Source organism: Pseudoalteromonas sp. NEC-BIFX-2020_015, assembly GCF_012952265.1.
Classification (GTDB): Bacteria; Pseudomonadota; Gammaproteobacteria; order Enterobacterales; family Alteromonadaceae; genus Pseudoalteromonas; species Pseudoalteromonas neustonica.
Genome location: NZ_JABCJL010000020.1, coordinates 1 through 90,208, shown reverse-complemented (window position 1 = coordinate 90,208; position 90,208 = coordinate 1). Strand labels below are relative to the sequence as shown.

General features: G+C 39.9%; 80 protein-coding genes, 1 tRNA gene and 1 pseudogene. 20 read left to right on the top strand and 62 right to left on the bottom strand.

What is annotated here, in order from left to right; translation table 11 throughout:
- Nucleotides 1-120: 120 nt before the first annotated feature.
- From HH219_RS15040 to HH219_RS14950, 19 genes are all read right to left on the bottom strand, one after another.
- The gene (locus HH219_RS15040) at nt 121-468 is read right to left on the bottom strand and encodes a four helix bundle protein (RefSeq protein ID WP_169327928.1); all 348 of its coding nucleotides are present in this window, start codon (nt 466-468) and stop codon (nt 121-123) included.
- A 158-nt stretch (nt 469-626) separates the two neighbouring features.
- Nucleotides 627-1,802 (bottom strand): DegT/DnrJ/EryC1/StrS aminotransferase family protein, encoded by a 1,176-nt coding sequence (locus HH219_RS15035; RefSeq protein WP_169327927.1) that lies wholly within the window; start codon nt 1,800-1,802, stop codon nt 627-629.
- Nucleotides 1,803-1,848: 46 nt separating this feature from the next.
- A complete protein-coding gene (locus HH219_RS15030) occupies nt 1,849-2,478 on the bottom strand; it encodes an acetyltransferase (protein WP_211842150.1) in 630 nt (209 codons plus the stop codon).
- Nucleotides 2,471-3,067, bottom strand: coding sequence for a sugar transferase (locus HH219_RS15025; protein WP_169327926.1), 597 nt, complete (start codon nt 3,065-3,067; stop codon nt 2,471-2,473). The genes HH219_RS15030 and HH219_RS15025 overlap by 8 nt, the downstream gene beginning before the upstream one ends.
- On the bottom strand, nt 3,064-4,290 hold the full coding sequence (locus HH219_RS15020) for a glycosyltransferase family 4 protein (RefSeq protein WP_169327925.1): 1,227 nt from the start codon (nt 4,288-4,290) through the stop codon (nt 3,064-3,066). The genes HH219_RS15025 and HH219_RS15020 overlap by 4 nt, the downstream gene beginning before the upstream one ends.
- A 70-nt stretch (nt 4,291-4,360) precedes the next feature.
- Nucleotides 4,361-5,476, bottom strand: coding sequence for a glycosyltransferase family 4 protein (locus HH219_RS15015; protein WP_169327924.1), 1,116 nt, complete (start codon nt 5,474-5,476; stop codon nt 4,361-4,363).
- Nucleotides 5,469-6,722 (bottom strand): O-antigen polymerase, encoded by a 1,254-nt coding sequence (locus HH219_RS15010; protein WP_169327923.1) that lies wholly within the window; start codon nt 6,720-6,722, stop codon nt 5,469-5,471. The genes HH219_RS15015 and HH219_RS15010 overlap by 8 nt, the downstream gene beginning before the upstream one ends.
- A 143-nt stretch (nt 6,723-6,865) precedes the next feature.
- The gene (locus HH219_RS15005) at nt 6,866-8,290 is read right to left on the bottom strand and encodes an oligosaccharide flippase family protein (RefSeq protein ID WP_169327922.1); all 1,425 of its coding nucleotides are present in this window, start codon (nt 8,288-8,290) and stop codon (nt 6,866-6,868) included.
- Nucleotides 8,277-9,368, bottom strand: a complete 1,092-nt coding sequence (locus tag HH219_RS15000; protein ID WP_169327921.1) for a glycosyltransferase — start codon at nt 9,366-9,368, stop codon at nt 8,277-8,279. Before HH219_RS15000 ends, HH219_RS15005 begins: the two co-directional genes overlap by 14 nt.
- A gap of 5 nt (nt 9,369-9,373) precedes the next feature.
- Nucleotides 9,374-10,438, bottom strand: coding sequence for a DegT/DnrJ/EryC1/StrS family aminotransferase (locus tag HH219_RS14995; RefSeq protein ID WP_169327930.1), 1,065 nt, complete (start codon nt 10,436-10,438; stop codon nt 9,374-9,376).
- A 146-nt stretch (nt 10,439-10,584) separates the two neighbouring features.
- Nucleotides 10,585-11,160, bottom strand: a complete 576-nt coding sequence (locus HH219_RS14990; RefSeq protein WP_169327920.1) for an acyltransferase — start codon at nt 11,158-11,160, stop codon at nt 10,585-10,587.
- 2 nt (nt 11,161-11,162) lie between these two features.
- Nucleotides 11,163-12,119 (bottom strand): Gfo/Idh/MocA family oxidoreductase, encoded by a 957-nt coding sequence (locus HH219_RS14985; protein WP_169327919.1) that lies wholly within the window; start codon nt 12,117-12,119, stop codon nt 11,163-11,165.
- A 14-nt stretch (nt 12,120-12,133) separates the two neighbouring features.
- A complete protein-coding gene (gene tviB / locus HH219_RS14980; RefSeq protein WP_169327918.1) occupies nt 12,134-13,414 on the bottom strand; it encodes a Vi polysaccharide biosynthesis UDP-N-acetylglucosamine C-6 dehydrogenase TviB in 1,281 nt (426 codons plus the stop codon).
- Nucleotides 13,415-14,307: 893 nt separating this feature from the next.
- Nucleotides 14,308-16,545: a polysaccharide biosynthesis tyrosine autokinase gene (locus HH219_RS14975; protein WP_169327917.1), complete on the bottom strand. Its 2,238-nt coding sequence runs from the start codon at nt 16,543-16,545 to the stop codon at nt 14,308-14,310.
- Nucleotides 16,546-16,559: 14 nt separating this feature from the next.
- A complete protein-coding gene (locus HH219_RS14970; protein WP_169327916.1) occupies nt 16,560-16,994 on the bottom strand; it encodes a low molecular weight protein-tyrosine-phosphatase in 435 nt (144 codons plus the stop codon).
- Nucleotides 16,995-17,004: 10 nt separating this feature from the next.
- Nucleotides 17,005-18,123 carry a polysaccharide export protein gene (locus HH219_RS14965; RefSeq protein WP_054204447.1) on the bottom strand — a complete coding sequence of 373 codons (1,119 nt, stop codon included), beginning with the start codon at nt 18,121-18,123 and terminating at the stop codon, nt 17,005-17,007.
- Between the two features lie 919 nt (nt 18,124-19,042).
- The gene (gene rfaH / locus HH219_RS14960; RefSeq protein ID WP_054204448.1) at nt 19,043-19,531 is read right to left on the bottom strand and encodes a transcription/translation regulatory transformer protein RfaH; all 489 of its coding nucleotides are present in this window, start codon (nt 19,529-19,531) and stop codon (nt 19,043-19,045) included.
- Nucleotides 19,532-19,791: 260 nt separating this feature from the next.
- Nucleotides 19,792-20,568, bottom strand: a complete 777-nt coding sequence (locus HH219_RS14955) for a DUF481 domain-containing protein (RefSeq protein WP_054204449.1) — start codon at nt 20,566-20,568, stop codon at nt 19,792-19,794.
- 32 nt (nt 20,569-20,600) lie between these two features.
- Nucleotides 20,601-21,419 (bottom strand): mechanosensitive ion channel domain-containing protein, encoded by an 819-nt coding sequence (locus tag HH219_RS14950; protein WP_054452804.1) that lies wholly within the window; start codon nt 21,417-21,419, stop codon nt 20,601-20,603.
- Nucleotides 21,420-21,702: 283 nt separating this feature from the next.
- On the opposite strand from HH219_RS14950, the gene HH219_RS14945 reads away from it, so the two are divergent.
- Nucleotides 21,703-21,778: transfer RNA gene (locus HH219_RS14945), tRNA-His, on the top strand.
- 927 nt (nt 21,779-22,705) lie between these two features.
- On the opposite strand, the gene HH219_RS14940 is transcribed toward HH219_RS14945, so the two are convergent.
- From HH219_RS14940 to trmJ, 11 genes are all read right to left on the bottom strand, one after another.
- The gene (locus tag HH219_RS14940) at nt 22,706-24,001 is read right to left on the bottom strand and encodes a sugar MFS transporter (RefSeq protein ID WP_169327929.1); all 1,296 of its coding nucleotides are present in this window, start codon (nt 23,999-24,001) and stop codon (nt 22,706-22,708) included.
- Nucleotides 24,002-24,235: 234 nt separating this feature from the next.
- Nucleotides 24,236-26,884: a family 20 glycosylhydrolase gene (locus tag HH219_RS14935; protein WP_169327915.1), complete on the bottom strand. Its 2,649-nt coding sequence runs from the start codon at nt 26,882-26,884 to the stop codon at nt 24,236-24,238.
- A gap of 160 nt (nt 26,885-27,044) precedes the next feature.
- Nucleotides 27,045-28,472, bottom strand: coding sequence for an NAD-dependent succinate-semialdehyde dehydrogenase (locus tag HH219_RS14930; protein WP_169327914.1), 1,428 nt, complete (start codon nt 28,470-28,472; stop codon nt 27,045-27,047).
- Between the two features lie 204 nt (nt 28,473-28,676).
- On the bottom strand, nt 28,677-29,015 hold the full coding sequence (gene fdx / locus HH219_RS14925; protein WP_054204454.1) for an ISC system 2Fe-2S type ferredoxin: 339 nt from the start codon (nt 29,013-29,015) through the stop codon (nt 28,677-28,679).
- Nucleotides 29,016-29,026: 11 nt separating this feature from the next.
- Nucleotides 29,027-30,889 carry a Fe-S protein assembly chaperone HscA gene (gene hscA, locus HH219_RS14920; protein WP_169327913.1) on the bottom strand — a complete coding sequence of 621 codons (1,863 nt, stop codon included), beginning with the start codon at nt 30,887-30,889 and terminating at the stop codon, nt 29,027-29,029.
- 51 nt (nt 30,890-30,940) lie between these two features.
- Nucleotides 30,941-31,468, bottom strand: coding sequence for a co-chaperone HscB (gene hscB / locus HH219_RS14915; RefSeq protein WP_169327912.1), 528 nt, complete (start codon nt 31,466-31,468; stop codon nt 30,941-30,943).
- A 94-nt stretch (nt 31,469-31,562) separates the two neighbouring features.
- A complete protein-coding gene (iscA, locus tag HH219_RS14910; RefSeq protein ID WP_054204457.1) occupies nt 31,563-31,886 on the bottom strand; it encodes an iron-sulfur cluster assembly protein IscA in 324 nt (107 codons plus the stop codon).
- Nucleotides 31,887-31,896: 10 nt separating this feature from the next.
- Nucleotides 31,897-32,280 (bottom strand): Fe-S cluster assembly scaffold IscU, encoded by a 384-nt coding sequence (iscU, locus tag HH219_RS14905; protein ID WP_054204458.1) that lies wholly within the window; start codon nt 32,278-32,280, stop codon nt 31,897-31,899.
- Between the two features lie 40 nt (nt 32,281-32,320).
- Complete coding sequence (locus HH219_RS14900) at nt 32,321-33,538, bottom strand: IscS subfamily cysteine desulfurase (protein WP_054204459.1); 1,218 nt, start codon at nt 33,536-33,538, stop codon at nt 32,321-32,323.
- A 23-nt stretch (nt 33,539-33,561) separates the two neighbouring features.
- Nucleotides 33,562-34,053 (bottom strand): Fe-S cluster assembly transcriptional regulator IscR, encoded by a 492-nt coding sequence (iscR, locus tag HH219_RS14895; RefSeq protein ID WP_054204460.1) that lies wholly within the window; start codon nt 34,051-34,053, stop codon nt 33,562-33,564.
- A gap of 204 nt (nt 34,054-34,257) precedes the next feature.
- The gene (gene trmJ, locus HH219_RS14890) at nt 34,258-34,980 is read right to left on the bottom strand and encodes a tRNA (cytosine(32)/uridine(32)-2'-O)-methyltransferase TrmJ (RefSeq protein ID WP_054204461.1); all 723 of its coding nucleotides are present in this window, start codon (nt 34,978-34,980) and stop codon (nt 34,258-34,260) included.
- A 188-nt stretch (nt 34,981-35,168) separates the two neighbouring features.
- Here trmJ and HH219_RS14885 point away from each other — a divergent pair, with 188 nt between their 5' ends.
- Both HH219_RS14885 and suhB read left to right on the top strand, forming a co-directional pair.
- The gene (locus HH219_RS14885; RefSeq protein WP_169327911.1) at nt 35,169-35,516 is read left to right on the top strand and encodes a four helix bundle protein; all 348 of its coding nucleotides are present in this window, start codon (nt 35,169-35,171) and stop codon (nt 35,514-35,516) included.
- Nucleotides 35,517-35,694: 178 nt separating this feature from the next.
- On the top strand, nt 35,695-36,498 hold the full coding sequence (suhB, locus tag HH219_RS14880) for an inositol-1-monophosphatase (protein WP_054452814.1): 804 nt from the start codon (nt 35,695-35,697) through the stop codon (nt 36,496-36,498).
- Between the two features lie 50 nt (nt 36,499-36,548).
- Here suhB and HH219_RS14875 read toward each other — a convergent pair whose 3' ends face one another.
- The 8 genes from HH219_RS14875 to queA all read right to left on the bottom strand — a co-directional run bounded on the left by HH219_RS14875 (nt 36,549) and on the right by queA (nt 45,686).
- Nucleotides 36,549-37,364, bottom strand: a complete 816-nt coding sequence (locus HH219_RS14875) for a transporter substrate-binding domain-containing protein (protein WP_169327910.1) — start codon at nt 37,362-37,364, stop codon at nt 36,549-36,551.
- Nucleotides 37,365-37,446: 82 nt separating this feature from the next.
- On the bottom strand, nt 37,447-39,297 hold the full coding sequence (locus tag HH219_RS14870; RefSeq protein WP_169327909.1) for a bifunctional diguanylate cyclase/phosphodiesterase: 1,851 nt from the start codon (nt 39,295-39,297) through the stop codon (nt 37,447-37,449).
- A 30-nt stretch (nt 39,298-39,327) separates the two neighbouring features.
- Nucleotides 39,328-39,852, bottom strand: a complete 525-nt coding sequence (locus HH219_RS14865; protein WP_054204468.1) for a hypothetical protein — start codon at nt 39,850-39,852, stop codon at nt 39,328-39,330.
- A 261-nt stretch (nt 39,853-40,113) separates the two neighbouring features.
- The gene (gene secF, locus HH219_RS14860; protein ID WP_169327908.1) at nt 40,114-41,061 is read right to left on the bottom strand and encodes a protein translocase subunit SecF; all 948 of its coding nucleotides are present in this window, start codon (nt 41,059-41,061) and stop codon (nt 40,114-40,116) included.
- A gap of 9 nt (nt 41,062-41,070) precedes the next feature.
- Nucleotides 41,071-42,930: a protein translocase subunit SecD gene (gene secD / locus HH219_RS14855; RefSeq protein ID WP_054204470.1), complete on the bottom strand. Its 1,860-nt coding sequence runs from the start codon at nt 42,928-42,930 to the stop codon at nt 41,071-41,073.
- A 22-nt stretch (nt 42,931-42,952) separates the two neighbouring features.
- Nucleotides 42,953-43,291 (bottom strand): preprotein translocase subunit YajC, encoded by a 339-nt coding sequence (gene yajC / locus HH219_RS14850; RefSeq protein ID WP_054204471.1) that lies wholly within the window; start codon nt 43,289-43,291, stop codon nt 42,953-42,955.
- Between the two features lie 36 nt (nt 43,292-43,327).
- Complete coding sequence (tgt, locus tag HH219_RS14845; protein ID WP_054204472.1) at nt 43,328-44,455, bottom strand: tRNA guanosine(34) transglycosylase Tgt; 1,128 nt, start codon at nt 44,453-44,455, stop codon at nt 43,328-43,330.
- A 199-nt stretch (nt 44,456-44,654) separates the two neighbouring features.
- Nucleotides 44,655-45,686: a tRNA preQ1(34) S-adenosylmethionine ribosyltransferase-isomerase QueA gene (queA, locus tag HH219_RS14840; protein ID WP_054204473.1), complete on the bottom strand. Its 1,032-nt coding sequence runs from the start codon at nt 45,684-45,686 to the stop codon at nt 44,655-44,657.
- Nucleotides 45,687-45,856: 170 nt separating this feature from the next.
- Here queA and HH219_RS14835 point away from each other — a divergent pair, with 170 nt between their 5' ends.
- Together HH219_RS14835 and HH219_RS14830 are read left to right on the top strand one after the other, a co-directional pair.
- Nucleotides 45,857-48,382, top strand: coding sequence for an EAL domain-containing protein (locus HH219_RS14835; protein WP_054204474.1), 2,526 nt, complete (start codon nt 45,857-45,859; stop codon nt 48,380-48,382).
- A gap of 204 nt (nt 48,383-48,586) precedes the next feature.
- Nucleotides 48,587-48,811, top strand: a complete 225-nt coding sequence (locus tag HH219_RS14830) for a hypothetical protein (protein WP_169327907.1) — start codon at nt 48,587-48,589, stop codon at nt 48,809-48,811.
- Between the two features lie 40 nt (nt 48,812-48,851).
- On the opposite strand, the gene HH219_RS14825 is transcribed toward HH219_RS14830, so the two are convergent.
- From HH219_RS14825 to HH219_RS14780, 10 genes are all read right to left on the bottom strand, one after another.
- Complete coding sequence (locus HH219_RS14825; RefSeq protein WP_169327906.1) at nt 48,852-49,763, bottom strand: hypothetical protein; 912 nt, start codon at nt 49,761-49,763, stop codon at nt 48,852-48,854.
- A gap of 12 nt (nt 49,764-49,775) precedes the next feature.
- Entirely contained in the window at nt 49,776-50,366 is a 591-nt protein-coding gene (locus tag HH219_RS14820; RefSeq protein ID WP_169327905.1) for a hypothetical protein, read from the bottom strand.
- Nucleotides 50,359-50,901, bottom strand: a complete 543-nt coding sequence (locus HH219_RS14815) for an RNA polymerase sigma factor (protein ID WP_169327904.1) — start codon at nt 50,899-50,901, stop codon at nt 50,359-50,361. Before HH219_RS14815 ends, HH219_RS14820 begins: the two co-directional genes overlap by 8 nt.
- A 163-nt stretch (nt 50,902-51,064) precedes the next feature.
- Nucleotides 51,065-51,994 carry a hydrogen peroxide-inducible genes activator gene (locus tag HH219_RS14810; RefSeq protein ID WP_054452822.1) on the bottom strand — a complete coding sequence of 310 codons (930 nt, stop codon included), beginning with the start codon at nt 51,992-51,994 and terminating at the stop codon, nt 51,065-51,067.
- A 91-nt stretch (nt 51,995-52,085) separates the two neighbouring features.
- Complete coding sequence (locus tag HH219_RS14805) at nt 52,086-53,354, bottom strand: inorganic phosphate transporter (protein WP_169327903.1); 1,269 nt, start codon at nt 53,352-53,354, stop codon at nt 52,086-52,088.
- A 39-nt stretch (nt 53,355-53,393) separates the two neighbouring features.
- The gene (locus HH219_RS14800; protein ID WP_054204481.1) at nt 53,394-54,071 is read right to left on the bottom strand and encodes a TIGR00153 family protein; all 678 of its coding nucleotides are present in this window, start codon (nt 54,069-54,071) and stop codon (nt 53,394-53,396) included.
- Nucleotides 54,072-54,242: 171 nt separating this feature from the next.
- Nucleotides 54,243-54,944: a phosphate signaling complex protein PhoU gene (phoU, locus tag HH219_RS14795; protein WP_054204482.1), complete on the bottom strand. Its 702-nt coding sequence runs from the start codon at nt 54,942-54,944 to the stop codon at nt 54,243-54,245.
- A 54-nt stretch (nt 54,945-54,998) separates the two neighbouring features.
- Nucleotides 54,999-55,826, bottom strand: a complete 828-nt coding sequence (gene pstB, locus HH219_RS14790; RefSeq protein ID WP_054204483.1) for a phosphate ABC transporter ATP-binding protein PstB — start codon at nt 55,824-55,826, stop codon at nt 54,999-55,001.
- 26 nt (nt 55,827-55,852) lie between these two features.
- The gene (gene pstA / locus HH219_RS14785; RefSeq protein WP_054452824.1) at nt 55,853-57,502 is read right to left on the bottom strand and encodes a phosphate ABC transporter permease PstA; all 1,650 of its coding nucleotides are present in this window, start codon (nt 57,500-57,502) and stop codon (nt 55,853-55,855) included.
- Nucleotides 57,503-57,517: 15 nt separating this feature from the next.
- Entirely contained in the window at nt 57,518-59,752 is a 2,235-nt protein-coding gene (locus tag HH219_RS14780; RefSeq protein ID WP_169327902.1) for an ABC transporter permease subunit, read from the bottom strand.
- Between the two features lie 341 nt (nt 59,753-60,093).
- On the opposite strand from HH219_RS14780, the gene HH219_RS14775 reads away from it, so the two are divergent.
- From HH219_RS14775 to HH219_RS14765, 3 genes are all read left to right on the top strand, one after another.
- The gene (locus HH219_RS14775) at nt 60,094-60,600 is read left to right on the top strand and encodes an ACT domain-containing protein (protein ID WP_169327901.1); all 507 of its coding nucleotides are present in this window, start codon (nt 60,094-60,096) and stop codon (nt 60,598-60,600) included.
- A gap of 119 nt (nt 60,601-60,719) precedes the next feature.
- Entirely contained in the window at nt 60,720-62,807 is a 2,088-nt protein-coding gene (gene ppk1 / locus HH219_RS14770) for a polyphosphate kinase 1 (protein ID WP_054204487.1), read from the top strand.
- A complete protein-coding gene (locus tag HH219_RS14765) occupies nt 62,800-64,287 on the top strand; it encodes an exopolyphosphatase (RefSeq protein ID WP_169327900.1) in 1,488 nt (495 codons plus the stop codon). The genes ppk1 and HH219_RS14765 overlap by 8 nt, the downstream gene beginning before the upstream one ends.
- 66 nt (nt 64,288-64,353) lie before the next feature.
- On the opposite strand, the gene HH219_RS14760 is transcribed toward HH219_RS14765, so the two are convergent.
- The 8 genes from HH219_RS14760 to HH219_RS14725 all read right to left on the bottom strand — a co-directional run bounded on the left by HH219_RS14760 (nt 64,354) and on the right by HH219_RS14725 (nt 74,931).
- Nucleotides 64,354-64,809, bottom strand: a complete 456-nt coding sequence (locus tag HH219_RS14760) for a hypothetical protein (protein ID WP_169327899.1) — start codon at nt 64,807-64,809, stop codon at nt 64,354-64,356.
- A gap of 354 nt (nt 64,810-65,163) precedes the next feature.
- Nucleotides 65,164-66,021, bottom strand: coding sequence for an immunity 49 family protein (locus HH219_RS14755; protein WP_169327898.1), 858 nt, complete (start codon nt 66,019-66,021; stop codon nt 65,164-65,166).
- A gap of 191 nt (nt 66,022-66,212) precedes the next feature.
- Entirely contained in the window at nt 66,213-69,329 is a 3,117-nt protein-coding gene (locus HH219_RS14750) for an efflux RND transporter permease subunit (RefSeq protein ID WP_169327897.1), read from the bottom strand.
- An 8-nt stretch (nt 69,330-69,337) separates the two neighbouring features.
- On the bottom strand, nt 69,338-71,083 hold the full coding sequence (locus HH219_RS14745) for an efflux RND transporter periplasmic adaptor subunit (protein WP_169327896.1): 1,746 nt from the start codon (nt 71,081-71,083) through the stop codon (nt 69,338-69,340).
- A complete protein-coding gene (locus tag HH219_RS14740) occupies nt 71,073-72,398 on the bottom strand; it encodes a TolC family protein (RefSeq protein ID WP_169327895.1) in 1,326 nt (441 codons plus the stop codon). The genes HH219_RS14745 and HH219_RS14740 overlap by 11 nt, the downstream gene beginning before the upstream one ends.
- An 86-nt stretch (nt 72,399-72,484) precedes the next feature.
- A complete protein-coding gene (locus HH219_RS14735; RefSeq protein WP_169327894.1) occupies nt 72,485-72,853 on the bottom strand; it encodes a hypothetical protein in 369 nt (122 codons plus the stop codon).
- A 146-nt stretch (nt 72,854-72,999) separates the two neighbouring features.
- On the bottom strand, nt 73,000-73,608 hold the full coding sequence (locus HH219_RS14730; RefSeq protein WP_054452842.1) for a paraquat-inducible protein A: 609 nt from the start codon (nt 73,606-73,608) through the stop codon (nt 73,000-73,002).
- A gap of 48 nt (nt 73,609-73,656) precedes the next feature.
- Nucleotides 73,657-74,931 carry an HDOD domain-containing protein gene (locus HH219_RS14725; protein ID WP_169327893.1) on the bottom strand — a complete coding sequence of 425 codons (1,275 nt, stop codon included), beginning with the start codon at nt 74,929-74,931 and terminating at the stop codon, nt 73,657-73,659.
- Nucleotides 74,932-75,195: 264 nt separating this feature from the next.
- Here HH219_RS14725 and HH219_RS14720 point away from each other — a divergent pair, with 264 nt between their 5' ends.
- Together HH219_RS14720 and HH219_RS14715 are read left to right on the top strand one after the other, a co-directional pair.
- The gene (locus HH219_RS14720) at nt 75,196-75,762 is read left to right on the top strand and encodes an alkylphosphonate utilization protein (protein WP_169327892.1); all 567 of its coding nucleotides are present in this window, start codon (nt 75,196-75,198) and stop codon (nt 75,760-75,762) included.
- 129 nt (nt 75,763-75,891) lie between these two features.
- Nucleotides 75,892-76,710: an META domain-containing protein gene (locus HH219_RS14715; protein ID WP_054204496.1), complete on the top strand. Its 819-nt coding sequence runs from the start codon at nt 75,892-75,894 to the stop codon at nt 76,708-76,710.
- A 49-nt stretch (nt 76,711-76,759) separates the two neighbouring features.
- On the opposite strand, the gene rlmJ is transcribed toward HH219_RS14715, so the two are convergent.
- Nucleotides 76,760-77,599: a 23S rRNA (adenine(2030)-N(6))-methyltransferase RlmJ gene (gene rlmJ / locus HH219_RS14710; protein WP_169327891.1), complete on the bottom strand. Its 840-nt coding sequence runs from the start codon at nt 77,597-77,599 to the stop codon at nt 76,760-76,762.
- A 218-nt stretch (nt 77,600-77,817) separates the two neighbouring features.
- On the opposite strand from rlmJ, the gene zapB reads away from it, so the two are divergent.
- The 9 genes from zapB to HH219_RS14665 all read left to right on the top strand — a co-directional run bounded on the left by zapB (nt 77,818) and on the right by HH219_RS14665 (nt 85,212).
- Entirely contained in the window at nt 77,818-78,048 is a 231-nt protein-coding gene (zapB, locus tag HH219_RS14705) for a cell division protein ZapB (RefSeq protein WP_054204498.1), read from the top strand.
- A complete protein-coding gene (locus tag HH219_RS14700; RefSeq protein ID WP_054204499.1) occupies nt 78,048-78,347 on the top strand; it encodes a cell division protein ZapA in 300 nt (99 codons plus the stop codon). Before zapB ends, HH219_RS14700 begins: the two co-directional genes overlap by 1 nt.
- An 82-nt stretch (nt 78,348-78,429) precedes the next feature.
- Entirely contained in the window at nt 78,430-79,449 is a 1,020-nt protein-coding gene (locus HH219_RS14695) for an MBL fold metallo-hydrolase (protein WP_169327890.1), read from the top strand.
- Nucleotides 79,450-79,503: 54 nt separating this feature from the next.
- A complete protein-coding gene (locus tag HH219_RS14690) occupies nt 79,504-81,039 on the top strand; it encodes a transglycosylase SLT domain-containing protein (RefSeq protein WP_169327889.1) in 1,536 nt (511 codons plus the stop codon).
- A gap of 71 nt (nt 81,040-81,110) precedes the next feature.
- Complete coding sequence (locus tag HH219_RS14685; RefSeq protein ID WP_054204502.1) at nt 81,111-81,599, top strand: peptidylprolyl isomerase; 489 nt, start codon at nt 81,111-81,113, stop codon at nt 81,597-81,599.
- A 9-nt stretch (nt 81,600-81,608) separates the two neighbouring features.
- Nucleotides 81,609-82,337, top strand: a complete 729-nt coding sequence (locus tag HH219_RS14680; protein WP_054204503.1) for an SDR family oxidoreductase — start codon at nt 81,609-81,611, stop codon at nt 82,335-82,337.
- A complete protein-coding gene (locus HH219_RS14675; RefSeq protein ID WP_169327888.1) occupies nt 82,334-83,176 on the top strand; it encodes an amidohydrolase family protein in 843 nt (280 codons plus the stop codon). The genes HH219_RS14680 and HH219_RS14675 overlap by 4 nt, the downstream gene beginning before the upstream one ends.
- Nucleotides 83,177-83,226: 50 nt before the next feature.
- Nucleotides 83,227-84,786 carry a S41 family peptidase gene (locus HH219_RS14670; RefSeq protein WP_169327887.1) on the top strand — a complete coding sequence of 520 codons (1,560 nt, stop codon included), beginning with the start codon at nt 83,227-83,229 and terminating at the stop codon, nt 84,784-84,786.
- A gap of 33 nt (nt 84,787-84,819) precedes the next feature.
- Nucleotides 84,820-85,212 carry a hypothetical protein gene (locus HH219_RS14665; RefSeq protein ID WP_054204506.1) on the top strand — a complete coding sequence of 131 codons (393 nt, stop codon included), beginning with the start codon at nt 84,820-84,822 and terminating at the stop codon, nt 85,210-85,212.
- 50 nt (nt 85,213-85,262) lie between these two features.
- Here HH219_RS14665 and HH219_RS14660 read toward each other — a convergent pair whose 3' ends face one another.
- The 4 genes from HH219_RS14660 to HH219_RS14645 all read right to left on the bottom strand — a co-directional run bounded on the left by HH219_RS14660 (nt 85,263) and on the right by HH219_RS14645 (nt 88,390).
- The gene (locus HH219_RS14660) at nt 85,263-86,438 is read right to left on the bottom strand and encodes a mandelate racemase/muconate lactonizing enzyme family protein (protein WP_054204507.1); all 1,176 of its coding nucleotides are present in this window, start codon (nt 86,436-86,438) and stop codon (nt 85,263-85,265) included.
- A 27-nt stretch (nt 86,439-86,465) separates the two neighbouring features.
- Nucleotides 86,466-87,233, bottom strand: a complete 768-nt coding sequence (locus tag HH219_RS14655; RefSeq protein WP_169327886.1) for a class II aldolase/adducin family protein — start codon at nt 87,231-87,233, stop codon at nt 86,466-86,468.
- Between the two features lie 156 nt (nt 87,234-87,389).
- Nucleotides 87,390-87,713, bottom strand: a complete 324-nt coding sequence (locus HH219_RS14650) for a c-type cytochrome (RefSeq protein ID WP_054204509.1) — start codon at nt 87,711-87,713, stop codon at nt 87,390-87,392.
- Between the two features lie 137 nt (nt 87,714-87,850).
- Entirely contained in the window at nt 87,851-88,390 is a 540-nt protein-coding gene (locus HH219_RS14645; protein WP_054204510.1) for a DUF2058 domain-containing protein, read from the bottom strand.
- 207 nt (nt 88,391-88,597) lie between these two features.
- Here HH219_RS14645 and HH219_RS14640 point away from each other — a divergent pair, with 207 nt between their 5' ends.
- Entirely contained in the window at nt 88,598-89,740 is a 1,143-nt protein-coding gene (locus HH219_RS14640; protein WP_169327885.1) for an MFS transporter, read from the top strand.
- On the opposite strand, the pseudogene HH219_RS14635 reads toward HH219_RS14640, so the two are convergent.
- Nucleotides 89,707-89,990, bottom strand: a pseudogene (locus HH219_RS14635) (YbaK/EbsC family protein); the annotation flags it as partial. The gene HH219_RS14640 and the pseudogene HH219_RS14635 overlap by 34 nt on opposite strands.
- Between the last annotated feature and the right edge of the window lie 218 nt (nt 89,991-90,208).

Sequence of the window (90,208 nt, the reverse complement as noted above, 5' to 3'; positions counted from 1 at the left end):
ATCAGCTATCAGCTATCAGCTATCAGCTATCAGCTATCAGCTATCAGCTATCAGCTATCAGCTATCAGCTATCAGCTATCAGCTATCAGCTATCAGCTATCAGCTATCAGCTATCAGCTATCAGCTATCAAATTTTATTTTTGATTTTAGGGCTGTCAACATTTTTGATAACTCAATGGTTTCATTTATCCACTGGGCGCCTATATTTTTATCTATATAACTAATGTCTATACCAATATAAATCTGTGTTCTAGCTTCCGCTAAAGAAGATCTAGATATGTCTAAAAATCTAAGCCGCTCTTTATTGCTTTCAGGAGTCATCCCCTCAGCTATATTACTAGGCACTGATAGGCTGGAGCGTGTTAATTGATCTCTAAAACCAAAATCTTTAAGGTATGCTGTCTTTTTATATACATCAGCCCTCAATCGTGCGGCACGTTTCCATACTTCTAACTTTTCGAAATTCATTCAGTTACTCTTTTAAAGTGTTTTAAAAATTTATAGGTACAAAACATTTAAAAAGCAAATAACCTCTGTGATCTGACGGCTGACGGCTGACGGCTGACGGCTGACGGCTGACGGCTGACGGCTCGAAACTTAGCTCTTCCCTAGCCCCTAGCAACCTTTCACTTACTCGCTAACCCAAACACTTCTTTCATAACTTGGGTTGTTTTTGCTATTTCAGCTTCGGTTAAAGTCGGGTGCACTAAAAACATAATTGACGTTTCACCTAACTCAACAGCATTTGGTAGGCGAGTTTCAGGACGCCACGGGGTGTTATCAAATGCTTTTTCTAAATACACTTCAGAACAACTCCCCTGAAAACAAGGTACGCCGTGCTCTACAATGGTGTTTACTATACGGTCACGATCCCACCCCTCGGCTAAACACTCAGGCTTAATAAACATATAATGTTTATATTCAGCGTGCTCACTATACTCAGGCACTACAACTAAGCGAATACAGTCAAAATCACTTGCGGCTTGATCTAGCTGCAAACCATACCCTTGGCGTTTGGTTGTCCACTCTGTCATGCGGGTTAATTGTATACGGCCAAGTACGGCTTGCATTTCGGTCATGCGCCAGTTAGTACCAAAGCTTTCGTGTAACCATCTAAACCCTGGTGGGTGTTCACGATTATAAATTGCATCAAAGCTTTTACCGTGATCTTTATAGCTCCACATAGCTGACCATAGCTCTTTAGAGTTTGTGGTTACCATGCCGCCTTCGCCGCCAGTAGTCATTATTTTATCTTGGCAAAAACTCCACGCGCCAATGTGGCCTATACTGCCCACAGACTTACCTTTATACTTAGCGCCATGCGCTTGTGCACAGTCTTCTATTACATAAAAGCCATGTTCTTTGCTGAGCGCCATTATCTCGTCCATTTCAGCAGGCATACCCGCTAAATGTACAACAATAACGGCTTTAGTGTTTGGTGTAAGCACCGCCTTAATTGACTCAACCGTAATTGCTTGGCTGTTTAAGTCAACATCAGCAAACACAGGAGCAGCACCCGCTGTAACAATGCTTGAGGCAGATGCTAAAAAAGTACGTGGTGTGGTTATAACTTCATCACCAGTCCCAATACCTAACACTTTAAGCGCAATATCAAGTGCTAAAGTCCCGTTACCTAAGGCTATGGCATAGCTACAATCAGCCCATGCGGCAAATTCTTTTTCGAATTCACGACCTTCAGTACCAGTCCAATAATTTACTTTATTCGACAAAACTACACGACTTACAGCATCTGCTTCATCAGTAGTGAAGCTTGGCCAGGGAGAAAAAGGGGTATTTAACATGATGTTCCTATTAATTCCATATAGAAATGGGGGTCAGATTAATTTTTTATTTTCGCAAAACTGCTGGAGAGCCAAATGCAATAACATTATCAGGTATATTTTTTATTACTGTACTGCCAGCACCTATCATACAATTATCACCAACGACTATTAACTGTTTTATTTGACTTCCTATACCAATCCAGCTTTTACTCCCAATAGTAACACCACCGGCTAAAGCCACATTAGGGCAAATATGAGTAAAGTCATCTATTATACAATCATGCTCAACAACAGCTGCAGTGTTGATTATGCAACCTACACCAATTTTTGCAAATGCATTAATAACAGCACCCGCAAAAACTACGGTGCCCATTGCTACTACAGCATATTGGCTTATCACTGCGCTCGGGTGAATTAGGGTAATCAGGTTAAAATTATTTTGTTGTAATAACTGTATTTTTTGCAAGCGAATATCATTATTACCAATGGCCACAACAACATCACTTGGCGCTGAATTTGTATTATTTAACGCGATTAAATCAGCACAAGTGCCATTTATAGACCAATGCTCAATATGTGTTTTAGTTGGGTAAGCGTCATCATAAAATTCGACAGTAAAACCAAGTAGCTCCGCAATATCAGCAATAACCTTACCATGGCCGCTTGCACCCACAATTGCTAACGTTTTAGTCATTATTAGAGCCTTTAAATGGCTCAATAGTTACATGCCCGTCAGCACTAATACCTTCACGAACAAACACTTTTTTTACGGTTAATAATAATATTTTAAAGTCGAGTAAAAAACTTTGGTTATCTACATACCAAACATCAAATTTAAATTTTTGATCCCAGCTAATTGCATTACGGCCATTCACTTGTGCCCAACCAGTAATACCTGGGCGCACATTATGGCGGCGCACTTGCTCCGCACTGTACAAAGGTAAATATTGTACAAGTAAAGGGCGTGGCCCAACTAAACTCATATCACCTTTTAATACGTTAAATAAACCAGGTAGTTCATCTAAACTTGTAGAGCGTAAAAATGTGCCAAACTTAGTCATACGCTCATTATCTGGCAGCAAATTGCCCTGTCTATCCTTACCGTCAAGCATAGTTCTAAACTTCATCATTTTAAAAATTTTACCATTTAAGCCTGGGCGGTCTTGAGTAAATAAAATAGGCGAGCCCAGTTTAAAACGAATTAATACAGCAACAATAACTATTACTGGTAATAAAGTAAGTAATGTACTGAGTGCAACTATAAAATCAAACAGGCGTTTCATTTAAATAACTCCATAAACTTATTCCCTAATGTCGAAAAAACACGCTGTTCGACTAAAAATCGATGCCCGTTTTCACCAAGTTCATTAAGCTCAGCGGCACTCATTTTTTGATGTTTTTTAATAGCTTCAACGAATGACTCCACATCTTCTGCAGGAGTAAACTCGCCACTATTAGCTTCATTAATCATGGATGGATACCCTGAAAACATACAGATAATTGGCTTCTTTGCGTACATATAATCAATAAACTTATTTAATGAAATTCCATACTTATAAATTTTTTCATTTCTTACTGAAGCAACTAAGATATTAGATAGCTTTAAAACGTGCTGAACCTGCTCTTTTTTAATTGGTGGTGCAAAGGTAATATTATTAATTACCCTTGCTTGTTCAATTAACTGCTCTTTTAGGTAACCATCTCCGACTAGTAAAAAATGCACATTAGCTACCTGTTCGCTCTGCATAATTTTTGCAGCACTAACTATATATTCTAGTGCATTAGCATCACCCATAGTGCCTGTGTAAGTAACGATAAATTTATTTTTAGGTATATAGTTTTCTATAAAATCTGAAGATAACTCTTGTTGATTCCCTTTATAAAAATCTAAATTAACACCTTGCGGTATTGATACAACTTTGCTGCCGAGTCTTACTTCATTTTCAACATGATCTTTTAAGCCCGGCATTGTACCAACTATTGAATCGGAGTATTTATAACCTAACTTTTCAACTTTTGACAAAAACCAAATTAATGGGTGCTTATGACTAAACCCCTTTAAGTCAATAAGTGTTTGAGGCCAAATATCACGCACTTCAAAAATAAATTTAGCTTTGTAAAAGCGCTTATAAAAACAACCAGACAATACAGATAGAATTGAGAGTGAAGATGCGATAACTACATCTGGTTTTTCATACTGCTTACGAAACGCCATAACCAACACAAAAAACTCAAACCAAAGCCAACTTAAAATACGCTTAATGCTCGTTGCCTTGGTGTATTTTAAAGTGTTGACCCAGGTTACTTTATATCCGTCGTTTTCCATATCCTTATAGCGAGACTCAAATTCAGGCAAAGAACTATAAAGGTGGGATGAGTTTGAAGTAATAAGCCGTACATTATGGCCAGCTTTTGCAAATTCCTTGCAAAAGCTGGCTTGTCGGGTATCTGCACCGAAAGTACTTACATTTGCATACTTTGAAATATACCATACATTTTTTTTCATAAAAATCAGCCGATTGAATACTTAATTATCTCTTGCTGCTCAAAAGCAAAGACATGCAATAAACTTATTTCTAAATTAATTTTGAATAAAGCTGAAATAATTTCTCTTCTTCAATCTGCCAATTATATTTTTTAAGTACAGCATCACGCCCTCTAGCCCCCATAGCTTTGGCTACTTCGAGATTATTAGCAAGATAATTCATAGCATCAGATATTTCTTTACTTGAGTAAGGGTCTACACAGATACCACACTCATCTCCTATAACTATATCTTCCCATAATGTGATATTCGAGGCTATTACTGGAATACCTGAGGCCATATATTCAAACATTTTAACCGGTAATGCATCTTTATAATTTTCAATCGGATGCAATGTAACTAAACCAGCAAAAGAACGCCCTAAAACAGTTTGAATGTCCTCACGATTTAGCCAACCAAGGTCGTCAACCTTATTCCATCCTTCTAGTTTTATAACGTCATTCTGCACTTGTTTTTCTAGAAAGTTACCCGCCAACAATAAGCTACCATTAGCCTCACTTTGCACCATCGCATCCACAATTTCATAAATCCCTCTAACTTTTGTAATCCCGCCAATATAACAACAAGACTCACGTTGTGAAAAGTTAGCTGTATCAATACTAATAAACTCTTCAACCTTAGGGTAATTATTAACATCAACTGTAGTACTATTTATTTTCAGGAATTTATCACGGATAAAAGGAGTAGCAGCGACTACCGCATCAATTCGTTTACATAAAAAACTTTCGTAATAATGTGCAATTTTGGAAATTACTTTTGCAAAAAAAGGATGTAAATACGGTTTACTTAATATTTGAACAGGTAAATCTTCATGCGCATCAAAAACTACCTTTTTACCTTTACGTTTTAAAAGTAAAGCAACTAATAGTAACTCAGGATCGTGTAGATGAAATATATCAGCATCTAACTTTAACGCAGCTTTATAAACTTTATAAACTGTTTTGGTCATTCGAGAAATACGACCTCCTGTTTTAACACCTACATCTATAATTGCAATTCCATTTTTTAACTCTGAGCCTTTACCATCTGCAACAATCAATGCCGTATCATATCCTGCAGCGTATAAAGAGTTACACATTTTTATAAATATTCGTGTGTCATACCGAGGGTGTGCAGATGTTAAATGGGCAATTTTTTTATTAAGCATTAATTTTTTTTCCTTTAGCCAATTCAAATAAAATAAAAATAAAGCCAACACCCAGTAAAAAAGGAGTAGCTCCCCAAAGAAAGTTTATAAACATAGTTGAATCAACTTTTGGATAAATAAATATAAACCTAGCTAAAAATATAGAATAAATTAGAAGTAATAATGGACTCCCAGACTTCATGACATATTTATAAATAAACGTAAAAGCTAAGCCTACAAAAAACATAAAAAGTGGCCCTGCAATATTAAAATTCACATAAGCCTCTCCAATCGCACCTGGCGTTGGAGCACCTGAGCTCTCGGGAACATAAAGTTGCTTTATAGTCAATCCTATAGATGATGGTTTCATACCAAAAAATTGCCCAAGTGTATTTCTAATCCAGTCAAAATAAGTTAAACCTACATTAGCCTCATTTACACTATACGTATGAAATATAATGACTAACTGTTGGAGATCGGCAACATTCCCACCGCCAATTATAACTTCAAATATATTTTTATCTAACGCACTCCCATCAGCTCCTATGAATAAGCTGTTACTTAACATTCTTAGAAAGTACACAACAAATGCAAAAGACATAAGTGATATAAAATAGATAAAAACTTTTTTACGCAAATTCTCATCTTTTAATGCAAAGAAAAACATTTGAGAAAATAAAAATGTAATTGCTAAAGTTATTCGACCTTGCGAAAGGTTTATAACCAATCCAACGATACTGCAAAACAAGAAAAACTTTGTTACTGGTTCACCTTTTATATGTATTGCTAAGAGCCATAAATAAATGCCTGCATAATAAAAATGATATGGAAGTGTGCTTACATTTGCATCTTCAACTAGATGCCTAAATGCTTGAAAGTACATTAGCATATTAAGCATTCCACCAGCAGTAACATGAGCAATCCAATACCAATACACTAAACCAACAATTAAAAATGGTATAACTAAGATCCGATAATACCTTACATAAAAACACCAAAACCCGTTTATACTAAAGCTATCTTTAAAACGCACTTTTTCCTTAAATAAAGAGTAACCTACACCAAAGCACAAAAAGCAAATTATGGCATAAATAAGACTAACCCTCATTAAATCTACAACCGTTGATGATTGTAGATTTAAAAAACCCACAAATTTACCAAAGTTATGAGTAGCCCCTGAATAATAGAACCCACCTATCGCGTAGCCAAGATACATAATAGAAAACATAGATAAAGGCGAGTAAAAATCATCATCATTTAAATACAAGTTAAAGGTAACTATACAGAGAATCAGAATTAGACTTAATAATGGCAAAAATGAGTTCAGTGCATGGAACTCCATATAAAAGCTAAATAGTGTAATTACAATTACTAAAAAAAGAAAAAAAACATGTTTATTTTTCTTTAGAATCATCTCTTTAATTTCCTATAATTATTCATAAAGCCAATAGAGCGTTTAACTTCATTCCAAAATAATATCAGAGTAAACAATGTAATTCCTGTGTATAGAAATAACCTAAGCTCTAAAGGTGTCTTTGTAAATAAATTAAGAAAACAAGCCAACGCTATATGAATTGATATAATTAAATACATTCGAAAACGCTCAAATTCAACCCAAATTCGATTAGAATATTCTGTTTTTATAATAAAAAATATAAAAAAGGATATTGCTGAAGAAATAGCTGCACCTTCAGCTTGAAATAGTGGTATGAGTAAATAGTTGCCAAAGAAATTTATAACTAAAGCTATAAATGTAGCTAATAATGCATACATAGTTTTACGTTTCACCCCGATGCCTACCCCCGTTGCCTCTGATAAAGTATATAATAAGGGATATGCGATTACTGCTAGAATTAACACGTCAACCCTCGCGTATTCGTCAGGTAATATTAATAAACTTAGCCACGACAATAATCCGACGAAAGACCAAACAAGGCAAATTACAAGTGCAATAATCTGAACTGAATCTTTAACATTTTCCCCTCCCCCACCTTTTGATGCCCACTTATATACTTGAGGAGCCCAAACAGTAGAAAAGATAGCTTGAAGAATAAGAGCTACAGCTGAAAAGCTATAAGCCATAGAATAAACGCCAAGCTCCTCAAAAGTTGACAGTAACCTTAATAAAAATTTATCTGTCGCAGCTAAGCCCCAAAATGTTAACCCACTTCCAATCAAAGGTACCGTATATAATAAAATTCTTTTTAATAAAATAAGATCAAAACTTTCTTTAATTGCATCGATTAAAGAAATTCGAGTATTAATAATAAGAATAACAAAGGCGCTAACAACCCCAGCAAGTTGAGCTGCAATTAAAGATTCAAACTCAGACTCCACTTCGAAATACAAGTATGACAACAAAACAAATAAGAACAAAAGCTTAGGGAGAAGCTGACTCAACGAATAAGCCAAAGCTCTTTCATTCATTCTGAGTATTAGTGCAAGAAAACGTGATATAAATGCAAATACAACTCCCAAAATGATATATAAACTTATCCATTTTGATTGAATACCTGTAACGAGGTACGACAATTCAACAGGAATCAATAAGCTAACTAAAACAACTAAAAAAAGCACCGTGATAGCCGACAGGAATAATGTTTTAAATAACTTATCTTTCTGACATCCTGGAGAGTCATGATATTCACGCACATAACCTTGATCTAAGCCCAAACCAAATAAAATAATTGAAAAACTAACAACAAGTTGATACATAGAGAGGCGCCCAATATCCTCAGTTGTAAAGAACCATGCTGATATGGGTAGTATAAATAAACCTAAAACTGAATTCCCTAATGGCCCTAGAGCAAACAATAATATTTTACGAAGATTCATTATCAGACATTACTTTATATATATGGTTAAAATTATTTACCACACTATTTAAACTATATTTAGAAGTTAACTTTGATAATGCTAGGTCACTCTCTATATTAGGATCATCAGTGATTTTATTATAAATAACATCCAATTCCTTATAAGTATATTCAGTTAACAGCAATCCTTTACTTTCTTTTAAGAAATCTCTATATGAAGGAAGATCACTGAGCACAGGCAAACTACCCACTAATGCAGGCTCAATAACACCACCACCTAGACTATCAGAATGTGGTATAGAAAAATGCATGCAGGTATTTTTATATAATGCATATAACTCTTGAGGGTCTAGGAGCCTATTAATAAATGTTATCTTATCTATATCAACTAAACTAGTAAACTTTCTTACACAATCCTCATTTGCAAAGCCACGAAGTACCACAATACGCTTTGCTTTGATACCTTTAGTCATTAAATAATTAATAATTTTAGCTGCACCTTCAGGGTTGTAAACGTTACCGAGCCCTCGTGGGAATACAATGTTTTTTTCTGAAGTTAATTCAAATTCGTCACTCAAATTTTGGTAAGTGCTATTTAAAACATCTAATTCAAGTTCAGGTAATGGGAACCCCCAATAGAAAGTGTTAATTTTTTTCTTCACTCCTTTGCATTGGCTTTCAGCCTCTTTAGCTACATGCTTACCCGAAGTGTGAATATAATCAGCACGCTTTAACACAAACCAGTTAATTACTCTAAACAGCTTTCTTGTGATGAATGCCCCTGCTTTTGTCGAAAGCATCACATCAGACCCCCACAACGCAACTAGAAGTGGCCTATTCTGAAAAGCAGCCATTAAGCCATAATGGTTTAATACATGCGCATGTACAACATCTGGTTGATGCTCCTTAACTAGTTTATTTATTTTCCAAAAACAAAGATAAGAAAACATTGAGCGACATGGCCCCAAATCGATTACTCCGACTTCCTTCGCCGCATTATGAGACGCAATAATAAGTTCTATGCCTGACCCCTCTAATGCGGATATTAACCTTTTTACAATTGGAGAATGTATAGGTGCAACAAGTAAAACTTTCATAATAATTACAAATATGGATGCATTGGTAAACTAAACACAGACTTAGCTGAATGTTCTGCAATCGGAAAGTCCCCAGCTTGGTAGCCCAACTGACTAAATGCAGTCTGCTCATGCATGCAGGTGCCATAATAAATCATAGTAGGTATACCTTGCTCTTTATAAGCGGCCATATCTGCATCACGGTTTTGTGATACTAGAGTGTATTGTGCCCATGAGCTTACATAGCCTGTAGGAACCTGTGGGGTTTGGTATTTACCTGACAGTGTTTTCTCGTAGTTATCTGCCGCTTTATTCCGATTAATAAGCTCTGTAGGGAACTCTGCTAATTTTTCAAGCAATATGGCCGCTTGAATGGTATCTAAGCGGCTGTTCATGCCGATACGAATATTGTCGTACTTATCTTTACCTTTACCGTGCACTCGGTATGACTTTAATAGTTCAGCATATTCGTCATTGTTAGTAAAAACAGCACCACCATCACCATAACAACCAAGGGGTTTTGCAGGGAAAAAGCTGGTTGTGGCTATATCACCAAAACTACCTGCGCGCTTGCCATCAATACTGCCGCCAAATCCTTGTGCCGCATCTTCAACTAGTTTTAGATTGTACTTATCGGCAATTTTTTGGATTTCAGGGTAGTTCGCTGGCAGGCCAAATAAATCAACAGCTATAATTGCTTTCGGGGTTAACTTACCTTCAGCAATTGTTGCTTGAATGCGTTTTTCTAGGTCGATTGGGCAAATATTAAACGTTGCCTCATCTGAATCTACAAATACAGGGGTTGCACCTTCATAGGCTATAACTTCTGCTGTTGCAAAAAACGTAAAGGTTGGGCAAAAAACTGCATCACCTGCTTTAATGCCAAGTACCATCATTGCAAGTGTGAGTGCATCTGTGCCATTTGCACAGGTTATGGCATGTTTAACACCAACATAGTTTGCAAGTTCGCTTTCGAGTTCTTGCACTTCTGGCCCCATAATATAGTGCCCGTGGTCTAAAACGGTTTTAATTCGCGCGTCTATTTTTGTTTTTAAATGCTGATATTGCGCCGCTAAATCTATAAATTGTATGGTCATTTTAAATTCTTTACATTAGGTTATATGTTTGGTTTGTATAAGCTTATTAAATTTCAGCCGCCAAACCCTAAGGATTTGATGGCTTAATCGGCTAAAGCCCGACCTATAATTAATAATTGGAGATATTTAAAAAGTGTGTGTTATTTTATAAACAACACACTGCCTTCTAAAACATATTCTTCACCAGTATGTTCACAGGCGCTGCGTGCGCTACCTGTTAATGGTAGGTTCAGTTGTTCGCCGTATTTGCTTATCCAACCAATTTGCTTGGCAGGTACGCCAACCATTAACGCAAACGCAGGTACATTTTTATTAATGACGGCACCAGCACCCACCAAAGAATACTCACCAATTGTTACACCACACACAATGGTGCAATTAGCGCCCAACGTTGCGCCTTTTTTTACTAATGTGTCGCGGTATTCTGTTTTTCGCTCAATGAATGAGCGCGGGTTGTACACATTGGTAAATACCATGCTTGGCCCACAAAACACATCATCTTCGATATGAACATTATCGTAAACGGATACGTTATTTTGTATTTTAACGTTATTACCAATAGTGACTTTATTACCGATAAATACATTTTGCCCTAACGAACAGCCGTCACCAATTTGAGCGCCACTACACACGTGCACAAAATGCCAAACTCGTGTGTCACTGCCTATTTTTGCGCCAGCATCAACAATAGCGCTTTCATGCACATGGTAGTTCATGATTATAATACCTTTGAAAGTAATGGGTGCGCTTTGCTACCAGCCACTGCAACAGGCATTTCACGAATTTTTTCTACCGTTTCAATCGCAACACGGTTTTCATCAATACCAAAGCCGTTACCCGCTAAAATATTTTGATAGCTCTGAGTGTGTAAATCAGTAAAACCACCTGAAAACTCAAGCTCTTCGGTATTGTTGCCGTCATTAATAGTAATACTACGGTAGGTAAGCTTTTCACCTTTAACTGCATTTTCTGGTAAGTTATTAGAATCTATAGATAAGAACCACTTAACGCGTGCGCGCTCATATTCAAGATAGCCACTAGATGTTTTTTCATCTCTAAAGTGAACTTCATTGTGCTTAAGATCACCAAAAATAAAATGCAGCATATCGTAAAAATGCACACCAATATTAGTTGCTACACCACCTGACTTATGGTCAAAACCTTTCCATGATTTCATGTACCATTTACCACGCGATGTCATATACGTTAAGTCAACATCAAATACTTTATCAGCAGGCGCTGTGGCCACTTTTTCTTTTAATGCAATAATTGAAGGGTGTAATCTTAATTGCAGTATTGAGTTTACGCTTGCGCCGTATTTTTCTTCATACTCTTTTAAAATATCCATATCATCAGAGTGCAGTACTAATGGCTTTTCACAAATCACATCGATGCCATTTTTTAAAGCGTACTTCATATGTGGTGCATGCAAATAGTTAGGGCTACAAATAGCAATATAGTCAATTTTATTACCTTGCATTGCTTGATCTTCTACGTAGGCTGTAAAATCTTCAAACTCAGTAAAAAACTCAGCATTCGGGAAGTGGCTATCCATAATGCCAACAGAGTCATTAATATCCATTGCAACTAACAGGTTATGGCCTGTTTCTTTAATAGCTTTTAAGTGGCGTGGAGCAATGTAACCAGAGGCACCGATAAGAGCGAAATTTTTCATATTAAAATCCTTTATTACAATCTAATGTCTGAGTCTTTAGGGCCAAACACATGTTTTACGTCATATAATACATGTTTGCCTTTACCCAGCTTGCGGATGGCTTCTACGCCCATGTTTTTAAATTCACTGTGGTCAACGGCTAAAACTATGCCATCGTAGTGCCCTTGCGTTAAGGTATTTACCAATGATAAGCCATACTCATGCTCTACTTCTGCTGGATTTGCCCAGCCGTCATACACGTCAACGCTCATGTTAAAGTCTTTTAATTCATTGACGATATCGATAATCTTGGTATTACGTACATCAGGGCAATCACCTTTAAAAGTAAAGCCCAACACCAATACTTTTGCTTCGTCGATATGGATTTTCTGGCTTGATAGTTTTTTAACTAATTGAGTTGCAACATACTCCCCCATACCATCATTAATACGGCGACCTGCCAAAATAACCTCTGGACGGTAGCCAACCTCTTGCGCCTTATGAGTTAGGTAATAAGGGTCAACACTAATACAATGTCCACCAACTAGGCCTGGTTTAAACTTTAAAAAGTTCCATTTTGTACCTGCGGCATTAAGTACTTCTTCTGTATCAATACCTAGGCGATTAAATATTTTTGCAAACTCATTGATAATGGCAATATTTAAATCACGCTGGGTATTCTCAATCACTTTTGCAGCTTCAGCTACTTTTAATGAACCTGCTAAATGCGTACCTGCTGTAATAATTGAGCCATATAAATTATTTACAAACTCGCCAACTTCAGGAGTAGACCCTGAGGTAATCTTCATTATTTTTGTTAGCGTATTTACTTTATCACCTGGGTTAATTCGCTCTGGTGAATAGCCTGCAAAAAAGTCTTGGTTGAACACAAGCTCTGACACTTTTTCTATAATCGGTAAGCAGACTTCTTCTGTTGCACCTGGGTATACTGTAGATTCATAAATAACAACATCACCCTTTTTAACAAACTCACCAAGCATTTCTGAAGCTTTCCGAAGTGGCGTTAAATCTGGCGCATTACTGTCATCAATAGGGGTTGGAACCGTTACAATGTAAACATTGCATTCAGCTAGGTCTTGTTTATTACTAGAAAAAGTTAAGCTTTTTACATCAGCAAGCTCGTTATCACTAACTTCTAATGTAGCATCATGTCCAGCTTGTAATGCATCAACACGCTTTTGGTTAATGTCAAAGCCTAATACCGGGTATTTCTTACCGAATTCAACTGCTAATGGCAGGCCTACATACCCTAAACCTATGATGCCAATTTTTAGGTCCGTTAATGAATCGTGCATTTTAATACTCTCTTGATGTTAAATTTAAATTAGTTCTAGGTTCTAGGTTCTAGGTTCTAGGTTCTAGGTTCTAGGTTCTAGGTTCTAGGTTCTAGGTTCTAGGTTCTAGGTTCTAGGTTCTAGGTTCTAGGTTAATCAGCTTTAAAGTAAAAGATGAAAGGTCGAACCTTTCGCGGCTAAAGCCAGCTCCTACGAAAACAGTTTTTACCACCGAGGTCACCGAAGCGCTTAGCTACACAGAGAAAACCATCGCGGCTAAAGCCGACTCCTACATGTCCTCTGTGGTGAATATTTTACTTTTATTACAAGTGCGCGGCATAAGCCCCGCGTACAAAACAATTTTTACCACAAAGGGCACCGAGGCGCTTCGCTATACAGAGAAACCTTTCGTGGCTAAAGCCGACTCCTACTTGCTACCTGTGGTTAATATTTTACATTTATTACAAGTGCGCGGCATAAAGCCCCGCCTACAAAACACTTTTTACCACCGAGGTCATTGAGGCGCTTCGCTACACGAAAAAACCATCGCGGCTAAAGCCGACTCCTACGTGTTTTCTGTGGTTAATATTTTACTTTTATTACAAGTGCGTGGCATAAAGCCATGCCTACAAAACATTTTTACCACCGAGGTCACTGAGGCGCTTCGCTACACGAAAAAACCATCGCGGCTAAAGCCGACTCCTACGTGTTTTCTGTGATTAATCTTTTACTTTTATTACAAGTGCGCGGCATAAAGCCCCGCCTACAAAACACTTTTTACCACCGAGGTCATTGAGGCGCTTCGCTATACAGAGAAACCATCGTGGCTAAAGCCGACTCCTACATTTAATACATAGGAGCTAGGTTTTAGTAACTAGGCCCTAGTTACTTCCCTAGCACCTAGCACATCTCTCTTACTTATCCGATTTATACTCGTAGTTGTAGTAGCCGTAGTAACCGTAGGCATTGCTGGCTTTTTTAAGTACGCCGTTAAATACTACACCTTTTACATCTATCCCGTTTTGCTCAAAACGATTACGGGTTAGCTCAATTTCTTTAATGTGGTTTTGACCAAAGCGTGTTACCAATAATGTAGTGCCCGTGTGCGCACTTACAATAGCAGGGTCGGTTACCGCTAAAATTGGCGGGGTATCTATAATAACAATATCGTATTCTGCACTTACCTCTGCAACCAATTTGCTAAAATTGCTGTGCATTAATAACTCTGACGGGTTTGGCGGTATTTGGCCACGCGTAATTACACTTAACCCTGCAACTGTTGTAGGTTTAGTTACTTGAGTTAAGTTTAAGCGACCTGATAAGTAATCACTTAATCCATCATTCCACTTTAATCCAAACTGAGTTTGCAAATAGCCTTTACGCATATCAGCATCTATAATCAGTACTTTTTTACCACTTTGTGCCAGTACCGCTGCTAAGTTTACTGATATAAATGACTTACCCACACCTGGGCTTGGGCCAGATATTGCAATAAGGTTATTTTTAGCTTCCATCATCGCAAAGTGCAGGCTGGTACGTAAACTACGCAGTGCCTCTATTGATAAATCTGCTGGGTTATCAAGTGCTAGTATTGATTTTGGCTTACTCGTTTTGTTTTTGAGTGCCTTACTAAAACCAGTTAGCTTATCTTGGTAATCTGAATACGGTACGCTTGCGTATACTGGCAGGCCTATTGCTTCAATTTCATTTGCGTCTTCAACCCCTTTATGCATAGCTTTTTGTACTAATACAATTGCCACAGCGAGCATCCCGCCGAACATAGTTGCTACTATTACAATAAGTGCTTTTTTAGGCTTAACCGGTTTTGACGTATTAACTTCGGCTAAATCAATAATACGTACGTTACCGACAGTACCTGCACGTACAATATCTAGCTCTTGTGTTTTACTTAATAATAACGTGTAAATTTGATTGCTTACTTCAACATCGCGTTTTAAACGCAATAACTCTTGTTGCGTTTCTGGCAGGTTACCTACCTCACCCACCAGTTCCTTTTTCTGCTCCTTTACCGCGCTAATTTGTTCAAGTAAACCTTGGTACGTTGGGTGGTCCTTTTTAAACTTACGGCTCATCTCTAAACGCCTAAGCTCCAAACTTTGAAGTTTGGTTTCAAGGATCACTACTTGCTCGAGTACAGCTTGAGTTTCTAAGGTAATGTTAATTGATTGGCGTTTTATTTGATAATCGTTAAAGCGCTGCTCAGCAAATTCAAGTTGCTTTTTAATTTCAGGGAGTTGCACCTCTAAAAAATCGAGCGATTTTTTAGCCTCAGCGCTATTACGCTCAACATTACGGCGGACATAAATACTAGCTACTTTATTAAGCACTTTTTCAGCATAAGCTGGTTTTGTACTTTGTAAACCTAAATTAATAATCCCTGAGTCTTTGCCTTTTTCGCTTGCATCTATAGCAACTTGTAAATCTAAAATAGTGTTTAAGCGATCTTTACGTAAAATTGTAAATTCAGTACCCGCACGGGCATTTAAGCTGCGAATAGTTAAATTAAATTGACCATTAGTAAGCTCTTGCCCTACTTTACCCGCTAAAATTTGTTCGCCGTCACCACTTAGTAAAGCAACACTGTTATTTTCTTGTGCAACTAACGTAAAGCCCCTTCCTATAGCCGAATTTGGCACATCAAACCTAAACACATCAACGCTCTCGCCGCCCCACGCATATGAGCTTGCGCCAAAGCTAGGTTCTGCTAAGTCGCCCTCTGCAATTGGTGTAAATTTACGAAATGCACGACCGCCAATAAATGGGTAAAGTTTTGGCTCAACTATAATATCGAGTTTTAAGCTATCAACAGCTTCGCCAATAATTGAACGTGATTTTAATAACTCAATCTCAGTTACAGCGGCTGATGTGCTTTCGAACATGCCGGCCATATCGTCAAAACCAGGAACTGAGCCGCCGCCGTCCTCAACTTGGATCATCGCGGTTGCTTGGTATACCGGGGTCGAAAGCACCGCATAAACTACGCCAATAAACATAAAGGCGGCGGTTAGCGCAATTATAAAATATTTACGATCAATTAATGCACCTAATAGTGCCATTAAGTCTATTTCTTGGCTTGCTTGTTGTACTGTGTTTTGTTTATTTGCTGCTAATGCAGTGGGCTGAGCATTCATGTACTAGCCTATCCTTATAAATACTTTTGCCAAGCGCTACAGGCGCTGTCGATTAATTCGTATACGTGTTCAAACGCTTCTAGACTTTGCCTGTAAGGGTCGGGGATTTCTTTATCGCCTAACCACTTACCCAATAAAAAAGCCTTACCGCGCGCTTCTGGGTAGCGATTACACAAATCAGTTAAATGCCGCTGCTCCATTACTAAAATCACACTATTTTGTGCCACTAGTGCAGAGCTTAACTGACGGCCTTGATGTTCATCCATGTTAATACCATGACTTACAGCAATTTGCTTTGCTGTTGCATCAGCAGGTTTACCTTCAAGGGCTGTTAACCCTGCCGACGAAACATGTATATTCTTACCTGCTAGCTTACTTTTTAAAACGTATTCAGCAGTTGGGCTGCGGCATATATTCCCTGCACATACCACTAAGATAGAATCAAACATCGTATTCCTTTTATTGTCTTGTAGCTAAATCATCAATCGAGTCAACTGTCGCGATAGATGGGAGTAATAAGCTAATTACGCGGTTCCAGCGCGCTAACGGCGCAGAGGTTACATATACAATATCGTGCGGTTGCAATTCAAACTGCTCAGCTAATACTAGCGCAGCAACATTTTTGGCGTGTAATTGGTATACATCAGCAATAATGCCGTCTTTTTCTAAATCGCGTTTACGTAATACAAAAACACCGTTTGCGTTTGCTGTGTTTTCGTTTAAGCCACCAGACTCACTGAGAGCCTCAGCTAAATTTAAACCATAACGGTTTACGTCTACCGAGCCTGCTTTTTTAACATCACCAAGTACAAATACACTTTGTAGATCGTTGCGATTAACATGCACTATATCGCCATGTTGTAATAAGCGATTTTGTGAAATATCGCCATGCGCATAAAAGTCATCAAGTTTAATAACTTCTGTTTTTTCGCCACGGGTAAAAGTAACTGTGCGCCAGTCTGCCGCTTCGGTTAAGCCGCCTGCTTGATTAAGTGCGTCAATTAATGTGAGTGGTATTTCTGTTACTGGGTATACGCCTGGTTTAGTAACCTCACCTGTTATGTAGGTTTTTTGGCTTCTAAAACCAACCACTTTAATATCAACTTGTGGGTCTTCTATTACGCGGCTTAATCGTTTCACTAATTCTTTATGGATTTGGCCAACTGTTTTACCTGCAGCAGGAATATTTGGCGCGTACGCGTAGGTAATGGTGCCATCAGCTTGCACCCTAAAACCATCAAACTCAGCTGTACGTTGTACCGCTGCTGGTATTGTTAATTCTGGGTGATCCCATACACCTATAGTTAATACATCACCAACACCAAGTTTATATTCATAATCATGCGTATCTATACCATCGAGATTTGATGGTGGCTTGATTTTTTTACTCGCCTGCTTTTGCTGATAAATTAATGATGAGTCAATAATTTGAATATTTACTTTTTCAAGATCTTGCTCTAGGTTTCGTGTTTTCTCACCCGATTCGATTCCTTCGAAATGGCTACCGGGGATGATTGTACAACCTGTCATTGTGAGCAAAGTGAACGATGCCACAAGTGTTTTACAGCTTAGCGCCATTATTAATTCCCAAATATTATTAAATTCTAAAACTTTCAGCGTATTTTAAAGTAATTGCTGCTATTTTTCGCTGGCTAATTAAACCATGGCTCTACCCGCTTCGCAAGGTCGGCCGTACAGTTATCGCGCGTGCAATTAACTTTTTTGTAATTTGATTAACAAAGAGTGCCCATTCGGTATTTTATCACGCAAAATAGCTTACTTAATATAATCGCTTAAACCTGAAAACAAGCTGACTCGATACTTAAAATAGGTACTCACAGTACGGTTAACCTAACTTTTAATGCTTAATGGTACTTCGGACACGCTTCCGCCCCTAGGTTGCAGTTCCTACGTACTGATAAATACATTTTAAATTGTTTAGCGCTGAGATAATAAATCGCAGCTAAAGCGGGCGCCTACGTAAATTAAACACCAATACCAACCCGTAGGCGGGAGTTTACCTCGCGCAGGTTTAGCATTTATCCAACCTCACATTTGCGCGGCGTAAAGCCCCGCCTACGCAAATTAAACACCAATGCCAACCCGTAGGCGGAGTTACTTAACCACAGCACCTCGCGCAGGTTTAGCATTTATCCAACCTTACATTTGCGCGGCGTAAAGCCTCGCCTACGCAAATTAAACACCAATGCCAACCTGTAGGCGAGAGTTTTCCTCGCGCAGGTATAGAATTTATCCAACCTTACATTTGCGCGGCGTAAAGCCCCGCCTACGCAAATTAAACACCAATGCTAATCCGTAGGCGAGAGTTTACCTCGCGCAGGTTTAACATTTATCCAACCTTACATTTGCGCGGCGTAAAGCCCCGCCTACGCAAATTAAACACCAATGCTAATCCGTAGGCGGGAGTTTACCTCGCGCAGGTTTAGCATTTATCCAACCTTACATTTGCGCGGCGTAAAGCCCCGCCTACGCAAATTTATCCTGCTTTTTTGATATCGCGGTTATCTACGCTCATTTTTATTTTTTGGTTGAGTAGATTAACCAGTAATATGCTGCGCATATCGCCATCAGGTTCTTGGTAAATTGCTTGAACACCCTTGAATGATCCATTATTTAAATAGACTAAATCACCTGAGCTAGGCAGGTTTTGAGAATCAATATTAGGTTGAAATTTTTGCAGTTCGCTGATGAGCAAATCGGGGACTATCTGGTATGACGATCCGTACGATACAAAGCCACTGATACCGCGGGTGTTTTTTACCGCAGAAAAATTGCATTGCTGTGAGTTTAAGCGTACAAAGAGGTAATTAGGGAATAATGCTGATTCTTTTAAAGTACGACGACCTTTAACCAGCTTTTCTGTTTTTAATAGGGGGAAGAACGCTTCCATTCCCTGGTTTTGTAAGTTAACCTGCGCACGCGCTTCTTGGCGAGGCTTACAAAATAATAAGTACCAACTATCCATATCAATCCCTAAAACACTAGCTTACTAACTTAAAAAACTGCCAACTTCTATTTAAGCTCGGGGATTATACGCGTTGATTCGGGGGGCTGTCCATATAAAACCCCATTAAAACTTTTCATATATGCATTCGCTTTTAGTTACTTTATAACTTTTAATTAGTTACAAAAGAATTCATCTACAAATTATTACAAAAGTTCTTTTTAACGCTTATAAAAAGGGACCTAAGTCCCTTTATGCAAAACACTTTAACTAAAACAATATTAAAAGCTGTAAACTAGCGTTAATGAGGTTTCAGTATCTGTATTTTCTTTATCATTAGCCACATCTGAGTTGTGCGTAATGTTGTACGCAACCTTCATTTGTAACGAGCCGTTAATTTTAGCTAATAGCGCTGTTTCTGAGCGCGTTTTGGTATTTGTATCGCCGTATTCCATACCCACTAGCTGAGTGAACTTTGCGTTGTCTGATATTTTCCAGGTGTAATCAAGTTTACCTAGGGCAATTACTTCACCTTCGTATTCACCCGCAAGTGATACGCCATCACTATCAACTGCGGTACTTGTTGCTGGGTATTTAAAATACTTATAACCAGGGCCTATTTCTGCGTTTAACCACATGTCTGAACGATCTAACAAACGTTGGCCATAACCTGCTGAAATTACAGATTCGTTGCGAAACGCACCAAAGTAATCTGACACATGTGAACCATAAATAAATAAATGAGCGTGATCTTCATTTAATTTATAGTTACCTTGTGCTGATAACGAATATTTTTCGTTTGTGCGCTGTGTTTCTTTCACGCCTGCACTGTTCTCAACTTCATCTTCTTTATAAAGACCGTCAATTCTATATTCGTTGTTCCAGCTTTCAAGGTTATGGAGTGCCTTGATCCCACCTTTTAAAGTGGTTGTTTCAGTGTTACCGCTTGTAATAATAGCGCCTAACTCACTGGTAACATCCCATGTTTTAGTTTCTTCAGCGAATGCGTTAGTTGCAGCAGATGCTGCAACTAAAATTGATAAAAGCTTTAATTTCATTAAAAAATAACCTTTGCTACTTGTTTGGTTGATTAATCTTGCTTGTGAAAATGAACATCCATTTGCGGGAATGGTATTGTAATATCAGCCTCATCTAATGAGATTTTGATATTTTCCATCAAATCAAAATACGTTGGCCAGTAATCGCCAGAGTTAACCCAAGGACGCACTACAAAGTTAACACTTGAATCGGCAAGTTCAGATACTGCAACTGTATACGCTGGATCTTTTAATAAGCGAGGCTCTTTATCGAGTACTGATTTAAGCACTTCTTTTGCTTTACGTAAGTCGGCGTCATAACCAACACCAATCACTAAATCAATACGACGCGTGCTCTCACGAGAGAAGTTAACAATTGGGCCTGACATGATTGCTGAGTTAGGCATGATGATTACTTTGTTATCTGGTGTGCGAAATTCAGTAGAGAAAATTTCAATTTTTTTAACTGTTCCTGCTTTACCGCCAGCTTCAACATAATCACCTGATTTAAATGGGCGAAGTAAAATAATTAGTACGCCAGATGCAAAGTTAGACAGTGAGCCTTGAAGCGCTAAACCTACCGCTAAGCCTGCAGCACCTAAAATAGCGATAAATGACGTGGTTTCGATACCAATTTGCGAAAGTGCCATTAAGATCGTCGCCATGAATACGATAGCGTATACAATGCTTGATACAAACGAACCAACCGCTTTATCTACTTTTTTCTTATCGAATGCTTTTTCTGTTAAGTTTGAACAAAATTTAGCTACACGACCACCCAGTAAAAAGATTACTAATGCTATTACCGCTTGAATGCCGTAATGCAAAATTAGCCCTGAGTTTTCGTTTAGCCAGTTAATTATTGTATCCATATTCACTCCTGATATTCATTGTTGAGCACTATGCTGCATAAATTATATCTTATTTAACATTATTGTTTTATTAATTTATAGCGTAATAAATAAAACAGAGCCTTAATGATTAAAGCTCTTTGGCGATATAATCTGAATTAACTATATAAAAACAGCAGTTGAGATCGTTTTTTAAGCTAATGCAGCGATTTTTGTAATTATTTTAATTTTTTTTGCTGCTAGGCCTTCACAACTATTATAATTTTATGTATTATCCGCGCCACACCAAACAAGGTGTGTTGTGGCGGTTGTAGCTCAGTTGGTAGAGCCCCGGATTGTGATTCCGGTTGTCGCGGGTTCAAGCCCCGTCAATCGCCCCATCTTTTCCTTTCTTATTTCAAAGTATATTCTTCATTATTTTTATAAAATCTCTTAGACTCAATTTAATCTATTTGCCTAAACATTTTGATGTTCAACATCGATTGGCTGTTGTACATTGCCAGCGTCATAAAACATCACGGCTAAAGCCTGTTCCTACAAAATAATTCACCTATACACCACACGTAGGAGTGCGCTTTAGCGCCGATGGTTTTTGCACATAACCCGAGCCTTGCTGTGATTCAATGAAACCAATCACGGCTAAAGCCTGTTCCTACAAAATAATTCACCTATACACCACACGTAGGAGTGCGCTTTAGCGCCGAATGACTTTTACACATAACCCGAGCCTTGTTGTGATTCAATGAAACCAATCACGGCTAAAGCCTGTTCCTACAAAATAATTCACCTATACACCACACGTAGGAGTGCGCTTTAGCGCCGATGGTTTTTACACATAACCCGAGCCTTGTTGTGATTCAATAAAACCAATCATGGCTAAAGCCTGTTCCTACAAAATAATTCACCTATACACCACACGTAGGAGTGCGCTTTAGCGCCGAATGACTTTTACGCATAACCCGAGCCTTGTTGTGATTCAATAAAACCAATCATGGCTAAATCCTGTTCCTACAAAATAATTCACCTATACACCACACGTAGGAGTGCGCTTTAGCGCCGAATGGTTTTGCACATAACCCGCTCCTTGTTGTGATTCAATGAAACCAATCACGGCTGAAGCCTGTTCCTACACTTAAACTTATGGCTTTACCATTTTATTTCAGGCAAAAAAATGCCACCTTTCGGTGGCATTACACACGGGATTATTTCTACATTATAGAAATTCTTTTCAAAAATTAGGTTCTAGGTTCTTCAATTCTGTAAAGCTAAATATCCATTGCACACTTTCATAGTGCCTAGGAAGTCATTTATTTCCAGCTCTTCATTTTATGCCCTTTAACAGCATAGAAAAGAATAAATAAATAACAAGGAAGCATTACAATATAAGCACCTTGTTGTGCCTCTGCCGAATCAACACCACCACTTGCTAAACCCCAGAATAATGGGCCAAATGCACCACCGGCAATACCCATTACCAATAAACCAGAGCCAACACTTGTTAACTTACCTAAACCTGACAAGGCTAGCGGCCAAACTGCAGGCCAAACTATTGCATTGGCAAAACCTAACACTGCAATCATTAGTAAGGTATCAGGTAACTGTACTTCTAAACCAAGTGCTGTTGCAACAACTACAGAACTAGTATCGCTAAATACAACTGCCAACGTTAATATACAGCCTAAAATCGCTGATGCACTTAATGCGACTTGTTGTGAAATAAATCGTGGAATGAGTGCAATACCTAAAATATAGCCTAGTACCATACAGCCCATAGTGTAAGAAGTCATTATGCTATATTGTTCAATACCTAGTGATAACGCAAAGGTGCCAATTGTGTCACCTGCTATCACTTCTACCGCAACATACACAAATAATGCTAATACACCTAATGCAAGACTTGGATGAGAAAGCGCTTCTTTTACTTGCCCTTTGGCACCTTGGTCTTCATCATCTTGTAACTCAGGTAATGGCATTTTTGTTACTGCAAATGCTAATGCACCTATAAATAAAGCCATACCTAAATAAGGGTAAATTAAGCTATTTGCCATTGCATCAATTTCTAATTGCGTTAACTCTTTACCTACTAAACCAGTAAAGTCACTTAGGATTAATGCTGTAAATACGATTGGTGCAATAACGCCTGCACCTTTATTCAATATACCCATTACACTTACGCGTGCCGCGGCTGATTCTTCAGGCCCTATACGCACAACATATGGATTAACTGCTGTTTGTAATAATGTTTGGCCAGCACCCATCACTAATTGTGCTAATAAAAACAATGCAAACACTTGTGTTTTTGCGGCAGGAATAAACAATAAACCTGCAACCATCATAGTCGCCATGCCTAGCGCCATGCCGTTTTTGTAGCCCACTTTACGTATGATCATCGCCGAGGGTACAGCTGTAAATGTGACCGCTATATAAAATGAGAATAAAATAAGAGAAGCTTGAAATGGGCTTAGCTGCAATACCTGCTTTAAGTAAGGCATAAGAGAGCCATTTAACCACGTTGCAAACCCTAATATAAAAAATAGAGTGGCGACAATGGCCATGGGTATAAAATTACTTTGATTATTTGATTTTGACACAGTGGCTTCCATTAACATCTTCTTGTTGCGATCTATCGTTATAATTATTAACTTAATTCGACGATTAGCGTTGCTGTATTGTATAACACTTTTGCGAGATAAAAATAACATTATCGCAACAAAAATGACAGCGCTGCCATAAAACATTACGTCAATTGTAGCCATATTACTAGTAACTATTTACTTTACAAGCATACAAAAAAAGGGCCTTGCGGCCCTTTCAAATACATATTTATTACTAAAACATTAATTTATATACGTAATTCTACTTTTACTTTTATCGTTTAAGCTACTTCTAAGTGCAATAGATTGCTCTTTAGAAACACTGATCGGAGCTGTATACGCAAGCCACGTTGCCCCATTGTCTAAACTATATTCTGTTTGTAAATAAGCAAACGGGGTATTAACTTGTAACTTACCGTTATTCACTATCCCACCGGGTACTGGCAGATTCACATTAACACCCGCATTTACGAGTTTTGTTAACTCTTTCAAACCAACAGCGGCAGAAAACTGCGCCCAATCTTTTTCTTGGGTTTTTGTATCAACCTTTTCGCCTTCCCATGGTGCTTTATGCCATGCACGTTCTGCCACAGACAATATACGCGGGAAGATCATCGCTAATACTTGATCTTCAGTACGAATGGTTTCTGACCATACCTGCCCTTGCATACCTAAAATATTTTCAGGTTTTTCAAGTTGCGGTAACGGGCGACCAACTAACGCTTCTAGATTTTCAATTGGCTCACGCGTGCGTGTGTAATCGGCATTCGCATACACATCATCAGGCATATAGTTAAATGCTTTTTTGGTATCGGTATAACGCGTTGCCCAGTAGTAACCACGCTCTTCTGGGTGAGCCTCATAAGGGTGATCAAAGTATAGGTGTGTACCGTGCGATAAAATCACTTGGTAACCTGCATTTGCTAGGCGATAGGCTCTATCAGCTACGCCCCACTCCCAAATATTATCCCATACATTTGCTGTAAAGGTTTTATTTGGAAATTCATCACGCTTAAATGGGTTTGTACGATCATACATTAACCCATCTTCCCATGCGCCTGGTGAAATACCGCGCTTTTCAAGTAGTTTGGCAACGCGCTGGGTAAAGTAAGGCTTTAAATCACCTGCGCCTGCAACGCCGTTGTTAGGGTCGGCAAACATCGCTTGGCATATTGGTGAATCTACCCAAGACCCCGCGCCTACTTCATCACCACCAAAGTGAAGGTTAGTAAGTTGAACCCCCGCTTCACGGTACATTTGTTGTAGCTCGTAGGTTACTTTGTCTAAAAATGCGTAAGTTGAATCCATACACACATTCATTGAGTTATCTTTGTAGTTTTGCACCGTCATATAAACTGACGTGTCGTTTGGATCACTCAATAAATATTGTGTTGCGGCGCTAATATCAACTTGCTGCGCTTCTTTTTTAGTATTCTTTTTATTAATAAGATTATTTTTAGCTACTTTTTGAGCTTCATCGGCAAGCTTATGGTAACGCGCTTCCATTGCTTTTATTGATGCACGCGCATGGCCTGGGCCTTCAATTTCAGGAATGATTTGAATATGACGGTCTCTGGCAAATGTGAGCAGTTCAACAAACTCGCTGCGTGTAAGGTAGCCGTTACCTGAGCCTGATTTAAATGGCCCGGTACCTAGCTGAGTTAATAGACATTCTTTTTCTTCAAGATCAAAACAGCGATAACCACCAATATCTGTTAGCTCTGGTAGGCCTGGAATTTCTAAACGCCAGCCTTCATCTTCAGAAAAATGCCAGTGTAGTTTGTTCATTTTATAACGCGCCATTTGTTCAACCAGTTTGAACATTGCGTCTTTACCATGGTAGTTACGACCATTATCGTAATGCATACCACGCCAGCCATAACGCGGACTATCTTCAAGCTCTAGCTGCGGAACTTCAATCGCACCTTGGCTGTTTGCTGGTAATAAATTAAGCAGGCTTTGCATTGCATAAAACACACCTGCATTGTCACTACCAACAATATCAATACGGTCGTCATCAATTTCTAAGGTATAGCTTTCGCTTTTACCGTTAGCTAATTGTGGGTTTACTTTTAGGCTGATCAGCTTTTCTTTATTTGCTTTTATGTGATCAGGCTCTGCTTTTAAGGTTAAGCCATAATCATTTTGTAGGTCTTGCATGAAAACCATGGTTTCATTTTTTAACTGACCTTGAAAACGTATTTGCCAGCTATTATCCAGCTTGGCAACACCACGGTTAAACTCAACTTTTTGTGGCTTTGGAATGATGCGTTTTAGCGCATCTTCTTGAGATACTTTTGTAGTTGTTTGTTGGTTTCGTTCAAAACGCACTTCTGGCGTGATTAGTACTGTACGGTCTTTTGGCTCGTTATAACGGCGAAGTTGGTTTTCACGCTCAAACGGGGCTACAAACTGGCTCATGTCTTCGCTATCTGTGTTAGCAAAAATAGCCGGTTTGTGATCACCTGACACAAAAAAGGCACGCGGCATAAAGTCGGTATAAGCAACAACCCATACTTGTGCATCAAATTCTAAGTCTAAACTTTTACCTGCAGGCAAACCTTTAAAATCTTTGGTTGGTACTATGCGGTGCAAATCACCATTCACATGCTCAATGTTTAAACCTGCAACATGCTCGGTATTTATTTTACGTACGGAGTGAATATAAAGCTGCCAATCGCTTTCACCTGCAGGAAGTGCAACATCAGATTGGTTATTGAGTATAATTTTACCTAAAAAGCCCGCATCTTTATTGTGAAAGTTATCAACCACTGCAAATGTCAGTGTGGTTTCTTTTGCAAAACTATTAATATCGTTTTGTGAAAACTGGGCCTGGGCCATAAGTGGCAGTGCAGCGATTAGACTGGCTAAAGCGCGCTTTTTGAAATCCATTGCTCTCTCCTCGTTTAAACCTTAAGGCTACGTATTATCCCCAGCGTAGCCCTTCTTTTTGTTATTTATTCAGCACCATCATATAAAAACCGCAATGACAGCGCTATCAATAATTAACTTAATCAGGTTTTCTTCAGAAAAACATAGCGTAAATTGCAGCCTAGATCTTGATGCACACATATTTTTCTTCGAGGTATTCGTCTAATCCTTGATGGCCGCCTTCTCGTCCTAGGCCTGATTGTTTTACACCACCAAATGGAGCTACAGGATTTGAAATTAGCCCTTCGTTAATACCGACCATTCCGTATTCCAAAGCCTCACTTACGCGATAGACTTGCTTGATGTTTTGACTATAAAAATACGCGGCGAGGCCATAAGGCACATCATTGGCCATAGCCAGCACTTCGGCCTCTTCATCAAATACAATAATACTAACTACGGGGCCGAATACTTCTTGGTGATAAATATCCATCTCTGGTGTGACGCCAGTTAGTATAAGTGGCGTTTGGTAGTTTCCGCTAAGTTCAACATCGTCATTAATTTGTATTGCGCCTTTTGCTTTTGCATCAGCCACTAACTCTTGCACTTTTTGTTTGGCTTTAGGGTAAATAAGTGGGCCAATGTCGGTATTTTCGTCAAAGCCGTTGCCCACTTTTAATGTTGCAACTTTTTTAGCTAATTTATCGACAACTTGATCTAGTATGCTGCGCTGTACAAAAATACGATTAGCGGCGACGCAGGTTTGCCCGCCATTTCTAAATTTAGCGCCCATCAAACCTGTTACGGCTTCATCTAAATCGGCATTATCAAAAATAATAAAGGGTGCATTGCCGCCTAACTCCATTGATGTGCGTTTGACTGTAGAGGCGCACTGAGTAAGCAACTGCTTACCAACACCGGTTGAGCCGGTAAAAGTGAACTTACGCACGATTTTTGATTCCGTCATAATTTTACCAACACGCGGCGCATCTTCGCTTAGTAATACATTAAATGCACCTTTTTCAAAACCAGCTTGATCAGCTAAATATGCTAATACGAGTGCACACAAAGGCGTGTGTTCTGAAGGTTTTAGTACAAAGCTACACCCTGCAGCATAGGCCGGCGCTACTTTACGTGTCACCATTGCAATCGGGAAGTTCCATGGTGTTATTCCTGCAACTACACCAATTGGTTGCTTAAAACTGGTTAAACGGTGGTTATTATCTGTTGCAGGTATGACATCACCATAACTACGCTTAGCTTGTTCAGCGTACCATTTGATAAACGCAGCCCCGTAGTCAACTTCACCAAGTGCTTCTTTTAGAGGCTTGCCTTGCTCTTTAGTCATTAACTCAGCAAGCGTTTGTTTATTTTGCATTACTAGATCATACCAACGCATTAGCACATTGCTACGCGTTGTTGCATTGGTTAATTTGAGTTTAATAAATGCATCGTGAGCGGTATTAATTGCTTTATGAACCCCAATATCATCTACGTCACTCACCATGATGATGCTTTGCTGTGTGGCGGGGTCATCAACACTGAAATTTTTATCGGTGGAGTAAAATTCACCGTTAATGAAAGAGTCGTTAAAAAGTAGATGTGACATAGAAATCTCTCCGGTAATTAGCTATAAAAATTGAGTTGTAAGTTGTAAGTTATAAGTAGTTAAACACCCCGTCCAATGCCAACCCGTAGGCGGGCATTTATCTCGCGCTGGTTTTTCATATCTAGAAACAAAAACACCGCGTTCAAATTGAGCGCGGTGCTTTCTATACAGCTTAAGGCTTACAGCTTATAGCTGAGCTCAAAATCAATGATCTTCATTAACGATGTTGAGGTTGTACTTTGGTATTTCAACTATTAAGTCTTCATCACGGATGATTGCTTGGCAACCTAAGCGTGATTCAGGCTCTAAGCCCCATGCTTTATCTAGCATGTCGTCTTCAAGCTCGTCACTTTCATCAAGTGAGTCAAACCCTTCACGGATAACTAAATGGCAAGTGGTACATGCACATGACTTTTCGCACGCGTGCGGAATACTGATCCCGTTTTTAAGTGCAACATTAAGTACTGTTTCACCACTTGGTGCATCAATTGCAGCGCCGTCAGGACATAATTCCGGATGGGGAAGAAAAATAATTTGTGGCATTCTAACCTCTTTTAAACGTTGTCTACTGACTGCCCTTGCAGTGCTTTTTTAATCGATGCATCCATTCTTAACTCAGCAAATTTACTACTGGCGTTATCAACTTTCTCAATGGCTGCTTTTATTTCATTTGGCTCGATGGCTGTCTCACGAACTGTTACCAGTTTAGCAATTTCAGCATTCAAGTTAGCTAATTCTTTTTCATCAAGTAAAGCGCTATCGGTTGCCAATGATGCATAAAGTGCTTCAATAACACGTAATGCTTCAACTTGCTGCTCTTTAAGCATACGCGCTTGCATATCACCTTTAGCATTGGTCATTGACTCTTTAAGCATGTTAGCAACTTGGTCATCTGACAAACCAAACGATGGTTTAACTTGAATTTCAGCTTGTACGCCCGTTGATTTTTCCATGGCTGATACGCTAAGTAAACCATCGGCGTCTACTTTGAAGGTAACACGAATATGCGCAGCACCGGCTGCCATTGGTGGAATACCTTTTAAGCTAAATTTAGCCAATGAGCGACAATCATCAACCAGCTCACGCTCACCTTGCAGTACATGTAACGACATCGCCGTTTGACCATCTTTAAAGGTCGTAAATTCTTGTGCGCGAGCAACCGGTATTGTGGTATTACGTGGAATGATTTTTTCAACTAAACCACCCATTGTTTCTAAGCCAAGGGACAATGGTAATACATCAAGTAATAACATGTCTGAATCAGGCTTATTACCTACTAATACATCAGCTTGTAATGCCGCGCCCAGTGCAACTACGCGATCAGGGTCGATAGAAGTCAGTGGCTCTTTATTAAAAAACTCGGCAACTTGACTGCGTACAATTGGCATACGGGTTGAACCACCAACCATCACGACTTGCAGTACTTCATCATTTGTAATGCCAGCATCTTTAACTGCTCTGCGACACGAACGAAGCGTTTTTTTAACCAGTACCATGGCTAGTTCTTCAAACTTTTCGCGAGTGACTTCAACCATGTGTTTTTCATCGTCAAACTCTAGCCCAACATTTACCTTGGCATATTTACTGAGCGCTTCTTTACAGGCTTTTGCTTTATTAATGAACAAGCGCAACACTGATGGAGATAACGTCATCACACCGGTTTCACGCTTAAAGTGATCGACTAATAATGAGTCAAAATCATCGCCACCGAGGCTTGAATCTCCACCCGTTGCTAATACTTCAAACACACCTTGGTTTAAACGCAGGATTGAAATATCAAACGTACCGCCGCCTAAATCATAAACTGCGATAATGCCTTCTTGGCCAGAATCTAAACCATAAGCAACCGCGGCGGCTGTTGGTTCATTTAATAATCGCAGTACATTAATGCCCGCAAGTTCAGCGGCATCCTTGGTGCTTTGGCGCTGTGCATCATCAAAATAAGCTGGCACCGTGATCACCGCACCTAAAATATCTTGCCCTGCAAAGCTTTCTTCGGCGCGTTGCTTTAATGCTTTTAGTATGTCGCTTGAAGCTGTAATTGGGCTGATGTTGCCAGCTGCCGTGGTAATCGCTAATGCGCCATCGTGCTGACAAAAATCATACGGCAATTGACCGTAGCTTTGCTCTATTTCAGCTTGAGTTTTACCTAAAAAACGCTTAACTGAAATTAAAGTATTTACAGGGTCTTGTGTTGCAGCTTGAGCAGCAAGTTCGCCCACTGTGATACCATCAGCGCTATAACGTACAACAGACGGTAACATGGCTGCGCCATTAACATCGGTTAATGTACGGGCTTCGCCACTTTGTACCGTCGCAACTAATGAGTTGGTCGTACCAAGGTCAATACCTATTGCTAACTTATGTTCATGTGGTGCCGCGCTCTGCCCCGGCTCAGCAATCTGCAATAATGCCATAATGCTCTTTAACTCTTGTTTGACTTACCAATGGTTCAGTAAGTTAGATAATTAATCGTCGAATAAACTGTCTTCAATACGTTCTAATTCATCACGCAATTTATACACGAACTTTAATTTACGAATGTTATCCGCGGCAAGTTGCCATTGCTGTTCATCATTACTTGCTAGTTGCTCCGCAAGCTGCGCACTATATTGGCTATCAAGTTGTTTTATTTGTTGTTCAAAATGGGCAATCGCGGTATCAGGATCGTGACTTGCGCTTAACTCTTCAAGCTCTTCGCGTAACTCCATTTGCTGCATTAAAAACAGCGGATCTTGCAGTGTTTGCTGCTCAGCACGAATATCAACACCTAATTCACTGAGCATGTACTCGGCACGTTTTACCGGATGCTTTAAAATTTGTAGTGCGTCATTAATTTCTGCGGCATTTTGGACAGCTAATAACTTATCACGACTGCTGGCATTAGCATGACGATCAGGGTGAACAGCACGCTGAAGATCTAGGTAATTTTTACTGACTTTTACCAAATCCACATTGTAATCAACCGGTATCGCAAATAACTCAAAATAGCGCATAATTCCAACCATGCCAAATTAACATATTGGCTTAAAATTCAGATAGAACAAAGCCCTACAGGTGCAGGGCTTAAGAATACAATCACTTTATTGTTTATACTGTGAAACTTTCGCCACAACCACACTCGTCAGCTTGATTTGGGTTAATAAATTTAAACCCTTCGTTCAAACCTTCTTTGGTGTAATCAAGTTCAGTACCATCAATATAAACTAAGCTTTTAGCATCAACGATTACTTTAACCCCTTGGGATTCAAATACTTCATCGCCATCAGATAACTCGTCTACAAACTCAAGAACATATGCAAGACCTGAACAGCCCGTCGTTTTAATGCCTACGCGTAAGCCAAGGCCTTTTCCGCGATTTGCTAAAAATGATTCTACGCGGTTTACTGCCGCTTCTGTCAATGTCACTGCCATGATTTATCTCTTACTTCGCTTGTTTACTTTTGTAATCTGCAATTGCCGCTTGGATTGCATCTTCAGCTAAAATTGAACAGTGAATTTTCACTGGTGGTAATTCAAGCTCAGCACTGATATCAGTGTTTTTGATCATAGATGCTTCATCTAACGTCTTACCTTTAACCCACTCTGTTACAAGTGATGATGAAGCTATTGCGCTACCACAACCGTATGTTTTAAATTTAGCGTCTTCAATTACGCCCTCAGCTGATACTTTAATTTGCAGCTTCATAACGTCACCACATGCTGGTGCGCCAACCATACCCGTTGCTACTGATGGGTCATTTTTGTCTAAAACACCTACGTTACGTGGGTTTTCAACATGATCGATTACTTTATTACTATACGCCATAATACTATCCTCACTACCTGCTAGCGGATGTGCACATCAATTAATGATGTGCCCATTCAACTGAATCCAAATCAACACCTTCTTGATGCATTTCCCAAAGAGGCGACATCTCACGTAAGCGACCGATAGAGTTTTTCATTAAATTGACGGTATAATCAATCTCTTCTTCGGTGGTAAAACGGCCAATACTAAAACGAATTGAGCTGTGTGCTAATTCATCGTTACGACCAAGCGCACGTAATACATAAGAAGGCTCTAAGCTTGCTGATGTACAGGCAGAACCTGATGATACAGCAATATCTTTAACAGCCATCAATAACGATTCACCTTCAACAAAATTAAAGCTGATGTTAACAATTCCTGGTACTGATTGATCAGGTGTACCGTTGAAGTACACTTCTTCCATATCAGCCATAATGCCATCAATCAAACGCTTACGTAGCGCTGCGATATGGGCGTAATCTTTTTCGAAATCTTGTTTTGCGATTCTAAACGCAGCACCCATGCCAACAAGTTGGTGAGTCGCTAGAGTTCCAGAGCGCATACCGCGCTCATGGCCGCCACCGTGCATTTGCGCTTCAAGGCGTGCACGTGGTTTACGACGTACATATAATGCGCCAATACCTTTAGGGCCATACATTTTATGTGCTGAGAACGACATGAAATCAACTTTAAGCTGTTGAATATCGATTAATACTTTACCTGCACTTTGCGCTGCATCAACATGAAACATAATTTTACGTTCACGGCACATTTCGCCAATCGTTGCGATATCTTGAATTACGCCTAGCTCGTTGTTAACGTGCATAATGCTCACTAATACGGTGTCATCACGCATTGTGTCAGCTAGTTTTTGCAGATCAAGTAGGCCGTTTTCTTCAACGTCCATATAAGTGACTTCAAAACCTTGACGCTCTAATTCACGACATGTATCTATAACCGCTTTATGCTCAGTTTTAGCGGTAATAATATGCTTACCTTTCTTTTTATAAAACTGTGCTGCACCTTTGATTGCAAGGTTGTTTGATTCTGTCGCACCCGATGTGAAAACGATTTCACGTGGGTCTGCGTTAATTAAATCTGCGATATCAGTACGTGCTTGATCGATCGCTTCTTCAGCTTGCCAACCAAAACGGTGTGAACGTGATGCAGGGTTACCAAAATTGCCGTCCATTGTTAGGCATTGCATCATTTCTTTTGCAACACGCTCGTCAACTGGCGTGGTTGCTGCGTAATCTAAATAAATCGGTAACTTCATTTCTTTCTCCGCTGGACGCCAACCTAAAGTTGACAGCTTACTTGAATATTTTCCAATTGCTTAATTGCATTATTAACGCTGTTATCTTGGCGAGATGCGACTTCTTTCACATCTGACTTTTCCACCAATTCAGCAAGGGTAATACCATTTAAAAAATCTTCTATGCGGGCACTTAAATCTGACCACAAAGTGTGTGTCAAACAACGCATACCGCTTTGACAACCGCCTGTTGCGCCATGACAGCGCGTTACATCAACTGATTCGTCGACGGCGCTTATTACATCGCCCACCGAGATTGCACTTGGATCTCGACCAAGTAGATAACCTCCACCTGGACCGCGCACTGAGCTTACTAAACCATTTTTACGTAATCGGGCAAATAATTGTTCAAGATACGACAACGAAATTTCTTGTCGTTCTGAAATATCGGCAAGGGGAACTGGCCCCACACTTGTATGTAGTGCAACATCTAGCATCGCTGTGACGGCATATCTGCCTTTTGATGTTAACTTCATAGAGCCCCCGCACTACTAAAGAGTGCAAATTTTAATTACCAGAGTAAAATAATCAAGTATTATATCGAATCAGCTATAGAGCCGTGAGCTTAGAGCCTTCAATATTCTTCAATACCCGACTATTTTAGTCAGGTATTGTGCTCATTGTAATTACTTGAGTAATTTAGTCAAGTATTAGTGGGTATATTGCCTTATAACTTTCGCTTATTTAGTAGACTTATTTATTGAAGTTAAAATACCGCGTAGAATATTTAGTTCTGCATCCTCTGGGCGAGCACGGTTAAATAAACGACGTAATTTCGTCATCACCATGCCAGGATGCTGCTTGATAATAAAACCAGTATCCAACAATGTTGACTCTAAATGATCGTAGAACAACTCTGTTTGCTTTGAACTTGGGTATACTGCGTCATCTTGCTCAACTTTTTTTGGCTGCTCATTTAAAAATGCCATGCGTGTTTCATAACATAGCGTTTGAACGGCCATTGCAAGGTTAAGTGAACTGTATTCTGGGTTAGCGGGAATGCATACATGATAATTACACATTTGCAGTTCTTCATTACTTAGACCACTGTTTTCACGACCAAAGACAAGTGCTACAGGACCATTTACGGCTTCTGCAACTAACTTTTCTCCACACTCGCGTGGCTCTACCATCGGCCAAGATAATGTACGCGAACGCGCACTCGTGCCAATCGTTAGTGCACAACCCGCAATTGCATCTGCAACCGTATCAACAATCACAGCGTTACCAAGTACATCTGTTGCACCTGCAGCCAATGCACTGGCATGACTATCGACTTCACACGCTGGGTCAACTAAATAAAGTTTTGATAAACCCATGGTTTTCATTGCGCGTGCCGCTGAGCCGATATTACCAGCATGTGAGGTGTTTACTAAAACAATACGGATGTCATCTAAGATCATTACTATGCCACTTAACTCATACCAAAATTGCGCGGATTATAACACGGATGTTAGCTGTAAGCGATAAGCTGCGAGCTTTAAGCAGCCTGAGCAAACACACTTTTATCGGTAGTAATTTCACTATTTATTTGATCATATATTCAAGCCTGAGCCATACTGTTTTAAGTATCTAAAAAGGGATTTTCGTTATGAATTTTGAGAAATTAGAAGTATGGAAACGGTCAGCTCGATTAAGTGCAGATATTTATATCCATACTAAACAGATAAAAGACTATGGATTTCGTGATCAGCTAACTCGCTCTGGCTTATCGGTCCCTAGTAATATCGCTGAAGGGATGAGTAGGGATAGCAACAAAGAAAAGAAGCGCTTCCTAGATATTGCAAGATCATCGCTTTCTGAAGCTCGCACTCAAATATATATCGGTATTGAAATTGAATTTATAAATAAAGAGCGAGGTTGCAGTTGGCTACAGGAAACTAAGGAGCTATCTGCAATGCTTAACAGTCTAAAAAACAAACTAAGCTGCAATAATTAATAGCACACTGTACTGCTTATAACTTAAAGCTTAAAACTCTAGATCTTTTTCTTCGCAAACAATAACGTATAAAAAACACACAAAGTTATTTAGGCTTTATTGTTTACTTTGTGTCAAAAATCGCTAGAATATGCCGGCTGAAATATATAAACGTTCTTTTACAACCCAAGGGTATACCATGCATCCAATGTTAAACATTGCGGTTCGCGCTGCGCGCAACGCAGGCAAAATTTTACTTCGCGCAAGTGAAGATTTATCAAAAGTTGAAGTGCAACAAAAAGGCACTAACGATTTAGTAACTAATATTGATAAAGAAGCCGAAGCCGTAATACGTGACACTATTTTACAGTCTTTCCCTGCTCACTCTATTGTTGGTGAAGAGTTAGGCGAACATGTAGGCAAGGATGCAGATTACCAATGGATTGTAGATCCTATTGATGGCACAACAAACTTCATCAAAGGTCTTCCTCATTATGCGATTTCTATCGCACTTAAAGTAAAAGGTCGTTTAGACCAAGCTGTTATCTACGATCCTATTCGTGGTGAGCTTTTCACTGCCTCTCGTGGTCAAGGCGCACAGCTAAATAGCAAGCGTCTTCGTGTAAGCAAAACGACTGTACTGTCAGGTACTGTACTTGCCACTGGTTTCCCATACAAAAACAAACACCACATTGATGCATACACTGAAGCATTCAAAGCCTTATTTGTACATACTGCTGATATTCGCCGTGCAGGTAGCTCAGCATTAGATATGGCTTATGTTGCAGCTGGGCGCGTTGATGGTTTCTTTGAAATTGGTTTAAAACCATGGCATAGCGCTGCGGGTGAATTAATGGTTAAAGAAGCTGGCGGTATGGTTGTTGATTTTGCAGGTGGTAATAACTATAACCACAGCGGTAACATTATCTGCGGCTCACCTAAACTTACGCAAGCAATTATTCGTGAGATTCGCCCTGTATTAACTGAAGCTTTACTTCGTTAATAGCGAATTAAAACCTGGTTAATACTAAAAAAGGAGCTTTAGCTCCTTTTTTATGGCTTAAAATAAGGGTTATCTAGCTTTATTTCGATGACACCCTCTGATTCAAAAGGTAATGCTTTTAAATCAGCTGAGAAGTACTTCATAAATAGCGCATCAAAAGAACCATCTTTTTGCATGATTTCAAGCCCTTTATATAATGCATCAGCAAGCTCTGGTTTTCGCTTTGTAACAAAGTAATAAAATGCACTAGGATAACTAATATATATATTGGGCACTATCACTAATGCTTTATTGTTAACTTGTACTAGCTCAGAGCTGACCTCAATAAAAGAACGTGGAAAATAGTCGACACGGCCATTTGCTACCAAACCAAACATGGCTTCATAGTTAGCCAATGGGCGAACTGACAAGCCATTGCTTGCTAAAATTTTTGTATCTGGCCAATCATGCCCTTGCACTGCTGTAAACGATGCTAATTGATCGAGCGTTGTTATATTCTCAAATCTATTTAAAAAAGCCTGTTGTGTAACCAAGGCGCGTTTTCCTATATATCCTTTAAATAAAGGAACTTTAATAGGGATTGCTAGCGTTTCACGATCTGGACTAGTCATGCTCCAATACAAGTCAATTGCGTCGCTATCTAACGCAATAAGAGTACGCTGCTGGTGTGGATGCACATTAACCGTATTGAGTTTGGCTGGCTGTTCAGCCGCATTGAGCGCGAGAGTGAGCAATGTTGTTAAATATTCATCGCGCTTATATTGTGGGCGTTGCTCTTGAGCGATATTAATAGCTTGTTGAGCCTGCGTATTATTTACATACAGCATTACGAACAGTGAAACTAACGAGAAAAAATATTTAGTCATCAGAGTTATATTCTAGTGTTTTTTTTAAGCTACACCTTGATGAGTAAATACTCAAGTAAAATACGTACCTATTAAGTAAACTTTATACTGCTTGTTTATCTGAACTTAAGCGTACAACAGCAGGCGCAGGGCCTCGTCGATTACACACAAATAAATAGCTATGACGATATCGCTTAGCTTCTTTTTTCGCATCTGTTGCTAAGGCCGCAACTTGATGACTATTAATGCATTGATCCAAATCAGGTTCTACAACACCTATCGATAATGTTAGTAACGGTACAAACTGTTTTTCACCTTCTCGATTAGAGGCCCAATATCCTCCACTGGCGATATGCTCCGGCGTAAAAAAAGCACGTGATTGCAACTCAAAGTTGCTGATAATGGTATTACAAACAGCAACTGCCTGATCATTATCAAACACTACCATAAAATCATCGCCACCTATATGACCCACAAAACTGGGAACATCTTTACAAGCTTGAACGGTTACATCTGCCAGTAATTTTATTACGCTGTCTCCGCTGGCATAACCATATAGATCATTAAATTGCTTGAAATGGTTTAAATCTATATAGGCAAGTGAGAACCCATTTTTCACACGTAAACGGCTCTCTATTGCCTCATTAATCGCCACATTTCCAGGTAACATTGTAAGGGGGTTTGCATGCTGAGCATGACGAATTTTCTCTGCTGTAATGTGTTTTAGAATATCACGTAACGGCGCTAACCCTAGATACCGACCTGTACGAGTAATTATAATATGACGGCGAATGTCGAAGTCATTTTCTGTTATTTGTTGGCTTACGGTATCAAGTGGTTGATTTTCATCAACAACTAAAGGTTGCTTGTGCATTAGCGCAGTAACAGGGCGTTTATCATAGAGGGCATGTCCATAAGGTGCCGCAAATACTTCAGTAAGCTGGTCTTTATGCAGTAAACCAATGGGGGCATTCTCTTCATTTACTACCGCTAAACTTATGATGGATTTATTTTTTTCAAAAATATTATGTGCATCTTTACAGCGTGTTTGCCAATCAATTGGTACATGCTCTACCGCTAGACGGCCTATTACTAATGATTGATCGAATTGATTACTAGGAGGCGTAAAACTTAACCCTTGTAATTGTTTAGAATTAAACTGTGTGCTGGGGGATTGACTGGGTCTTTCTAACAAAAAACCTTGAGCATGCATAATGCCCAGCCCTTCAAGTAAACTGAGCTCTTCAACACGTTCAATGCCTTCGGCTATTACTGCGGTATTTGTTACTTTTGCCAGTTCAATAATCGATTTTAAAAATTCTTTTTTAACAACGCTCTCATCACAATGATCTATAAAATAACGATCAATTTTTACGTAATCAGGGCATAGTTCTGACCATTGTTTTAAACCAGAGTAGCCCGCACCTAGGTCATCTATAGCAATTGAAAAACCAAGTTTTCGATAATGCCCGATGGTTTTTAAGAGTAAAAAACCATCATCCACCTTTTCTTGTTCGGTGACTTCAATAACAACTCTATTTGCAGCTAAACCAAAGTGTTCAACAAGATGTAATGTTTCCCCTTTTGGATGGCAAGGATCTAAAAGTGTTTTAGGACTCACATTTAAGAATAATTTACCTTGCAGCTTTAAGTTTACAAAGTTTTCAATTGCTTTAGAGCGACATAGTAACTCTAGCTCGGAGATTTTTTCAAAATATACGGCGGTACTAAATAAGGCACTTGGCATCTCTAACACGCACGATTTAGGCCCGCGACTGAGTGCCTCATAGCCTAAAATTTGTTGTCCTGAAATATCAAAAATGGGTTGGAAAAGCGTTGTTATTGCACTGTTTTGTAGTATATCTTCGAGTATCGCTAGCTGATAATTCACCTTGACCGACCAATACTTAAATAGGGAAGCGGCTAAAGTATCAAGGGTGTATGACAATTTCATGTCAGAGCCCACCCTCATTTGTATTATTCGTTATTTATTCAGTGCTTTTTGTACCTGATCAAAATGAGCTATTACTTCAACAATTTCAAGTTCTGCATCTTGAAATGCTTGTTCATCAACAAAACCTAAACGTGCAATTGCCTGTACTGTTGCAGGGTGTACAAGTAAGTCTTTCGCATGATAGCAAACTGGGTCATCAAATTTTGGTAATTTGCCATCAGCATGATAACCCGTTTCAATTTCTTCTATCGGCAACGTTGGGATCAATTTAGCTGCAGCATTAAGTGCATTTAAATACTCAGTACATTGCGGGTACTTAACCGTAAACTCACTCAACAGTACTTGTGAAACCGTGACTAAGTCAGCTGATTCAACCTCTAAACTTGCTGCATCTTTTTTTGCTCGTATGTTAGCCAATAAAGTCTTGGCTTGTAAATCATACTGCTCAAGCGAAGTTAATGGACCTTTTTCGGTCGCCGCTGATTGCTTTGGTTCTGAATCATTACATGCTGCGAGTGTGAACAGACTGCTTACTAACACAAGTTGCTTTAACATACTTTTATTACATCCATATTTAATAATGATTCTCATTATATATAATACATCGCATTTTAGAAATAGGAGATTTAAGAGATTTTACACGCCCGAGTTAATCACGCCCGTAGGCGGGAGTTTACCTCGCGCAGGTTTGATATGTTATCTGAGCTTGATTTGCGCGGCGTAAGGGTCAGCCCTAAAAATTTAATACCCAAAAACAAAAAACCGCTCAATGAGCGGTTTTTAAACGAAAACTTAGTTGTTCTATTAAGAACCAGCCTACGGCATGGCGTCTAAGTCTGCGCCTTCTTTTTCGATTACTTCTGGTATTAAATCTTCTTTGCTTACACCCATTGCAATAGCAACGGCGCTGGCAACATAAACAGAAGAGTAAGTACCAATGAACACACCAAACAATAGCGCGGTTGCAAAACCGTGAATTGTTTGCCCGCCCCAAGAAAACAAAGCAATCAATACTAAAATAGTGGTGATTGATGTTACTAAGGTACGGTTAAGTGTTTGCGTTAACGAAATATCAATGATCTCAACAGTGTCATCTATACGCACTTTACGGAAGTTTTCACGAATACGGTCAGATACAACGATCGTATCATTAAGTGAATAACCTATTACCGCTAGTATTGCTGCCAAAATGGTTAAGTCAAACTCTAAACCTAATACTGAGAACAAACCTAAAGTAAGAATAACATCGTGTAAGAGGGCAGCTACAGCGCCAACGGCAAAGCGCCATTCAAAACGAAACGCCACGTATATTAAGATACAAATAAGTGCAGTAAGCATGGCAAGGCCACCCTGCTCTTTTAAGTCTTCACCTACGCTTGGTCCAACAAACTCGATACGGCGCATTACTACACTACTATCGGCTATTTTTAACGCGTCAATTACTTGGTTACCAATAACTTCAGCTTTTACATCATCACCACGAGGGGCAAGACGTACTAAAATTTCTTGGCTTGAACCAAATAATTGTACTGATGCATCTGCGAAGCCATTTTCAGCTAATACTGAGCGTACTTTCTTTAAATCCGCTGGCTGTGCAAAACCGACTTCAACGGCTGTACCACCCGTAAAATCTAAGCCAAAGTTTAAACCTTTCACAAAGAAAGAAGCAAACGAAGCTAAAATAAGCAGCGTTGAGATACTCATTGCAACTTTGCGAAGTGACATAAAACCTAACGTTCTGCCACCTAATTTTAAAATTTGCATATATGCTCCTTAGATTGACAGCTTATCAATTCGCTTACCGCCAATGAATAAGTTGATCACCGCACGGGTACCAACAATGGCTGTAAACATTGAAGTAAGAATACCAATGGCAAGTGTTACTGCAAAACCTGCGATCGGACCTGTACCAACAGCGAATAAGATAACTGCTGCAATTAAGGTTGTAATATTAGCATCAAAAATTGTACTAAATGCACTGTCATAACCATGATGAACTGCTTGCTGAGGACTACGTCCATCAGCCAATTCTTCACGAATACGTTCAAATATTAGTACGTTCGCATCGACCGCCATACCAACCGTTAATACGATACCGGCAATACCAGGCAGTGTTAATGCAGCACCAGGGATCAGCGACATTACACCCACTATTAGTACTAAGTTAGCTGCCAATGCAAGGTTAGCGACTAAACCAAAGCCTTTGTAGTAAACCAACATGAATATCAGTACGAAAAGAAAGCCTAATGCAACCGCAGTCATACCAGCTTCTATATTTTCTTGGCCTAAGCTTGGTCCTACTGTACGTTCTTCAACGATTTGAATTGGTGCTACAAGTGCACCCGCACGTAGTAATAAACTTAAGTTATGCGCTTCTGCTGGGTTATCAATGCCGGTAATACGGAACGAACGATCAAGGCGGGCTTGAATGGTTGCTACGTTAATTACTTCTTCCACTTTAATTGGCGGTAATGCTTTGCCGTTTTCGTCCGTTTTACCTGATGGCTTATATTCAATAAATACAGTTGCCATACGCTTGCCAATAGCACGCTTGGTAAAGGCATTCATTTTTGCGCCGCCTTTGCTGTCAAGGCTGATACTTACTTGTGGACGTTGATACTCATCAGCACCTGATTGCGCGCCAGTAATGTGGCTACCTTCAAGAATGATGCGTTTTTTTAATACCACAGGGTAACCATCACGGCTCATGATCATTTCGGTGCCAGGTGGAATGCGCCCTTGTGCTGCGGCACTCGGATCTGCATTTTCATCCACTTCACGAAACTCAAGCGTTGCCGTTGCACCTAAAATTTCTTTGGCGCGGGCTGTATCTTGTACACCTGGTAGCTGAACAATAATACGCTCTGCACCTTGGCGTTGAACATTAGGCTCTGCAACACCAATTTGGTTGATACGGTTACGAATAATTGTTTCGTTTTGCTTGATAGCGTAGTCACGAATTTCTTTTAGTTTCTGATCACTAATATTCGCGTAAAACGCATTATCGTTAGAGCTATCATCGATGAAGTTATGTAGAGGGTAACGTGATTGTAAGAAACGCTCAGCAGCGTCTTTATCTTCTTCGTTACGCATTTCAACACGAATACGTTCAGTACCCGCTACACGGCGAACCGTGCGATAGCGTAGCTTTTCTTCACGTAGGTCACTTTTGTAATCTTGGTTCATTTGCTCAAGCGCATTATCAACCGCAGTGACCATGTCGATTTCCATCGTAAAGTGAACACCGCCACTTAAATCCAAGCCCAATTTCATTGGGTTACCGCCAAGGGCTTTTAACCAATGAGGTTGCGCCGGGGCCATATTAATGGCTGAGATGTAATCTTCGCTCAATCCATCACGCAATAAATCTTGCGCTTTAAGCTGCTCTTCAACATTTTTGAAACGGATCAATACTTGGCCGTCTTCCAGTTTTGCTGATTTTACAGTAACGTTTTGATCTTTAAGTATGGAATTTACTTTATCTACTACACTGAGATCAGCGTCAGCGCCTTTAGTGCCTGAAATTTGTATGGCCGGATCACGACCATACAAATTAGGAGAGGCATATAAAAGGCCAATCGCAATCACAGCTAGAACAAGTAAATACTTCCATAATGGAAACTTGTTTAACACGTGGGCGTCCTTATTTTTATTATTATAGTGACTTCATTGTGCCTTTAGGCAGCACAGCTGACACTGCTGATTTTTGTACAGTGACTTCTGCTTGGTCATTCAATGAAATAACGATGAAGTCTTTATCTTCAGAGATCTTAGCAATTTTACCGACTAAACCACCTTGTGTAAGTACTTCGTCACCTTTAGCCATCGCGCTCATTAAGCTTTTATGCTCTTTTACGCGCTTAGCTTGTGGACGGTAAATCAAGAAGTAAAATACTAAGCCAAAAATAGCTAGCATAATCAACATCTCATAACCACCACCGGCTGGAGCTGCACCTGCCGCACTTGCGTGGGCGTTTGAAATAAATAAACTCATAACACTTCCTCTTTAATTTTTATAAAATTTAATTTTTTAATTTTCTGTATCAGCAAGCTCTGGCACTTCTTGGCCGCGGCGTGCATAAAAATCATTTACGAATTCATCTAATTTGCCTTCACTAATGGCATTACGCAAACCTTCCATAACACGCTGGTAATAACGTAAGTTATGAATAGTATTTAGTCGCGCACCTAGTATTTCATTACATTTATCAAGGTGATGTAAGTAAGCGCGAGAGTAATTTTTACACGTATGGCAATCGCATTCTGGATCTAAAGGGCCGGTGTCTGTTTTATGTACTGCGTTACGTATTTTGACAATACCACCAGTAATAAATAAATGGCCGTTACGTGCATTTCGAGTTGGCATCACACAATCAAACATGTCGATACCACGGCGTACCGCTTCGACTAAATCTTCAGGCTTGCCCACACCCATTAGGTAGCGAGGTTTGTTCTCTGGCATTTTATAAGCACAATGATCAAGAATATTAATCATATCAGCCTTTGGCTCACCTACTGATAAACCACCTAGCGCATAACCATCAAAACCAATCTCTTCAAGACCAGCTTGTGATTGAGCACGTAGCTCTGGATACATGCCACCTTGGATAATACCAAACAAAGCTGACGGGTTATCACTATGACCTTCTTTAGAACGTTTAGCCCAACGAAGTGATAGTTCCATTGAGTCTTTCGCTTCTTTTTCAGTCGCTGGGTAAGGCGTACATTCGTCAAAAATCATCACGATATCTGAGCCTAAATCACGCTGTACTTGCATCGCTTTTTCAGGTGATAACATAATTTTTTCACCGTTAACTGGCGAGCTAAATAAAACACCTTCTTCAGAGATCTTGCGCATTGCGCCTAAGCTAAATACTTGGAAACCACCTGAATCGGTTAAAATTGGTTTATCCCAATTCATAAAACCGTGTAAACCACCATGTTGCTTGATGATTTCTGTCCCAGGGCGAAGCATTAAGTGAAAAGTGTTACCAAGGCAAATGTGCGCACCAGTATCTTTAACTTCATCCGGCGTCATGCCTTTGACTGTGCCGTAAGTCCCTACAGGCATAAATGCAGGCGTTTCTACTACGCCTCTATCAAAAATCAAGCGGCCGCGGCGGGCTTTACCATCTGTACGGTCTAATTCAAATTTCATATTTACCTCAATGTCGGAAAAACAGTCCAACTACTGATGTTGGTCACGAACACCAACAAGCTATAATTTAACCGCTCGATTCTATCATTACTTACTACTGCAATACCATTAATTGGGCTAAAAGCGGTGATTAAAAGTGTAAAACTAAAACTAAAAAACCCAACACTGAGTTGGGTTTTATCTACTTTAACAATAAAAACTATTTGCGAGTTAAAAACATTGCATCGCCATAACTGAAAAAGCGATATTTTTGCTCAATAGCGGTTTGATATGCACCCATAATATTATCTTGCCCCGCAAATGCGCTCACTAGCATAATCAGTGTTGATTCTGATAAATGAAAGTTAGTTACCATGGCATCAACTACATTAAACTCATAACCTGGGTAAATAAATATATCGGTATCACCAAAGTAAGTGGCTAATTGGCCACCATGGATCTTTGCTGCTGATTCAAGTGAGCGTACAGACGTTGTACCCACTGCAATAACTCGCCCACCTTTGGCTTTTGTTGCGGCTACAGCAGCGACAACATCATCAGGCACTTCAATGTATTCTGAGTGCATTATATGATCATCAACCGAATCTACACGTACAGGCTGAAATGTACCTGCGCCTACGTGTAATGTAACAAATGCCATACTCACACCCTTTGCTTTTAAAGCCGCCATTAAAGCGTCATCAAAATGCAGACCTGCGGTAGGCGCTGCAACAGCACCGGGCTTTTCACCGTAAACAGTCTGGTAGCGCTTACGGTCTTCGTCTGTGTCTGGGCGGTCAATATAAGGTGGTAATGGCATGTGGCCAATGTCATTCAATATTTCTAGTACATTTTGGCTATCAGTAAATTGCAATTCAAATAACTCACCATGACGACCCACCATAGTTGCCTCAGCTTTACCTTCAAGGATGATGGTGGTCCCAGGTTTTGGTGATTTACTGGCTCGCACATGGGCCAACACACGATGCTCGTCGAGTACTCGTTCAACTAATACTTCAACTTTACCACCAGAGGATTTCTGGCCATACATACGCGCAGGGATTACTTTTGTGTTATTAAATACAAGCAAGTCATTTTCATTAACTAGATCAAGTACATCACTAAATATCTTGTGTTCTAGGTCGCCACTGGGGCCATCTAAGGTGAGTAATCGACTACTGGTTCGATCCTGTTTAGGAAAACGAGCAATTAATTCATCAGGAAGGTCAAAGCTAAAATCGGCCACGCGCATAAGAGGGAACATCCACATCAAAAAAGTCGCGCCAAGTTTAACTGTATCGCGCTATTTGCTCAACTAAGGAGGTGAATAAAAATACCCTGTAATGTTCTCTTGTGGTTCATGGCAAATGGCATTATCCTAATCAACTGAATTAATCATGACTGAAAAAGAGGTATGACGTTATGGCTAAGCAGCTAAAGTTGCTGATCTTAAACGCTAGTTTGTCTGAGCGTCAAACCATTAAATCCACCCTCAATAGACTCAATGTATTTACTTTCATTGAAGTTAATGACAGTCAACAAGCACTCGACATTTTAAAAAATCAAGCTGTTGATATCATTATTACAGGGCTTGATGTAGGTAAAATTGATGGTTGGCGGTTCTCGAGAATGATACGTTCGGGCCTGCTTAGCACCCCTAAAAACACCCCAATATTACTTACCCCTCCTATCTATTGTGAGCGAATTGCAGAAACAACAGCCCGTAGTTATGGTATTGATGCTGTATTGCCTTTTGAGCGCCAAGATATGCTGCCACAAGTATTGGCTAATGTGCTCTCTACTCACCTTGAAAAAAGCAGTCGATTAAACCTATTACTTCTAGAGACTGATGACAATAGAGCCGCTGAAATTGAGCAACATTTACAACTTAATTTTGCTTGCACACATGTCATTAATAATAAGCAAGCGCTGTCTATTTACTTGCAGCAAAAGTTTTCTATCGTGTTGCTCGATGCCACCGCAGCACAAGCAGCATCTGCAAATCAACTAGTCAAAGAAATACTGCAGCATAATCCTAAGCAAGCAATAGTAACAATAATAGATACGCATGATGCTGATTACGCTGAGCAGCTACTACTGTCTGGCGTGACTGACTTTATTCGTGCGCCTTATGAGCAATCTTTTTTAACCAAAGTATGTGATCATGCTGCTCGTCGTGAAGATTTTATGGTCAGCTATGCTGAATTTGCGCAAAAAGTAGAACAATTAAGCCAAAGTCAGAGTCGCTACAAAGAACTATTTTCAGCACATCAACGAATTTTACTGCATTTAAATACTGTCGTACTTGAATTTGATCAGCAAGGACGTATTCGTTTTATCAACCCAGCTTGGGAAGCCTTAACAGGCTACGGTATTAAAGAAACACTAACTAAATCATTAACTGATTACTGCCATGTTGATGATAAGCCCAAATTACTCGATACAATTAGCAGTATTTTGAACGCAGGTATTGAACAGCAACAAATTGAAATTCAAATAAGCCATAAAGATGGCAGAACAATTTGGGTAGAGTGCCGCTTACAATTGATAAAAAACAGCAGTAATGCAACTACCATTACTGCAACTATTGATAATATTCATGAACGTAAGCAAGCTGAGTTACAACTTCGTCATTTAGCACTGCATGATACTTTAACGGGCTTACATAACCGCTATTATTTTGATCAACAGCTCAATCATATATGCCAAACGGAGCTCACTCATGGCGAAATTGAGCATGCACTTATTTATATCGATCTTGATCACTTTAAAATTATTAATGACAGTAAAGGTCACCAACAAGGTGATATTGTCTTAAAGGAAGTGGCGCAATTATTTATTGCCAATATTAGCGATGAGCATTTGATATGTCGTATTGGTGGCGATGAGTTTTCGATCATTTTAAAAAATATTAACTTGCTTGATGCACACTTAGTTGCTGAAGGTATTTGTATGGCAATTGAAGGCCATCAGTTCCAATCAGAAGAGCAAATCTATTCCATTAGTTGCTCTATTGGCCTAACCCAAATTACAGCCGCGAATAACGATCCGAGTGAATGTTTAAAACAAGCTGATATTGCGTTATATGTTGCCAAAAATTTAGGCCGAAACTTAGTCCATTGCTACTCAAAGGACGATTCAGATAACAACACTATGCAAGCAGGCCTTGAATGGGGACACAGCATTCGTCAAGCACTGCAACAAGATCAAATTGAATTACACTATCAACCAATCTGGGACTTTAAGAGAGGTAACATTGCCTATTTTGAAGCGCTATTACGATTAAAACTCAACGATGATTTAATTTACCCTAACCAGTTTATTCCGTCTCTTGAGCTGCTTAACGATACGTACTTAATGGACCAATGCGTGATCCGAAATGCTATAGCTGCAATTTCGCAATACCCAGAGCTTAATCAAGTCGCTATTAACTTATCTGCACAATCATTTTTAGATGAACGTTTATTACCACACATAGAATCTAGCCTCGAAGAATATAAGGTATCGCCAACGAGAGTAATCTTTGAAATAACCGAATCTGCAAGTATTAACAACCTAGTAGCTACTCGCGCAATGATTGAAAAGCTTAACCGTCTAGGTTGTCATTTTTCGATAGATGATTTTGGCACCGGCTTTAGCACCTTTAATTACCTTAAACAGCTTCCCGCTCAACATGTCAAAATAGATGGCTCATTTGTTCGGGATATGCTCAATGATCCAATTGATTTAGCACTCGTTAAAGCTATTAATGATATTAGCCGCTCCCTCGATAAGCGCTCTGTAGCTGAATACGTTGAAAATAAAGAGATCTTTTTAGCACTAAAAGAAATTGGTGTTGATTACGGCCAAGGGTATTTTATTTCTCGCCCAGTACCAATTGAAAGAATCCCTTACGAACTAGAAAAAATTTCTCAGAACAAAACTTTTTACGAACAAGCACCTAAGTAAACATGGTTGATTTTTGAAGCTTACCGATGAAAATTTTACTTCCATCCGCTGAAATCTCATCTATACTTTGCTCATACAGATTTTAAATGTCACTATTTTTGTAAGATAAACAAAAATAAACAAGACATCACCAATCTACGACAATATACCCAATAAACACAAATGTGTTATTTATTATGCTATTGTCTACTTATGGAGAAGGTTATGGTGCAATTAATTGTATTATTGTTGGCAGTAAACTTAGGGATAGCTTACCAATGCCGCCGTTATGCTAATATCAAAGGTTATCCTATCAGCACATTTACGTGCTTAGGTTTAATACCCTATTTCAATTTAGTGGTGTGGGTGTATTTATTATTTTTGCCAGACATTACCCCTTTCAATAAACAATTTGAATATGAAAGACATAATGAAAAGCAGCCTTTGTAACAACGACTGCTTTGTTGGTCAGGGATAAGTTTTTATCAAATTAAAACTGATAGGTAATTGCCTTAAGTGCTAAATCGCTGGCTTTTATGTCGCCTACTACACATTTTTTAATATCTGATTTATCAAACACTTTAATTAAGTTGGTGTTTTTATCACCGAGCCCTTTCAGAACAAAGCTAACATGTTCGTCATTAGGTAAACTACGTAGCCCACTGCCGTAATCACACAGAGTAAGGCTGATACTCGTACTTACTTGAGCGAGTAATTTTTGCTGCTCCGCGGCTTGCTGCCTCTCACGTTCAACCTGCTTTGCCTGTATATCTTGGCGTAATTGCTGTTGCTGCTTAGTAAGCGTAGTTTGTTGCTTTTCAAGCTTAGCAATATCTTTTTCTAATGCTTTTTTACGTTGCTCAAGCTCTTTTGCTGCGGCGCTATTATCGTGACGATTAGCAAACTCTAAGTCACGTTTTTCACGTTCTAGCTCACGTAAATCACGGCTCACATCACGTTCTTGCTCAGCGATTTCGCGTACTTGCTCAGCGCCCTCTCGCATGACTTCCATTGCTTGTTGATAAGCTTCTCGTGATGATTCAACGGCCTGCTCACTGAATACTTCAACCTTATCACTGATGAACTCAATATTCATATTGGAAAAGTCAATATTAGCCAAAGGTGGTAACGGCGCGTTAGGCGCATTACTAAAAATAGTTTGCCAACGGCTAGTGCCTCTGACATCTAATTCAAATACCACACCTTGTTTGACAAAATAGTTAGCTTGCATGGCACGAATTTTTTTATTGGTATCTTGCTTTAAAGCAGTACTTAAAATGTTTTCCATAATGCTCACTTCACGCTGGATTGCAGCCAATTCTACTGGGGTTTGCGCCTGTAGATTGCCACTTGCACAACCAATAATGGCAATAATGGCGCTGCTGATAAGTTTTTTGTTCATTGCTCTATACTCCTAATTTTTGGCGATAGCGGCCATTGGCTGCTCTTGTACTTGTTCGGCTAAATCATTTAATTGCATCCGTAAATACGCTTGGTCTTGGGCGCGCTGGGTTTTGATATAGGTAATTAAACTATTTATGTCTTCTTGGCGTTCAACCCGTCCAGTTGCTATAGCCTCTTTAGCTAATTGGTACATCTGCTGCTGCTGTAATTCATTTTGTGCAGTGATAATTTTTTGCAGTTGATCAATTTGCTTTTGTTGCGACTCCAATAACTGTGTTTGTTGCGCTACCTGCCCCAGTAGCTCTGGCGTCTGCTGTTTTGGCATAACTAAAAAAATGAGCGAACAAATCATCACTGATGCAGCAACGGCCCATACGCCAGCCATATTAAACACGCCAGCAGAGCTGATCTTAGACATGCTTGATTGGCGCTCCCATGTTGGCACGGCTTCAGCTTTGTAATCTCGACTATGCTGTTGCCATATTTGTGCTTGGTTCATTAAAGCTTTATATTCAGGATCATTCTCAAGCAGCTGCAACTGTGCATCACTCAAAACCTTCCCATCTAACCATTGCTCAAAAAGCGTCTCTAAATTAGCCATCGACGGCCTCCAAATAAACTTTCAATTTACCTAATGCACTGTATAACCGTGATTTGGCGGTATTGGTGGAGATATCTAGTTGCTCTGATATTTCTTCAAAAGTGCAATGCTGAAAAAACTTCAGTTCCACCACTAAGCGCTGCTCCCACGGTAAGTTATTCAGCATCGTCTTTAATTGCTGATGCTGAACTTGCACTAACTGGTTACTTTCCAGCTCACTGTGTTCACATGCCTGCTCAGGCACTTCATCAAGACTTTGGTAGTACTTGCGACGACGATAATATTCAACACTGCGCCGGTGCACAATTTGGAAGATCCAAGTATTAAAGCTCGACTCACCACGAAAACTTGGCAAGCTCTTATAGACAGAAATAAACACCTCTTGCATTAAATCCATGGCATCATCCGGGTTACTGAGCATCCGCAAGCAATGGTTATAAACTCGGCTCTCGTGCTGTTTAACCAGCTTAAGCCAGGCTCGCTTATTACCTTGCTGTGCTTTGGCGATTAATGTTTCTGTTGATTGAAAAAACACGATTCTCGATGCTTAGTTATTTTACTTATAAGATTAGTCGATAGGAGCGCGAGGATAGTTTGGAAAAGATGAAAATAAATTAAAAAATAAATAGCTCACCTTGATGAGCTATTCCTGCATACCAATCGTGTTAAGTTACTGACCATTTAGCTCGCTAGAATGGTTAAATATTTAAGTCGATTGGTATTAAACGGCATTGCTGTTTTAAAAAATTTTCTAGCATTTGGCTAAATAAACGAAAATCACGAATTCGCCCTGTGGTTTTGCGCCATAAAATACCAATGTCACGATAAGCATCACCTTGAGAGGCCGTGGCTAACATGTTTTTGTTATCTAAAATCCCCGCATTAATTGCCATTTGTGGCAAAAAGGTCACCCCGAGCTGATGTTCAACCATACTCAATAGTGTGTGTAAGCTTGCCGCTTCAAACGGGTTAATACAGCTTGAACGGTTTAAGTGACAAGCACTCAATGCATGACCTGTCATGCAGTGCTCTCGTTCAAGTAGGAATACGCTTGCATCCGGTAACAGATTAAAGTCTTCTATCCCTGTTGCTGGCAAATAATCTTTGTGATGCACTAAGCTAAAATGATCTTGTGCAAGTACTTGTGTATGAAACTTGTCGGTCTCATAGGGTAAAGCGAGTAATGCCATATCTATATGGCCGTGCTCTAACTTATTTAATAAGCTGTCACTTGTATCCTCAACCAGTACTAATTCTAAATCCACATATTGTTGTTGGCATAGTGCGTATAAAGGCGCAGCTATGAAACTAGCAATAGTAGGAATTACACCAAGCGTTAATTTGCCGCTAAGTGGGCTTAAATGGCTTTTTGTAAGCTCTTTAACACTGAGAGTATCATCTATAATTTTGCGCGCTCGCTCTACGACATCTTCACCAATGGCGGTAAACATGAGGCTACGATTTTCACGCTCAATAAGCTGACATCCCAAAGTTTCTTCAAGCGTTTGAATTGCACTACTTAATGTGGATTGACCAATAAAGCAGGCACTTGCTGCTCGACCAAAATGCTGATATTGATGAACCGCTAATAAGTATTGCAGTTGTTTTATACTTGGTAAATTAGTCATAACTTTTCTTACCCACAAATAAAAAGACCCCAACACCATGGGCATTGAGATCTTTTCAAGCTAAAAGTCTGTAATACTTAAGCCGTAGGAATTAAACTCCAAAGGCAAATCTTAGTATGTAGAAAATAACAATAGCAAGGGCAGCGCCAACTGGCAATGTTATTACCCAAGAAACAGCAATGTTTCTGATCACGCCCATGTTAAGTGCAGCAATACCACGCGCCATACCTACACCTAAAACCGCGCCCACTAACGTTTGTGTCGTTGAGATGGGTAAACCAGTTCCTGATGCGATAACAACAGTAGAAGCAGCGGCTAATTCAGCAGCAAAACCACGGCTAGGTGTTAAATGTGTAATACCTTCACCAATGGTTTTTATTACTTTTTTACCTAAAATAGCTAAACCTGCAACAATACCAAAACCACCCAGCGGTAAAATCCACCATGCAATAGCAGCTTGTTTAGCAATTTCACCATTATTCTCTACAATGTTAACAACAGCAGCAAGAGGACCAATCGCGTTAGCTACGTCATTAGACCCATGTGCAAATGCCATACAACATGCTGTTAATACCATTAAGATAGCAAATACTTTCTCAACATTATTAAATTGCATGTTCTTGTCAGCTTTTGGATCTATCTTCAAGCGGGAAATAACTATTTTACCAATAATACCAACTACAACAGCAATACCAATTGCTAATGCATAGCCTTCCACTGTACCTAAATCAATACCAATGTGCTTTAGGCCTTTTTTGATCGTAACCAAAGACATGATAAAACCCGCAAGACCCATGTATATAGGTACATAACGTTTAGCATTTTTAAGTGGTGACTCGGTATCAAATATAAGTTTTTGTGCACTCATAAATATTAAGTACGCAATAAAACCTGAAATTAATGGTGTTACTATCCAGCTACCAACAATTCCAGCCACTTTATTCCATTGGATTGCTTCGCTGCCAACTGCAACTAACGCGAATCCGATGATAGCACCAATAATTGAGTGAGTAGTTGATACTGGCCAACCAAGAAAAGAAGCAATTAATAGCCAGCTACCTGCTGCAAATAACGCTGAGATCATACCCAACACCATTAATTCAGGTATATCCATAAATGGGGCAGAGTCAATAATGCCTTTGCGTATCGTCGATGTTACTTCACCACCGGCTAAATAAGCACCTGCAAACTCAAAAATCATCGCAATAAAAATTGCTTGTTTAATTGTAAGCGCTTTAGACCCTACTGAAGTACCCATAGCATTGGCAACGTCATTTGCGCCAATACCATAAGCCATAAAAAAACCGACTGCTGCGGCAATTAAAATTAATACCGTGCCATAAGATGCAATGATATCCATTGTGTAACCTTAATCTTTCGTTATTGAACTGAGTGTAAATTAACGAGCTAACATCAGCTCAAGACGTGAACCTACGCGCTCTGCGATATCCGCAAGCTCGCCAACCCATTCAATTATTTTATATAAAAACATAACATCAACTGGGTTAAGCCCATCCTCAACGGCGCGCAATTGGCGGCGTATAATGATTTGCATATCATCCGTGTCTTGTTCAATTGCATCCAATTCAACGAGCATTTTTTCTACCAAGGTCACTTCGCGACCTTTAAAACCAGTTTCTAATAACTCATCTAACTCGTTAATTGCATTTGACGCTTGTTTAGTCGCATCAACACACCGTGTTACATAGGCTAAGAAATTGACTTGAATCTCTTTTGGAATGGTCATCTCACGACCAATTACACGACCAGCAATGTCTTTTGCTTTATTAGCAATTTTGTCTTGCTGGGTGACGAGTTCGAGCAGATCTGTACGCTCTACCGGCATGAACAATCCACGCGGCAGTTGTAAACGTATATCTCTTTTCATGTCGTCGGCTTCACGCTCTAAAGTACGAATTTCCAAGCGAATCACTTCTGCTTGTACCCACTCTTCTTTAAATACGTGATTGAAAAAAGGGATCAAAGCTTTACTAGCTTGATGTACCTTCTTGATGTGATCTTCCATTGGCTTTATAGGAGATTTTGCGAATACTCCTAAAAATGCGTTTGTAGGCATAGCTGACCCTTAAATCAAATTAGTATGCTTTGCGGCGTGAATTTTACAGCATTCACCACGATTGTGAATGCTTTTATTACTTCACTGGTGCCTGAACATAATATTAATTATAACGAGAACATGAAAAGCGACCATTGGTCGCTTTAATAAAAAAAAAAATCACCAAAAAAATCACAATGATTTTTCTATATCTTCTTGAGATGTATGACGAATATCTTTGCCATTTACGAAGTAGATTATATATTCAGCAATATTTTGACAGCGATCACCGATTCGCTCTAAAGAACGCACTGACCAAACTAAATCCATAATTTTTGGGATTGAACGTGGATCTTCCATCATATAGGTCATTATTTGACGTGTAATGGCTTCGTATTCACGATCGACCTTGGCATCTTCCTTATGTACCTCAAAGGCTTTTTGTACATCCATACGTGCGAAAGCATCTAAAACATCATGCAACATCTTAGATACTTGACGCCCCATGTTTTCAATGTTTACCAATAAATCTTGCTGATCTTTAGTAAATGAATCAAGGGCAACTTTAGCGATTCGTTCAGCTTCATCACCAATACGCTCTAAATCAGCAATGGTTTTAGCAATCGCAACCACTAAACGTAAATCGCTGGCCGCAGGTTGACGACGAGCAATAATACGAGTGCATTCTTCGTCAATATTCACTTCCATGGCATTTACTTTATAATCATTTTCACGCACTTTTCGCGCTAATTCAGCATCACCATTACTCACAGCATCAAGTGCGCTATTAAGTTGCTGCTCAACTAATCCGCCCATACTTAAAACATGATTACGCACGTTCTCTAACTCTTGATTAAAACGGCCAGAGATATGCTTATTAATATTGTGTTCCATTGTCTACCTTCTTATCAGAATCGCTAACATCACCTAAACAGTACGCCCACTATACTAACCATATCGGCCGGTAATGTAGTCTTCTGTTTTCTTTTTGTTCGGCGTAGTAAATAACGTATTTGTATCTGAGTACTCGATTAACTCACCCATGTACATAAATGCGGTTTGATCAGAAACGCGCGCCGCTTGTTGCATGTTGTGCGTTACAATAACAACGGTAAACTGATTTTTTAAATCATTGATTAGCTCTTCAATAACCAATGTAGAAATTGGATCAAGTGCTGATGTTGGCTCATCCAGCAATAATACTTCTGGTTCAATCGCAATTGAACGAGCAATAACTAAACGTTGTTGCTGACCACCTGATAAACCAAATGCACTGTCGTGTAGTCTGTCTTTTACTTCATCCCACAGCGCAGCCCCTCGCAGTGACTGTTCAACTACTTCATCTAACTTACGCTTTTCTTTAATACCTTGTAAGCGTAGGCCATAAACTACGTTTTCGTAGATAGATTTTGGAAATGGATTTGGACGTTGGAATACCATTCCTACATTTCGACGAAGCGCCGCAACATCTACTTTTTTGTCGTAGATGTTTTGCCCATGCAGTAAAATTTCACCTTCAATACGGCAACTATCTACTAAATCATTCATACGATTAATACAGCGTAATAGCGTTGACTTACCACAGCCCGATGGCCCGATGAAAGCCGTTACTTGGCCTTTTGGTATATTCATACTTACTGAACTAAGCGCTTGTTTTTCACCATAGTAAAGATCTAAGTTTTTGATCTGAAGCGCCGTTTGCTCAGTGCTTAAATTTTCTAAGTCCAACTTCAAACTGGTGTTTGACTGGGTTACCTGTGGAGCGACTGTAATCATGTTTATTACCTTAAAATCTTTACTAATTATTGATCAAGCGATCTAAATTTTTCACGTAAGTGGTTACGTATACCGATTGCAGTGATATTCAGTGCGATAATCACTGATACCAATAAGAATGCAGTGGCATAGACTAACGGTCGTGCTGCTTCAACATTCGGGCTTTGGAAGCCAACATCATATATGTGAAAACCTAAATGCATGAACTTTCTATCTAAGTGAAAGTACGGAAAGTTACCATCAAGCGGTAAAGTCGGTGCCATTTTTACAACACCCACTAACATTAGTGGTGCAACTTCACCAGCAGCACGTGCAACAGCCAGTATTAGGCCTGTCATAATTGCCGGACTTGCCATTGGCACTATTATACGCCATAGAGTTTCTGCTTTTGTTGCACCAAGTGCAAGTGAACCATGACGTACCGTACTAGGAATACGAGATAAACCTTCTTCAGTTGATACAATAACAACAGGTAAGGTTAAGATAGCAAGCGTTAGTGCTGACCACATAACCCCTGGCGTACCAAATACAGGGCTTGGTGATGCTTCAGGATAAAATAATTGATCCAGACTCCCCCCAAGCACATAAACAAAGAAACCTAAGCCAAATACCCCATAAACAATCGAAGGAACACCAGCCAAATTAATTACCGCGATACGGATCATCTTTGTCACTGCATTTTTAGCTGCATACTCATGTAAATATATTGCAGCAATAACGCCAAAAGGAGTCACAATTACAGCCATTAGCATGACCATAAACACAGTACCAAATATAGCCGGGAATACACCGCCTTCGGTATTTGCTTCACGCGGGTCATCTGAAACAAACTTACCAAGCTGCACAAAATAATGACCAAGCTTAGCAAAGAATCCCATGTCATTTGGAAACCAAAAATCCAAAACTTGATACAAAGGCAATGTGACTATTTCGCCGCGCATATCTTTTACCGTTACTTGGTCACGCTTGGCCTCTTTACGAAGTGCAAACAATTGTTTTTCAAGCACGCCATATTCTGACCTTAATTGTGCACGCTGTTGCGCAAGCTCTGCAACGCGTTCATCCGTTAATGCATCATCAAGTAAATAAGATTTTTCTTTTAAACGTAAGCGCTCTAACTCAAAGTTAATATGCCCAATATCGCCATTTTGTAAATCAAGCGCTTGATCATTTAAGTCTACCGCGCGTTCAACGAGCTCATCTAGCACCTCTACTTTGTTGTCAGTGATGACTTGCCCGTCTTTAATCACTTGGTCAACATAACCGTAAAAGTTACCGTTTTTGCTTCGTTCAAACACCGCCAATGTTGCAGGCGCGGTATGAGAGTTAATATCTGTTTCTAAAACCCAACGAAAGTCCAAATCAACATATTCACGGTTACCGGTTTTAATTAATAAGCGCTCAAGCTCTTCTTTATCGTAATCAGATAAATCTACACCCATTGCCTCTAGGCGTGATTTTGGTACCATTTCTCGGTCATAAATCTCACCAATAACGGTTTGCTTTACCACTGAACCTTGCAACTCAAGTTGCACTACTTGTGAAGGCCAGAAAAAGCTTAACCCTTTCCAGGCAATCATTGCTAATAACCCTAAGACGGAAATCAAGCTGATACTAACTGCACCACCTGTCATCCATATCCAAGGAGAACCAGACTTAAACCACTGCTTTACCATGTCGTGTCTCTCCGCTTACATCGAGCTGTATTTATCACGCAACTGCTGACGAACAAACTCAGCAATTGTGTTGAAAATAAAAGTGAATATGAACAATACAAAGGCTGCTAAGAAAAGAATTCGATAGTGTGAACTGCCCACTTCAGATTCTGGCATTTCTACTGCAATATTAGCCGCAAGCGTACGCATACCTTGGAAAATGCTCCAATCCATTATTGGTGTATTACCCGTCGCCATAAGTACAATCATTGTCTCACCTACCGCACGCCCTAACCCCATCATTACTGCAGAGAAAATACCTGGGCTTGCTGTTAGCAATACCACGCTGACCAATGTTTGCCATTGTGTTGCACCTAATGCCAAGGAACCATTAGATAAATGTTTTGGCACACTAAATACCGCATCTTCAGCAATCGAGAAAATAGTTGGAATAACCGCAAAACCCATTGCAATACCCACAACAAGCGAGTTACGTTGGTCAAATGTCATACCTAATTCATTGGTTAGATATTGGCGTACATTACCATCAAACATCCACTGCTCAATCACACCACTCATGGCAAATGCCAACCAACCAATACATAACACAACTGGGATAAGTAAAATTGAATGCGACCCTTCTGGTATGCGATGACGTATACTGGTCGGTAATTTCGTCCAACCAAATGCAGTGGCCAAAATCCCCAGTGGTAACATGATCAATAATCCGACTATCGCAGGAAGGTGCTCTTCAATTAATGGCGCAAGCCATAAACCAGCTAAGAAACCTAGGATTACGGTAGGTAATGCTTCCATTATTTCTACCGTTGGCTTTACCACTTTACGCAATGAACCTGACATAAAGTAGGCTGTGTAGATTGCGGCTGATAAAGCAATCGGCACAGCAAATAGCATTGCATACATGGCTGCTTTTAATGTTCCGAATGAAATTGGTACTAACGAGAATTTAGATTCAAAGTCATCACTGGCAGATGTTGATTGCCAAATATAACCTGGCTCAGGGTAACCTTCGTACCACACTTCTTGCCATAATGCAGACCAGGTAACTTCAGGATGCTCATTATGAATTTCAACAACGGTTAGCTTGTTATCTGCCAAAATAAGTGCCGCATTTGAACGTGGCGCTATTGCAAAGTTTTCAATCGGCCCTTCACTTACTTTACCTTGCCATAACTTTGCTTCACTGGTGGTGTAATACACACCTAACTCACCATTTGAACTGGTAGTAAAAAATGTACGACGATAAAATTCAGTAAAAATATCCAGCTTGCTTTGTTTTGATGTTTCAAAGGCACGAATTTTTTGATATTCACGACCTTCATCTGTATTAATTTCAAACCACTGGGATACTTCACCATTATCATTTGCTAGCATCAACGAGTTAGCACCTGCGAGCAACTGAGCTGAAACAAGATTGGCATTTTCTTCATTGGCTGCCAGCATTTGAATCAGTTCGACTTCACTGGGGTCACGCGTATCATAAACATAAATTTGATTAGCTGAACGTACAAATGTACGCGTAGTGTCAGGCGACATAAGCAGTTGATCAACACGACCATCGACATCGAGTTCGGTGCGCTCAACGACCCACTCAACTTCACCGCTGAACATGTTTTCTTCAGCCACAAAACTACTAAATACAACACGCTTATCGGCTGTTTGCGCAACTACTGCCGTTTTTTCTTCGTAATGGCTAAATGCAAACTGCGTTAATGCAGCGCCTTCATCATCGACAACTAAAGGTGTTTCACCAAGAGGATAATCCAAGCGAGGTGTTAGCTTGCGAGTATTATTTGGAAAAGTAACTAAAAACTTTGGTGCCACGATCATCACCGCACCGTTTTTTAGTCCATAAGCATAAAGCCCTTGAAAAGGGGCGCTTTTTGCAAAACTGCTTACTCCACCGTCAAGTGTAACGGGCAAGCTTGCCAACTTTTTACCAAAGGTCGCTTTTTCTACACTATGAAAATCAACATTGCCCTGCTTACTAAGCAAAAAAGCAACTTCGGTTTGCTCTTCAACACCTAAGCCAACAACTTGCTCAGCATTACTTAAAGTAAAGCTGTTACGCATTTCTACTTTTGCAGATTCAAAAATAGGCTGTACTACATAAAGTAGATAGAAAAAGATCAATAGCAACGCTATTAACACCATTATTCCACCGGCTGTAATACTAAATTGGGCAAACCGATCTTTAAATAGACGGCTTCTATCCGTATTAAAAGACGGTTTATTCGGATTGGAAGTCATCAAAACACCTTTAAATCTTAACGTTGCGAATAGTGTATTTCACCAAGATGACAGTAATGTTACAAACGTCATAATAGCGTTATTTTGTTTTAAGGAAGCTATCTGTATGAAAAAAATTCAACTTAATAAATTATCATTAAGAAACAGCAATTTACCCAATAAAGGTAATAACGCTAGTACTATATTACTGTTTTTTAATTAATGAAAGCGCAAAAAAATTGGACAAACTCTAGGTCCGAGTCAATACTCAATTCGGTTCATTTTTAAATATAATAATCATTCAACTATTCTCATGCCTGAGCATTTATCACTTAATTACGGCATTTTAAGGGATTTACTTTATGAAGCAATTAGTTATAACTATTTTAGGGCAAGATCGTCCCGGACTTGTCGAAGACATATCATCCACTGTTTTAAACCACCACGGTAACTGGTTAAGCAGTAATTTAAGTCATTTAGCAGGGCATTTTGCCGGCATTTTAGAAGTGACAGTACCTGAAGAACATTTACAAGAACTACAAGATTCATTACATGCACTTCCTAAATTAGAAGTACGCATTGAAACGGGGAATGATGACACAACAGATAACAGTACCGCCAAGCTTAATTTCGTTATCACTGGTAATGATCGCCCTGGTATTGTGCAAGAGCTTGCTAGTGTTATTCGCCACAAGGGCGCAAACATCACTCACTTAAACTCTAAACAACAAAGCGCCCCAAACTGGGGAGTGCCTATTTTTAGTGCCGTCGCAACAGTCTCTTTACCTGCTGGTATGAACAAAGATGAAGTTGTAGCTGCGCTTGAAGCGATAACCGCCGATTTAATTGTTGATATTGAAGATGTATAAATAATTTTTAAAAATCAGTAATTAACACAGACAAACATGTCACAAAAATGACATGTTTGTCATTATACTGTCATCTTTATGTTCTATATTTTATTCTGCTGCTATCAAAGGAATAGAACATGAACGCCTGCACTGAGTTGCCTCAAACAATTAGTTATTTTGCTCCAGAATTAAGTTGGTTGTCATTTAATGAACGCGTATTGCAAGAAGCCAAAGACAAAAGCAATCCAATTATTGAACGGATGCGTTTTTTAGGTATTTTTTCGAATAACCTTGATGAGTTTTTCAGGGTAAGAGTTGCAGATGTAAAGCGTCGTATTTTACTAAATAAACTACCTGATACAAATTTTGATGAAGATGAGATCCTACTCACCCAAATACAACAAAAAGTACTGCAGTTAGGTCAAAAATTTAATCTTATTCACCAGCAAATTCTTCATGATTTAAACAGCCATAACATTCATGTTCAGCGTCCTGAAAAACTTAGTGATTTTCACATTGATTGGCTTAAAAATTTTTTTAATGACAATGTTTTGCAGCACATATCGCCCATTATGCTGGATGAAAACAAAGATTACTCTGATCATATAAACGATACTATGACTTACTTATTTGTAGAGATGCTTAACGACAAACGCCACTACGCGATGCTCGAAGTTCCTACTGATAGAGTGCCACGTTTCGTTATTTTACCTTCTGAAAAAACCCGTCGTCACAAGACTATCGTGATGCTAGATGACATTATTTTGTTTTTTTTAAGTGATGTATTTAGCAGTTTCTTTAGCTTTACTCAAATCCATGGTCACTCAATAAAGCTCACACGAGACGCAGAATACAACTTAGATGATGAGCTTGAAGAAGGCATTTTAGATAAAATGTCTAAAGGTTTAAAACAGCGTATTTACGCTGAACCTGTGCGCTTAGTTTACGATCAAGCGATGCCTGAACCTATGCTAAAAGTAATGAAAAAACGCTTAGGGGTCACCCACCATGATGCACTTATCCCAGGCGGACGTTATCGTAACTTTAGGGATTTTATCGGCTTTCCTAATATTGGTCGTCAATACTTAGAGAACAAATCACTCCCCGCGCTGCAATGCACAGCTTTTAATAATCATGCCAGTGTATTTGATGCAATTAGCCAACAAGATATTTTACTTTATTATCCATATCATACTTTTAACCATTTACTTGAATATGTTCGCCAAGCTGCTTTTGATCCAAAAGTAACGCAAATTAAGGTAAATATTTATCGTGTTGCGAGTAAATCTCGGCTTATTTCATCACTGATCAATGCCGCTAAAAATGGTAAAAAAGTCACTGTAATGGTGGAGCTAAAAGCCCGCTTTGATGAGCAAAACAACATCGAGTGGGCAAAAATACTCAGTAGTGCAGGCATTAAAGTTATATTTGGGATCCCTGCACTCAAAGTTCACAGTAAGCTGTGTATCATTCATCGTCGTGAGAAAGGCCAAATAGTAAAGTATGCACATATAGGCACTGGTAATTTTCACGAAAAAACAGCAAAAATATATACCGACTTTAGCCTATTCACTAAACATACAGGCATCTGTGATGAAAGTGATAGCGTATTTAAATTTATAGAAAGCAGCTACAAGCCGTTCACCTTTGAACACTTAATGATTTCACCCGTTAACGCCCGTGACGTACTTTTAAATTTAATTCAGCAAGAGATCACGCATGTTGAAAATGGCCACAGTGGTAAAATCACAGTAAAAATAAACAACCTAGTGGATAAAGCGCTGGTTGATAGCCTTTATTTAGCAGCCAGAAAAGGCGTTAAAATCCGTATTATTGTCCGCGGTATGTGCTCATTAGTCCCTGGGCTCAATAATTTTAGCGATAACATCCGTATTATTAGTATTGTTGATCGCTTTTTAGAGCATCCACGCGTTATGATTTTTGGTAACAATGGTGATGAAAAGGTCTATATTTCATCTGCTGATTGGATGACCCGTAACCTTGACCATCGTGTTGAAGTGGGCGTTCCTATTTACGATGAGCAACTAAAACGACTTATTGTAGATATTATTGAGCTACAATTTAAAGATCGCACCAAAGCGCGCATTATCGATAGTGAGCAAAAAAATAATTATGTGAGGCGTGGCAATCGTAAAAAAATACGCTCACAAATTGCTATTTATGATCACTTAAAAAAATGGGAAGGCAATTACAATAATGAATAATTATCCCTCAATTGCTGCGGTTGACTTAGGATCAAACAGCTTTCATTTAGTCGTAGCAAGAGAAGTGGATGGCAATCTACAAATTTTGCATAAAGAAAAACAACGCGTATATTTAGCTGATGGCTTAGACGACAAAAATCAATTAAGCCAAACTGCGATTGATAGAGCACTGGCGATACTGAAGCAGTTTGCAACAACGCTACAAGACTTCCCTGCCAGCAATGTAAAAATTGCTGCAACCTACACATTAAGACGCGCTAAAAACATTAACTCGTTTTTAACTCAAGCAAGTACTGTTTTTCCCTATCATATTGATGTGATATCAGGGCAAGAAGAAGCACGTTTAATCTATCAAGGCGTTGCCCATTACATTCATCACGATGAAAACCGCTTAGTGATTGATATTGGTGGCGGTAGTACAGAGCTCATTATTGGCAAACACTTTAAACATAAGCTGCTAACAAGTCGTAATATGGGCTGCGTAAGTTATACAAAACAATTTTTTGCCGATGGTATTATTAACGATAAACGCTTTAGCAAAGCACAAATAAAAGCAGAGCAAGAACTTGAAGTTATTTTTGCCACTTATATTAGCGCTGGCTGGCAATCAGTAGTTGGCACGTCAGGCACAATAAAGTCAATTTTAGCGATGATCAGCACAAATGATCCCGAGCAAAAACATATCACTTTAGAGCGGTTGCTCGAACTTAAAACCCAGTTCATTGCGGCAAAGACTGTTGATAACCTACTGATTGAAGGTTTAAGCCCAGAGCGCCAAGTGAGTATCTGTGGTGGTTTAGCCATTTTAATCGCAATCTTTGAGCTGTTTAATATTACTGAGATGAACTACAGTGACTTTTCGCTACGCGAAGGCCTACTTCATGAGATGCAACAAAAGCTGGCACTCAAAGATATACGCACCAATACCATTACTAATTTAAGCGAAAGAAATACAATAGATAAAGTACACGCACAACGTGTAGCTAATACCGCTGATTGGTTATTCTTGCAAGTGCAAAAAGAGTGGCAATTAGATTCATTAGATAATCATCAATTGCTCCTGTGGGCAGCGCAATTACACGAAGTGGGTTTAGGTATTAACTCATCAGGTTTACATAAACACAGCGCATATGTAGTTGAAAACAGCCAACTACCGGGGTTTACTCAACAGCAACAAACGCTGCTAAGCTGCATGATACGCTTTTACCGTAAAAAAATTCGCTTAGAAGAATTTCCTACTTTACTTTCGGTGCCGCACTTTCAAATATTACAATTAATTGTATTACTGAGATTGGCCATTTTATTGAACCAAAAGCGCCTTAATGATCAATATCAAGACCTAGCGGTTTCAGTAAAAGGCAACAGCATGCTTTTGCAGTTTCCACTAGGTTGGCTCAATGAACAAACCCTGCTGCATGCCGATTTACAACAAGAGCAAAGGTACTTGAAAAAGGTGGGTTTTTTAATCGACTTTGTATGATTTACAGACATAGCTAAATTTGGATAGCCTTAGCTATCTAAATTTAAACGACAATTCGTCACATGGTTACATATCCATATGGCGATTAGAACTTTGTATCATCTGCTTTAAACTTTGCTGCTCAAGCTCTAGCAATTGTGCTAGCTTCTCTTTGCCAGCTGGTGTTTCTGCACGACTAAGTAAATACTCATAAAGGTTAATTACCTTTTGGTGTTGATCTGATATATAACCTTGCATGGCTTGCTCATCAACACGCGTATCACGGTTTAAATCTGTAAAATTAATCAGTTCAGAGTTTTCAGCAAAGTACTCGTAACAATAAGTATCTAAGGTATTGATCTCCGTGATGGCTTTAAAACCAACTAAATCCTCAGCCAACTTTTTTTCGTACTTAACAAAGTAGTCTGCCAGCATTTGGTTATGCTCTGCTAAATCGTCTCTGAGACTAAAAAAATTTGCCGCCATTTGGGTATGAAATAGTACAGTCCAGTCGTACACTTCTTGTATTGTTTTAACTTGCATGTGCGTTCCTTAATTAACCCTAGTAACCATACTCCTGCGTAAAACGTGCCAATAAAAAGTTAAATTAAAACATGGAGATACTGAAAGTAAATCACCCAAACTCGTATAAGTTACAAGTCATAGGGTAATTTTTATAGGGTGGCGATAAAAAGCGGTGGCTCCTATTTTATTTAAACTATGGCTAAGTGAAATACCGAGTCAATAACAGGCATTATTCAGATAAATCAATATATGTTCATTACAGCCTTTTCATATCCTAGCCGTAGATAAAATACACGCAGCTAAATATGAAAAGGCAATAACAAAGAGCTGAGCTATTCTTGCTATTTATACTGATGTTGAAGTGAGGCTGGTTTACCCCTCTTCAAACTCTTTATAAATAAGCCACTTTGGAAGGTAGGGGGTGTCGGGTACTTGCCAGCCATGCTTATCATAGGCAAGGCTTGCCACCGCGCTTATCAGCAAGGCAACATCGCCTACCCATGTAACAGCTCCCTCCGGTGGGTCATTGTAAAATTTATAATGTAATTCAATAGCTTTATGGATTGCACGTTGATAGTGAGCAACATCGTTTGATAACAGCGCTACCCACACATCCAAATAAGGTAAGAATAGCTGGTTCACGTAAGGCGCTCTAAATTCATCAACATGCTCAGGGCCTGACTTTTCCATTACCTCGCGTAATAACACTGTTTGGTCTGCGTCTTGTACAAATATATTTCGCACAAACTTGAGGAGTGCGAAGTCAAAGGCATCAGGGTACTCAAGCCAATCTTCTTCGCACCGGCAGATTAACTCAACCGCATCAGCCTCTCTTAAGCAAAGCGCTAAACTCAATTGCAATAACCAATCATCAACCATAATAGAGCGATGCTCAGCACGACCCTCTAAGCGAAACACGTGCTCTTTTAAGGTAAAAATATGGCGCTGCCCAGGGTTTGACACTAAATTATAGTGCGCATGCAATAAATCTAGGCCAAAGCGCATAATAGGCACGCCCTCAAGCCCTTTTTCTGCATTTTGTGCAGTAAAGCTAACCCGGATACAATCCATCGCATCTCTACTTAACCGTGCTTGAGGTGCCTTGTAAAATGATGGTTCCTTCTCCAAGTAACGAAACCATTTGTCCTCATAGCGTTCTAAATGAATTTGAAAAGCATTTTGCAAATTCACTAATTTATAATGGTCATTGTGGTACTTTAAATGGCTCATAACTTGATACTTCCAATAATAATAGGGGTCAGATCACTTGCTTCATAATACTCTGTCATGGTTGTTCAGGTACTGGCATATGAGCAGTGTTGTGAAGCAACGAACCTGACCCCTGTGTACATAAAAATAATAAATTAAAGTATTAGAATAAAGGAGTCAGGTAGTTAGCCCACTCCTTTTTATTATCTGCTTTACAGATCCCGCTTTCGCCATAACAAATACACTGCGGGTAGCACTAACAAGGTTAGTACAATGGCGCTGAACATACCGCCGACCATAGGGGCGGCGATGCGGCTCATTACTTCACTGCCGGTGCCTGTACCATAAAGCACGGGCAGTAAACCAATTATAATAGTCGCGACTGTCATCATCACTGGGCGTACTCGCAGGCCTGCACCTTCGACTATGGCTTGTTTAAGCTCCGCAAAACTAAGCGTTGTACCTGCTAGCTTGGCTTGAGCACACTTTTCTTGGTAGGCTTGATTTAAGTACACCAGCATAATCACGCCAATTTCCACCGCGACACCGGCAAGGGCAATAAAACCAACCCCCACGGCGACCGAGAAGTTAAACCCCTCTAAGTACATGAGCCAGATCCCGCCTATCATCGCCAGCGGTAACGTGGCCATTATAATTGCCACTTCAACAAAGCTTCTAAAATTGAGATACAACAACACAATTATAATCGCCAAGGTTAGTGGTAATACATAGGCGAGCTTTTCTTTCGCACGTTCCATGTATTCATATTGCCCTGCCCAGGTTATTGAATAACCTGCTGGTAGCACTAGCTTTTCGTCAAGCACTTTGCGCGCATTGTCTACATAACTGCCAATATCAATGCCATCAATATCAATAAAGCTCCAGCCGTTTAAGCGGGCATTTTCGCTTTTTATGCCCGGCGGACCATCTTCAATAAATACGTCAGCCACATCGGCAAGAGCAATGCGTTGCCCTGCAGGGGTGACTATTGGCAATAGCATCAGTTCTTCGGGCGAATCCCGGTAGTCTTGCGGATAACGTAAGTTTACCGGGTAACGCTCTTGCCCTTCGACCGTTTCGGTTACATTCATACCACCAATTGCGGTCGCGACCACTTGCTGCACATCGGCAATGTTTAAGCTATAACGAGCGGCTTTTTCACGGTTGATATCAACCTTGATATAACGCCCACCAGCAACACGCTCAGAGTAAACGGAAGCAGTGCCGGGTACATCTTTAAGCAAGACCTCAATCTGTTGGCCAATTTTTTGAATTTCACTCAAATTAGGCCCCGCCACTTTAATACCTACAGGGGTTTTTATGCCTGTTGCTAGCATATCAATACGGGTTTTTATCGGCATCACCCATGCATTAGTCAGGCCTGGAAACTTCACTAAGCCGTCGAGTTCTTTTTTCAACTTGTCTAAGGTCATGCCTTCGCGCCACTGATCTTTTGGCTTGAGCTGAATAAAAGTTTCAATCATAGTCAGTGGCGCAGGATCGGTTGCTGTTTCTGCCCGGCCGACTTTACCAAACACGGTTAACACCTCGGGCACTGTGGCTATGAGCTTATCTGTTTGCTGTAAAATCTCTCGCGCTTTACCAATCGACAAACCAGGGTAAGTAGTTGGCATATACATTAGATCGCCTTCATCCAGTGGCGGAATAAACTCACTGCCAATTTTGTTCACTGGATAAAAGCCAACAATAGCGACCACTACAGCCAACACCAAGGTCATTTTAGGAAAACGTAAAACGAGATTCAGTAATGGCTTATATCCGTTAACTAATAAGCGATTAACAGGGTTTTTCTGCTCTGAAATCACTTTGCCACGTATAAAATAGCCCATTAATACTGGCACTAAGGTAATTGCTAAACCTGCTGATGCCGCCATGGCATACGTTTTAGTGTACGCAAGCGGGGCAAACATGCGCCCTTCTTGCGCCTCTAAAATAAATACTGGCATAAAGCTCACAGTAATAATCATTAAACTAAAAAATAGCGCTGGGCCGACTTCGCTGGCGGCATCGGTGACAACTTGCCAGCGATTTTCATCAGTCAGTGGTGTTTTTTCCATGTGTTTATGCATGTTTTCGATCATGACAATCGCACCATCGGTCATCGCGCCAATGGCAATGGCAATACCGCCGAGCGACATAATATTAGCGTTAATGCCTTGCCAATACATGATGATAAATGCCGTTAAAATTCCCAGCGGTAAAGTAATAATAGCCACCAAGGATGAGCGCACATGAAACAAAAACACGATGCAGATCAGTGCGACCACCACTAACTCTTCAAGTAGTTTGCTGGTTAGGTTATCCACTGCGCTTTTAATTAAATTAGAGCGGTCATACACAGGCACTATTTCAACGCCTTCAGGTAGACCTTTTTTGAGTGATTCGAGCTTTTCTTTAACCAGCTCTATGGTTTTTTGTGCGTTTTCGCCATAGCGCATCACCACGACACCACCTGCAACTTCACCTTCTCCGTTTAGTTCAGCAATGCCGCGGCGCATTTGTGGGCCAAGGCGAATATCGGCTACATCGCGTAATTGCAGCGGTGTGCCGTTGGCGTTCACCCCCAGCGGAATGGCCTCTAAATCAGCCACACTTTTTATATAACCGGTGCTGGTTACCATGTATTCGGCTTCGGCCATTTCCACTACCGAAGCGCCCATTTCTTGGTTACCTTGCTTAATGGCCGTTTGAATTAAGCTCAGTGGAATACCGTAAGCACGCAGTTTATCTGGCTCTACATTGACTTGATATTGTTTCACCATGCCGCCAACGGAGGCGACTTCTGACACTCCTGGCACAGTTTGTAATTCAAACTTTAAAAACCAATCTTGTAAGCTACGTAATTGGCTAATATCGTGCTGATTGGTTTTATCCACCAGCGCATATAAATAGATCCAACCTACACCGGTGGCATCTGGGCCAAGCTCCGCGGTTGCAGTGTCGGGCAAACGGCTAGCGACTTGGCTTAAATACTCTTGCACTCGACTACGCGCCCAATAAAGATCCGTTTTTTCATCAAAGATGACATACACGTAGGAGTCACCAAAAAATGAAAAACCACGGACCGTTTGTGCCCCGGGCACTGAGAGCATCGCGGTGGTAAGCGGAAAAGTAACTTGATCTTGCACCACTTGCGGCGCTTGCCCAGGATATGAGGTTTTAACTATCACCTGCACATCAGATAAGTCCGGCAAGGCATCTATAGGGGTATTTTTAACGGCAAATAAACCGCCACCAATTAGTATTGCAGTTAGTAACAATACAAAAAAGCGATTAGTCACAGACCAACGAATAACGGCTGCTATCATAAGGCCTCCTAATGTCCGTTATGCGATGACAGGGTGCTATCGCTATTTGGTTGCATGATTGCTGCAGTCTTGATACGACTGATCACAAACTCACCGTCTTGCAAACTAAAGGTAAACTCCACTTGTTGCTGTGCAGATAAGTCAGTGAGATCTACATCTGCTGCAAACATAAAATCTAATGTGGCAGCTTCGCGGTTCCATTTTACAATCTCACCACGGCTAATATTGGCGGTACGCGTTGTTTTATCAATATGGTTGATGGTGCCTGTTACGGTTGCCGTATTCGCAGGCTCCACCATCACATGTGTTGAGTCCATAATATGAATACCGCTCAGTAAGTAGCTATCATCAACTTGCTTAGTTAGCTCAAAATACAGTGTTTGCCCGACTTGTAACGCACTGAAATCAACATCTTCTGTAACTATAAAATCCATAGTCATGCTTGGCCAATCGAGTTCGTCCATTGGTTCATGGCTAATATTCACCATACGGTGATCCGCCATAACGCTGTTAATAACGCCTTTACCCCACACGTGAGTGATAGTGTCTAGCGCTTGCATACGTTTAAAGTCGGAGCTTTTGCTTGATTCAGAATCCAATAAAAATTGGGCTGAAGTCACCACGTGATCATCGGCTTTGAGACCCGATAAAATCACTGCGTCATTGTTATCACTACGACCAAGCTCTACCGCCACAGATTTAAATCGCCCTTCACCTAATGCCAGCACAACACGGTCTTGGTTGCCGGTACGGATCACCGCTTCTTTTGGCACAATAAGCTGCTTGTCACTTGCTTTAGCGTGAATACTCACCTGCGCAAACATATTTGGTTTTAACTGGTGATTTTGGTTATTAAAGCGTAAACGCACCCGCAGCGTGCGATTTTTAGCATCCAGTGTTGGGTAGATATAATCAACGTTACCGCGCCAGCTTTGTCCTGCAATGTAATCTAAGGTCATGGTAACGGGTAAACCTATTTCTATTAGCTGTGCTTGGCGCTCAAATACTTCGGCTTCAACCCATACTTCATCCAACTGAGCTATGCTCATCATTGAAGTACCCGGCTTAACATAAAAACCTTCGCGTACATTGAGCTCATCAACCACCCCACTTTGACGTGCGTAAAAGGTAATGTTTTGCATCACTTTTTTATTAGCTTGTAAGCGCTCAACAAAGCCGTCCGACACATTCAATGCTTTTAAGCGCGCTTTGGCCGCGCGAATAAGCACCGTATTTTTACGATTAACGGCCAGTACAAATTCTTCTTGAGCATTAACCAATTGCGGTGAATACAAGGTATACAGTGGTTCGCCTTGCTTTACTTGAGCACCGGCCGCTTTAACGTAAAGCGTTTCTAACCAACCTTCAACCCGCGGGTGAATATGCACCTGTTGGTCTTGGTTATACTGCACATAGCCCACCGTGTTTACTTCACTTTGCAGTGCCTTAAACTGTACTTTCTCGGTTCTAACCCCCAAGTTATTAACCACCGCAGGAGATATCGTCACTGCGCCAGGACCATCTTGGTTATTACTGCTGCCCTCATCATAAACAGGCACTAAATCCATCCCCATCGGTGAGAGTCCAGGTTCATCACGGCGATAGTTGCTATCCATAGGGGCCACCCAATATAGTGGCTTTTTCTCTGTACTGTTAGCAACATGCTCATTACTGCTCCCCAGCAAAGACAATGCACCAACGGAGACTCCCGCACCTAATAGTGCTGCGATAAGAAGCTTTATATTAGTATTCACTTTGATCTCCTGCGAACTGCTCAGCCATCACCACAGCATCTTGGCTACTGGCGTAATAATTCAGGCGAGCAATAATAATTTGTTGATCGATTTGGATATTTAACGCATCTATTTTGGCATTGAGCTCACTAATACGCGCGCGCATTACTTCTGAAAAGTCACCATCATCGCGGGTGTAGGCGTTTAATGTGGCTTGCGCTTGCTCTGCCATTTGTGGCAGCAGTTTAGTTTGATAAAGCCCACCGCGCTTAGCTAACCGCGCTAACTGGCTAAACTCTTTAAAGTACATGCCTTTAAGCTTTTGTAGTGCGATCAGCTTTTGTGTTTTTACGGCTTCCGCTATGGCGATAGCCGCATTTACTTGTTGATCTTGACGGTTATCAGTAAATAGCGGTAAATCAACACTCAATCCTACCGAAAACAGATCCGCCCGCGAGTCTCCCATTGGCGTACCATCGCGATATCCATAGCCCATGTTTACCCCAAACTGTGGTTTATAACCTTGTTTGGCAATATCAATTTCAGTTTTTTTAGCGGCTACCGTTTGGTCAATTGCGACAATTGCAGGATGCGCCATCAGCAGCTGCATTAACTGTGTAAACTCAAGTTGTGAAAAATCGACTAGTGGTATTATGTCACTGCGCTTAGCACTCACAGGCTGAGTTAACATATTGATTGGCAACCATTGTGATAAACGCTTTTTAGCACTTTCAAACTGCTGTTCAAGCATCATTAATTTATCTTCAAGACGGGTTAACTCTAACTGTGCGCGGATAATATCTTGTTGGCGAGTGTTACCTATCGAGCTGGCATAACTTGATTCTGTAATATCAATCAGCTGCGAGAATAATGCTTTATCTTGCTCAATTAAAGCAATGCTTTGCTGCGCACGATACGCATTGAGCCAAGATTCGATCACGATGGTTTTAACCTGTGCGAGTCGGTCAGATCGTAACCATGGATATTGCTGCGCCGACTGCGCTAATGCCTGTTTTTTAAGTGCAACGCTATCGCCGCGACTAAACATCTGACTTACACCAACCTTTAACTGGGTCATCCCTTCTTGGTCAAACGCAAAGCCATCGGTAGGTAAATTCATTAGCCCGATAGTTAATACTGGATCTGGCAAGGTGCCCGCGACTAAACTTTGCGCTTGTACTGCGGCTTGTTGATATTTACTGGCTGTTAGCCATGGCTCATTATCTAACGCGTAATTAAGCGCTTTTTCGAGGCTAAGCTCATTGCTATGCGCTGAGATTGTAACTGTTAGCAAAAACGCTAAAAAACTGACTTTAAATATTCTGAAGTGATTCATCACTTACTCCACTAAAATTAAAAAATGATTAAATTTAGAGGCAAAAAAGGTGATTTATGTAAATTTTAGACGCACCTATCCTGCTATTAAGCAGACATAGGAGGACGGTATAACGAACTGGCTATACGATGTTGATTTTGCGGTGTGTAAAGCTGTACTTTTTCGGGGGGAGTTAGCGTAACGCTAAATAGCGCGTTCATACTTAACATTGAATGAGTACTACACGCACTCATCGGGCAGCCACATTCTTGATTAGCCGTTGCGTCATCGTCACAGCAATCCATGTTCATCATACCTGCTGGCATGTCATGGTGCATATCGCTGGTATCGGTGACTTGTGAATGGGTTTGGTTCATATGTGGCATTTCGCAACTCATAGTTACTGACGCAACCGCTTGACCCACTAAAGTGAGTAACAAAACGACGGTCAATATACTAAGGTAAATACGTTGCAAAAAAGTGCCTTTAATAAATGTAAGCTGTAAGCTGTAAGCTGTAAGCTGTAAGCTGTAAGCTGTAAGCTGTAAGCTGTAAGCTGTAAGCTGTAAGCTGTAAGCTGTAAGCTGTAAGTTTATGGTAACTTGTTCGCTAACACAAACGTTTAACTGTTTCTTGGTGCAATTTTTATTAAGTTACTTGCAGCGATGGCAAATAAACAATAACCGGTAAAATACCAAAAACCTGCGCCAAATTCTGCGTGCATGTTGATAAGCTCGCCCATTTGCCCATCTGCATTCCCTGCAAGATACGCCACGATTAAAGCAATAACAAATACGTCAACCATGCTCCATTTACTTAAACCTTGTATTACTTGACCGAGTTTATGCTTGAATTTATTCATCGGTATTAAACAATACACTAATTGCATTAACAGTTTTAAAGTAGGCACTACAATTGAAAATAACGCCACTAGCCCTGCAACTAAATAATTTTTGTTATTCGCAAGTTCGTTAACTGTTCCCCAGATGCTCCGCGTTTTTTTGTAAGCGCTAACTTCACCTTCGAGCTTATCAAGACCAAACATGCTTGATGCCATTGTGAGCATCCTTCTGGTATTTCTGTCGCCTTCATCAGCAAGCATTTCAATACCTGTTTTAGCTAGTTTTGACTTATCAATTTTACCTTCTAGCGTCAGCACTGGCTGAGTGACACCCGGTACAAGCAATGCTAACGCAATTAAAATAGTGGCAATTGGCAATAATAAACGCATAGCTAGTCTTTAAAAATCACTTTGTAATAACGCATCATACCCAAGGCATTATGCTTGTTCAATAATTGAGGCTAAAACTTCATCACCGTATTCACGGGCTACAAACATAGCCTTGTATACAATGTCAATTTCTGAAGCTGGTCTAATGGTTTCTAATAACTTGGTTGCCAATAGCCAGTTATCTTCTTCTACAGCGCGAGTTAATTGTAAAGTCGCACCTAACATGCCGTTAAAACACAATAACGCACTAGACAAATCATCACCTAGACAAAACTCTTTTGCTATTGCGCCTAATTCCATGTTTAAAATAGCGTCAAGTACAGACATCAGGCCAACTAAGTAACCTCGCTCTGACATTTCCTTACCGCCAGGCTCAAGCATCAGCAGCATAAAATGGGCTCGTATTAAACCAAGCTTAGTTAGCTCGCTGGGTTTATCTACCCCTAATTCGCTAAGTGCTAACACCCTTACGAATTGGCGGATTGAATCTTCGCCTAAATAAATAACCGCTTGAGAGATAGAAGTAATCTCTAAATTTTGGTTACCCGAGCGCGCATTAACTAGCTTAAGAATACGTGCAGTTAAACCAACATCTTTGGCAACTCTTTGATGTACTTCATCAAAATCAATATCCGGGCGCGATGTACACCGTAAAAGATCAAATACCGCTAGTTTTGAAGGCTCAACATTGTGGTAAGTGAGCATCTCTGGTCGCGCAAAAAAGAAGCCTTGAAAGTAGTCACAGCCTGCATCTTTTAAAGTCGTAAACTCTTCGTGAGTTTCGATTCTTTCCACAATAATTTTTACATCGGGAAAGCGTCTTTTAAGCTTTTTAAGTTGAATATTCGTTTTAATTATTGGGTTTTCAACTTCTAGCTTTATAAAATCTACCAGCTCTAATAAGGGCTCCCATTTTGCATCACCGTCATAATCATCTAATGCAAACACATAACCATCTTGCTTCAGTGAACGTACCCTTTTAGTAACTTGCTCTATATTGCCAGCTCTTTCAACAATTTCTATTACAGCGCTTTTTGGCTGTAATAGTTTAGGAAAATCATCTAACAAAGCATCTGTTGAAAGATTGATAAATGCACACTGGTTAGCTGTTAATTTATCTATACCAATCAACATCAATGCATTAAAAAATAAGCGACCTGTTGCTTGTCCGTCGGTCGTCCCTACAGGGAAAAAATTATCGCTTGAATCTCGGTACAATAACTCATAAGCAAAAATACTCTTATCAGTATTAAATATTGGCTGTCGTGCTATATATTGAGTGACCATATTTGGTACGTTCGCTGTAATTTGTGTATTCGGCATATTATTTCCTGCTAATAATTTATAGCGACTCATGCCAGCTAAATTGTTCTTTTTGTATTGACTTAGTATAGTGAACTTTTGCAAGCTTGCATTAACTAAACACAATGCTGTGGGTACGAAATTTCAGATTCCTCAACTTTCGTACCCACAATAAAAACACCGGGCACTATAACCATACATTTATCATGGATATGTTCTCATCAGGGCTGAGGTTGGGTATAATAGCGCCATACTTTTTTGTAAAAAATCACAAGAGCTAATGACATGAGCATTGAACAAGCCTTAGTAGAACGTAGCAGTAACCAATGTGAGTTGTGCTCTGCAACTGACAACTTATCTGTATACGAAGTGCCACCTGTTACAGAAACCCATTCAGACAAGTGCATTTATACCTGCCAGACATGTAAAGACCAAGTTGAAAGTAATATCGATATCACTCCAACACATTGGCATTGTCTAAACGATAGTATGTGGAGCCAAGTGCCAGCAGTCCAAGTAGTGGCTTATAGAATGCTATCTCGTTTAGCTGCTGATAATGGCTGGGCACAAGATGCGTTAGATATGATTTATCTTGAAGAAGATACGTTAGCATGGGCCAAAGTAGCACTTGCAGAAGACGATGACATCAAACATGTAGATAGTAATGGCGTAGTATTACAAGCGGGCGATACTGTCACGCTAATTAAAGACTTAGACGTGAAAGGCAGCAGCTTAACTGCAAAGCGTGGAACAGCAGTTCGTAATATCGGTTTAACCAGCAACCCTGAGCACATTGAAGGTCGCGTTGACGGTCAACGAATTGTTATTTTAACTAAATTTGTTAAAAAGTAAGTCTTATTCATATATCCAGTAAAAGCGCTAAATAGCGCTTTTTATACTTAAAATTAAGCTGCGATTAAGTAGCAAATAACTACACTGTAACCACTATCTACTGACTTAATTTATTTCAAGGAATAAGTCATGCTGTTACATAAACCTCGATCTGTTTTAAAATCAATTACCAACATTAGTATATTAGCTTGCAGCACGTTAATTCTGTCTGGTTGTGTAAATCAGCAGGCTACAAACGCAAGCCATGCAATTAAAAATGAAACTGTCGCAATGCTAACAACACAAGTAACCTATCTTGATCGCAGCATGCTGCGTCCCGGCTCACAATTAACGGTAACTTTAGCCGATGTGTCGAAAATGGATGTAGCTGCCGATATTATCAGTCAACAAACTATTGATATTGCTGGTGCGCCGCCATACACAGTGACACTCCCCTACGACGCAAGCATATTAAACGAACGCAGCCGCTACAGTGTTAGCGCACGTATCGTTAATCAAGATAATTTACTTTATGTAAGCACAACACATAATAACCCGTTTTCACACTCGCAACAGAGTGAACCTCTTACCATTACAGTTTCTAAAGTTGCCGCACAACAACCCGATGTAAGTTTAGTTAACACCTACTTTAAAGCCATTACCTTAAATGGTAAGCCTGTAACTGTTGAAACCAGAGAGCCGTTTATACAATTTAGTAAAGATAACAAAAGCCATGGCTTTTTAGGATGTAATAACTTTACTGGCAGTTATCAAGTCAACCAGCAATCACTCACATTTGGCCCGCAAGCCAGCACTAAAATGATGTGCTTTAAAAGCATGGAACAAGAAAGTGCAATGTCGGCAGTACTAGAGAACACAGCTCTATGGGATATTAATGGCGAATCACTGATTTTAAAAGATCTGCAAGGCAAACAACTTGCAACGTTTAAAGCCATGTATTTTAATTAATTTTGATCTCTCTGAGTATTAAACGCCCAGTTATGCTGGGCGTTTACTTTTATTCTTCGACTAATTGTTCGCTGCGATAAAAACCTGATGAATCACTCAATAAGCTAACTAGCTCAGGTAATACATTATCCATTGTTTGTTTTAACTTCCACGGTGGGTTAATTACGATCATACCTGAGGCTGTCATGCCATGAACGTCTGTATCTTCTTCTGTGGCTAATTCAAATAATTGAATATTACGCATACCTGATGCGATTAAGCCCTCTTCCATGCGCTCAATACGCTCTCTATCTACAACTGGATACCAAATCATATAAGTGCCAGTAGAAAAACGCTGATAAGCCTTCGTTAATGTTTTTACAACGGTGTCGTAATCATCTTTAATTTCATAAGGTGGATCAATTAATACACATGCCCTACGAGATGCTGGCGGCAATAACCCGACTAGGCCTGTAAAGCCGTTTTCACCACGGACACGTATAGAGCGCTTGCCGCTCATATTTTCTTGTAATAATGCCAAGTCTCGTGGATGCAACTCAAAGAACCAACCTTTGTCTTGGCGACGTAAAAAGTGCTCTGCAATTTTTGGTGACCCTGGATAAAACGCTAACGCCTCACTTTCATTAAACGACTTAATCAGATCAATATAATCATTTAACTCTTGATGTTCACTCGTATGTTGATAGAGCTTGGCGATACCATCGAGGTATTCTTGGGTCTTTTGGGCATCTGCCCCAGCCAATTCAAAGAAACCGGCGCCAGAATGCGTATCAATATAATCCAACGGTTTATCTTTAAGAGTTTGGTAACTTAATACCTGAGCAAGTACCAAATGTTTAACAACATCGGCCGGATTGCCCGCATGAAATGAGTGTCTGTAACTGAGCATAATTTAATTTCGCTATAAGCTTATTTATAAAACCAGTGAACCATAAACATTATGCATTTGGCAACTGAGCGTGAACCAATTCTGAATGAAATAGCCCGTTAGCTGAATTATCCCTTAACGACGAATAAAAATCAGCTAAAACACACGTAAATACTGGCATATAAAGCAATTTTGCTTTACATTTGCATGACAATAATCACAGTTTTATGAGCGCATTTATGAATAACGAGACCCTTTCTCAATTAGAACAACTGATCGACCAATTAATTAGCCAAAATTCACAACTTCAAACAGAAGTGAATGAACTTAAAGATAAAAACAGTCAGCTGATCGATGAAAATGAAATTCTTCAACTTGAAGCACTTGAAAGCGAAGAAAAACAAAAAGATACCAGCACAACGTTAACAGGCCTACTTGAGAAACTACAAAGCGCTCAACAGGCAAACTAATGTCTGAGCTGCAAAACCAGCGAGTCACCGTTGAGTTGCTTGGTAAAGAGCAGCAATTTGCTTGCCCTGTAGGACAAGAAGACGCTCTAATTGCTGCCGCTAAACATCTTAATGATTTAGTCGAGCAAATGAAGCAACGCTCAACGGTTCGCAATGATCAAAAAGCTTTATTAATGGCTGCTTTGAACATTAGTCACGAACTGCTTGAAGCAAAAGCACAGCAAAGTGCAGAACTACAACAGCACGATCAGCTTGTTGATAAACTAAGTGCATACTTAGGTAGCTCATCAGCCAAATAAAAAGCGCTACTTAGCGCTTTTTTTGTTATTACCAATAAAATAAGCTACTGTAAGCGACCTATTTTATTGATCGATATGACCCATGCTAAGTAGTCCTTTCAAACTAATAACTACATTTAAACTGCTAATTGTTGGGTTACTAATCAGCTTAGCACCTTTCGCCTATAGTGCCGTAACGTGGCAAACAATCAGCCCAAACATTCAATTTTTACAACAGCAACCAAAGCTACGCTTTTATGATTCCAACCAAGTATTAATCCAAGGTAAAGAGTGCGCTTTAATGTTTGATGCCAGCGGCAATTTTGCAGCCGTTGAAGCTACAATTGTAAAACTAAAGTCAACTTTGACGACCCCTCTTTGCTATTTAGTTGCGAGCCATTTTCATGATGACCACTTATTAGGCATGGCCATTTTGCAACACAATTATCCAAACGCCAAACTCATTGTTCATAAACAGATTGCCCGCGAGTTTACAAATTTTCAACGTGCCTTTGAAGATAAACTTGATAGTTACGAGCAAAGTATTGAGCTTAGTTATCAACGATTAGCTGAACAACCAGCTTCTTTACAGCCACAATGGAGAAAGAAATTAGAATTAGCCAAACAGCGTCTACTTCGCTGGCGAAAATTTAATTTGCAGCCAAATGCAATGCAAGTCTCTGATTCTCTCGCACTCAATTTAGGTGACTACCCTATAACGCTGCACGCCCATCAAGCACATACAAATGGAGATCTGACATTACTAGCAGAACAAGGAACCATCTTACTAGGGGGAGACATTGTAGATTGGTTGCCTTACCCTGGACACGGCAACTTAGTAGAATGGGCAGAACTACTTAAACAATTTAGCAATAACAAACAGATAAAAATAATTTTACCGGGCCATGGAGCGCCCTTAAAAGCAACTGATTTAAGTCAGCCATACAGGTTTTTACAACAAATTATTATGCATGTATCAACCAATCCCAATGTGGAACTTACAACATTACAACAAAGCTTCCCTGCTGAATTTGCTAAAGATTATCAAATTGATACAACTGCCTATAAAGCTTACCCTTTATTTCTACAAGCTGGACTTAAGCGCGCGAAACAGTCAAAATAGACCCTACACAAGGTTGTGCTAAGCTTATAAAGGGATATTGATTCGGTGGTGTTTATGCGCAGGAATTATTTTTTCATTTTCGTAATAGCAATATTACTCAGCGGCTGTCAGTCTACAAAGCTGCAACCTGCAGCGCCTGATGTAGAACAAGCCCCCGTTATTTTTAACCACTTTAAGCCGTCAACAAAAAACGCTATTGCGGTAAGCACGAACGCACAAGCAACACCGCCTACGACCACTATATCGACTGAACTACTGCAACCCAATAAAAAAAATCACACAGTACCGAGTCCGTATAAACCTACAATTGAAAAGTCACACTCACGATCCGCAAGCCCTGATTTATGGCAGCATATTGCTGACAACTTACATATTAAAATCTATCTAAATAGGGCACTCAATAAACGTATTAAATGGTATACCCGCCAACCTAAATATCTACAAATAGTGAACGAGCGAGCTGCTCCTTACTTGTACCATATCGTCAATAAAGTAGAACAACGTAAGCTGCCGATGGAACTGGCATTATTACCTTTTGTTGAGAGTGACTTTCGCCCAACGATCAGTTCCTCTGCTCAAGCTGTTGGGGTATGGCAGTTAGTCGCAGCCACTGCGCATCATTTTGGTATTAAGTCAGATCAATGGTATGACGGCCGTCAAGATGTACTGGCTTCAACAGATGCTGCTCTGGCGTATTTAGAATATTTATATAAACGTTTTGATGGTAACTGGATGCATGCACTCGCGGCTTATAATAGTGGCGAAGGTCGAGTACAACGCGCAATTGCTAATAATAAAAAACGTGGTAAAAGCACCGACTATTGGTCTCTCAAACTCCCTAAAGAAACGTCAGATTACGTACCTAAGCTCTTAGCATTAAGCTACTTAGTGCAAAACCCTAAGCTAGGCTTAATACGCCCTAAGCTTGAGAATAAAGCCCAAACTACTGAGTTTAATGTAGGTCAACAGTTTGATTTTTCTGTTATTGCTAATCTATCAGGTGTAGGGCGCAGCCAATTGCATAAACTCAACCCTGGTTATTTAAAAAATCAAAGTTCACCAAATGGGCCTCATACATTGCTCCTCCCATTGCAACAGCAAGCATTGCTAAGCAGTCAGTTCTTCAAGAGTAACTTTACTGGAGAGTACTTTGTTAAGAAAAACGATACCTTATACGGCATCGCTAAAAAGTTTGATATGCCCGTTAAAAAGCTAAAAATGTTAAATAATAAAAAGACCAACCTCATTGGTATTGGCGAACGCCTACTCACAGGACAGCCAAAAACAATGCCAGGCTCACTGACAATTGACTATAAAATCAGTCCTTATTTAGATGATACCCAAGTAGCCACTGCAACCATTACTGTTAATTACCAAGTCAAGCCTGGGGATACAATTTGGGATATCAGTCAACTTTATGATGTCTCGCATAAAGACCTCGCACAGTGGAATAAACTCAGTGCCTCTAGCATCTTAAAACCGGGTATAACGCTCGTATTACACTTGCCACAAGCAATAAAGCCGATCTCCCAATTACAAAATGATGGCTTATTGTTAGGATTAGAGAAAACCTTAAAACAACCACACTAACCAGCAGTTTCACATCATCCGTATTTAGCGTAAAATTAGCGTTTCATTCAGTAAATATTAAAGAGATTGGCATGCAAATCAGCAAAAACTCAGCGGTTGAGTTTCACTACACATTAAGTGAAGCCGGTGAACAAATAGAAACAAGTACTGGCAATGAACCATTAACATACATTCATGGCCTTGAAGGCATGCTTCCAGGTTTAGAAACAGCCCTTGAAGGCAAAGCCGCTGGTGATAGCTTCAGTGTTACTCTTGAGCCAAGCGAATCTTACGGTGAGCGTGTTGATGATCTAATCCAACGTATTCCACTTAAGCACCTCCAAGGTGACACCAAAGTGTGGAAAGCTGGCATGACTGCAATGGTTAGCTCTAACCAAGGTCGTCATCAAGTAACGATTGTTAAAGTAGGTCGTTTTAATGCTGACTGTGATTTAAACCACCCTTTTGCTGGTAAAACACTGACTTTTGATGTGCAAGTCTTAAGCGTACGTGAAGCGACAAGTGAAGAAGTATCACACGGTCACGTTCACAGCGAAGGCGGTTGTGGTCACAACCACTAGGGAAATTCTATGTCAAAGGTTGCAATCGTTACAGGCGGTAGTAAAGGCATAGGCCAAGCTATTGTTGCACGTTTTATAAAAAATGGTTATCAGGTTCACAACCTTGATCTCGAACATTCAGATTTAGGTACTTGGCACCGCTGTGATGTCAGTAATGTAAATACGGTTAAAAGCGTTATTACTGACATTGCTAGCACAACTAAGCACATTGATATATTGGTATCTAATGCTGGCCGCCATTTAAGTGCAACCATTGAAAACACGGATGAAGCAACCTTCGACAGTTTGTTTGCGCTTAATGTAAAAGGTGCGTACGCAGCAATTCAAAGCGTATTACCAAGTATGAAAACGCAAAAAAATGGGGCGATTATTTTAATTGCCTCAGATCAAGCCATCATAGCTAAAACAAACTCGTTTGCGTATAACCTCACCAAACATGCGTTAGCGTCAATGGCAAAAACAACCGCACTTGATTACGCCCAGTTTAATATTCGTGCTAATGCTGTATGCCCCGGCACCATTGAAACCCCCTTATTTCATAATGCGATTGATGCTTACTGTGCTCGCAGTGGCGCAGATAAAGCCAGCATAGTTGCCGAAGAAGGTGCTTTGCAACCGCTAGGTAGGCTGGGTCGAGCAGATGAAGTCGCCGCGTTAGTCAATTTTTTAGCCAGCGATGAGGCCTGTTTTATTACTGGCAGCTTACAAACTATCGATGGCGGTTATACCGCACAATGAGCGAACGTATTATTGACCCTCACGTGCATTTTTTTAATTTGCTAGATGGGCAATATGAGTGGCTACAAGGAAGTAATCCGCCCTCTTGGCCAAATTTAGAGACCATTAAACGCCCTATTAATGCTGCACAACTACAACAAACGAGTCCATTTGAAATCATAGGGCTGGTGCATATTGAAGCAGGGTTTGATAATAAAAACCCAATTAATGAGCTAAACTGGCTGGCGCAGCATCTGCACGGGGAAAACTATAAAGCAGTAGGTTTTGCTTGCATTGATAGTCCACCTGAGGACTTTAATAATGCGATAAACGCTTTATCACATTCAAGTTTGGTGGGGATTAGAGACATAACCGAAGGTGCGGATGCAACTCGGTTAACTCACCCTAATTGCCTTGATAATTTAACGCTTTTGAATGATTGCCAACTAATGTTTGAAGCACAGTTTAATGTTGAAAACTTAGCTATCACCGAGCAATTAATTAAGTACTGCCAACAACTCCCAAACTTGCACGTAGTCATAAACCATGCTGGTTTGCCGAATAACCTCTCTCTATGGCAAGAGGGAATTCGCCGACTCGCTCACATACCCAACTGCACGATTAAATTCTCAGGTTTTGAGCTATTTACAACTATACTGCAAACTCAGCAACAAGCGTGTTTTGACTTTATTCTTCAATGCTTTGGTCAACAGCGCGTGATGTTTGCTAGTAATTTTCCCGTATGCCAAATCAATTCAAGCTATCAACAGCGCTGGTTAAGTAATTTTGCGCTTTGCAAAACCCACAGCTTATGGCAACAATTAAGCTATAAAAACGCACGTCACTGCTATCAACTTTAATTAAAAACCGCTATATTCAGCTTATTGTTGTATAAAAACAGAACGCTTTTATGACTACTTCATCTAAAAACAAACTCATACTAGGCCTTTTTAACGTTACTTTTTTGGCCGTACTGACTGGTTGCGGTGGTGGCAGTACCATGGCCGATAGTGGCGGCAGTACTGGTAACACAATTAGCTGGACTCAAGGTGTCTTTCAGCCATCAGATAATTTTGATAAACAATGCCAAGCATTGAATCAAAAGCATTTTCTTCGCTCATGGAGTAACGAAACTTACCTATGGTATGACGAAATAATAGACCGAGATCCTGCACTAACAGCAAGTGTGAGTGACTATTTCTCCTTATTAAAAACAGAACAAAAAACTGACTCTGGCGCCAACAAAGATAACTTTCATTCCAGCCTTTCTACCGCCGAGTGGGAAGCGCAAAGTCAATCAGGTATCACGTTTGGTTATGGCTTTAAAGTGAAGCTATTTAGCTCAAGTGCCCCTCGAAAAGGCCTGATCAGCTATACTGAAGCGAACTCTCCCGCCAGTAATCAAAATCTTCGCCGAGGGTTTGAAATTTTAGAAGTCAATGGTGTCGATTTTATTAACGCGACTAGCCAAGCTGACGTAGATACTCTTAATGCTGGTTTATATCCAAAACAAACTGGTGTGAGCACCACTTTTTTGTTCAAAGATATCAATAATCAACAAACGCGTGAAGTAACGCTAATCTCACAAAGCATTGCATCGCAACCAGTCACTAATGTAAAAACCTTTGAAAATGACTCGGTGGGTTATTTTCAATTTAATAGCCACAACGCGATTGCAGAAAAGCCACTTTTTGATGCTTTTAATTCTCTAAAAGCAAGTAACGTAACTGATCTCATCATTGATATGCGCTACAACGGGGGGGGCTTTCTACAAATGGCGAGCCAAATAGGCTACATGATCGCTGGAGCCGCCAATACAAATAACAAAATATTTGAACGCACTATTTTTAACGACAAACACCCAACTATAAACCCTGTTACTGCTAAGCCTTTAGCACCCGTTATGTTTATTGACGAGTTTATCGGCTTTGCTGAGAATCCAGCGGTAAGTCCCGGCACGCCTTTACCGAGTCTTAATTTGAAACGGGTTTATGTATTAACGACCAGTAGCACTTGCTCAGCCAGTGAAGCGATTATTAATGGCTTACAAGGAGCTGATATAGAAGTAATTCAAATTGGTTCAGGTACTTGCGGTAAACCTTACGGTTTTTATCCTACCGATAACTGCGATACAACCTATTTCAGTATTCAGTTTACAGGAGAAAATAATAAAGGGTTTGGTGAATATTCAGATGGTTTTGCTCCGCAAAATACAGTAGATAATGAGCGCTTACCTGTGCGCATAGCGGGCTGTGCAGTGGCTGATGATTTTAGTTACCAACTAGGCGATCCAAATGAAGCCTTACTTAAAACAGCTTTAAGCTATCGAAGTAATGGTAACTGCCCTGTCGCTACCTCAACTGCCAGTATACAAGGCTTTGCACCATCAAGCGTCAGCGATACACCTGACGTATTTGATAATCGTGCTACCACATTAATTGAAACCAATAAGGTTTTACCCTCAAATTAGGTCGCTAATTGAGGGTATTAAAGAGGTTAAGTAATGCTATTTAATAAACGACTATTACCAGCTTTATCCATATTTCTACTTGCCGGTTGTGCTTTTTATGCAGATAAACCCACGCCCAAACTACAGCACGCACTATTAATAAAGCCACAAAGTGAGCTAATAGCGCAAGGTATGGCAAGGCTAATGCGCAGTAATCCTATCGCCGTGGCGGATGATGTATTTATGCAGCAAAGTGTAATGGTTGTTGATAATGTAAATAAAAGCGATGGGATGGGTAACCCAATTATGGGGAAGCAACTTAACATGCCCGATCGATTTGAGTTGCTGATCAAAAATAACACATGCTTTTTGCGCCACCTTGATAGCAAAGCAACTGAACCTTTACCCAAAGTACAATGCAAAGTGAATGGTTTTCACTCAGGTTAAACATAAAAAAGCCCGAACGGGCTTTTTCTTCAAATCATGTAAAGAACAGCTTATTTAATTTCAACACGCTGTGAACGCATTACAATCTCATCATTTAGCTCAATACCAATACCAGGCTCTTCAGATACTTCAAAGAAACCATTTTTAGGCTGTGGATCTTGTAAGCATAATTCACGATTCCACTTTTTAATTGCATACGTATGATGCTCATGAATCAAGAAATTTGGAATCGCCGTTTCCAAATGTAACGACGCAGCAGTTGCCACAGGGCCACCACATACGTGAGCTTGAATGCGCACATCAAAGATATCAGCATAGTCACATACTTTTTTAGTTTCAGTAAAACCACCACATAAACCAATATCCGGCTGAAGTACATTAATGCTCTGATCTTCTAAATACGGACGCACACCCCAACGGTTATATAAACGCTCGCCACCAGCAATAGGTACTGCCACTTTATCAGCTACTTTTGCATGTAAAGAATGATTTAAGTAGTTAACCGGCTCTTCATAAAACATACAATCAAATTCTTTGGCAATTTCACCAATTTGAATTGCCGAGGTTACACCCGGTAAGCTGTGGCATTCAAAAATGATGTCGACTTCATCGCCTACCGCTTCACGAATTGCTTGCATACGCGCACGGTACAGCTTCATTTCAGCACGTGAAATGATATTGGTACGGTCGTAATACGTATTACCATCTTTATCATATTGGATAGGGTCTACTTTTACTGCGTCATACCCTTGTGCCACGGCTTTTAATGCCGCTTCTGCGTACTCTTGTGGATGTACTAACGCTTTAAATTCTGTATCCCAATCGAACTGTAACTGCGATGCATAAGTACGCAGCTTATCGTTTACTTTGCCGCCTAATAACTGGTATACAGGTAAACCTAACGCTTTACCTTTAATGTCCCATAAAGCTGTATCAATCGCGCTCATCGCTGCATACACCACTGGCCCACCACCTAAACCCCAAAAGCTTTCACGCAGCATACGCGACCATAACTTTTCGGTTTGAAATGGGTCATGACCAATTAAGAAGGCATCTGCCATCTCTTTGATCATGGCCGCCGCCGCACTGTGACCTAAGTCATAAGCAAGGCCAGCCTCTCCAACACCACTAATACCTTCATCAGTATGAATACGAACGAATACTGGCGTCCATGCAGGTCTATCTGGGCAATGGATATCGAATACTTCAACGCGATTAACTTTCATGAAAATTCCTTATTAACCAAACTTAGGTTATTTTACAAAACTAGGATCAAGACGATAGGCCTTGCGTAACATCGCAGGCCAAGCAAGTTGCCCACCAGTGCTACCACTGTGTACAACATTCGCTTGATTATAAATATTATCGATTATGACTTGTGGCACAGGTGTAACTGCTTGGCCGCTCGCTTGTAATGCAAGCTGTATTTCACACGCACGCTGTAAATCGTAAAAACGCATAAAAGCATCACCGACTGTTGGACCAACAGTTAAGCCACCATGATTAACCAATAACATATGGTTGGTATCGCCTAAATCATCTTGTAAGCGCTTTTTCTCTTCATTATTGACCGCTAAGCCTTCATAACCATGATAGGACAACGATGGTAATGAAAACATTGAATACTGGCTCAAAGGCAATAAACCATTTTTTTGAGTTGCGACTGCAATCGTTTCTTTTGTGTGTAAGTGAATAACACAATGCGCATCATCGCGAACTTCATGAATAGCGCTATGGATAGTAAAACCTGCAGGATTGATTGCAAACGGCGTATCATCCAAAATATTGCCGTCTAAATCTACTTTTACTAAGTTAGACGCCGTCACTTCATCAAACGTTAAACCAAACGCATTTACTAAATAATAGTCCGTCCCCGGCAAGCGCGCTGATAAATGCGTGTAAATCAAATCACCCCAACGAAAGTGTTCAACTAACCTATAGCAGGCAGCTAAATCAACACGTAACTGCCACTCTTGGGCAGAGACTTTATTCTTTAAATCAAGTTGAGGTAATTCAAACATTTTAATGCCTTATTCAAACGTGAAAAACACGAAGTAGATGGATAGAAGTCTAAAGTAGTGCGGGAGGATGATCAATCTCTTTTAAAACAAAACAGCCACACCAAAATGGCGTGGCTGTTTATAAAATAACTTAAAAAGTAGTTAGCTTAGAAAGTATTATTTTACTTTTGATAAATAGTCAGCAATCGCCGCTAGCTCTTCATCAGTTACAGTTGCAACCATTGCTTTCATTGCTATGCTCATACCATTTGCACGAGCACCAGATTTAATATCTTTCATTTGCGCGAGTAGATACTCTTTATTTTGACCATTTAGCTTAGGGTACATTGCCATGATCGGTGATTTACCTTCAGCGCCGTGACATGTTTGACAGTTTTTAGCTGTATAAAGCGCTGCACCATCAGCAGCCATTGATGAAAATGAAACACTTGCTGCCATTGCAAGGCCAGCTCCTAAGAGTAATTTTTTTATCTTGCTCATTGTATTTTCTCTTCTTTATGACGGTTTATAAATCTATTCACTTAATTGTAGACTATGCTCAATGTCATGCTAACTTTGTACGTAATTTATACACGTAAAAGATCACATAACATTGTCAAAAATAACAAGTCTTTTGGTTACCAAACAAGGTCATCTGGGACTTCAAAGTCAGCATATGGATCATCTACATCTTTCCCTTTATCTTCAGGTTCAACATGGAAAACAATATACTTTTCATCGACTTCAGCGACTTTACGAGCAGGCTCATCTTCCAATACAAAAAATTGCCCTTCTAAAACACAAATAGCTAGACGCCCACCTGATAGTGCTTTTTGAGTCTTTTCGTTTACGTCCAGCTCTTTTACTTTATTTTCGTAAGTAAAATTAAAAGTACGTTCGCCACGAATCGTATCTTGATTATGGTGCTCTAATATTTGCTTAACGCGAGCAACTTCTCCGCGCTGCTTTAACTCACCTTGACGAGCTTGATTTAGCTCTTCTGCTTTTTTTTGCTGTTCTAATTTTGTTTGCTGAATATGCTTTTGCAGATCACTAGGGTTACTAGTCGCCCCTTTTTTTGGCTTTTTCTGTTGCTTGCGTTTTTCACTTTTTGCAACTTTCGCTTTATGTGATGTAGTTAATCCTGCTTGTAGCAATTGGTCTTGTAATGAACCCATAGCTTTGTTCCATTAAAAACTGATATTAAGATTATTTTAATCTTCAATGCGCATAAATCATAGTGTTATGACCATTAATCTAGCAAAGTGTAGTAATTGATAACCTGACTTAGCGCAATGAATGATGATTTTAAAGAAAAAACACTTAACTTAATTGAATTTAATATCAATCAGGTTAAGCTACAATTTTTATAGTCGGAGCAACAAATGCGTTTAAGTCATTTATTAATTTGCTCACTGCTTATCTTTTTTGTGCTCTATGCCCCGCAGCCATTATTGAGTCTATTCGCGGATCAATTTGCTGTTAGTCCCGCAATTGCAGGCAGCTTAATGACTGCCACTATGATCCCACTGGCCATTGCGCCGCTAATATACGGCCTACTCCTTGCTAAACGTAACCCTCTAACAATTTTGCGCTATGCAATGTTAGTGCTAGCGATTACCTGCATCGCTTTTGCATACGCTCCCAGCTTTGAATTATTACTGCTGTTACGTTTTTTGCAAGGTTTGACCTTACCGGCCGCATTAACGGCAATGACCACTTACATAGGCAGTCGCTATCAAGCCGATAACCTACAAAGAAATATGACTCTTTATATAGGTAGCACTATTGCCGGCGGTTACTTTGGCCGTGTATTAGCAGCAGTTTTTGCAGATCTATGGGCATGGCAAAGTTTCTATTTTATCATCGCTGCGGGTCTAACGGGTTTAGCATTATGCATTCCGCGCAATCAAGCGCAATTAGTTAGCAATCCACTTTCGCCATTAAGTTATATAAAACAGCTAGCAGATGCTGCGGTATTAAAATTGTATGGTGCAGTATTTTGTATGTTTTTTTGCTTTGCCGCACTGCTTAATTACTTGCCGTTTATTCTGCAAGATACCTTTTTAATCACCAACACGCGTGATATTGGCTTAGTTTATAGCGGATATTTAATTGGTGCGCTAGCTTCTATAGCTACGCCGTGGTTATTAAGAAAAAGTCATTCTCCGTGGTATTTACTATGCGCAATATTCACCTTGTATAGCGTGACATTGGTGGCATTAATGAGTTCTCAACTGGCTGTATTTTTATTGGCTTTTACTGGATTTTGCGGGGCAATGTTTATTATTCATTCAACTGCTGCGCCATTGGTTAATAAAATAAGCAGCGCGCCAGCAAGTGTCACTAATGGCGCATATGTATCGTTTTATTACAGTGGAGGAGCCCTTGGCTCTTTTGTACCAGGCATGGTTTATCAACAGTTTGGTCATATAGCGTTTATAGCATCACTACTGTTCGTCTGCCTATGTGGATTAGCGTTAGTGAGTTCAGGTTATCTCGCTGGCAAAAAAACCACTTTAGGCTGATGCCCTGTCGCTGTAAAAAAAGTATCTAGATCCATTTTTTTAATAGCCACGTTTGCGTATTATCAAAGGGATGACAATGAAATAGATCACCAAACCAAATATCTTGATCAAGCCATAACGTTACATTATTTTGCTTGTCGTTCATTAACGCTAACATTGAGACACAGCCAGGTGCGACTTTTAAATAACGTGCTAAACGCTCATCAGAAGCAAACCCTAATCTCGATAAGCCCTGATACTTAGCTAGGGCGTGTTGACCTTTCGTGATTAATTTTGCAGCAGTATGTTTGGTATTTAGGCAAGGCAGCGCCTATGGTGTGTGGTTGTTCCCCATAAATAGGCGATAACGCAGTATAAATGCCAAACATGCGCTGCCCAAAGGGTTCTTTCTAGGGGCGATTGACTCTTTGTTACCTACACGGATGTAGGTAAGGGGCGTGAGCAGGACGCGGAAGCTTTGCTCGGTTT

Coding starts and splice junctions, on each gene's coding strand:
- HH219_RS15040 (WP_169327928.1), bottom strand. CDS start 468: ATGAATTTCGAAAAGTTAGAAGTATGGAAACGTGCCGCACGATTGAGG.
- HH219_RS15035 (WP_169327927.1), bottom strand. CDS start 1,802: ATGTTAAATACCCCTTTTTCTCCCTGGCCAAGCTTCACTACTGATGAA.
- HH219_RS15030 (WP_211842150.1), bottom strand. CDS start 2,478: ATGACTAAAACGTTAGCAATTGTGGGTGCAAGCGGCCATGGTAAGGTT.
- HH219_RS15025 (WP_169327926.1), bottom strand. CDS start 3,067: ATGAAACGCCTGTTTGATTTTATAGTTGCACTCAGTACATTACTTACT.
- HH219_RS15020 (WP_169327925.1), bottom strand. CDS start 4,290: ATGAAAAAAAATGTATGGTATATTTCAAAGTATGCAAATGTAAGTACT.
- HH219_RS15015 (WP_169327924.1), bottom strand. CDS start 5,476: ATGCTTAATAAAAAAATTGCCCATTTAACATCTGCACACCCTCGGTAT.
- HH219_RS15005 (WP_169327922.1), bottom strand. CDS start 8,290: ATGAATCTTCGTAAAATATTATTGTTTGCTCTAGGGCCATTAGGGAAT.
- HH219_RS15000 (WP_169327921.1), bottom strand. CDS start 9,368: ATGAAAGTTTTACTTGTTGCACCTATACATTCTCCAATTGTAAAAAGG.
- HH219_RS14990 (WP_169327920.1), bottom strand. CDS start 11,160: ATGAACTACCATGTGCATGAAAGCGCTATTGTTGATGCTGGCGCAAAA.
- HH219_RS14985 (WP_169327919.1), bottom strand. CDS start 12,119: ATGAAAAATTTCGCTCTTATCGGTGCCTCTGGTTACATTGCTCCACGC.
- tviB (WP_169327918.1), bottom strand. CDS start 13,414: ATGCACGATTCATTAACGGACCTAAAAATTGGCATCATAGGTTTAGGG.
- HH219_RS14975 (WP_169327917.1), bottom strand. CDS start 16,545: ATGAATGCTCAGCCCACTGCATTAGCAGCAAATAAACAAAACACAGTA.
- HH219_RS14970 (WP_169327916.1), bottom strand. CDS start 16,994: ATGTTTGATTCTATCTTAGTGGTATGTGCAGGGAATATATGCCGCAGC.
- HH219_RS14965 (WP_054204447.1), bottom strand. CDS start 18,123: ATGGCGCTAAGCTGTAAAACACTTGTGGCATCGTTCACTTTGCTCACA.
- rfaH (WP_054204448.1), bottom strand. CDS start 19,531: ATGGATAGTTGGTACTTATTATTTTGTAAGCCTCGCCAAGAAGCGCGT.
- HH219_RS14955 (WP_054204449.1), bottom strand. CDS start 20,568: ATGAAATTAAAGCTTTTATCAATTTTAGTTGCAGCATCTGCTGCAACT.
- HH219_RS14950 (WP_054452804.1), bottom strand. CDS start 21,419: ATGGATACAATAATTAACTGGCTAAACGAAAACTCAGGGCTAATTTTG.
- HH219_RS14940 (WP_169327929.1), bottom strand. CDS start 24,001: ATGGAAGCCACTGTGTCAAAATCAAATAATCAAAGTAATTTTATACCC.
- HH219_RS14935 (WP_169327915.1), bottom strand. CDS start 26,884: ATGGATTTCAAAAAGCGCGCTTTAGCCAGTCTAATCGCTGCACTGCCA.
- HH219_RS14930 (WP_169327914.1), bottom strand. CDS start 28,472: ATGTCACATCTACTTTTTAACGACTCTTTCATTAACGGTGAATTTTAC.
- fdx (WP_054204454.1), bottom strand. CDS start 29,015: ATGCCACAAATTATTTTTCTTCCCCATCCGGAATTATGTCCTGACGGC.
- hscA (WP_169327913.1), bottom strand. CDS start 30,889: ATGGCATTATTGCAGATTGCTGAGCCGGGGCAGAGCGCGGCACCACAT.
- hscB (WP_169327912.1), bottom strand. CDS start 31,468: ATGCGCTATTTTGAGTTATTTGCGATACCGGTTGATTACAATGTGGAT.
- iscA (WP_054204457.1), bottom strand. CDS start 31,886: ATGGCAGTGACATTGACAGAAGCGGCAGTAAACCGCGTAGAATCATTT.
- iscU (WP_054204458.1), bottom strand. CDS start 32,280: ATGGCGTATAGTAATAAAGTAATCGATCATGTTGAAAACCCACGTAAC.
- HH219_RS14900 (WP_054204459.1), bottom strand. CDS start 33,538: ATGAAGTTACCGATTTATTTAGATTACGCAGCAACCACGCCAGTTGAC.
- iscR (WP_054204460.1), bottom strand. CDS start 34,053: ATGAAGTTAACATCAAAAGGCAGATATGCCGTCACAGCGATGCTAGAT.
- trmJ (WP_054204461.1), bottom strand. CDS start 34,980: ATGATCTTAGATGACATCCGTATTGTTTTAGTAAACACCTCACATGCT.
- HH219_RS14885 (WP_169327911.1), top strand. CDS start 35,169: ATGAATTTTGAGAAATTAGAAGTATGGAAACGGTCAGCTCGATTAAGT.
- suhB (WP_054452814.1), top strand. CDS start 35,695: ATGCATCCAATGTTAAACATTGCGGTTCGCGCTGCGCGCAACGCAGGC.
- HH219_RS14875 (WP_169327910.1), bottom strand. CDS start 37,364: ATGACTAAATATTTTTTCTCGTTAGTTTCACTGTTCGTAATGCTGTAT.
- HH219_RS14870 (WP_169327909.1), bottom strand. CDS start 39,297: ATGAAATTGTCATACACCCTTGATACTTTAGCCGCTTCCCTATTTAAG.
- HH219_RS14865 (WP_054204468.1), bottom strand. CDS start 39,852: ATGTTAAAGCAACTTGTGTTAGTAAGCAGTCTGTTCACACTCGCAGCA.
- secF (WP_169327908.1), bottom strand. CDS start 41,061: ATGCAAATTTTAAAATTAGGTGGCAGAACGTTAGGTTTTATGTCACTT.
- yajC (WP_054204471.1), bottom strand. CDS start 43,291: ATGAGTTTATTTATTTCAAACGCCCACGCAAGTGCGGCAGGTGCAGCT.
- tgt (WP_054204472.1), bottom strand. CDS start 44,455: ATGAAATTTGAATTAGACCGTACAGATGGTAAAGCCCGCCGCGGCCGC.
- queA (WP_054204473.1), bottom strand. CDS start 45,686: ATGCGCGTGGCCGATTTTAGCTTTGACCTTCCTGATGAATTAATTGCT.
- HH219_RS14835 (WP_054204474.1), top strand. CDS start 45,857: ATGGCTAAGCAGCTAAAGTTGCTGATCTTAAACGCTAGTTTGTCTGAG.
- HH219_RS14830 (WP_169327907.1), top strand. CDS start 48,587: ATGGTGCAATTAATTGTATTATTGTTGGCAGTAAACTTAGGGATAGCT.
- HH219_RS14825 (WP_169327906.1), bottom strand. CDS start 49,763: ATGAACAAAAAACTTATCAGCAGCGCCATTATTGCCATTATTGGTTGT.
- HH219_RS14820 (WP_169327905.1), bottom strand. CDS start 50,366: ATGGCTAATTTAGAGACGCTTTTTGAGCAATGGTTAGATGGGAAGGTT.
- HH219_RS14810 (WP_054452822.1), bottom strand. CDS start 51,994: ATGACTAATTTACCAAGTATAAAACAACTGCAATACTTATTAGCGGTT.
- HH219_RS14805 (WP_169327903.1), bottom strand. CDS start 53,354: ATGGATATCATTGCATCTTATGGCACGGTATTAATTTTAATTGCCGCA.
- HH219_RS14800 (WP_054204481.1), bottom strand. CDS start 54,071: ATGCCTACAAACGCATTTTTAGGAGTATTCGCAAAATCTCCTATAAAG.
- phoU (WP_054204482.1), bottom strand. CDS start 54,944: ATGGAACACAATATTAATAAGCATATCTCTGGCCGTTTTAATCAAGAG.
- pstB (WP_054204483.1), bottom strand. CDS start 55,826: ATGATTACAGTCGCTCCACAGGTAACCCAGTCAAACACCAGTTTGAAG.
- pstA (WP_054452824.1), bottom strand. CDS start 57,502: ATGGTAAAGCAGTGGTTTAAGTCTGGTTCTCCTTGGATATGGATGACA.
- HH219_RS14780 (WP_169327902.1), bottom strand. CDS start 59,752: ATGACTTCCAATCCGAATAAACCGTCTTTTAATACGGATAGAAGCCGT.
- HH219_RS14775 (WP_169327901.1), top strand. CDS start 60,094: ATGAAGCAATTAGTTATAACTATTTTAGGGCAAGATCGTCCCGGACTT.
- ppk1 (WP_054204487.1), top strand. CDS start 60,720: ATGAACGCCTGCACTGAGTTGCCTCAAACAATTAGTTATTTTGCTCCA.
- HH219_RS14765 (WP_169327900.1), top strand. CDS start 62,800: ATGAATAATTATCCCTCAATTGCTGCGGTTGACTTAGGATCAAACAGC.
- HH219_RS14760 (WP_169327899.1), bottom strand. CDS start 64,809: ATGCAAGTTAAAACAATACAAGAAGTGTACGACTGGACTGTACTATTT.
- HH219_RS14755 (WP_169327898.1), bottom strand. CDS start 66,021: ATGAGCCATTTAAAGTACCACAATGACCATTATAAATTAGTGAATTTG.
- HH219_RS14750 (WP_169327897.1), bottom strand. CDS start 69,329: ATGATAGCAGCCGTTATTCGTTGGTCTGTGACTAATCGCTTTTTTGTA.
- HH219_RS14740 (WP_169327895.1), bottom strand. CDS start 72,398: ATGAATCACTTCAGAATATTTAAAGTCAGTTTTTTAGCGTTTTTGCTA.
- HH219_RS14730 (WP_054452842.1), bottom strand. CDS start 73,608: ATGCGTTTATTATTGCCAATTGCCACTATTTTAATTGCGTTAGCATTG.
- HH219_RS14725 (WP_169327893.1), bottom strand. CDS start 74,931: ATGCCGAATACACAAATTACAGCGAACGTACCAAATATGGTCACTCAA.
- HH219_RS14720 (WP_169327892.1), top strand. CDS start 75,196: ATGAGCATTGAACAAGCCTTAGTAGAACGTAGCAGTAACCAATGTGAG.
- HH219_RS14715 (WP_054204496.1), top strand. CDS start 75,892: ATGCTGTTACATAAACCTCGATCTGTTTTAAAATCAATTACCAACATT.
- rlmJ (WP_169327891.1), bottom strand. CDS start 77,599: ATGCTCAGTTACAGACACTCATTTCATGCGGGCAATCCGGCCGATGTT.
- zapB (WP_054204498.1), top strand. CDS start 77,818: ATGAATAACGAGACCCTTTCTCAATTAGAACAACTGATCGACCAATTA.
- HH219_RS14700 (WP_054204499.1), top strand. CDS start 78,048: ATGTCTGAGCTGCAAAACCAGCGAGTCACCGTTGAGTTGCTTGGTAAA.
- HH219_RS14695 (WP_169327890.1), top strand. CDS start 78,430: ATGCTAAGTAGTCCTTTCAAACTAATAACTACATTTAAACTGCTAATT.
- HH219_RS14690 (WP_169327889.1), top strand. CDS start 79,504: ATGCGCAGGAATTATTTTTTCATTTTCGTAATAGCAATATTACTCAGC.
- HH219_RS14685 (WP_054204502.1), top strand. CDS start 81,111: ATGCAAATCAGCAAAAACTCAGCGGTTGAGTTTCACTACACATTAAGT.
- HH219_RS14680 (WP_054204503.1), top strand. CDS start 81,609: ATGTCAAAGGTTGCAATCGTTACAGGCGGTAGTAAAGGCATAGGCCAA.
- HH219_RS14675 (WP_169327888.1), top strand. CDS start 82,334: ATGAGCGAACGTATTATTGACCCTCACGTGCATTTTTTTAATTTGCTA.
- HH219_RS14670 (WP_169327887.1), top strand. CDS start 83,227: ATGACTACTTCATCTAAAAACAAACTCATACTAGGCCTTTTTAACGTT.
- HH219_RS14665 (WP_054204506.1), top strand. CDS start 84,820: ATGCTATTTAATAAACGACTATTACCAGCTTTATCCATATTTCTACTT.
- HH219_RS14660 (WP_054204507.1), bottom strand. CDS start 86,438: ATGAAAGTTAATCGCGTTGAAGTATTCGATATCCATTGCCCAGATAGA.
- HH219_RS14655 (WP_169327886.1), bottom strand. CDS start 87,233: ATGTTTGAATTACCTCAACTTGATTTAAAGAATAAAGTCTCTGCCCAA.
- HH219_RS14650 (WP_054204509.1), bottom strand. CDS start 87,713: ATGAGCAAGATAAAAAAATTACTCTTAGGAGCTGGCCTTGCAATGGCA.
- HH219_RS14645 (WP_054204510.1), bottom strand. CDS start 88,390: ATGGGTTCATTACAAGACCAATTGCTACAAGCAGGATTAACTACATCA.
- HH219_RS14640 (WP_169327885.1), top strand. CDS start 88,598: ATGCGTTTAAGTCATTTATTAATTTGCTCACTGCTTATCTTTTTTGTG.